Origin of the sequence: Bradyrhizobium sp. BR 1433 (assembly GCF_051547665.1) — a bacterium.
In the GTDB taxonomy this organism is placed as follows: Bacteria; Pseudomonadota; Alphaproteobacteria; order Rhizobiales; family Xanthobacteraceae; genus Bradyrhizobium; species Bradyrhizobium australafricanum.
Genome location: NZ_JBPUGG010000001.1, coordinates 8098359 through 8213701, shown reverse-complemented (window position 1 = coordinate 8213701; position 115343 = coordinate 8098359). Strand labels below are relative to the sequence as shown.

86 protein-coding genes and 14 pseudogenes (2 of these 100 cut by a window edge) are annotated in these 115343 nt (G+C 65.0%); 33 read left to right on the top strand and 67 right to left on the bottom strand.

All coding sequences use genetic code 11. The features are described 5' to 3' along the window. Window positions 1-1157: the 3' portion of a glycosyltransferase family 87 protein gene (locus ACSKB9_RS39365; protein ID WP_438079681.1), read on the top strand. 205 nt of this gene lie to the left of the window's left edge; only the last 1157 of its 1362 coding nucleotides appear in the window; its start codon lies beyond the left edge, outside the window; the stop codon is at window positions 1155-1157. 64 nt (window positions 1158-1221) lie between these two features. On the opposite strand, the gene ACSKB9_RS39360 is transcribed toward ACSKB9_RS39365, so the two are convergent. The 13 genes and pseudogenes from ACSKB9_RS39360 to ACSKB9_RS39300 form a co-directional block, all read right to left on the bottom strand. Next, window positions 1222-2511, bottom strand: a complete 1290-nt coding sequence (locus ACSKB9_RS39360) for an IS4 family transposase (protein ID WP_438075419.1) — start codon at window positions 2509-2511, stop codon at window positions 1222-1224. Window positions 2512-2904: 393 nt separating this feature from the next. Continuing rightward, window positions 2905-3738 carry an inositol monophosphatase family protein gene (locus tag ACSKB9_RS39355; RefSeq protein WP_438079680.1) on the bottom strand — a complete coding sequence of 278 codons (834 nt, stop codon included), beginning with the start codon at window positions 3736-3738 and terminating at the stop codon, window positions 2905-2907. Window positions 3739-3795: 57 nt separating this feature from the next. Beyond that, a complete protein-coding gene (mmsB, locus tag ACSKB9_RS39350; protein ID WP_438079679.1) occupies window positions 3796-4986 on the bottom strand; it encodes a multiple monosaccharide ABC transporter permease in 1191 nt (396 codons plus the stop codon). Beyond that, window positions 4983-6562, bottom strand: a pseudogene (mmsA, locus tag ACSKB9_RS39345) (multiple monosaccharide ABC transporter ATP-binding protein). Before mmsA ends, mmsB begins: the two are co-directional and overlap by 4 nt. A gap of 168 nt (window positions 6563-6730) precedes the next feature. Then, window positions 6731-7804: a multiple monosaccharide ABC transporter substrate-binding protein gene (gene chvE, locus ACSKB9_RS39340; RefSeq protein WP_438079678.1), complete on the bottom strand. Its 1074-nt coding sequence runs from the start codon at window positions 7802-7804 to the stop codon at window positions 6731-6733. Window positions 7805-8422: 618 nt separating this feature from the next. Beyond that, window positions 8423-9140: pseudogene (locus ACSKB9_RS39335) on the bottom strand (HAD-IA family hydrolase). Beyond that, window positions 9137-10079 (bottom strand): annotated as a pseudogene (gene cbbX, locus ACSKB9_RS39330) (CbbX protein). The pseudogenes ACSKB9_RS39335 and cbbX overlap by 4 nt, the downstream one beginning before the upstream one ends. Window positions 10080-10188: 109 nt before the next feature. Further along, window positions 10189-10614, bottom strand: coding sequence for a ribulose bisphosphate carboxylase small subunit (locus tag ACSKB9_RS39325; protein WP_438079677.1), 426 nt, complete (start codon window positions 10612-10614; stop codon window positions 10189-10191). Between the two features lie 12 nt (window positions 10615-10626). After that, the gene (locus ACSKB9_RS39320; protein ID WP_438080594.1) at window positions 10627-12084 is read right to left on the bottom strand and encodes a form I ribulose bisphosphate carboxylase large subunit; all 1458 of its coding nucleotides are present in this window, start codon (window positions 12082-12084) and stop codon (window positions 10627-10629) included. A gap of 36 nt (window positions 12085-12120) precedes the next feature. Further along, entirely contained in the window at window positions 12121-13203 is a 1083-nt protein-coding gene (gene fba, locus ACSKB9_RS39315; protein ID WP_283062445.1) for a class II fructose-bisphosphate aldolase, read from the bottom strand. Between the two features lie 15 nt (window positions 13204-13218). Beyond that, window positions 13219-15241, bottom strand: a pseudogene (gene tkt / locus ACSKB9_RS39310) (transketolase). Then, window positions 15238-16113: a phosphoribulokinase gene (locus ACSKB9_RS39305; RefSeq protein ID WP_438079676.1), complete on the bottom strand. Its 876-nt coding sequence runs from the start codon at window positions 16111-16113 to the stop codon at window positions 15238-15240. Before ACSKB9_RS39305 ends, tkt begins: the two are co-directional and overlap by 4 nt. A 10-nt stretch (window positions 16114-16123) precedes the next feature. Continuing rightward, window positions 16124-17143: a class 1 fructose-bisphosphatase gene (locus tag ACSKB9_RS39300; protein ID WP_438080592.1), complete on the bottom strand. Its 1020-nt coding sequence runs from the start codon at window positions 17141-17143 to the stop codon at window positions 16124-16126. 167 nt (window positions 17144-17310) lie between these two features. Between ACSKB9_RS39300 and ACSKB9_RS39295 the strand changes: the two genes are divergently transcribed. Together ACSKB9_RS39295 and ACSKB9_RS39290 are read left to right on the top strand one after the other, a co-directional pair. Next, window positions 17311-18237 carry a LysR family transcriptional regulator gene (locus ACSKB9_RS39295; RefSeq protein ID WP_028331483.1) on the top strand — a complete coding sequence of 309 codons (927 nt, stop codon included), beginning with the start codon at window positions 17311-17313 and terminating at the stop codon, window positions 18235-18237. 208 nt (window positions 18238-18445) lie between these two features. Continuing rightward, window positions 18446-20093: pseudogene (locus ACSKB9_RS39290) on the top strand (ATP-binding protein). A 9-nt stretch (window positions 20094-20102) separates the two neighbouring features. Here the strand turns inward: ACSKB9_RS39290 and ACSKB9_RS39285 are convergent. Next, window positions 20103-20807: a TetR/AcrR family transcriptional regulator gene (locus ACSKB9_RS39285; RefSeq protein ID WP_438079675.1), complete on the bottom strand. Its 705-nt coding sequence runs from the start codon at window positions 20805-20807 to the stop codon at window positions 20103-20105. A gap of 156 nt (window positions 20808-20963) precedes the next feature. On the opposite strand from ACSKB9_RS39285, the gene ACSKB9_RS39280 reads away from it, so the two are divergent. Then, complete coding sequence (locus ACSKB9_RS39280) at window positions 20964-22148, top strand: HlyD family secretion protein (protein ID WP_438079674.1); 1185 nt, start codon at window positions 20964-20966, stop codon at window positions 22146-22148. An 8-nt stretch (window positions 22149-22156) separates the two neighbouring features. Then, entirely contained in the window at window positions 22157-23770 is a 1614-nt protein-coding gene (locus ACSKB9_RS39275) for a DHA2 family efflux MFS transporter permease subunit (RefSeq protein WP_438079673.1), read from the top strand. 46 nt (window positions 23771-23816) lie between these two features. Here the strand turns inward: ACSKB9_RS39275 and ACSKB9_RS39270 are convergent, their stop codons facing one another. The 3 genes from ACSKB9_RS39270 to ACSKB9_RS39260 form a co-directional block, all read right to left on the bottom strand. Next, window positions 23817-25460, bottom strand: coding sequence for a benzoate-CoA ligase family protein (locus ACSKB9_RS39270; RefSeq protein WP_438079672.1), 1644 nt, complete (start codon window positions 25458-25460; stop codon window positions 23817-23819). A gap of 157 nt (window positions 25461-25617) precedes the next feature. Continuing rightward, window positions 25618-26433, bottom strand: coding sequence for an alpha/beta hydrolase (locus ACSKB9_RS39265; protein WP_438079671.1), 816 nt, complete (start codon window positions 26431-26433; stop codon window positions 25618-25620). Window positions 26434-26436: 3 nt separating this feature from the next. Then, a complete protein-coding gene (locus ACSKB9_RS39260) occupies window positions 26437-26931 on the bottom strand; it encodes a MarR family winged helix-turn-helix transcriptional regulator (protein WP_016845834.1) in 495 nt (164 codons plus the stop codon). Window positions 26932-27223: 292 nt separating this feature from the next. On the opposite strand from ACSKB9_RS39260, the gene ACSKB9_RS39255 reads away from it, so the two are divergent. Next, window positions 27224-28390 carry an ABC transporter substrate-binding protein gene (locus tag ACSKB9_RS39255; protein ID WP_438079670.1) on the top strand — a complete coding sequence of 389 codons (1167 nt, stop codon included), beginning with the start codon at window positions 27224-27226 and terminating at the stop codon, window positions 28388-28390. A gap of 21 nt (window positions 28391-28411) precedes the next feature. Continuing rightward, a complete protein-coding gene (locus ACSKB9_RS39250) occupies window positions 28412-28864 on the top strand; it encodes a cupin domain-containing protein (RefSeq protein WP_438080590.1) in 453 nt (150 codons plus the stop codon). Between the two features lie 134 nt (window positions 28865-28998). On the opposite strand, the gene ACSKB9_RS39245 is transcribed toward ACSKB9_RS39250, so the two are convergent. The 10 genes and pseudogenes from ACSKB9_RS39245 to ACSKB9_RS39200 all read right to left on the bottom strand — a co-directional run bounded on the left by ACSKB9_RS39245 (window position 28999) and on the right by ACSKB9_RS39200 (window position 42451). Beyond that, on the bottom strand, window positions 28999-30240 hold the full coding sequence (locus ACSKB9_RS39245) for a flavin-dependent oxidoreductase (protein ID WP_438079669.1): 1242 nt from the start codon (window positions 30238-30240) through the stop codon (window positions 28999-29001). Between the two features lie 312 nt (window positions 30241-30552). After that, window positions 30553-30948: a RidA family protein gene (locus ACSKB9_RS39240; RefSeq protein WP_438079668.1), complete on the bottom strand. Its 396-nt coding sequence runs from the start codon at window positions 30946-30948 to the stop codon at window positions 30553-30555. Window position 30949: 1 nt separating this feature from the next. After that, window positions 30950-31789: an enoyl-CoA hydratase family protein gene (locus ACSKB9_RS39235; RefSeq protein ID WP_438079667.1), complete on the bottom strand. Its 840-nt coding sequence runs from the start codon at window positions 31787-31789 to the stop codon at window positions 30950-30952. Between the two features lie 11 nt (window positions 31790-31800). Further along, window positions 31801-32580, bottom strand: coding sequence for an SDR family NAD(P)-dependent oxidoreductase (locus tag ACSKB9_RS39230; protein ID WP_438079666.1), 780 nt, complete (start codon window positions 32578-32580; stop codon window positions 31801-31803). Continuing rightward, window positions 32577-34892, bottom strand: a pseudogene (locus tag ACSKB9_RS39225) (bifunctional salicylyl-CoA 5-hydroxylase/oxidoreductase). The gene ACSKB9_RS39230 and the pseudogene ACSKB9_RS39225 overlap by 4 nt, the downstream one beginning before the upstream one ends. 344 nt (window positions 34893-35236) lie before the next feature. After that, window positions 35237-36772, bottom strand: a complete 1536-nt coding sequence (locus ACSKB9_RS39220) for a sugar ABC transporter ATP-binding protein (RefSeq protein ID WP_304500254.1) — start codon at window positions 36770-36772, stop codon at window positions 35237-35239. A gap of 11 nt (window positions 36773-36783) precedes the next feature. Continuing rightward, complete coding sequence (locus ACSKB9_RS39215; protein WP_438079665.1) at window positions 36784-37905, bottom strand: SMP-30/gluconolactonase/LRE family protein; 1122 nt, start codon at window positions 37903-37905, stop codon at window positions 36784-36786. Then, window positions 37905-40037 (bottom strand): ABC transporter permease, encoded by a 2133-nt coding sequence (locus ACSKB9_RS39210; protein WP_438079664.1) that lies wholly within the window; start codon window positions 40035-40037, stop codon window positions 37905-37907. The genes ACSKB9_RS39215 and ACSKB9_RS39210 overlap by 1 nt, the downstream gene beginning before the upstream one ends. A 292-nt stretch (window positions 40038-40329) precedes the next feature. Beyond that, window positions 40330-41355, bottom strand: a complete 1026-nt coding sequence (locus ACSKB9_RS39205) for a sugar ABC transporter substrate-binding protein (protein ID WP_438079663.1) — start codon at window positions 41353-41355, stop codon at window positions 40330-40332. Window positions 41356-41425: 70 nt separating this feature from the next. Further along, complete coding sequence (locus ACSKB9_RS39200; RefSeq protein WP_225163682.1) at window positions 41426-42451, bottom strand: ABC transporter permease; 1026 nt, start codon at window positions 42449-42451, stop codon at window positions 41426-41428. A 91-nt stretch (window positions 42452-42542) separates the two neighbouring features. On the opposite strand from ACSKB9_RS39200, the gene ACSKB9_RS39195 reads away from it, so the two are divergent. Beyond that, the gene (locus tag ACSKB9_RS39195) at window positions 42543-43535 is read left to right on the top strand and encodes a LysR family transcriptional regulator (protein ID WP_438079662.1); all 993 of its coding nucleotides are present in this window, start codon (window positions 42543-42545) and stop codon (window positions 43533-43535) included. Window positions 43536-43540: 5 nt separating this feature from the next. Here ACSKB9_RS39195 and ACSKB9_RS39190 read toward each other — a convergent pair whose 3' ends face one another. The 3 genes from ACSKB9_RS39190 to ACSKB9_RS39180 are packed head-to-tail and all read right to left on the bottom strand — an operon-like array spanning window position 43541 to window position 45511. Beyond that, window positions 43541-44068, bottom strand: a complete 528-nt coding sequence (locus ACSKB9_RS39190; protein WP_438079661.1) for a VOC family protein — start codon at window positions 44066-44068, stop codon at window positions 43541-43543. A 16-nt stretch (window positions 44069-44084) separates the two neighbouring features. Continuing rightward, window positions 44085-44948 (bottom strand): SDR family NAD(P)-dependent oxidoreductase, encoded by an 864-nt coding sequence (locus tag ACSKB9_RS39185; protein WP_438079660.1) that lies wholly within the window; start codon window positions 44946-44948, stop codon window positions 44085-44087. A 5-nt stretch (window positions 44949-44953) separates the two neighbouring features. Further along, window positions 44954-45511: a carboxymuconolactone decarboxylase family protein gene (locus tag ACSKB9_RS39180; protein ID WP_438079659.1), complete on the bottom strand. Its 558-nt coding sequence runs from the start codon at window positions 45509-45511 to the stop codon at window positions 44954-44956. A gap of 206 nt (window positions 45512-45717) precedes the next feature. On the opposite strand from ACSKB9_RS39180, the gene ilvD reads away from it, so the two are divergent. Further along, the gene (gene ilvD, locus ACSKB9_RS39175) at window positions 45718-47562 is read left to right on the top strand and encodes a dihydroxy-acid dehydratase (protein ID WP_438079658.1); all 1845 of its coding nucleotides are present in this window, start codon (window positions 45718-45720) and stop codon (window positions 47560-47562) included. 239 nt (window positions 47563-47801) lie between these two features. Here ilvD and ACSKB9_RS39170 read toward each other — a convergent pair whose 3' ends face one another. The 4 genes from ACSKB9_RS39170 to ACSKB9_RS39155 form a co-directional block, all read right to left on the bottom strand. Then, the gene (locus ACSKB9_RS39170) at window positions 47802-48014 is read right to left on the bottom strand and encodes a hypothetical protein (RefSeq protein ID WP_028345217.1); all 213 of its coding nucleotides are present in this window, start codon (window positions 48012-48014) and stop codon (window positions 47802-47804) included. A gap of 671 nt (window positions 48015-48685) precedes the next feature. Next, a complete protein-coding gene (locus ACSKB9_RS39165; RefSeq protein ID WP_438080588.1) occupies window positions 48686-49669 on the bottom strand; it encodes a hydroxyacid dehydrogenase in 984 nt (327 codons plus the stop codon). Further along, window positions 49554-50648: an amidohydrolase family protein gene (locus ACSKB9_RS39160; RefSeq protein ID WP_438079657.1), complete on the bottom strand. Its 1095-nt coding sequence runs from the start codon at window positions 50646-50648 to the stop codon at window positions 49554-49556. The genes ACSKB9_RS39165 and ACSKB9_RS39160 overlap by 116 nt, the downstream gene beginning before the upstream one ends. Window positions 50649-50651: 3 nt before the next feature. Beyond that, window positions 50652-51617, bottom strand: a complete 966-nt coding sequence (locus ACSKB9_RS39155) for a Bug family tripartite tricarboxylate transporter substrate binding protein (protein ID WP_438079656.1) — start codon at window positions 51615-51617, stop codon at window positions 50652-50654. A 187-nt stretch (window positions 51618-51804) separates the two neighbouring features. Between ACSKB9_RS39155 and ACSKB9_RS39150 the strand changes: the two genes are divergently transcribed. Together ACSKB9_RS39150 and ACSKB9_RS39145 are read left to right on the top strand one after the other, a co-directional pair. Beyond that, a complete protein-coding gene (locus tag ACSKB9_RS39150; RefSeq protein WP_225163691.1) occupies window positions 51805-52356 on the top strand; it encodes a thiamine pyrophosphate-binding protein in 552 nt (183 codons plus the stop codon). Window positions 52357-52364: 8 nt separating this feature from the next. Then, window positions 52365-52966, top strand: a pseudogene (locus tag ACSKB9_RS39145) (thiamine pyrophosphate-dependent enzyme). A 156-nt stretch (window positions 52967-53122) separates the two neighbouring features. Here ACSKB9_RS39145 and ACSKB9_RS39140 read toward each other — a convergent pair. From ACSKB9_RS39140 to ACSKB9_RS39125, 4 genes are all read right to left on the bottom strand, one after another. Beyond that, window positions 53123-54184 (bottom strand): ketopantoate reductase family protein, encoded by a 1062-nt coding sequence (locus ACSKB9_RS39140; RefSeq protein WP_438079655.1) that lies wholly within the window; start codon window positions 54182-54184, stop codon window positions 53123-53125. Between the two features lie 345 nt (window positions 54185-54529). After that, window positions 54530-54919 (bottom strand): DUF1236 domain-containing protein, encoded by a 390-nt coding sequence (locus tag ACSKB9_RS39135; protein WP_438079654.1) that lies wholly within the window; start codon window positions 54917-54919, stop codon window positions 54530-54532. A 214-nt stretch (window positions 54920-55133) separates the two neighbouring features. Then, complete coding sequence (locus ACSKB9_RS39130) at window positions 55134-55913, bottom strand: NYN domain-containing protein (RefSeq protein WP_438079653.1); 780 nt, start codon at window positions 55911-55913, stop codon at window positions 55134-55136. Window positions 55914-56061: 148 nt separating this feature from the next. Then, complete coding sequence (locus ACSKB9_RS39125; RefSeq protein ID WP_253609453.1) at window positions 56062-56469, bottom strand: hypothetical protein; 408 nt, start codon at window positions 56467-56469, stop codon at window positions 56062-56064. Between the two features lie 364 nt (window positions 56470-56833). Here ACSKB9_RS39125 and ACSKB9_RS39120 point away from each other — a divergent pair, with 364 nt between their 5' ends. Continuing rightward, window positions 56834-58243, top strand: a complete 1410-nt coding sequence (locus ACSKB9_RS39120) for an MFS transporter (protein ID WP_438079652.1) — start codon at window positions 56834-56836, stop codon at window positions 58241-58243. Between the two features lie 106 nt (window positions 58244-58349). Continuing rightward, window positions 58350-59108, top strand: coding sequence for a GntR family transcriptional regulator (locus ACSKB9_RS39115; RefSeq protein WP_157345981.1), 759 nt, complete (start codon window positions 58350-58352; stop codon window positions 59106-59108). 6 nt (window positions 59109-59114) lie between these two features. Here ACSKB9_RS39115 and ACSKB9_RS39110 read toward each other — a convergent pair whose 3' ends face one another. The 6 genes from ACSKB9_RS39110 to ACSKB9_RS39085 all read right to left on the bottom strand — a co-directional run bounded on the left by ACSKB9_RS39110 (window position 59115) and on the right by ACSKB9_RS39085 (window position 64385). Next, window positions 59115-60224 carry a Zn-dependent alcohol dehydrogenase gene (locus ACSKB9_RS39110; RefSeq protein WP_253609455.1) on the bottom strand — a complete coding sequence of 370 codons (1110 nt, stop codon included), beginning with the start codon at window positions 60222-60224 and terminating at the stop codon, window positions 59115-59117. Between the two features lie 35 nt (window positions 60225-60259). Continuing rightward, window positions 60260-60568 (bottom strand): DUF6166 domain-containing protein, encoded by a 309-nt coding sequence (locus ACSKB9_RS39105; RefSeq protein ID WP_438079651.1) that lies wholly within the window; start codon window positions 60566-60568, stop codon window positions 60260-60262. A 40-nt stretch (window positions 60569-60608) separates the two neighbouring features. Further along, complete coding sequence (locus tag ACSKB9_RS39100; protein ID WP_438079650.1) at window positions 60609-60806, bottom strand: hypothetical protein; 198 nt, start codon at window positions 60804-60806, stop codon at window positions 60609-60611. A 12-nt stretch (window positions 60807-60818) separates the two neighbouring features. Then, window positions 60819-61196, bottom strand: a complete 378-nt coding sequence (locus ACSKB9_RS39095) for a hypothetical protein (protein WP_438079649.1) — start codon at window positions 61194-61196, stop codon at window positions 60819-60821. After that, window positions 61183-61980: a sterol desaturase family protein gene (locus ACSKB9_RS39090; protein WP_438080587.1), complete on the bottom strand. Its 798-nt coding sequence runs from the start codon at window positions 61978-61980 to the stop codon at window positions 61183-61185. The genes ACSKB9_RS39095 and ACSKB9_RS39090 overlap by 14 nt, the downstream gene beginning before the upstream one ends. A 275-nt stretch (window positions 61981-62255) precedes the next feature. After that, complete coding sequence (locus ACSKB9_RS39085) at window positions 62256-64385, bottom strand: acetate--CoA ligase family protein (protein ID WP_438079648.1); 2130 nt, start codon at window positions 64383-64385, stop codon at window positions 62256-62258. 217 nt (window positions 64386-64602) lie between these two features. Between ACSKB9_RS39085 and ACSKB9_RS39080 the strand changes: the two genes are divergently transcribed. From ACSKB9_RS39080 to frc, 3 genes are all read left to right on the top strand, one after another. Continuing rightward, window positions 64603-65298 carry a GntR family transcriptional regulator gene (locus tag ACSKB9_RS39080; RefSeq protein WP_050387017.1) on the top strand — a complete coding sequence of 232 codons (696 nt, stop codon included), beginning with the start codon at window positions 64603-64605 and terminating at the stop codon, window positions 65296-65298. Window positions 65299-65387: 89 nt separating this feature from the next. Next, on the top strand, window positions 65388-67121 hold the full coding sequence (oxc, locus tag ACSKB9_RS39075; protein WP_229189925.1) for an oxalyl-CoA decarboxylase: 1734 nt from the start codon (window positions 65388-65390) through the stop codon (window positions 67119-67121). Window positions 67122-67179: 58 nt separating this feature from the next. Then, the gene (frc, locus tag ACSKB9_RS39070; protein WP_438079647.1) at window positions 67180-68457 is read left to right on the top strand and encodes a formyl-CoA transferase; all 1278 of its coding nucleotides are present in this window, start codon (window positions 67180-67182) and stop codon (window positions 68455-68457) included. Between the two features lie 248 nt (window positions 68458-68705). Here the strand turns inward: frc and ACSKB9_RS39065 are convergent, their stop codons facing one another. Then, window positions 68706-68933, bottom strand: coding sequence for a hypothetical protein (locus ACSKB9_RS39065; protein WP_438079646.1), 228 nt, complete (start codon window positions 68931-68933; stop codon window positions 68706-68708). Window positions 68934-69096: 163 nt separating this feature from the next. After that, a complete protein-coding gene (locus ACSKB9_RS39060; protein WP_438079645.1) occupies window positions 69097-69273 on the bottom strand; it encodes a hypothetical protein in 177 nt (58 codons plus the stop codon). 339 nt (window positions 69274-69612) lie between these two features. Between ACSKB9_RS39060 and ACSKB9_RS39055 the strand changes: the two genes are divergently transcribed. Next, on the top strand, window positions 69613-70095 hold the full coding sequence (locus ACSKB9_RS39055) for a hypothetical protein (RefSeq protein WP_438079644.1): 483 nt from the start codon (window positions 69613-69615) through the stop codon (window positions 70093-70095). A gap of 196 nt (window positions 70096-70291) precedes the next feature. Here ACSKB9_RS39055 and ACSKB9_RS39050 read toward each other — a convergent pair whose 3' ends face one another. Next, window positions 70292-70969 (bottom strand): helix-turn-helix transcriptional regulator, encoded by a 678-nt coding sequence (locus tag ACSKB9_RS39050; protein ID WP_438079643.1) that lies wholly within the window; start codon window positions 70967-70969, stop codon window positions 70292-70294. Here ACSKB9_RS39050 and ACSKB9_RS39045 point away from each other — a divergent pair. The 7 genes from ACSKB9_RS39045 (at window position 70949) to ACSKB9_RS39015 (ending at window position 77795) form a co-directional block, all read left to right on the top strand. Then, complete coding sequence (locus ACSKB9_RS39045) at window positions 70949-71221, top strand: autotransporter domain-containing protein (protein ID WP_438079642.1); 273 nt, start codon at window positions 70949-70951, stop codon at window positions 71219-71221. The two genes, ACSKB9_RS39050 and ACSKB9_RS39045, sit on opposite strands and share 21 nt — an antisense overlap. 214 nt (window positions 71222-71435) lie before the next feature. Further along, window positions 71436-71573 (top strand): hypothetical protein, encoded by a 138-nt coding sequence (locus ACSKB9_RS39040; RefSeq protein ID WP_016848357.1) that lies wholly within the window; start codon window positions 71436-71438, stop codon window positions 71571-71573. A 258-nt stretch (window positions 71574-71831) separates the two neighbouring features. Beyond that, entirely contained in the window at window positions 71832-73124 is a 1293-nt protein-coding gene (gene oxlT / locus ACSKB9_RS39035; RefSeq protein ID WP_057020267.1) for an oxalate/formate MFS antiporter, read from the top strand. A gap of 236 nt (window positions 73125-73360) precedes the next feature. Continuing rightward, entirely contained in the window at window positions 73361-74677 is a 1317-nt protein-coding gene (oxlT, locus tag ACSKB9_RS39030) for an oxalate/formate MFS antiporter (RefSeq protein ID WP_028331533.1), read from the top strand. Between the two features lie 300 nt (window positions 74678-74977). Then, on the top strand, window positions 74978-75412 hold the full coding sequence (locus ACSKB9_RS39025) for a CBS domain-containing protein (protein ID WP_028331534.1): 435 nt from the start codon (window positions 74978-74980) through the stop codon (window positions 75410-75412). A gap of 246 nt (window positions 75413-75658) precedes the next feature. Further along, entirely contained in the window at window positions 75659-76654 is a 996-nt protein-coding gene (locus ACSKB9_RS39020; protein WP_438079641.1) for an NAD(P)H-dependent flavin oxidoreductase, read from the top strand. A 172-nt stretch (window positions 76655-76826) separates the two neighbouring features. After that, window positions 76827-77795: a zinc-binding dehydrogenase gene (locus ACSKB9_RS39015; protein ID WP_438079640.1), complete on the top strand. Its 969-nt coding sequence runs from the start codon at window positions 76827-76829 to the stop codon at window positions 77793-77795. 104 nt (window positions 77796-77899) lie between these two features. Here ACSKB9_RS39015 and ACSKB9_RS39010 read toward each other — a convergent pair whose 3' ends face one another. Continuing rightward, window positions 77900-78394, bottom strand: coding sequence for an RlpA-like double-psi beta-barrel domain-containing protein (locus ACSKB9_RS39010; RefSeq protein WP_438079639.1), 495 nt, complete (start codon window positions 78392-78394; stop codon window positions 77900-77902). A gap of 209 nt (window positions 78395-78603) precedes the next feature. On the opposite strand from ACSKB9_RS39010, the gene ACSKB9_RS39005 reads away from it, so the two are divergent. Beyond that, entirely contained in the window at window positions 78604-78834 is a 231-nt protein-coding gene (locus ACSKB9_RS39005; protein WP_438079638.1) for a zinc-binding dehydrogenase, read from the top strand. 119 nt (window positions 78835-78953) lie between these two features. On the opposite strand, the gene ACSKB9_RS39000 is transcribed toward ACSKB9_RS39005, so the two are convergent. The 3 genes from ACSKB9_RS39000 to ACSKB9_RS38990 form a co-directional block, all read right to left on the bottom strand. Next, window positions 78954-79805: a DMT family transporter gene (locus ACSKB9_RS39000; RefSeq protein ID WP_438079637.1), complete on the bottom strand. Its 852-nt coding sequence runs from the start codon at window positions 79803-79805 to the stop codon at window positions 78954-78956. Window positions 79806-79896: 91 nt separating this feature from the next. After that, window positions 79897-80433, bottom strand: coding sequence for a TetR/AcrR family transcriptional regulator (locus ACSKB9_RS38995; protein WP_438079636.1), 537 nt, complete (start codon window positions 80431-80433; stop codon window positions 79897-79899). Between the two features lie 347 nt (window positions 80434-80780). After that, on the bottom strand, window positions 80781-82199 hold the full coding sequence (locus tag ACSKB9_RS38990) for a DUF1254 domain-containing protein (RefSeq protein WP_438079635.1): 1419 nt from the start codon (window positions 82197-82199) through the stop codon (window positions 80781-80783). Between the two features lie 474 nt (window positions 82200-82673). Between ACSKB9_RS38990 and ACSKB9_RS38985 the strand changes: the two genes are divergently transcribed. After that, window positions 82674-84062 (top strand): cation-efflux pump, encoded by a 1389-nt coding sequence (locus ACSKB9_RS38985; RefSeq protein WP_438079634.1) that lies wholly within the window; start codon window positions 82674-82676, stop codon window positions 84060-84062. A 193-nt stretch (window positions 84063-84255) separates the two neighbouring features. Continuing rightward, window positions 84256-86578: pseudogene (locus tag ACSKB9_RS38980) on the top strand (ATP-binding protein). An 8-nt stretch (window positions 86579-86586) separates the two neighbouring features. On the opposite strand, the gene mdoH reads toward ACSKB9_RS38980, so the two are convergent. The 3 genes from mdoH to ACSKB9_RS38965 all read right to left on the bottom strand — a co-directional run bounded on the left by mdoH (window position 86587) and on the right by ACSKB9_RS38965 (window position 91300). Continuing rightward, a complete protein-coding gene (gene mdoH, locus ACSKB9_RS38975; RefSeq protein ID WP_438079633.1) occupies window positions 86587-88707 on the bottom strand; it encodes a glucans biosynthesis glucosyltransferase MdoH in 2121 nt (706 codons plus the stop codon). Beyond that, the gene (locus ACSKB9_RS38970; RefSeq protein ID WP_438080585.1) at window positions 88695-90161 is read right to left on the bottom strand and encodes a glucan biosynthesis protein G; all 1467 of its coding nucleotides are present in this window, start codon (window positions 90159-90161) and stop codon (window positions 88695-88697) included. The genes mdoH and ACSKB9_RS38970 overlap by 13 nt, the downstream gene beginning before the upstream one ends. A 242-nt stretch (window positions 90162-90403) precedes the next feature. Next, on the bottom strand, window positions 90404-91300 hold the full coding sequence (locus ACSKB9_RS38965) for a LysR family transcriptional regulator (RefSeq protein ID WP_438079632.1): 897 nt from the start codon (window positions 91298-91300) through the stop codon (window positions 90404-90406). Between the two features lie 256 nt (window positions 91301-91556). On the opposite strand from ACSKB9_RS38965, the gene ACSKB9_RS38960 reads away from it, so the two are divergent. From ACSKB9_RS38960 to ACSKB9_RS38940, 5 genes and pseudogenes are all read left to right on the top strand, one after another. Then, window positions 91557-92033 (top strand): formate dehydrogenase subunit gamma, encoded by a 477-nt coding sequence (locus tag ACSKB9_RS38960; RefSeq protein WP_438079631.1) that lies wholly within the window; start codon window positions 91557-91559, stop codon window positions 92031-92033. After that, a pseudogene (locus tag ACSKB9_RS38955) lies at window positions 92030-93597 on the top strand (formate dehydrogenase beta subunit). The gene ACSKB9_RS38960 and the pseudogene ACSKB9_RS38955 overlap by 4 nt, the downstream one beginning before the upstream one ends. Before the next feature lie 13 nt (window positions 93598-93610). Further along, window positions 93611-96490: a formate dehydrogenase subunit alpha gene (gene fdhF / locus ACSKB9_RS38950; RefSeq protein WP_438079630.1), complete on the top strand. Its 2880-nt coding sequence runs from the start codon at window positions 93611-93613 to the stop codon at window positions 96488-96490. A gap of 2 nt (window positions 96491-96492) precedes the next feature. Next, entirely contained in the window at window positions 96493-97329 is an 837-nt protein-coding gene (fdhD, locus tag ACSKB9_RS38945; protein ID WP_438079629.1) for a formate dehydrogenase accessory sulfurtransferase FdhD, read from the top strand. Further along, window positions 97313-97534 carry a formate dehydrogenase subunit delta gene (locus tag ACSKB9_RS38940; protein ID WP_076833312.1) on the top strand — a complete coding sequence of 74 codons (222 nt, stop codon included), beginning with the start codon at window positions 97313-97315 and terminating at the stop codon, window positions 97532-97534. Before fdhD ends, ACSKB9_RS38940 begins: the two co-directional genes overlap by 17 nt. Window positions 97535-97677: 143 nt before the next feature. On the opposite strand, the pseudogene ACSKB9_RS38935 reads toward ACSKB9_RS38940, so the two are convergent. The 12 genes and pseudogenes from ACSKB9_RS38935 to ACSKB9_RS38880 form a co-directional block, all read right to left on the bottom strand. After that, window positions 97678-100636: pseudogene (locus tag ACSKB9_RS38935) on the bottom strand (bifunctional [glutamine synthetase] adenylyltransferase/[glutamine synthetase]-adenylyl-L-tyrosine phosphorylase). Beyond that, a complete protein-coding gene (locus ACSKB9_RS38930) occupies window positions 100633-102087 on the bottom strand; it encodes an ATP-binding protein (protein ID WP_438079628.1) in 1455 nt (484 codons plus the stop codon). The pseudogene ACSKB9_RS38935 and the gene ACSKB9_RS38930 overlap by 4 nt, the downstream one beginning before the upstream one ends. Further along, window positions 102071-102752, bottom strand: a pseudogene (locus ACSKB9_RS38925) (winged helix-turn-helix domain-containing protein). Before ACSKB9_RS38925 ends, ACSKB9_RS38930 begins: the two are co-directional and overlap by 17 nt. Window positions 102753-103017: 265 nt before the next feature. Further along, a pseudogene (locus ACSKB9_RS38920) lies at window positions 103018-104600 on the bottom strand (Do family serine endopeptidase). Between the two features lie 171 nt (window positions 104601-104771). Beyond that, a complete protein-coding gene (locus tag ACSKB9_RS38915; protein ID WP_438079627.1) occupies window positions 104772-105278 on the bottom strand; it encodes a cytochrome c-type biogenesis protein in 507 nt (168 codons plus the stop codon). After that, window positions 105278-107261, bottom strand: a pseudogene (locus ACSKB9_RS38910) (heme lyase CcmF/NrfE family subunit). Before ACSKB9_RS38910 ends, ACSKB9_RS38915 begins: the two are co-directional and overlap by 1 nt. Next, window positions 107258-107755: a cytochrome c maturation protein CcmE gene (gene ccmE / locus ACSKB9_RS38905; RefSeq protein WP_168858113.1), complete on the bottom strand. Its 498-nt coding sequence runs from the start codon at window positions 107753-107755 to the stop codon at window positions 107258-107260. The pseudogene ACSKB9_RS38910 and the gene ccmE overlap by 4 nt, the downstream one beginning before the upstream one ends. Window positions 107756-107802: 47 nt before the next feature. Further along, window positions 107803-108960, bottom strand: coding sequence for a c-type cytochrome biogenesis protein CcmI (ccmI, locus tag ACSKB9_RS38900; RefSeq protein WP_438079626.1), 1158 nt, complete (start codon window positions 108958-108960; stop codon window positions 107803-107805). Between the two features lie 363 nt (window positions 108961-109323). Beyond that, window positions 109324-110718 carry a hypothetical protein gene (locus tag ACSKB9_RS38895; protein ID WP_438079625.1) on the bottom strand — a complete coding sequence of 465 codons (1395 nt, stop codon included), beginning with the start codon at window positions 110716-110718 and terminating at the stop codon, window positions 109324-109326. 120 nt (window positions 110719-110838) lie between these two features. Further along, window positions 110839-111800 (bottom strand): IS630 family transposase gene (locus ACSKB9_RS38890; protein ID WP_438071698.1). Its coding sequence is split into 2 segments (ribosomal slippage): window positions 110839-111461 and window positions 111461-111800, totalling 963 coding nucleotides; the frame shifts between segments, so codons are not numbered across the junction. Window positions 111801-112127: 327 nt separating this feature from the next. Next, window positions 112128-113505, bottom strand: a pseudogene (locus ACSKB9_RS38885) (ATP-binding protein). Between the two features lie 216 nt (window positions 113506-113721). Further along, on the bottom strand, window positions 113722-114384 hold the full coding sequence (locus tag ACSKB9_RS38880; RefSeq protein WP_016841655.1) for a response regulator transcription factor: 663 nt from the start codon (window positions 114382-114384) through the stop codon (window positions 113722-113724). Window positions 114385-114797: 413 nt separating this feature from the next. Here ACSKB9_RS38880 and ACSKB9_RS38875 point away from each other — a divergent pair, with 413 nt between their 5' ends. After that, entirely contained in the window at window positions 114798-115157 is a 360-nt protein-coding gene (locus ACSKB9_RS38875; RefSeq protein ID WP_438079624.1) for a VanZ family protein, read from the top strand. Between the two features lie 18 nt (window positions 115158-115175). Here ACSKB9_RS38875 and ACSKB9_RS38870 read toward each other — a convergent pair whose 3' ends face one another. Beyond that, a protein-coding gene (locus tag ACSKB9_RS38870) for a hypothetical protein (protein WP_438079623.1) crosses the window boundary here: on the bottom strand, window positions 115176-115343 show its 3' portion. Its footprint extends 66 nt past the window's final position; 168 of the gene's 234 nt are visible here — the last part of the coding sequence; its start codon lies off the right edge, out of view; it ends in the stop codon at window positions 115176-115178.

Below are 115343 nucleotides of genomic sequence, written 5' to 3'. Positions count from 1 at the left end.
ATGAGGCCGACTGGCTCACGGCTGACCGTGTCACGGCCTTCACCCGGGTGTTTCTCGTCCTGTTCATCGGCTGCATCGCGATCATCCCATGGGCTGCGCCGACGATGGATGTCGGCCATGATTTCGCGGCGTTCTGGACCGCGGCGAAGCTCGCGCTCGAAGGCCGCGCCGGCGACGCCTATGGCGACGCAGGCCGCGCCGCTGTAGCCGCCGTGCTCGGTCAGAACACCTACGCACCGTTCTTCTACCCGCCGACGTCGCTGCTGTTCTGGATGCCCTTCGCACTGGTTCCCTTTGCAACGGCGGCCGTCGTCTGGATCTTCGCGACCGGCGCCGCCTATGCAGCCGCGGTGACAGCCACGCTCGAGCGCGGCTCCGTCGTTCCCGCGCTCGCCTTTCCCGCCGTGTGGGTGTGCGCGCTGTTCGGACAGAATTCGCTGCTCTCGGCGGCCCTGCTCGGCGGATCGGCCGTCACGCTGGACCGCTACCCGGTGATCGCCGGCGCGTTGCTCGGGTGCTTCAGCTACAAGCCGCAGATCGCGCTGCTTGCGCCGCTGTTGCTGATCCTGACTCGGCGCTGGCGCGCGCTGGCTGCAGCGGCCGCAACGACGCTCGTGCTTGTGCTGGCGGCCACCGCCTTCTTCGGAATCGACCCGTGGATCAAATTCGTTGCCGTTCTGCCGGAGGCAAGCGCCTGGAGCCTCGGCGGCGGACCCGGTTTCGAGAAGTTCGCCAGCCCCTATGCCGCGGTCAGGCTGGCCGGCGGATCCAGCAGCACGGCCTGGCTCGTCCAGGTGACCGCGGCCGCGATCGCGATCGCCGTCCTGATCCTGGTGCTGCGAAAACGTCCCGGCGGCGCCGCCGAGATCGCGCTGATGGTGGCGATGACCGGCCTGTGCGTGCCGTCGCTCGGCAACTATGAGGTCGTGATCCTGGCGATCCCGGGCGCGTGGCTGATCGCCCAGGCGCTTGCGCAGGGCTGGCTGCCCTATGAACGCATCGCCCTCGCTGCGCTTTATTTGACGCCATTCGCCATGGTGCCTGCGGGCGCCAACGGCCTGCAACTGGCACCGATCGCCGCCGCGGCAGTTGCCATCCTTGTCGTGCGCCGCATCAGGCATCTGCCGCCCTCGGACAGCGAAATCGTGCAGGCCTGACGCCCTAAGCGAAGCTATGACCCACAAACGACGACCCATATTGGCTGTCGTCCCTGCGAAAGCACTAGTGCATGCACGTATCTCTGAGGCTCCATCCTGCAGCGACGGCATGGAAGTATTCGAGGCCGGCTTTGAAGGTGATGGGGCCTGGCGGCTTGGACGACCGGTAGCCGTCCCAGCCGCCGAGGCGACCGATGATCCATGCGGCCCAAGCGAGGGTGTCGGGCAGGTGTGGATTCTTCAGCTTTTTGGTTCTGGCCTCGAGCTGCTGATTGAGGGCCCTCAAGGTGGCGATCTCATCGCTGTTAAAGGTCGTGGAGATGCCCTGCTGGCCACCGTTGCGCGCCTGCAGGAGCTGGATGGTAATGACCGCGGCTTTAGCAGCGATGGTGACCAATTTGAGAAGCCGCTCGGCGATGCCGATCTGGCTATCCTCGAGCTTGAAGCCCTGTGTCTTGAGGACGCGGAAGAACTGCTCGATGATCCAGCGCTGCTTATACCAATCGACGATGCGCCAACCATCGTCTGCATTGGCGACCTTATGTGAGGTGATGAGACGCCAATGCAGCGGTTCGACGTCGGGACCGGCATTGATCTCGCGGACGTCAACGATGGCGAGCGGCAGGCTTTTCGGCAAGTTTCGCAGGAACTTGCTCTGAGGTCGGGCAAGCTCGATCGCGCCGAAGCGAAGTTCGAGGTCCGCCTGACGCGCAGGCCGTTGCGCACGTGCGGGCAATTGGACGGTGCGCCGCTGCACCGGCGCCATGGCATCGATGGCCACGTACAGACCCGTCGCGTCGGCCAACTTGCGATCATGCATGCTGCGAGCGATCACGTGGTGGTTTTGCTCGGCCGCGCCGGCATAAAGAGCAAAAATATCGCTCTCGCGGTCACCAAGCAGGGTCACCATTGCGGCGCCCGCGAGCAGCGGCTTGGCCGCAAGGGCTGTGGTGAGCCAGCGCTGCGATTCCTTGTCTGACAGGTCGCGGCTGTCATGCGAGACGGTCCGGCGGCCCTCACGCGTCCACACCTCGCCGCTCAGAAGTCCCAGACAAGTGCCATTGTCCGCATCCACCGCCAGCAGCGGGTGCAGCAGCACGCCGTGATTATTGCCCTTGCCGATTTCTCCCAGCCCGCGTCGGCGTCGTGCGGTGGTGTTGAAGTGGATCTCGCTGGTGTCCTGGATCGCCAGCACATGGCGGCCTCTCACCGCCGCAACCGTGCTTTCGCTCCAGCTTTCGATGATCCGCTCCGTTGTCACCTTGTCATGGCCCAGAAAGCGGTTGAACCGCACTTCCAGCGCACGATCCCCTCGGGAAAGCCGCCGCAGGCACACATCCTTGCCCGCAACCATGCGTCCGACAAGCGTCGCCCCCCTTTATCGAGGCGACGATCCCCGAACCGGCCCAACGTCCAGTCAATCCGCGACAACATGCCGGCACCTCCACCCAAACCGAAGTGCCGCAATAGGAATCACATGGATCGCCAATTCTGGAATCCCAGCCTTGCTACCCGAGTCAATCGGTCGCATCAGATGTGTGCATGCACTAGTGCGAAAGCAGGGACCCACAACCACAAATGCTGATTGTTGAACGATGTTGGGACAACAAGTCCCACTCACAACACCTGCCGCGGCGTATGGGTCCCTGCTTTCGCAGGGACGACACCGAACAAGCTGTTTGGTAGTTAAATCCGAAAACCAATGTGGCTCATAACGCCGCAACGCGACGAACCGCACGTTGTGCTGCTATCCAGCCGGCATCAGGATCGCCTCCCGCGCCGCGCGCCAGCTCGCCTCGTCGGGTGCGCACAGCAAGCCGCCGGTCAGATTGACCGGCCGGTAGGGTGATCCGTCGAAATGCGCGCTGTAGCCGCCGGCCTCGCGATGCAACAGCCAGCCAGCGGCATGATCCCACGGCATCAGCTTGTTGTAGAACAGCAGGTGGCAATGTCCGGACGCCGCCATGCGATACTCATGCGCGGCGCATCTGAGCCAGGCGCTGCCGCCGAGCCTGGAAAGATTGCCGGCGACAATCGTGCGCAGCGGCTCGGGCAGGAAGTTGACGCCGACGATCGCATCCATCTGCTTGACCGGCACGGCGGGAGCCACTTTGAGGTCATGCTGCCGGCCGTCCGGCATCGCGAGCCACGCGCCCTCGCCGCGCAGCGCGAATGCGGTGTCGTTGCTGACCGGATCATGGATCGCACCGAACACGATCTCGCCGCGCATGGTGGCCGCCACCATGGTGCCGAACAGCGGCAGGCTCGAGGTGAAGTTCCGCGTGCCGTCGATCGGATCGATGATGAAGGCAAGCTCCGCGGTTCCGACCTGATCGAGCGCGGCCGGATCACGCGCGGTGCCCTCCTCGCCGATCACAACCGCATTCGGAAACGCCCGCAGCAGCGCCGCCGATATCGCCTGCTCCGCCAGCTCATCGGCTTCGGTGACGACGTCGAATGCCGATGTCTTGGTGCGGACCTCGATCTCCCGCACGCGGCGGAACCGCGGCATGATCTCGCTGCGACCCACTTCGGCAAGGATGGCTCCGATATTCAGCGTATCGGCATGGGACAGTTTCACGCGGCATTCTCCTGCGTTGCGCCGGCATCCTATCGTGGAATTGCGACTGCGTGGCGGTCAGCGGCGCTGGTTGTAGACATCGATGCAGACGGCGCCCAGCAGGACGAGGCCCTTGATCACTTGCTGATAATCGATGCCGATACCGAGGATCGACATGCCGTTGTTCATGACGCCCATGATCATGGCACCGACCACCGCGCCGCCGACCCGGCCGACGCCGCCATAGGCCGACGCACCGCCGATGAAGCAGGCGGCGATCACATCGAGCTCGAAGCCGAGGCCGGCCTTCGGCGTCGCGGTGTTAAGCCGGGCTGCGAACACCAGCCCGGCAAGCGCGGCCAGCATGCCCATATTGACGAAGGTGAAGAAGGTGAGCCGTTCGGTCTTGACGCCGGACAGTTTCGCCGCCTTGGCATTGCCGCCCACCGCGTAGATCTGCCGCCCGATCACTGTCCGCCGCGTGACGAAGCCATAGAGCGCGATCAGGACGGTCATGATGACGAGCACGTTGGGCAGGCCGCGATGCGAGGCGATCAGATAGGTGAAGTAGAGCACCGCGCCCGCCAGCGCGATGCTCTTGACGATGAAAAACGCATAGGGCTCGACGGCGATGCCGTGCGCCTGCTCGCGCGCCCGGCTCCTGGCGGTCGCCAGCACCAGGACAAACGCCAGGACGATGCCGATCGCGAGCGACGTCGGATAGAGCGTGCCGGCGCTCGGGAACAGCTCGGGGATGAAGCCCGACGACAGCTTCTGGAAGGTCGGCGGAAATGGCCCGACCGACTGGCCCTGCAGCACCGCAAGCGCGAGGCCCTTGAACACCAGCATGCCTGCCAGCGTCACGATGAAGGACGGAATGCCGAAATAGGCCACCCAATAGCCCTGGGCCGCGCCGATCGCGGCGCCGACCAGGAGGCAGGCGACGAACGCGATCGGGTAGCTGACATGGTAGCGCACCATCAGCACCGCGGCGACCGCGCCGACGAAGCCCGCGACCGAGCCGACCGAAAGATCGATATGCCCGGTGACGATCACCAGCAGCATGCCGAGCGCCATGATGACGATGTAGCTGTTCTGCAGCACGAGATTGGTGAGGTTGAGCGGCTGCAACAGCGTGCCGTCGGTCACGATCTCGAAGAACAGCATGATCGCGAGCAGCGACAGCAGCATGCCGTAGTTGCGCAGATTGTTCTTGATGAAGCCGGAATGCCTGGGGGCCTCGGGAAGTGATACCGTCTTGTCGGTCATGATGCCCCTCCTCCGGCGCGTGCCGCCCTTTCGTCAGCGCCGCGTCTGGACATTCTGACATTGCGCATGATGGCGCGCATGATCTTCTCCTGCGTCGCGTCGTGGCCTGCGAACTCGCCGACGAAGGCGCCGTCATTCATCACGCAGATCCGGTCGCAGATGCCCAGCAGCTCGGGCATCTCCGAGGAGATCACCACGACGCCCCTGCCGGCCTCCGCCAGCTCGTTGATGATGGAGTAGATCTCGTATTTCGCGCCGACGTCGATCCCGCGGGTCGGCTCGTCCAGCAGCAGCACCCTCGGATCGGTCATCAGCCATTTCGACAGCACCACCTTCTGCTGGTTGCCGCCCGAGAGGTCGCCGGTCGCCTGGTAGACGTCGGAGCAGCGGATCCGCATCCGGGTGCGGTAGTCGCTCGCGGCTTTCAGCTCGGCGACATCGTCGATCACGCCGCGCTCCGACACCTGGCGTAGGCTCGCCACCGTCACGTTCTTGCGGACGTCGGCGGCAAGGATCAGCCCGAGCTGCTTGCGGTCTTCGGTGACATAGGCGATGCCGGCATCGATCGCGGCCGGCACGCTGGACAGATCGGCCTCGCGGCCATCGAGCCGGACCTTGCCGGAGACGTTGGTGCCCAGGCGCGGCCGAACAGGCTCATGGCGAACTCGGTGCGGCCGGCGCCCATCAGGCCGGCAATGCCGACCACCTCGCCGCGGCGCAGCGTGAAGTCGACGTTCTTGATCACCTGGCGCTCGGTATGCAGCGGGTGATACACCGACCAGTTCTCCACCGTCATCACGGGTTCGCCGATCTCCGCCTTCCGCTCGGGAAAACGATGCGCCAGATCGCGGTCGACCATGCTGCGGATGATGCGGTCCTCCTCGATCCGCTCGGTGCGGCAGTCGATGCTGTCGACGGTGCGGCCGTCGCGCAGCACCGTGATACGGTCGGCGACGCGCGCAACCTCGTTCAGCTTGTGCGAGATCAGGATCGAGGCGATGCCCTGCTCGCGGAAGGCCAGGAGACGCTCGAGCAAGGCGGCGCTGTCGGCTTCGTTGAGACTGGCGGTCGGCTCGTCGAGGATCAGGAGGCGCACCCGCTTGGAGAGGGCCTTGGCGATCTCCACGAGCTGCTGCTTGCCGACGCCGAGGTCGGTGATCGGCGTATCCGGCGGCTCCCGCAAGCCGACCTGCGCCAACAGCTCGGCGGTCCGCCGATGCACCGCGTTGCGGTCGATGACGCCGAACCGCGACGGCGGATGCGACAGAAAGATGTTCTCGGCAATCGACATCAGCGGGATCAGCGCCAGCTCCTGATGGATGATGATGATCCCGAGCGCCTCGCTGTCGTTGATGTCGCGGAAGCGCCGCTCCTCGCCGTCGAACACGATCGATCCCTCGTAGCTTCCGGCCGGATAGACCCCGCTCAGCACCTTCATCAAGGTCGACTTGCCGGCGCCGTTTTCGCCGACCAGCGCATGGATCTGCCCGGCCTCGACGGTGAAGCTGACGTCGCGCAACGCCTGCACGCCGGCAAAGCTCTTGCTGACGCCGCGCATCTCAAGCAATGCCGTCATCGGATCATGTCCCGCAACGTCGGTCGTCCCCGGCGCGGCTCGCCGCCGCTCGCCCGGCGATCCGCCCTAGAGCCTATTCCGTTCCGATTAAACCGGAACGGGACTCTAGATTCTAGTTTTGACGCGTTTTCCTCACGCGAAGCGGTAGCCACTTCGCTCGAAAACGCTCTAGTCGAATTGCGAGCGCTTGTAATAGCCGCTGTCAATCAGGACTTTCTCCCAATTGGTCTTATCCACCACGACCGGCTTGAGGAGATAGGACGGAACCACCTTGACACCGTTGTTGTAGGTCTTGGTGTCGTTGACGGCGACCTCCTTCTTGCTCAGCACGGCGTCGACCATGTCGGCGGTCACCTTGGCGAGGTCGCGGGTGTCCTTGAAGATGCTCGAATACTGCTCGCCGCGCAGCATCGCCTTGATCGAGGGGACCTCGGCATCCTGCCCGCTGATGTACGGCATCGGCTGGTCCTTGCTGCCGTAGCCGACGCTCTTCAGCGAGGAGATGATGCCGATCGACAGGCCGTCATAGGGCGACAGCACCGCGTCGACGCGCTTCTTGCCGTAGAACGCGCTGAGCAGGTTGTCCATCCGCGCCTGCGCGGTCGCGCCGTCCCAGCGCAGCGTCGCGACCTTGTTCATGCCCGTCTGGCCGCTGCCGACCACGAGCTTGCCGCTGTCGATATACGGCTTCAACACCGACATCGCGCCGTCGTAGAAGAAATACGCATTGTTGTCGTCGGGCGAGCCGCCGAACAGCTCGATGTTGAAGGGCCCCTTGCCCTCCTTGAGCCCGAGCGCGTTCTCGATCGACTGGGCCTGCAGCACACCGACCTGGAAATTGTCGAAGGTCGCGTAAAAGTCGACGTTGGGGGTGTCGCGGATCAGGCGGTCATAGGCGATCACCGTGATGCCCTGGGCCTTGGCCTGCTTCAGGACATCGGACAAGGTGGTGCCGTCGATGGCGGCGATGACCAGCACCTTGGCACCCTTGGTCACCATGTTCTCGACCTGGGAGAGCTGGTTCGGAATGTCGTCTTCGGCATATTGCAGATCGGTGCCGTAGCCGCGCTCCTTCAGCACCTTGACCATGTTGTTGCCGTCGTCGATCCAGCGCGCCGAGGACTTGGTCGGCATCGCGATGCCGATGGTCGGCTTGCTCTGGGCCATGGCGTCGCGATCCGACACCGTCGCGGCAAGGCCGGCCAGCGCAAGCGCGAACAAGGCGGTCTTCAATTTGAACATGCTTCACTCCCTTGCTTTTTTGAGTTGGGATTCCAGTTGCCGTGGACAGCGTCAATCGACGGCGATCGTTCGTTGGGCTGGTCGTCAGATTCTACGGTGATGTCGGATCGGCGCCGGGACCGTCACGAACCGAAATTGCGGAATGTCGATCGAACTCGTCAACAGTGCCAATGCTCACCCCGCACGATCGGCCATGTCGATCCCGCAATGCCGGGTTCAGCCGCGAGTCATGTCGTGGGGCGAACGAGGCGCAGGAACGACGTGGAGCATCATGAGGCGCCGGTCTCCCGGAATCGTTGTCGCGCGCCAGCGTCCGCCAGGACGTCTGGCGGTGCGCCACCGTTACTTGCATCCTTTGGTTGACGTTGCCCCTACTATATGGACGCAAGCACCGACTGGCCATTTAGTTAATTATCCGAAGAAATTGATCGGAGACGTGGAGGGTTGTGGGGCACTATCCGGAATCGCTGGCAAGTCCCAAAAGCCCCCAAGGTTGGCCTGGCACTGCTTCTGGCAACCTTTGGCGGGATTGTGCCTTCACCCTGCTATGGATGCAAGCACCATTTATTTCACGATCAGAATAAATTAGCCCGAACTGCCGGCCGACGGCAGCGACCTTCAGGCGTCGATGTCAGAGAGATCGTCGACAACCAGCAATGCCTCGGTGAAATCGTCGTCGCTGAAATAGGGGCTGCGGGTGATGACGACGGGGATGCCGGCGCCCGCCGCGGCGGCGAGGCCGTTGCCGGAATCCTCGATTGCGACGCAATCTCCCGGCCCGAGCCCGAGCCGGGTCAGGACCTCGGTGTAGACGTCGGGGTGCCGGCTTCTTCCGCGGCACGTCGTCGCCGGCAACGATCGCCTCGAACTGATCGGCCCAGTCCAGCCCGAGCGAAACCGAAAGCAGCGCATCGATATTGGCGTGCGAGGTGGTCGTTGCGATCGCCAGGCGCTGGCCGCGGCTGCGCGCGCCGGCGAGCCAGGCCCTGACGCCCGGCCGCAACGGGCAGCCGCCGGCGGCAATCAGCGCGGCGTACCGCGCGGTCTTGATCCTGTGCAGGTCGGCGATCTCGGCGAATGTCAGCATTGGGACCGCGTTGCGCTGGTCGAAGGTGCGGATGCGCTCCTTGCCTCCGGCCACCCGAAGCAGCCGCGCATAAGTGACCTGGTCCCAGAACCAATCGAGGCCGGCTTCGGCAAAGGCCTCATTGAAGGCGCGGCGGTGCACCTCCTCGGTTTCGGCAAGCGTACCGTCGACATCGAAGATCAAGGCGCGGGCGCTCGCGATGATGTCGCGCATCCCGGCGGACCGGATCACGGCGAGCGCCTCGTTCATCGTCCCTCGCCCGCCGCACCGGCGCCTTTGACGAACACCCGGCTGGCAAGCACGTCGCCGGCCTCGATCGACATCACGTCGTCGGCCGTCAGCGTGCGGTCGAGCTTCGCCACGATCCGGTTGGCCTGGCGCAACCGGATGCGATCGAGCGCGTTGCGGATCGAGCGTGCATTGGAGAACAGCGGTTGTTCCTTGACGGATTCCGATGTACCGGACGAAGGCCTCGCGTGCTTCCGGGGAGAACCGATAATTCTGCTGCTGCAACATCAACTCGGCGATCCAGAGCAACTCGCCGTCCGAATAGTCGGGGAAGTCGATGTGATGCGCGATCCGGGAGCGGAAGCCCGGATTGCTCTGGAAGAATTTCTCCATGCGGTCACCATAGCCGGCCAGGATCACCACCAGATCCTCGCGCTGCTGCTCCATGATCTGCAGCAGGATCTCGATCGCCTCCTGCCCGTAGTCGCGCTCGTTTTCGGGGCGGTAGAGGTAATAGGCCTCGTCGATGAACAGCACGCCGCCCATCGCCTTCTTCAATATCTCTTTCGTCTTCGGCGCGGTGTGGCCGATATATTGGCCGACGAGGTCGTCGCGCGTGACACTGATGACGTGGCCGCGGCGCACGAAGCCGAGCTTGTGCAGGATGCCGGCCATCCGCAGCGCGACCGTGGTCTTGCCGGTGCCGGGATTGCCGGTGAACGACATGTGCAGGGTCGGAAATGTCGTCGCCAGCGCCATCTTCTGCCTGATGCGTTCGACCAGCAGCAGCGAGGCGATCTCGCGGATGCGGGTCTTCACCGGCTTCAGGCCGATCAATTCGGAATCGAGCTGGTCGAGCACGTCGCCGATGCCGAGGTCGGCGAATTCATGGCGAAGGTCGATGGTCTCGAGCGGGGTCTCGCGGATTTGTTCGCTGATCTGTTCTTGCGCCTGCGTCATTATCATCTCGCCTGGAAAAGCTCCGTCGCCGCGGCGGCGACGACGGAGAAGTGCATCCGGACCAGGACGGTCGAGGGAGCAACCCGCCTGGTTTGCAAGCCGGACGCGGTCAATGATCGGTGTAGCGTTCGCCTTCGGGGCGGCCCGCTGCATAGGAATGGGTCGCATAACGCAGATTGCGTCCGGCCGCCTCCTGGCGGTCGAGCCGGAAGCCTGGCTCCTCCTGCGGCCGGTTGACGATGAAGGAGATGCGAACCAACTCCCAGCCCGGGCTGGAATCAAAGCCGGAGATCCGGATATAGCGGTCGCCATAGACCCGTCGGCAGTCGGCGAGCTCCTTCATGATGCCCGCCGCATCGCGCAGGTCGAACATCGGCAGGCCCCACATATCCCAATAGGTGTTGCGGGGATGCGGATCGTCGGTGAACTCGATGTTCACCGCCCAACCCTTGTCGAGGCAGTATTGCACCTGCGCGGCGATTTGCTCGTCGGTGAGATCGGGCAGGAACGAAAAGCAGCCTTGGGTAACGCGCATGAGAACCTCCTCTCAGACCGCCATGCTCGGCGTGGGAACGAAATCGGGGGCGTCGGTTGACTCGTAGTTGAAGGTGACGTCCTTCCAGACGTCGAGCGCCTCGCGCAGCGGCGTGCAGGTCTGCGCCGCCTTGGCCAGGATCTCGGGCCCCTCGTGGACGTAGTCGCGCCCCTCGTTGCGGGCGAGGATCATGGCTTCCAGCGCGACGCGGTTCGCGGTGGCGCCGGCCTGGATGCCACGGGGATGGCCGATGGTGCCGCCGCCGAACTGCAGCACGACGTCCTCGCCGAGCAGATCGAGCAGCTGGTGCATCTGGCCGGCATGAATGCCGCCGGAGGCCACCGGCATCAGCTTGTTGAGGCTCGCCCAGTTCTGGTCGAAGAACACGCCGTGCTCCAGGTGCAACGGATTGAAGTCCTCGCGGCAGATGTCGTAATAGCCGCGGGTGGTGTTCGGATCGCCCTCGAGCTTGCCGACCACCGTGCCGGCATGGATGTGATCGACGCCGGCGAGCCGCATCCATTTCGCGATCACGCGGAACGAGACACCGTGGCTGCGCTGCCGCGTGTAGGTCGAGTGGCCGGCGCGATGCAGATGCAGGATCATGTTGTTCCTGCGCGCCCACTTCGCCATCGACTGGATCGCGGTGTAGCCGATCACGAGGTCGATCATGACGATGTTGGAGCCGAGCTCATGAGCGAACTCGGCGCGCTCGTACATGTCCTCCATGGTCGCCGCGGTGACGTTGAGATAGGTCCCCTTGATCTCGCCGGTCGCGGCCTGGGCGCGGTTGACCGCCTCCATGCAGTAGAGGAAGCGCTCGCGCCAGTGCATGAAGGGCTGCGAGTTGATGTTCTCGTCGTCCTTGGTGAAATCGAGCCCGCCTTTCAGCGCCTCATAGACGACGCGGCCATAGTTGCGGCCGGACAGGCCGAGCTTCGGCTTCACGGTGGCGCCGAGCAACGGACGACCGAACTTGTCGAGCCGCTCGCGCTCCACCACGATGCCGGTCGCCGGGCCCTGGAATGTCTTCACATAGGCGGTCGGCAGCCGCATGTCCTCGAGCCGCAACGCCTTCAGCGGTTTGAAGCCGAACACATTGCCGATGATGGAGGCCGTCAGGTTCGAGATCGAGCCCGGCTCGAACAGGTCGAGGTCGTAGGCGATATCGGCGAAGTAGCTGCCCGGCGAATTCGGCACCGGATCGACGCGGTAGCACTTCGCCCGGTATTTCTCCGCGGCCGTCAGCCGGTCGGTCCACACCACGGTCCAGGTCGCGGTCGAGGATTCGCCCGCCACCGCCGCGCAGGCTTCGGTCGGGTCGACGCCGTCCTGCGGCGTGACGCGGAACAAGGCGATGACGTCGGTGTCCTTAGGCTCGTAGTTCGGCTCCCAATAGCCCATCCGCTTGTATTCCATCACGCCTGACTTGTAGCGATCCTTGCCACGCACCGTGATCGACTGCTGCATATTCATCGAAATCTCCTGTGGTTCGTCGCCATTTGCTCAGGCGGCCTGGGTCATCTTTCCAATTTGCGGATCGAGCGCGCCGGCGCGATAGCGGCGGGCCATCTCCGGCAGTGCAACCACCTTGATCCGGGCGGCATTGCCGGCCGTGCCGAACTGCTCGAAGCGGTCACGACAGAGTTCGCGCAGCGCATCCATCGCAGGCTTCAGGAATTTGCGCGGATCGAACTCGCTCTTCGACTGGACGGCGACCTTGCGGAAGGCCGCCGCCATCGCCAGGCGGCAATCGGTGTCGATATTGACCTTGCGCACCCCGTGCTTGATGCCGCGGACGATCTCCTCGACCGGGACGCCCCAGGTCTGCGGCATCTCGCCGCCGAACTGGTTGAACATGTCCTGCAGCGGCTGCGGCACCGAGGACGAGCCGTGCATCACCAGATGCGTGTTCGGCAGGCGGCTGTGGATCTCCTCGACCACGCGCATCGCCAGGATCTCGCCGTCGGGCCGCCGCGTGAACTTGTAGGCGCCGTGCGAGGTGCCCATCGCGATCGCGAGCGCATCGACCTTGGTGGCGCGGACGAAATCGACCGCCTGGTCGGGATCGGTGAGCAGTTGGTCATGGCTCAGCTTGCCTTCGACGCCGTGACCGTCCTCCTGCTCGCCGCCGCCATGCTCGAGCGAGCCGAGCACGCCGAGCTCGCCTTCGACCGACGCGCCGACCCAGTGCGCCATGTCGACCACCCGGCGGGTGATATCGACGTTGTAGTCATAATCGGCTGCGGTCTTGGCGTCGGCCTTGAGCGAGCCGTCCATCATGACAGAGGTGAAGCCGTAGCGGATCGCGGTGGCGCAGGTCGCCTCTTCATTGCCGTGATCGAGATGCAGGCAGAGCGGAATCTGCGGATGCATCTCCTCGAGCGCGTCGATCATCTTCGCCAGCATGATGTCGTTGGCATAGGACCGCGCGCCGCGCGAGGCCTGGATGATGACAGGCGCATCGCAGGAAGCCGCCGCCTCCATGATGGCGAGGCCTTGCTCCATATTGTTGATGTTGAAGGCCGGAACGCCGTAGCCGCGTTCGGCGGCGTGGTCCAGCAACTGCCTCAGGGTTATCCGCGCCATGGTGGTGTCCTCCTTTCAATTCGCTCGTTGAATGAGCTGTTTTGCTCCAGCAGCGATTGCCGCGGGCGTGATGCCGAATTCGCGGTAGAGCACGTCGGCCGGCGCGGAGGCGCCGAAGCCGGCCATGCCGACGAACGCGCCATCGTCGCCGAGCCAGCGGGCCCAGTCGCCCTCGACCGCAGCCTCCACGCCGACGCGCGGGGCGCTGCCCAGCACCTTGGCGCGATAGTCGCTCGGCTGCTGGCGGAACAGGTCGAAGCACGGGGCCGAGACGACCGCGGCCTGTACCCCGTCTTCCGCCAGCAGCTTTGCGGCTTCGAGCGCAATCGCCACCTCCGAACCCGTTGCAATCAGGGTGACGTCACGCGCGAAGGCCGGCTCGACGAGAACGTAGGCGCCGAGCGCGACCTGGTTGTCCTTGCTGCCGTCGCGAACCGTCGGCAGCGCCTGCCGCGACAGGCAGAGGATCGACGGCGAGGTCTCTGCCTTCAGCGCGCAGTCCCACGCTTCCGCCGTCTCGACCGCATCGGCCGGGCGGAACACCAGGACGTTCGGGATCGCGCGCAGCGCCGCCAGATGCTCGACCGGCTGATGGGTCGGCCCGTCCTCGCCGAGCCCGATTGAGTCATGGGTCATCACATGGATGACGCGGATCCCCATCAGCGCCGCCAGGCGGATCGCCGGCCGGCTGTAATCGGCAAAGCTGAGGAAGGTGCCGCCATAGGGAATGAACCCGCCGTGCAGGGCGATGCCGTTCATCGCCGCGGCCATGCCGTGTTCGCGGATGCCGTAGTGGATATAGCTGCCGTCGAGCGTTTCCGGCCGCACCGAAACCTGCGACTTCGCCAGCGTCAGATTGGAGTGCGTGAGGTCGGCCGAGCCGCCCAGCAAATTGGGCAACGCCTCCGCGATCACGTCGATGACCTGCTGGCGAAGCCTGTCGCGTGGCGAGCTTCGGCCGCTCGGTCGCGAACCGCTCCACCAACTTTGTCATCGCCTCGGCATAGGCGCAGGGCAATTTCCGGTTCAGCGCATCGTGGAACGGAGACCGCTCGGCCCTGTCGCCCTTGCAGGCGTTGCGCGAACGCTCGATCCAGGCCCGCCGCGCGTCGCGGCCCCGGCCGCCGAGCTCGCGCCACTCCGCCAGCACCGCATCGGGGATTTCGAATGCCGGATACGGCCAGCGCAGCGCGGCACGGGTCTTCGCCACCTCATCGGCACCGAGCGGCGCGCCATGCACCTTTTCGCTGCCCTGCCGGTTCGGCGCACCGAACCCGATCACCGTCCGGCAGGCGATCAACGACGGACGATCGCTCGATCGCGCCTGCCTGATCGCCGCGGTAATCGCCTGCGGATCGTGGCCGTCGATGCGGTTGACTTTCCAGCCGCTGGCCTTGAACCGCGCTGCCTGGTCGTCCGAACAGGACAGCGACGTGGCGCCGTCGATCGAGATATGATTGTCGTCGAACAGCACGATCAAGCGGTTCAGCCGCAAATGGCCGGCCAGCGAGATCGCCTCATGGCTGATGCCTTCCATCAGGCAGCCATCGCCGGCGATCACATAGGTGTAGTGGTCGACTAGGTCGTCGCCGAAGCGCGCGTTCATCAGCCGCTCGGCAAGCGCCATGCCGACCGCGGTCGCAACCCCCTGCCCGAGCGGCCCGGTCGTGGTCTCGACACCCGGGGTGTGGCCGTACTCGGGATGGCCCGGGGTCTTCGATCCCCACTGCCGGAACGCCTTGAGCTGGTCGAGCGTCATGCTCTCGTAGCCCGTCAGATAGAGCAGCGCGTAGAGCAGCATCGAGCCGTGCCCCGCCGACAGCACGAAGCGGTCGCGGTCGGGCCAGGCCGGATCGGCCGGGTCGAACTTCAGGAAGTCCGTGAACAGCACGGTCGCGACGTCGGCCATGCCCATCGGCATGCCGGGATGACCGGATTTCGCCTGCTCCACCGCGTCGACGGCGAGGAAGCGGATGGCGTTGGCCATCTCGTCGTGGCTGATTTCGGGGCGGCTGGCTACGGACGCAAGTGCGGTCATATCGTTCGCCTCTTTCGTTCGATCAGTTGCAGGATCAGCGGGGTCAGGATGAGCTGCATCGCGAGGTCGAGCTTGGCGCCGTGCACCACGATCGAATTGGCGCGCGACATGAAGCTGTTCGGGATCATCGAGAGCAGATAGGGGAAGTCGATGCCGCGCGGGTTCTTCAAGCGGATCACGACCATCGATTCATCCGGCGTCGGGATCCAGCGCGCGATGAAAGGGTTCGACGTATCGACGGTCGGCACGCGCTGGAAGTTGATGTCGGTCTCGGTGAATTGCGGACAGATGTAGTTCACGTAGTCCGGCATGCGGCGCAGGATGGTGTCGGTCACCGCCTCGGTGGAGTAGCCGCGATGGCTGCGGTCGCGATGCAGCTTCTGGATCCATTCGAGGTTGATGACCGGCACGACGCCGATCTTGAGGTCGGCATGCTGCGCGACATTCACCTTGTCGGTGACCACGGCACCGTGCAGGCCCTCGTAGAACAGGAGGTCGGAATTCTCCGGCAACGCCTCCCATGCGGTGAAGGTGCCGGGCTTGGCGCCGTAGAGCCGCGCCTCCTCCTCGTCGTGCACATCGTGCCGCGTGGTTCCGGTGCCGGTCTCGGCATAGTCGCTGAACAGCTTCTCCAGCTCCTGGAACAAATTGGTCTCGGGGCTGAAATGGCTGAAGTGCTTGTTGCCGCGCTCGGCTCTTTCCGCCATCAGGCTGCGCATCTCGGCGCGGTCGTAGCGGTGGAACGCGTCGCCCTCGATATAGGCGGCGACCACGTTCTCGCGGCGGAAGATGTTCTCGAACGTCTTCTTCACCGAGGTGGTGCCGGCCCCGGAGGAGCCGGTGATCGAGATGATGGGATGCCGACGTGACATGCGGTCCTCCTCAGCGGAACAGGCCGCGCCGCGCGAACAGCGGGGCATCGCTGCTTTCAAACAACGGCTCGACGGTCAGGTGGATCGCATCGACGTCGCGCACGGCGCGCGCCGATCCCATGATCAGGGGCACACGCTGATGCGGCGTGCGTGCCGACAGTTCGAGAATGCGCGACCGGCCGTTCGACGCCGCGCCGCCCGCCCATTCCATGATCAGTGCGATGGGATGCGCCTCGTACAGCAGACGCAACCGGCCTTCGCGGTAGCCCTGGCGCGCATCCGCCGGATACAGGAACACGCCGCCGCGCATCAGGATGCGGTAGGCCTCGGCGACCAGCGAGCCGATCCAGCGCATGTTGAAGTCCTGCCCACGCTCACCGTTCACGCCGGCGAGGCACTCGTCGATGTAGCTGCGCACCGGGCCGCTCCAGTGCCGCCGATTCGAGGCATTGATGGCGAATTCCGACGCATCCTGCGGCACGCGCAGATCGCGCGCGGTCAGGACGAACTCACCGGTTCGCGGGTCCAGCGTGAAACAGTCGACGCATTGGTCGAGCGCCAGCACCAGCACGGTCTGTGGACCGTAGATGAAGCAACCTGCGGCGCATTGCGCCGTGCCGGGCTCGAAGAAGGTCGAGATGACGTCGTTTCCCTTCGGCCGGATCGAGAAGATCGTGCCGATCGAGATGTTGTTTTCGAGATTGGCGGATCCATCGAGCGGATCGATCGCGACACAGAGCGGCGCGTCGGGATCGAGCGTCTCGGGCAGTTCGACCTCCTCCGACAGCACTGCGGCGACCGGCGCGGTGCGCAGCGCCCTCCGCATCAGATCGTCGGCGACGATGTCGATGGTCTTCTGGCGATCGCCGTCGGGATTGACGCCGCCGCTCTCGCCGCCGACTCCGGCGAGCGGCCCGGCGGCAATGATGCGCGAGAGCTCGATCGCGGCACGGGCAAGGGCTTCGACGACGACAACGGTCGCGGCGCGCAACGGGTTGTGCTGCGCGGGCCACTCCAGATGGGCATGCAATGCTGGACGAATCTCCACCGGCCTCTCCCTATGATCGCGCCCTCTGTCCCGAGGCTTCGAGAGGCGACCTCAGGGGAGTCGCCTTCGCCCTATCAACGCGCGAATTGCCCAATTAGGGAAATTTTATTATCTTTGGTCCGAGCAAAGTATTTCTTATGGAGCTTGTCATGGCCGGCAACTTCTCGCGGGATCTCACCATCCGCCAGCTGCGCGCACTGTCGACCTTGCACGAGGCAGGCTCGATCACGTCCGCCGCCAACCGGTTGAACCTGACGCAGCCCGCGGTGACGTTGCAGCTCCGCAACCTGCAGGCGCTCGCAGGGTTGCCGCTGATCCAGCGTACCGGCGACGGCATGGCGCTGACGGATGCCGGCGCACATGTGCTGACGCTGGTCGAGCGGATCGAAGCGGCGCTGAAGGATTGCGAGCAGTCGCTCGACATGATCGCCGGCCGCAGCGGCGGCCGCGTCGCGATGGGCGCGGTCTCCACCGCGAAATACTTCGTGCCGTTCGCGATCGCGGCGTTCTCGCGCCGCTTTCCCAAGATCGAGGTCACGCTCAGGATCGGCAACCGCGAGGAGATTCGCGACGCGCTGCGCGGCTATGATCTCGACATCGCGGTGATGGGCCGGCCGCCGGCCGACGTCGAGGTCGAGATGAAGCCGCTCGGCCGGCATCCGCACTTCATCGTCGCCGCGCCCGATCATCGGCTGGCGCGGCGGCGGCACGTCGCCCCATCGGAGCTCGCCAACGAAACCTTCATCACTCGCGAGCAAGGATCGGGGACGCGGATGCTGATGCAGCAATATTTCGAGCGGGTCGGGCTGGAGCCGAAACTCGGCATGGCGATGGACAGCAACGAGACCATCAAGCAGGCGGTGATGGCCGGGCTCGGCATCGCCTTCATCTCCCAGCACACGGTGTTCCATGAGCTGGAGGACGGCCGGCTGGTGGTGCTCAAGGTGAAGGGCCTGCCGATCGTCCGGCAGTGGCACGCGATCAGGCGCGCCGACAAGATCCTGCTGCCGCCCGCGCAGGCCATGCTGGATTTCCTCGGCAAGGAAGGCTGGCGCTATCTGCCGAATTCAAACTAGCGCCCGGGCGACGTTGCAACGCCCGATCGAGCCAGAAAATCGAGGTGGTGCCGTATGTTAGGCATTGAAGTTCCGCGAAACGCATGTCACATCTTGACTGCGGTCACCCGGCGGATCGCACCCTGCGAGGGAGGTTGAACTGCAGAACCAGTCCCCGCCGACGCCCGACTTCAAGGCGTTATTCGAGGCGGCGCCCGGCCTTTATCTGGTGCTGACGCAGCCCGACTTTCGCATCGTGGCAGTGAGCGACGCTTATCTGCGCGCCACCAAGACCGAGCGCGCCGCGATCCTCGGGCGCGGGCTGTTCGAGGTGTTTCCCGACAATCCGGACGATCCGACCGCCGACGGCGTGCGGAACCTGCGCGCCTCGCTCGAGCGCGTGGTCCAGTTCCGCCGCCCCGACACCATGACGGTGCAGAAATACGATATCCGAAAGCCCGAGTCGGAGGGCGGCGGCTTCGAGGAACGCTACTGGAGCCCGCGCAATACGCCGGTGTTGGGGCCGAACGGGCAGTTCACCTACATCATCCATCGGGTCGAAGACGTCACCAGCTTCATCCAGCTGAAGCAGCGCGGTGCCGAGCAGGACCAGCTGACCGACCGGTTGCGCGAGCGCACCGAGCAGATGGAAGCGGAAATCTTCATGCGCGCCCGCGAAGTCGAGGCCGCCCGCGAACAGCTCGAAGCCGAGCAAAAGCTCCGCCAGGTGCAGAAAATGGAGGCCGTCGGGCACCTCTCCGGCGGCATCGCCCACGACTTCAACAATATCCTGACCGTCATCACCGGCCTGATCGACATCCTCGCGGAAGCCGTTGAACATGATCCCGCGCTGTCGTCTGTCGCCAAGATGATCACCGACGCCGCATTTCGCGGTGCAGAAGTGACCAAGCACCTGCTGGCCTTCTCGCGGCTGCAGCCGCTGCAACCGCGTGAAGCGAATCTGCAACACGCTGGTGCAGGACACCGCGCGGCTGCTGCGGCCCTCGCTCGGCGAGCAGATCGAGATCGATACCGCGCTCGAGCCCGATGCCTGGCCGGCCTTCATCGATCCGAACCACATGGCGACCGCGCTGCTCAATCTCGCCGTCAATGCCCGCGATGCGATGCCCGACGGCGGCAAGCTGATGCTGGAGACCAGTAACGTCATCCTCGACGAGGTTTATGCCGTCGCCAACCCCGATGTGCGGGCGGGCGAATATGTGATGGTCGCGGTCAGCGACACCGGCGGGGGCATTCCGGCGGAAATCCGCGACAAGGTGTTCGAGCCGTTCTTCACCACCAAGGACACCGGCAAGGGCACCGGCCTCGGGCTCAGCATGGTGTACGGCTTCATCAAGCAGTCCAACGGACACCTCAAGATCTATTCCGAAGAGGGCCACGGCACCTCGATCAAGCTCTATCTGCCGCGCAGCAGCGGCGACATGATCGACGTCGAGCCGCCTCCTCCGGTCGACACGCGCGGCGGCAATGAATCCATCCTGGTCGTCGAGGACGATCCGCTGGTGCGCAATTACGTCAGCGCCCAGCTCGAGCAGCTTGGCTATCGCACCATGGTCACCGCCAACGGCCCGGAAGCACTGGCTGCGGTCGACAAGGGGTTCGTCTGCGACGTGCTGTTCACCGACGTCATCATGTCCGGCGGCATGAACGGCCGGCAGGTCGCCGATGCCGTGATCGCCAAACTGCCCTCGGTGCGCGTGCTCTTCACCTCCGGCTACACCGAGGACGCGATCATCCACCACGGCCGTCTCGATCCGGATGTGACGCTGCTGCCGAAGCCCTATCGCAAGTCCGATCTCGCGCGGATGATCCGGCAGGTGCTGGCCCAGCCGCCGGCGGCGGCAATGGGCAAGTGACGCGGGGCATCACGCGTCTCCGTTCTGCTTCTTGATCTGATCGGCCGGCACGGCGCATCCGGACAAGAACAGTGCCGCGCAGGCCTTGGCGCGGGCCTCGATCTGCGCCCGCGACGGCGGCGGCCTGTGGCCGTACATCACGTCGCGTTGCGGCTGGAACACGAGCATGCCGAGCAGCATGCCCGCAGCAGCCTGCGCGTCGTCCACCGCGATCCTTCCCCTCCGCCGCTGCACGCCGAGCCACGCAGCGAGCGCGCCAAGGGTCCGCTGCATCGCCTTGTCGTAGAACATCTCGGCGATGTCGGGAAATTTGTCGCTGTCGGCCAGGATGATGCGCTGAAGCGCGATGACCTCGGCATCGAGGATCAGCTCGCCACAGGTCGAGAGTGCGGCCTCCAGTGCCGCCGCGATATCACGGCCGTCGCAGGCGCCGAGATTTACGGCGGATATGAATTGGTCCATCCGGTCCGTCACCGTGCCCTCGAACAGCGCCAGCTTGGTCGGGATCAGCCGATAGAGTGTCTTGGTGGAGACGCCGGCGCGGCAAGCCACGTCGGCGATGTTGGCCGCAGCAAAGCCGCGCTCGGAGAACTCGCGCCGCGCGGCGTCATAGATCAGCGCACGCGTCTCGTCGTCGGAACGCAGCTGCGGCCGCCCACGACCGCGTCGCGCCGGCGCGCCTTGCTCAGTTTGATCCTTGTCATTCCGGTTCATCCGCGAGCCATGCTTTTAAATGATGCCTGTCATTCTATTGACACTCCCAATATGGGCTCTATTTTGGAAAACATCAAGTTTCCTGAATTAATCCCGTGGACGTCGGCCGGAATTGGCAAGACTTTCCAGCGAGATAGACGGATCAGGAGCGCCGCCATGAGCCAGCATGAGACATCATTCAAGGCCGAAAGCCAGGTTCCGGCCGAGACCGCCAGGCAATTGATCGCACATCCGGAGGCCGCCAGGCCGCCCGCCGCCAAGGGCAGGCTTCGCCGCCTGCTGCTGGCCGGCGCGGCGCTCGCCGTCCTTTCGGGCGGCGCCTGGTACGGCTGGGACTACTGGACGGTCGGCCGCTTCCAGGTCTCGACCGACGACGCCTATGTGAAGGCCGACAACACGACGATCGCGCCAAAAGTCTCCGGCTATCTCAGCGCGGTGCTGGTCGGTGACAATGAGCATGTGCGCGCCGGCCAGATGCTGGCGCGGATCGACGATCGCGATTTCAGGGTCGCGCTGGATCAGGCCAAGGCTGACGTCGCGGCCGCCGAAGCCGCGATCGCCAGCAAGCATGCGCAGCTCGATGTGCAGCAGTCAGTGATCGAAGCGGCACGTGCGACGCTCGCCGTCGACACCGCGACGCAGACCTTCGCCGAGCAGGAGAACAAGCGCTACACCGACCTCGCCGGCACCGGCTTCGGCAGCGTGCAGAACGCGCAGCAGGCGCAGTCGCGCTACGCCAGCGCACAGGCCGCCGTCGCCCGCGATACCGCGAACCTCGCCTCCGCGCTCCGCCAAGTGGAGCTGCTCAAGGCCGACATTGCCCAGGCGGTCGCGTCGCAGGCGCGAGCAACCGCGCTCCAGCATCAGGCCGAGTTGAACCTCGGCTACACCACCATATCAGCCCCGATCGACGGCGTGGTCGGCAACCGCACCCTGCGCACCGGCCAGTTCGTCCAGGCCGGCACGCAGCTGATGTCGCTGGTGCCCGCCACCGGCGCCTACGTGATCGCGAACTACAAGGAGACGCAGCTCACCAATGTCCGCAAGGGTCAGCCGGTCGAGATCGCCGTCGACATGTTCCCCGGACAGGTGGTGCGCGGCCATGTCGACAGTCTCGCGCCCGCCAGCGGCCAGGAATTCGCGCTGCTGCCGCCTGACAATGCGACCGGCAACTTCACCAAGGTGGTGCAGCGCATTCCGGTGAAGATCGCGCTCGATGCGACTGCGGTCGAATTGCGGCCCGGCATGTCGGTCATCCCGACCATCGCAACCTTGTCGCAACCTGGCGAGGCGCCGCGCTCCAGCGCCTCTCCCAAGCTCGCTGTCGCCTCATTCAAATAGGTGATGTCATGTCCGATCTCGCGCTCTCCTCCCCGGCTGCTGCGCCCCGCGCGGCAGCTGTAGCGGCCGATCCCAACCGCGCCAGCATGGCGGTCTGGATTTCCATTGTCGCCGCCATGATCGGCGCGTTCATGGCGATCCTCAACATCCAAATCACCAACGCCTCGCTGCTCAACATCGAGGGCGGCATCGGAACCGGCGTCGACAACGGCTCCTGGATCTCGACCTCCTATCTGATCGGCGAGATCGTGGTGATCCCGCTGACCGACTATCTCAGCCGGGTGTTTTCCTTCCGCAAGATCATCATCGGCTTCGCCACCCTGTTTGCGATCTTCTCGGTCGCCTGTGCCTTCACCCACGACCTGCCCTCGATGATCGCGATGCGCGGCTTGCAGGGCTTCTTTGGTGGCGTGCTGATCCCGATGGCCTTCACGCTTGTCTTCACCAAGCTGCCGAAGGCCCAGCAACCGGTGGGCCTTGCCATGTTCGCGCTCGCGGTGACCTTTGCCCCCGCGATCGGACCGACCATCGGCGGCTACCTCACCGAGAATTACGGCTGGCAGACCATCTTCTTCGTCAATGTGATCCCGACCGCGGTGATGGTCATCACCCTCTATTTCACGCTGGAACGCCAGCCGATGCAGCTGCATCTGCTCCGTGAGGGCGACTGGCTCGGCATCGTCACGATGGCGATCGGCCTGTCGTCGCTGCAGGCCGTGCTCGAGGAAGGCAACAAGAACGACTGGTTCGGCTCGCCCTTCATCGTCAAGCTCGCGGTGATCGCCGCCGTCAGCCTCACTCTGTTCGTCTGGATCGAGCTCGTCGTGGAAAAGCCGCTGATCCGGCTGCGCCTCCTGACCCAGCGCAGCTTCGGCTTCGGCACCATCTCGGCGGTGTTCGTCGGCTTCGCGTTGTTCGGCTCGGTGTACCTGCTGCCGGCCTATCTCGGCCAGGTGCAGCGCTACAACGCCGAGCAGATCGGCCAGGTGCTGGCCTGGACCGGCCTGCCGCAGCTGATCCTGATCCCGCTGGTCCCGAAGCTGATGCAACGTTTCGATCCGCGCTTCATCGCCTTCACCGGCATGATCCTGTTCGCGGTCTCCTCCTTCATGAACATCGCGATGTCGCTCGATTACTCCGGTGACCAGTTCTTCGTCCCGAACATCGTCCGTGCGATCGGCCAGGCGATCATGCTGGCGCCGCTGTCGGCGGTCAGCCTCGGCAGCGTCGCGCCGCAGGATGCCGCGGCGGCCTCCGGCATCTCCAATATGATGCGCAATCTCGGCGGCGCGATCGGCACGGCCCTGCTCGCCACCATCGTCACCAAGCGCGAGCAGTTCCACTCCAACATCATCGGCCAGTCGGTCGACCTCGGCCGCGAGGAAGTGCGCACCCGGATCGCCGAGGTGACCAATTACTTCCTCAGCCACGGCATCTCCGATCCGGCGATCGCGCACCACCAGGCGATCGTGGCGCTCGGCAATATCGTGAAGCGCCAAGCCCTGGTGCTTGGCTTCAGCGACACCTTTGCCGTGATCGGCATCGTGCTGGTGTTCGCCGCGATCGCGATCCTCTTGACTGGCAAGCCGAAGAATGCGGCCGGCGGCGGCGCGGCGCATTGATCTGTCGGGCGGCGGCCGCGGGCCGTCGCCCTCCCCCTTTTGCTTGTCAGCTTGCTTCGCGCAGCTTGAAGCGCTGGATCTTCCCGGTCTGGGTCTTCGGCAGCGCCTCGACGAAGGCGATCGCGCGGGGATATTTGTACGGCGCGATCGTCGCCTTGACGTGATCCTGCAGCAGCTTGACCTCGACATCGTCGCAGCGCGCGCCCTGCTTCAGCACGATGAACGCCGAGACGATCTGCCCTCGCTCCTCGTCGGGTGCGCCGATCACGGCGCACTCCGCGACATCGGGATGGCCGAGCAGCGCGGCCTCGACCTCGGGGCCGGCGATGTTGTAGCCCGCCGAGATGATCATGTCGTCGGCGCGCGCCACGAAGGACAGCCGGCCGTTCTCGTCGCTGACGAAGGCATCGCCGGTGATGTTCCAGCCGTCGTGGACATATTTGGTCTGCCGGGAGTCGGCGAGATAGCGGCAGCCGGTCGGACCGCGAACCGCCAGCTTGCCGACCTGGCCCGCCGGCAGCTCGTTCATGTCTTCGTCGACGATCTTCGCCTCGTAGCCGGTGACAGGCGTGCCCGTGGTGCCGCCGACGGCGCTGCCGGTGCGGTTGGTGATGAAGATGTGCAGCAGTTCAGTGCTGCCGATGCCGTCGAGGATCGGCTTGCCGGTCTTCCTGGTCCAGCTCTCGAACACCGGCGCCGGCAGCGTCTCGCCGGCCGAGACGGCGAGCCGCAGCGACGACAGATCGGCGCCCTTGTCCATCGCGGCCATCATCGCTCGATAGGCGGTCGGCGCGGTGAAGCAGATCGTCGCCTTGTAGGTTTCGATGATCCGGATCATCTCGCTCGGCGCCGCGTTCTCCAGCAGCGTCGCGGTGGCGCCGAACCGCAGCGGGAAGATTGCGAGCCCGCCGAGGCCGAACGTGAACGCAAGCGGCGGCGAGCCGACGAACACGTCGTCGGGCGTCACCTTGAGCACTTCCTTCGCATAGCCATCCGCGACGATCAGGAGATCGCGGTGAAAGTGCATGGTCGCCTTCGGCTCGCCCGTCGTGCCCGACGTGAAGCCCAGCAGCGCGACGTCGTCGCGGCCGGTCTTCACCGCATCGAACTTGACCGGCTTGTTCAGCGCGATCCGATCGAGCTCGGCATCGTGGTTCTGCGTGCCGTCGAAATTGACGACCTGCTTGAGGAATTTGCTGGTCTTGGCGCAAGCCACCAGTTCATCCGCGATGCGGCTGTCGGTCAGCGCCAGCGAGATCTCGGCCTTGTCGACGATCTTGGCCAGTTCGCCGGCGCGCAGCATCGGCATGGTGTTGACGACGACGGCACCGGCCTTGGTCGCCGCGAGCCAGGCCGCGACCAGCGCCGGATTGTTGCCCGAGCGGATCAGCACGCGATTGCCGGGCTTGACGCCGTAATTCTCCACCAGCGCGTGCGCCAGGCGGTTCGACCAATCGGTCAATTCCTTGTAGGTGCGCTGACGGCCATTGCCGATCAACGCGATGCGATCGCCCATCCCCTGCTCGACGATGCGGTCGGTCAGTTCGACCGCGGCGTTGAGATAATCGGGATATTGAAACTCCGGCCGGTCGAGCAGCAGTTGCGGCCATTGCGCTGATGGCGGCAGGTTGCGCCGCGCGAAATCGTCGACATGCCCGGATGGGCCGAGCCCGGGAAATTCACCTGACATTCGATTGCCCCTCGCTTTCCATCCAGAAAGGCCAAGACCAACGTCGAGAAGAACAAGGACGCCCGGCAGCGTTCCAATCGCCAATCATTTTATACTTAAAATAATTCGGCGCAAGCCTGGAAATCGCGCGGCAATCGCCGGCCGATCCTTCAGAACCTCAGATTTGCGTAAGCTGCTTCAGCCGCGCGACCATCGCCGAGCCCAGGTCGGCGAGCGGCGCGATCGCGGTGAAATGATTGGCGTCGGGCACAGTGCCGAACCGCGTTGCAACGCCCGCTTTGCCCCAGACATCGACGATGGTCCGGCTCTGCCGGTGATATTCCGCGCTCTCGGCGCCGCCGACGACGGCATCGAGCGTCGCGCCCGCAGGCGGCGTCCAGGACAGCGGGCTCGCCGCCCGTGCTGCGGCGCGGTCGAGGCCAAGCGCCTTGTTGATGGAGGTGCCGACCAACGGCTCAAGCTCGAACAGGCCGGAGATCGCGTAAGCAGCCCTGACCAGGTCCTTCGGCAACGACGCATCATAGGCCGGCCAATCGGTCGCGAGCATGCATGCGGCAAGATGTCCGCCTGCGGAGTGTCCCGACACGACCAGCGACCGGCTGAGCCTGGCCAGTTCGCGGCACGCCGCACGCATCTCGCCGATGATGTCGCCGACCGTGACATTGGGACAGAGATCGTAGCTCGGCACCGCGACGCTGATGCCGTGGCCGTTGAGCCCTCGCGCGCAGTGGCTCGATGACGAGCCGTCGAGCGCCTGCCAGTAGCCGCCATGGATGAAGACCACGAGCGGGCCGTCACGATCGCCTTCGAACAGGTCGATGACGTTGCGGCTGCCCGGACCATAGGTCAGCCGCCGCGGCGGATGCTGCTCGCGATAGGCCGCGGAGTCCCTCGCCCAGCCGGCCATCAGCGCCGGATTTTCCGGCACCCGCGCCCGGTTGTTGTATTCGACCTCGTAATCGACCTCGGTCACGGCTTAAGCGCTCCTCGCCTTGGCGGAGCGCTGCGCCGAGCCCTTGGCCTTGGCGAGCAGCCGCATCAGTTCGCGGATATCCTTCGGCGAGAGATCGCCGAAGATATCGGCGATCCACTTCTCGTGCTCGGCGGCCATCTTGCGGAATTCGGCGCGACCGAGTTTTGTGAGCCGGATGAACTGCACGCGGCGGTCCGTCTCCGAGGTGCGGCGATCGAGATGGCCCGATTCAACCAGGCGCTCGACCAGCCCGGTGACGTTGCCGTTCGACACCATCATCCGCTTCGACAGGTCCGACAGCGTCATGCCGTCGGACACCTTGTCGAGCTGGGCCATCAGGTCGAAGCGCGGCAGCGTGACGTCGAACTTCTCGCGCAGCCGGCTGCGCACCTCGCCTTCGATCAGCGTGGTGCAGGTCAAGAGGCGCAGCCACAGCCTAAGCTCGGTGCCGTGATCGTCGGGCAGTTCGACGGCTTTGGTTTCGGAATCGAGGATCATGCGGCGATCGTGCCTCCGCGGCGGGTTCCGGTCGGACCAATTGCTTTGAGCTTCAAGCAATTCGCGGCGCCCCGCAAGGACAATTGCGAATCGTGCCTGATCCGTCTGGGCAATCCTGCAATTTCTTTAAACTTCAAGCAATTGGCGCGGCGCTTGCATGTGCAGCGCCTGCATGATGCGCGACGATCGCCCTGACGCGATGCCACATCGCTTGCAGCGGTTGCGCGCGTCAGACTAAGCTGCGGCCAATAGGGCTGAAGCCGAAACATCAAAGCAGTGGTCGGGGAGAGACATGAAACAATTGACGAAGCTCGCGGGATTGGCGGCGCTGCTCGGTGTCGCGGTCACCCCGGCGACCGCGCAGGAGAAGATCAAGATCGGCGTGCTGGTGACGACATCGGGCCCGGCCGCGGCGCTTGGCCAGCAGGTCCGCGACGGCTTTGCGCTCGCGATCAAGGACCTCGGCGGCAAGATGGCCGGCCGCGATGTCGAGATCGTCAACGCCGACGACGAACTGAAGCCCGACGGCGCGGTGGTCAAGGTGCGCGGCCTGCTCGAGCGCGACAAGGTCGATTTCGTGGTCGGCCCGATCTTCTCCAACATCCTGCAGGCGATCCACCGCCCGGTCACCGACAGCAAGACCTTCCTGATCAGCCCGAACGCCGGCCCCTCCAGCTACGCCGGCAAGGAGTGCAACCCATTCTTCTATGTGACGTCGTACCAGAACGACCAGGTGCACGAGATCCTCGGCAAGGTGGCGCAGGACCGCGGCTACAAGCGCGTCTACCTCCTGGTGCCGAACTATCAGGCCGGCCGCGACTCCGTCGCCGGCTTCAAGTTCGACTACAAGGGCGAAATCGTCGAGGAATCCTACACGCCGCTGAACACGTTGGATTTCCAGCCCGAATTGTCCAAGATCGCCGCGCTGAAGCCGGACGCGCTGTTCACCTTCATGCCGGGCGGCATGGGCGTCAATCTCGTGAAGCAGTACAAGCAGGCCGGCGCCTCCGTGCCGGTGCTCTCCGCCTTCACGGTCGACGAATCCACCCTGCCCGCGCAGCAGGACGCAGCGGTCGGCATGTTCGGCGGGGCGAACTGGGCGCCCAACCTCGACAATCCGCAAAGCAAGAAGTTCGTCGCGGCTTATGAAGCCGCCTACAACGGCGTGCCCGGCACCTATGCCATGCAGGCCTATGACGCAGCGCTGTTGATCGACAGCGCGGTGAAAGCCGTGAAGGGCGATCTCTCCAACAAGGACGCGGTCGCAGCGGCGCTGAAGAAGGCCGACTTCACCTCGCTGCGCGGTAACTTCAAGTTCAGCAACAACGGCTATCCGATCCAGGATTTCTACCTCACCAAGGTCGCGAAGCGTCCGGACGGCAAATTCCAGACCGAGATCGTCGAGAAGGTGTTTTCGAATTACGGCGACCGCTACACCAAGGACTGCGCCGCAAAGTAGATCATAGGAGCAAGCATGAGCATGAAAGACGAGATCGCCGGCATCACCCGCGCCAATGAGGGCATCCAGGGCATTTCCTGGAGCATCCTCGGCCAGACCTACGTGCCGAAGAGCCGCACCGAACATTCATTCTCCTGGCACGCCACCTTCCCGCCGGGCACCTTCGTTCCTCCGCATATCCACCCCGACCAGGACGAGTACCTCTACATTCTCGAGGGCAAGCTCGACTTCATGCTCGACGGCGCCGACGGATCCGCAACTCCTGGTGATCTGGTGCGCCTGCCGATGGGCAAGCCGCACGGCATCTTCAACAAGTCGCAGCAGCCGGCCAAGACGCTGTTCTGGGTGTCGCCGACGCGCAGGCTCTACGACCTGTTCTGGGCGATCCACAACATGAAGGAGCAGAACCCGGATGACGTGGTGCGGCTCGCCGCCGAGCACAACATCCACTTCCTGCCGCCGCCTCCGGCGTAGCTTATTCCGTCATTGCGAGCGAAGCGAAGCAATCCATATTTCCGCGATCGCGGAACGATGGATTGCTTCGTCGCTTTGCTCCTCGCAATGACGGTGTGGAGATGGCCTGCCGGACGTCTCCTCCTGCAAAGGACTTACTGCCGCGCCACCACGCGCGCGGCAAAGCCGGCCTTGGCGGCATAGCCGCGGACGATCGCCTCGCGCGCCTCGTAATTGAGGATGGTGTCGACGTCGGTAAAGCCCTGCGGCGCGAGCTGCTCGACGGCGTCGATCACGCCCTCCGGCCCACCGCGGCGGTTGGAGGCGACGATGTCGGCGGTCATCGGCAACCGCTGCCGCTCATAGGCCGCCAGCGCCTGCCGCGGATGCTCCGATCGCGCCAGCATGTCGGCCAGGCAGCGCGCATCGAGAATGGCCTGCGATGCGCCGTTCGAGCCGACCGGATACATCGGATGCGCGGCGTCGCCGAGCAGCGTGACGCGGCCGCTCGACCAATACGGCAGGGGATCGCGGTCGCAGCACGGATACTCCCAGAATTCCGGCGTCGCATTGATCAGTCCGGTGAAATCGACCTGCGGGATCGTGAAGCTCGTGACATAGGGCATCATCTCGTCGCGCCGGCCGAGATTGGACCAGCCCTCGCGGCGCGGCGGCGGCGAGGTGCCGTCGCCGATCCGCACCAGCACCGCCCAGTTGGTGAGGCGGCTCGCGGGGCTCGAGCCCGGCGCGATCGGATAGATCACGGCCTTGGCGTTCAGGCCGCCGGCGATGATCATCGAGCGCCCGGTCAGGAACGCCGGCCAGTCGGTCGCGCCGCGCCACAGCATCAGGCCGTTCCAGCACGGCCCGCCCTCGTCCGGAAATAGCGTCTGCCGCACCTTCGAGTGGATGCCGTCGGCGCCGATCAGGATGTCGCCGCGCGCGGTGCGCACATGGGCGCCACTGCGGTCGAAGAAATAGGCCGAGACGCCGCCCTCGTCCTGGGTGAAGGAGCCGAGCCGGCAGCCGGTGTGGATCGCATCCGCGCCGAGCCGGTCGATCACGGCCTGATGGATCACGCTTTGCAGGCGGCCGCGATGGATCGAGAATTGCGGCACGTCGTGGCCGGCATCGAGCCCGCGCTTCTCGTGCCAGACCTGCTGGCCATGTCGCGTCAGATAGAACAACTCATAGGTGCGGATCGCCACCTCGTCGAGCTTGTCGAGCAAACCAAGCCCCGCCAGCTCGCGGATCGCATGGGGCAATGTGTTGATGCCGACGCCGAGCTCGCGGATCGTCTCGGACTGCTCGTACAGCTCGCAAGCGATGCCGCGCGAGCGCAGCATCAGTGCAGTGGTGAGGCCCCCGATTCCGCCTCCGACGATAATCGCCTTCATCGTCCTCACCTCCACTCACAACAGGACGCTTTTACGCTTTGGCCTAGGGTCGCATGCCCGCTCGCCCCGCCGCAAGCGGGTTTGTCGGCCCCGAACTTGGCTGCGCCCGCGATGATTGGGCTTAGCCTTAACATTGCTTCAGCGAACTCCGATCCATTTCCGTCACCCTGAGGCGCTCGCGCAGCGAGCCTCGAAGGGTCGACGGCCACCAGCGGGGCCGTGCATCCTTCGAGGCTCGCTGCGCGAGCGCCTCCAGCGACAAAGGCGAAGCCTTTGCGCGGGGATGACGGGTTTGACAAACCGGCAACATCCTTAGTCCGGCACCACCGCAATCGCCTGGATTTCCACCTTGGCGCGGTCCTCGATCAGGCCGGCAACCTGGATCGCGGTCATCGCCGGAAAGCGCCGGCCGATGATGTCGCGATAGACCGTGCCGATCTCCTTCAGCCGCGCGGAATATTCCTTGCGGTCGAGCAAGTACCAGGTCATCGACACGATGTGCTCCGGCCCGGCGCCGCCGGCGGCGGCGACCGCGACGATGTTGCGCAAGGTCTGGCCGATCTGCGCCACGAGATCGTCGGTCTCGAACACGCATTGTCCGTTCCAGCCGATCTGGCCGGCGATGAAGAGCTGTTTGCCGTGCGCGGCCATGCCGTTGGCGTAGCCGATCGGCTTGGCCCATCCTTCCGGTTGCAGGATCTCGATCATCTCAATTGCCCTCGAAGGCCGGTTTCTGCTTGGCGGCGAACGCCTCGAAGGCGCGGCGGAAATCGCCGGTGACCATGCAGATCGCCTGCGCCTGCGCTTCCAACTCGATCATCTCGTCGACGCCCATCGCCCATTCCTGGTTGAACATCGTTTTCGTCACGCCATGCGCGAACCACGGCCCATCGGCGAGCGAGCGCGCGAGGTCTTGCGCAGCACCGGCGAGTTCCGCCGGCGGCACCAGACGGTTGTGGAAGCCCCACGCAAAACCTTCCTCGGCGCTCATCGCACGTCCCGTGTAGAGCAGATCGGCCGCATGGCCCTGCCCGATCACGCGCGGCAACAACCCGCATGCGCCCATGTCGGCGCCGGCAAGGCCGACGCGGGTGAACAGGAACGCGGTCTTGGCCTGCGGCGTCGCGAGCCGCAAATCGGACGCCAGCGCCAGCATCGCGCCGGCCCCCGCGCAAATGCCATCGATCGCGGCGACGATGATCTGCGGGCATTTGCGCATCGCCCGCACGACCTCGCCGGTCATCCGCGTGAAGGCGAGCAGGTCCGGCATCGCCATCCGCGTCAACGGCTCGATGATCTCGAACACGTCGCCGCCGGAGCAGAAGTTACCCTCGGCGCCGGTCAGCACGATCGCGCGGACATCGGAGGCGTATTTGAGATTGGTGAAGAGATCGCGCAGCTCCTCGTAGGATTCGAAAGTCAGCGGGTTCTTCTTGTCCGGCCGGTTCAGCGTGATGGTCGCGACACGGCCGCTCGCATCGACCTGCCAGCGGAAGTGCTTGGCGGGATAATCCTTGAACGGCCGGAGCTTTGCTTTCATCTCGGACATGACGTGTTCCTTCACCCGGTAAGGACTTCGCCGCCGGCGACCGCGACGGCTTGTCCGTTGATTGACGATGCGCCCTCGGCGGCAAGCCAGAGGATGGCGTCGGCGACCTCCTCCGGCGTCACCAGCCGTTGCATCGGATTGACCTTGGCAAGCGCAGCGCGCGCCTCCTGCTCGCTGCGGCCGGTCTTGGCGACGATGTTCGCGGCGGCATCCGCCACCAGCGGCGTATCGGTGTAGCCGGGGCAGACCGCATTCACGGTGACGCCGCGCCGTGCATATTCCAGCGCCAGCGAGCGCGTCAGGCCGATGACGCCGTGCTTGGCCGCGACATAGGCGGAGACGTAGGCATAGCCCGTGAGGCCCGCGGTCGAGGCCACGTTGATCACGCGCCCGCGGCCGCGCTGCGCCATGCCGGGCAACACGGCTTGCGTCACCAGGAACACGCTGGAGAGGTTGCTCGCCAGCATGTCGGCCCACAGCGCCGCGCCGGTCTTGTCGAACGGCGCGCTCGCGGCCTTGCCGGCATTGTTGACGAGAATATCGATCGGTCCCGCCTCAGCCTCGATCTGTGCGACACCCTTGCTCACCGCAGCTTCATCCGTCACGTCGATCGAAACCACGGCGCCGGCCTGCTTGTCGAGCGATGCCGCCGTCGCTTTCAGCGCGTCGATCCGCCGTCCGGCAATGCTGACGCGCACGCCGGCTTTTGCGAGTGCGATTGCCGTCGCCGCGCCGATGCCGGACCCGGCACCGGTCACCAGCGCATGTGCGTTGGGCCAGAAGCGTGTCATGCCTTCACTCCCGCGGCGGCGCGTTCGAGATTGGCCTCGTATTGCGATTTGCCCGACAGGTACTGCTTCGGCCAGGCGATCTGCTCGACGCCGATCTTCGCAGCCTCATGCAGCGTCCAGGCCGGATCGGCGAGATGCGGACGCGCAATGGCACAGAGATCGGCGCGGCCGGCGGCGATGATCGAGTTGGCGTGATCCGCCTCCGAGATCGCGCCGACCGCGATGGTGGCGATGCCGACCTCGTTGCGGATCTTGTCGGCGAACGGGGTCTGGTAAAGCCGGCCATAGACCGGATGATCGTCGGCCGAGACCTGGCCGAGGAGCAGTCGATCAGGTCGGCTCCCGCCTCCTTGAACAACTTCGCGAAGGCCAGCGCATCCTCGGGCGTGTTGCCGCCCTCGGCCCAGTCGTGACACGACAGGCGGACCGACATCGGCTTGTCCTCCGGCCACACCGCGCGGACGGCGCGGAACACCTCCAGCGGATAACGCGCGCGGTTCTCGATCGATCCGCCATAGTCGTCGGTGCGGCGGTTGGTCAGCGGCGAGAGGAAGCTCGACAGCAGATAGCCGTGGGCGCAGTGCAGCTCCAGGATATCGAAGCCCGCACCCACGGCGCGCCGTGCCGCCGCGACGAATTGGTCGCGTACCTCGTCCATCTCGGCGCGGCTCATCGGCTCCGGAATCTGGCCGTCGGGCAGATAAGGCACTGACGAAGCCGACACCAGCGGCCAGTTATGGTCCGGCAGCGCTTCGTCCATGCCTTCCCAGGCGACGCGCGTTGAGCCCTTGCGGCCGGCATGGCCGAGCTGGATGCCGATCCTGGCTTGCGAATTCTGATGCACGAAGTCGACGATGCGCTTGTAGGCCGCCGCCTGCGCGTCGTTCCAGAGGCCGCAGCAGCCCGGCGTGATCCGCGCTTCCGGCGAGACGCAGGTCATCTCGGTAAACAGAAGGCCGGCGCCGCCGAGTGCGCGGGAGCCGAAATGCACCAAATGGAAGTCGGTCGGCACGCCCTCCTCCGCCGAATACATCGCCATCGGCGAGACGATGATCCGGTTGTGAAGCGACAGGCCGCGAATGTGGAACGGCGTCAGCATCGGCGGCATGACGCGGTCGTTGGTCGCGGCCACACCGCTGCGCTCCGCGAACCAGCGCTCATAGCCCTCGAGCCAGGTCTTGTCGCGCAGCCGCAGGTTCTCGTGGCTGATGCGCTGCGAGCGGGTCAGCAGCGAATACATGAACTGCTCCGGCTCCAGCGTATCGGCATAGCGCGAGCCGACCACCTCGAACCATTCCATCGCGTTGCGCGCCGCGTTCTGGATCCGTGCCACGTCGACCCGGCGCAGCTCCTCGTAAGCCTTGAGCACCGCGGGAATGCTGTCGCGCGTCGCGCCGTGGATCTTGAACTGGTTGGTCAGCTCGATCGCATCCTCCAGCGCGAGCTTGGTTCCCGAACCGATCGCGAAATGCGCGGTGTGGGCGGCATCGCCCATCAGCACGACATGGCTGTTGCCGTTGAACGCGGTCCATTTGCCGCAGATCAGCCTGGGAAACGACAGCCAGGCCGAGCCGCGCAGGTGCCGCGCATTCGAGACCGAGATGATGCCCCTCGAGGATTTCCGCGAACACATTCTCGCAGAACGCGATGGAGTTGCCCTGCTCCATCTTGTCGAGACCGTGGGCGAGATAGGCCTCCTCGGTGGTCTCGACGATGAAGGTCGCCGCGCCCTCCTCGAACTTGTAGATGTGCGCCTGGAACCAGCCGTGCTCGGTCTTGCGGAAGTCGAAGGTGAAGGCGTCGAACGGACGGTTGGTGCCGAGCCAGATATAGCGGTTCGGCCGCATCAGCATGTCGGGCTGGAAGGCCTCGATGTATTTGGTGCGGATCTTCGAGTTCACGCCGTCGCATGCCACGATCAGGTCGGCATCGGGGAATTCGAGATCGGAATTCACCTCGCGCTCGAAGATCAACTCGACGCCGAGTTCCTCGGCGCGCGCCTGCAGGATGTTGAGCAGCCGCTTGCGGCCGATGCCGACAAAGCCGTGGCCGGTGGTGCGCATGCGCCGGCCCTTGATCAGGACCTCGATGTCGTCCCAGTGGTTGAAGGCCTGCTCGATCGTGTCAGCGGTGACCGGATCCCATTTGCGCATGTTGTCCATGGTCGCATCTGAAAACACTACGCCGAAGCCGAAGGTGTCGTAGGGCCGGTTGCGCTCGACCACGCAAATGACGTGCGCGGGATCCAGCATCTTCATCAGGATGCCGAAATAAAGCCCGGCCGGCCCGCCTCCAATGCAAACGATACGCATGGCGTTCTCCCGTTGGCTTCGGCGGATCGGGCGGACGAAGCTCGTTCCCCCTGGAGCCGACGGGGGATAATATTTTATACTTAAAATAATTGTCAAGGGCGGTTCGACCCCACCCAACGCTGTCGTCCCGGCGCAGGCCGGGACCCATACGCCGCAGCAGATGTTGTCGACGGGACTCACCGTTCCAGCGACGCACAACAATGACAATCTGTGGTCGGGTCCCGGCCTGCGCCGGGACGACACCGAACTTGTTGCTGCTGATTTGCCCATCGAAGGCATAGCAAGATGGCGGATTGCGCTGCGCTAATCCGCCCTACGCCGACGACAGGCCGCGCCGCGCGCCCTCAATGCACCGCGGCGTACAGGATCTTGTCCTGCGTCGCGTCCGCCGCGTCGAATTCGGCGACGATGCGCCCGGTGCGGGCGACCAGGATCCGGTCGGACACGGCGAGGATCTCCGGCAGGTAGGACGAGATCACCACCACCGCCTTGCCCTCGTCGGCGAGACGACGGATTTCGCCGTGGATGTGCGGGATGGTGCCGACGTCGACGCCGCGCGTCGGCTCGTCGAAGATGATGATCGAGGGATCCTGCACCAGCGTCTTGGCCAGCACCACCTTCTGCTGGTTGCCGCCGGACAGCTCGATGATCCTGGCCTTGCGCTGCAATGCGCTGATCTTCAGCCGATCGACCCAGTAGCTGGCGAGCTTGCTGCGCCGCGCCCGCGACAGCAGGAAGCTCCAGCCCTTTCCGGTGGCGAGGCTGCCGATATAGACGTTGTCGTCGACCACCATGGTCTCGAAGAAGCCGTTGGCCTTGCGGTCCTCGGTGATGTAGGCGATGCCGTCATTGATCGCCTGCCGCGGCACGCGGTAGCGGATCGGCTTGCCGCGCAGCCGGATGGTGCCGCCATTGACCAGATTGCGCTTCAGTGCGCCGTAGATGATCTTGGCTATCTCGGTGCGGCCGGAACCGATCAGGCCGGCGATGCCGACCACCTCGCCGGCATAAACCGAGAACGACATGTTCTTGACCGCCATGCCCATGGTGACGTTCTCGACCGTCAGCACCTTCTCGCGGCGCTGATGGGTTTTCTCTCTTCCGCCATAGACCGCCTGCGCCACCTCGCGGCCGACCATGTGCTGCACCAACGCATCGCGCGTCAGCTGCCTGGCGGGCGCCGTAATCACCAGCTTGCCGTCGCGCAGCACGGTGATGCGGTCGGCGATCTGCAGCGACTCCTCCAGCGCATGCGAGATGTAGATGATCGAGACGCCGCGGGCGCGCAGGTCGCGCACCAGATGGAAGAAGTGGACGATCTCCTCCGGCGTCAGCGACGCGGTCGGCTCGTCGAAGATGATGATGCGGGCCTTGTTGTAGATCGCGCGCGCGATCTCCACCATCTGCTTCTTGGCGGTGCCGAGCAGCGCCACCGGCGTCGCCGGATCGACGTGGAAGTTGAGCGACTGCAGCAGCTGCTGGGCCTGGATGTTCAGGGTGCGGAAGCGCGTCAGCAGCTTTTCGTTGCCGAGCTCGATGTTCTGCGCCGCGGTCATGGTCGGCACCAGGCTGGTCTCCTGATAGACCATGCAGATGCCGGCATTGAGCGCGTCGCGCGGCTGCTCGAATCCGGTCGGCTTGCCGTCGAGCAGATAGTCGCCGGAGGTGAGCTGGATCGCGCCCGCGATCGCCTTGCACAGCGTCGATTTGCCGGCGCCGTTCTCGCCGACCAGCGCATGCACCTCGCCGGGATAGAGGTCGAAATTGACGCCCTCGATGGCGTGGACGCCGCCATAGATTTTCGAGCCGTTCGTGATCCGCAGCACCGGCTCGCGGGCTGCGGAGGTCTCTGCCGTCTTGGCGCCGGGGGCCGCCTGCATCACACCGTCATTCATCGCAGCTCTCCCGTAGTGCGCAGCAGGCGTCCGGCGCCGCGCGCCGCGATCACGACGCCCGATGGCGTGGCGCAGGCGGCGGTGATGCCGTGGAAGCGGCCGCCGGCGCGGCTGTGCAGGCTGTCGGTCGCATCGCCCTCGGCATCGAGATGCACCAGTAGACCGTAGGAGCGCGGCGGCGCCCACGGCTTCTGGATGCCGAGCGCCTTGACGCTGCCGATCTGCATCGGCTCGAGGCAATCGCTGCCGCCGGCGAGCGCCGGCGCGACCCAGTAATCCGGCGGCATCGTCGCCATCATCTCCTTGCGGAAATCGTCTTCCTTGAGCACGAACTCGATCAGATGGGTGCGGCGGGCGAAGATGCCGAGCAGCATGCCGCCGTGTCCGTCCGGATGCAGCCGCGCCGGATAGCCAGGCATGTTGGCGGCGACGGTCTCGCGCGGGCCAAGTCCGTTGCCGCCGAGCGCGAACCGGCTGAGGCGATGCGCCCAGCTCTCGGTGAGCCACAGGCTGTTGCCGTCGGCCGAAACACTCACGCCATAGGGATAAGGCAGATCGCGCAGCAGCACCTGCGGATTGTCGAGGCCGGCGCCGCAGCTGATCAGCCGGCCATTTGCGCGCTTCTCCATCAAATCGTGCCGCCATTCGCCCGGGCGTCGGCCGGTGCTGCCTTCGACGGCATAGATGCGGCCATCGGGCGCCGCCGTCACCGACAACAGCCCGGTGGGCGCGCTGCTGCCGGCAGCCCCCAGCCAGCGCGGATCGGGCTTTGCCGGATCGATCGCGGCAAGGCCCCTGCCCGCGACGCAGACCAGCAGGCGGCCGTCCGGATGCAAAGCGAGCCCGCCGGCATCATCCTCGAACTCGGCGACGACCGTACGTGTCGACAAGTCATTGCCGCCGAGCTTGAGCACCCGGCGTCCGGCCGAGACATAGACCGTGCCGTCGCCGGCGACGATCACGTCGTCGACGCCGGGCAACGGCTCGCCGATCGGGGTGGCGGTGTCGAGCCGGTCATTCGGGCTCAGCGCGCCGTCGAGCGGCGGGATCGCGTTCTGGCCGCCGTCGCGGTCGATGACGCTGCGGATGTCGCGCAGCAGATGATCGAAAAATCCCATTACGTCGTCACCCTGCTCTTCGCGCCCCAATAGGCATCGTAGCCGGTCCAGCTGTCGTCGACGCCGTCGAGCTTGATGCGACCGATCCGGTTGTTCTCGAGCCCGCCGAGATAGAGATAGCCCTGGTGCTCGCGCATCGAGGTCAACGTCGAATGCGAAATGCCGGTCGGATCCCACCAGGATTCCAGCGCCTCACCCTTTTCATTGAACTTAAGCACGCAGCCATGGTTGAGCGCCGGCGCCAGCCACTCGTCGGTCGGCACCTGCTTGACCATGCGCAGGCGGAAGCCGGGCTTTCGCGCGGCAAGGTCGAAGGTCGGCGTGCGGATGCCGACCAGCGCCAGCCAGTAGGTGCCGTCGGAGGCGCGGTTGATGTTGTCGGGATTGCCCGGCAGCTCGTCCATCAGCACTTCGGTCTTGCCCTTGTTCGGCCCCGCGATCCAGTGCCGGAACACCTTGCACAGCGAGGTCGACGCGATCAGGATCGACTTGCCGTCATGCGAGACGCAGATCCCGTTCGGGAAATAGAAGTGGTTGATCACCGTGCGCGTGGTCCTGGTCGCGGGGTCGTAGCAGACCACGCGGCCGTTCGGCCGGCCCTCGAGGATGTCGAGGGTGTTGGTGGTCATCTCGTAGCGCGTGGTGCAGTCGCTGAAATAGATCTTGCCGTCGGGTGCGATGTCGAGGTCGTCGGCCATGCGCAGGCGGCTGTCGTCATTCAGCTTGTACCAGGTGCGGTTGGTCTCGTCGGTGACCTTGAAGATGCGGCCGTCGGGCGCGACGCCGTAGACGCCCATGCCGGCGACCGCGACGATCAAATTCTCGTCGCGATCGAACTGCATGCCGAGCGGCCGGCCGCCGATATGGGCGAACACCTCGCGGGTCTCGAAGTTCGGCCCGGAGAAGCGGATCACGTTGCCGTCGCGGGTCGAGCCGTAGAGCCGGCCCTGGCGGTCGAGGATGACGTCCTCGGGCCCCTCGACCTGATCGACGCCGATCGCCTGCGCATTGATCAGCCGGTCGTTCTGCGCGTAGGGCGAGGCCGCGCCGGGCTGCACCGCCGGCGCCGAGGCGAGCGGCACGAACGCCGGATTGACATAGATCTTCTGGATCGCCTTGCCGCGGTTCTTCGACCATTTGACGTCGATGCCGACGGCCGCAAGCAGGATCATGCCGGTCACCGCCGAGGTGACGTAGCCCGGGATGCCCATCCGCACGAGGCCGTTGATCAAGAGGAAGATGATCAGCGCGCCGATCATCGCCCGCCACACCGTGCCCTTGCCGCCGGCGAGCGACACGCCGCCGAGCACGACGGCGGTGAGCGCCTGGAATTCCCACCCCACGCCGGTGGTGGAATCCGTCGAGGCTTGCCGCGCGGCGTAGAAGATGCCGCTCGCCGCGCACAGCGTTCCCGACAGCACATAGGTCATGAACAGCATCACGCGGACGCGGATGCCGGCGTGGCGCGCCGCCTTGCGGCTGGCGCCGATCGCGGTGAGATGCCAGCCATAGCGCGAGCGCGACAGGAAGATGTGGCAGATCAACAGCACCACGAACAGCGTCGCCGCATTGACGGGGATACCGAGCACGCTGCCGCCGCCGATGAAATCCCAGGCGTCGCTCTCGACCGAGTTGGTCGCGAACACCTGGGCGTAGCTGGTGTTGAGCAGGTTGACCGAGGCGCGCAGGATGATCAGCGTCACCAGCGTGGTCAGGAACGGCCGCGTCTTCAGGAAGCCGATCAGGAAGCCGTTGATGCTGCCGAGCAGCGCGCCGACCAGAAGCGTCGCCGGCACCGCGAGGCCGACCGGCCATTCGCGCACCAGGAGGAAGTACAGCGCTGCGAAATTGCACAGCGCGAAGATCGCGCCGACCGACAGGTCGATGCCGCCGGTGACGAGGCAGAAGCCCATCGCCAGCGCGACGAAGCCGAATTCGGCGAACAGCCGCAGCAGCGACACCGAGTTCTGCACCGAGGCGTAGTCGGGAATCGTGAGCGCGAAATAGGTCCACAGCCCGATCATCACGGTGAAGGGGACGACCGGCTCGAACCACTGTTTCAGCAACAGCTCCGACAGCAGGAGCCGGGGTGAAAATCGCCGCACCGATGCGGCAAAGGAATCAACGGCCATCGACATCGCCAAAGCACCCTCTTGATTGAGCACGACCTTGCGGAAAACCGGCTTCCACTTTTCCGGATCGTGCTCGTGATCGCGCACGATCTTGCGGAGAGCCGGCTTACACGTCCCGGATCATGCTCCTGGTCATGATGCGATCGGCCATCGCGTCGCGACCTCGTCCCTTGATGAACACGCTCTCCGCGAACGCTGCGCGTCGGTCGGAGAAAAACCGGCACCTTGCCGGATCGTGCTCTTTGATACAGCCGGCGCGGGAATGCCCCCCGCGCCGGCTGTCCGCGCCTTGTTAATTCTTCTTGGGTAGCGCGAAGCAGTTGGCGCCCGAGGCGTTCGACTTATCGAGCCAGATCGGACGCGTGTAATAGACGAGATTGCGGCTGCCCGGCTTCTCGCCTGATACCAGCAGGGTCTCGGCGGCGAACATCAGGTCGTGGCCCTGCTCGGTCGCCTTGTAGCTCAGGAACTTGTAGAAATTGCCCGAATTGACCTGGTCGCAATCCAGCTGCGAGCCTTCACCCGAGGCGAACACCTTCACATCGTCGATCTTGCCGGCATTGCGGATCGCCTGCGCCGCGCCCGACTCCATGATGCCCCAGAACCCGATCGAGGCGCAGAGGTCGGGATGCTGCTGGATCACCGTCGCGGTGACATTGAGCGCGGTGTTGGCGTCCCAGTTCGCGGCCTGGTTCGAGACCACCTTGATGTTCGGATCCTTGTTCAAGACCTCCATGATGCCGCCGACCTGGTCGACGCTGGCGGCCGCGGTCAGTTCGCCCTGCACGATCTGGACCTTGCCCGACTTGCCGGAGCCGGTGCCGCAGGCCTTGACGGCCTCGTTCGCCAGCATCTTGCCGATCTCGCGCCAGTCGGCGCCGACAAAGGCGCCGGATTTGTAGTTCGAGGACATGTTGATCTGGATCACATGCGTGCCCTGGCTTTCGGCGCGCTTCAGATCCTTCATCAACAGCGTGACGCTCGGATTCTGCACGATCAGCACGTCGGGCTTCTGGTCGACCAGCGCGGTCAGGGCCTGCTGCATCGCCGAGGGGTTGTTGTTGGGATCGCGCACGACATATTTCATGCCGCGCCACTCGGCTTCCTCCTGCACCACCCGGCCCCATTCGTCGGACAGCGGCACGCCGAGCGCGATCGGCAGATAGGCGATCGTCTTGCCCTGCAGCGCCTTGTCGTAGACGGCACGCAGCTCGCGCGCGGTCTTGGTGCCTTCCTCCTGCGCCGATGCCGCAAACGGCACCGCGGCCAGCGTCACGCCGGCCAGCAGGATCGTCCAGAACTTTGTCGTCGTCTTCATCGTCTCCCTCCACAAAGCAATTTCTTTTGATTGATTCATTTGGCGCGGCGGCCGGCTCGGTCGCCCTGTTTCAGTCCCCTTGCCGCGCGGTCTCCTCGTCGCGGGGGTGCAGCCAGTTGTCGAGCACGATGGCGGCCAGCAGCACCACGCCCTTGATGATGTTCTGCACCTCGCTGTTGACGTCCATGATGGTGAAGGCGTTGAGCAGCGTGCCGATCAGGATGCAGCCGACCACGACGCTGAACACGCTGCCGCGGCCGCCGATCAGGCTGATGCCGCCGATCACGACGACGAGCACGACATCGAAGATCATGGTGCCCTGGGTGATCGCCATCTGCATGCTGCCCGTGGTGCCGACCCAGACCAGGCCCGCAATCCAGGCGAGCAGTGCAACCAGCACGTGCTCGAGCACGATCAGCGGCCGCAGCGCGACGCCGGTCAGCCGAGCGGCCTCCGGATTGTCGCCCTGCGAATAGATGAAGCGGCCGATCGAGGTGCGCGACAGGAACAAATGCATCGCGATTGCACAGGCCGCGAACACCAGGATCGGAACCGGGATGCCGAACAGCCGTCCGGCGCCGAGATACATCAGGCCCGGCGCGTCCTTCGGCGCATAGACCACCCAGGCCGGCGCGATCCAGAAGGCGAGGCCATAGATCACGAAGCCGGCAGCCAGCGTCACGAACAGCGCCGGCGCCTCGACGAAGGCGACCATCACGCCGTTGACGACGCCGATCAGCACCGCGACCGCCAGCGCCAGCAGCACTGCCGTGAAAACAGGCATGCCGTTCTGCATGTAGATCAGCGCGATCGCCCAGGAACCCGCCATGATCGCGACCTCCGAGAGGTCGATGCCGCGGCTGATCACGATCAGCCCCATGCCGAGGCCGAGCACGCCGAGGATGGAAATACTCCGCAACAAATTCAGGAGATTGGAGACGGTGGCGAAGCCGTTCAGCGTCAGGCCAAACACGATCAGGAGCGCGATGGTGATCAGGAGCACGATCTGCTCCTGGCTCGGCTTCGCAAACATTGCGCCCAGGCGAGATGATGCCGCAGGGACAGCAACGCCGCGCGATGGCGATTGCACGCTCATCGTTTCCTCCAGGTATTATTTTGCTTGAGACTTTAAGAGTGACGATTAGTATTCGTCAAATGCATTCGACGGATACGGATTGATCATTTCCATGCATGTACGCGACGTCGATCTGAACCTGTTCGTCGTGTTCGACGCGATCTATTCCGAGGGCGGCGTCAGCCGCGCCTGCTTCCGCCTCAACCTGACCCAGCCCGCGGTCAGCCATGCGCTGAGCCGGCTGCGCGCGATGTTCAACGATCCGCTGTTCGTGCGCCGCAACCACGTGATGACGCCGACCCCGCTGGCACGGCAGATCATCACCACGGTGCGTCAGGCGCTCAACGGCCTCGAGACGACGCTGACCCACACCCACCGGTTCGATCCGGCGCAGACGCCGAAGCGGTTCGTGATCGGACTGCGCAACAATCTCGAGGCGCCGATGCTGAGCGCGCTGATCAACCGCATCAGTACGGTGGCGCCGCTGGTCGAGATCGCCACCGTGCGCAGCGAGCGCAACAATCTCGAGCGCGAGCTTGCCGCCGGCACCCTCGACGTCGCGATCGATACGCTGTTGCCGCTGTCGGCGGAGGTGCGGCGCGAGCAGATCCTGACCGAGCATATCGCGGTGTTCGCGCGGCGCGGCCACCCCGAACTCGGCAGCCGGCTCGACAAGAAGGCTTATTTGCGCATGGAGCATGTCTGCGTGACGTCGCGGCGCAGCGGCCTGTCGTTCGAGGATTTTCAGCTCCAGCGCCTCGGCCTGACCCGCACTGTTCGCCTGACCTGTCAGAATTTCGCAACCGCCTGCCACGTCGTGAGCCGCAGCAACATGCTGCTGACCGCCTCGGAGAGCGCCGCCTCCGTGCTGGAAGATCCCGGGCTGCTGCAGTGCTTCCCCTGCCCGTTTCAGATCAGCCCGCACGTCAATTATCTCTACTGGCACGCCACCGCCGAGGACGACACCACCAATCAATGGCTGCGCGAGCAGCTGCGCGCGGCCGCGGCGCTGCTGGCCGGCAGCCAGTTCGGCCGCAGGAACGGGCGCGCGAAGATGCGGCCCCGCGTGGGATATCCGGCGCCGGCCGGCCTCGCCGCCGAATAGCCGCGTCAGCCCACCACGCGGATCGGGTCCGAGCCGTCCCAAGTCGCGGCCACGGTCCTGATCTTCTCGAAGAACCGTCCCTTCGATCCCGAGATGTCCGATATCTCGATCACGGTGCCGGCATGGCCGGCGGTGTCGAAATAGGCGAAGCGTCCCTTGGGGCCGCCGATCTGGCCTTCATGACCGACCGTGAAGCCTGCCGCGACGGCTCGGTCATAGAGCGACTGGTAGTCCGTGCTCCAGTACGACATGTGCTGCAGGCCCTCGCCGTGACGCGCCAGAAAATCCAGATACATCGACGGCGCGTCGTTGCGCTGTTGGATCAGCTCGATCTGCAGATCGCCGGAATTGGCCAGCGCGATCGACATCTCGACCGCGGAGGCCACGCCGCGATAGCGGAACCAATCGACCTTGACCGAGGGGATCAGGAAGAATGGCCCGACCCGCAGTGTCTCGGTCCAGAACTTCAGCGCCGCATCGATGTCGCGAACGACGTAGCCGTTCTGACAGACCTTGCCGAACAATGCACTCATGCGCCCTCCCCGCCGCTCACAAACCGCTGAGCCCGCTGTCGACCGCGAGCGTCTGCGCGGTGACATAGACACTTTCATCCGACATGAAGAACAGCACGGCATAGGCGATCTCCCAGGCCGTCGCCTGACGGCCGAACGGGATATGCCCTTTGCCGCGCGACGGACGGCCCGCGCCGGCCTCGCGGCCGTTCGGGGTGTCGACCAGCCCGGGATAGACCAGATTGGCGCGGATGCCGCGCCGCGCGCCGGCATGTGCGATGTTGCGCATCAGGCCGCCGAGCGCGGCCTTGGAGGAATCATAGACCGCCATCTGCGATCCGGCCTTCAGCGCCGCGATCGAGGAAATGAACACGATCGAGCCGCCGTCTTCGAATTTCGGCAAAGCGACGCGGCAGCACAGCATCGGGCCGCGGACATTGACGTCGTAGATCCTGTTCCATTCCTCCGCGCTGACATCGTCGAGTCCGGTCTTGCCGAAGGTACCGATGTTCAGCACGATGCCATCGAGCCCGCCCATCGTGCGATGAGCTTCATCAACCATCTTGATGACGTCGGCTTCCTTGGTGACATCGGCGGCGATCGCGAAAGCGCGGCCGCCATCATCAGCGATGCGCGCGACCGTGTCCTCGGCCGAGGCACGGTTGACGTCGGCGACCGCGACATGCGCACCCTCGCGCGCGAACAGCAGGCTCATGGCGCGGCCGTTGCCGATCGGATCGGTGGCGGCATCGAACACCCGCTGGCCGCCGCCGACCACGAGGATGCGGCGGCCGTTGAGACGTCCCCTGCCCGGCGCGGTACCCGACGATTCCGCGCTCAGCGGACGGACATAGCGCTCCGGTTTAGAGTCTTGCGAGTTCGCTTGCGAAATCTCCGACATCCAATTCAACCCCGCTTCTTGCCGCCCCCGTAGACCGCCATGCCGGCGGCCGGATCAAGATCGGTCTCGGTCGCCTCGGTCAGCCGCGCCATCATCATGTAGAAGCCGAGCGCGACGATCGCCTCGACGATCTCCTGATCGCTGAAATGCTCGCGCACCGCGGCAAAGGCGGTATCGCCGACGCGGACCTTCTCGACCACCTCGCGGCCGAAGCGAAGCAGCGCGCGCTCGGCTGCGTTGAGTGCAGCATCGTCGTAATCGCCGCGCTCGACGGCATCGATCTGCGCCTGGGTGACGCCGACACCGAGCGCGATCGGCACATGTTGCCGCCATTCGTAGGCGCCGCCCTCAAGCTGCGCGGCCTGCAGGATCAGGAGCTCGCGGTTGACCGCCGACAGCTTCTGCTTGTGCAGGATCGAATTGGCGAGCCGCATCGCCGGGATCATATTGGCCTCGGCATGGGCCATCATGCGGAAGATGTTGAGCTTGACCGGCATGCGGTCGAATGAGGCGCGGATCTCTCCGCTCGTCGTCTCCGGATCAATCAGGGGCAGCCTTGCCACGCGTGTCTCTCCCTTTTTGCTTGTTCGTTATTCTTGCCGTCGGTGCGACCAGCTAATGCACCGGGCCGACCGAGATCAAGCCGCCCGCGCGGGATTGCCCGAATTGCGGGGTTCAGCCATGCGGTTCCGCGCTTGAATCCGCATCCATGGGCGGGCATAAGGGCTGCCATCTCCCTTAAAAAATGGCCATAGCCCAAGGATTTACGATGCCCGCCTATCGCTCCCGCACCACCACCCACGGCCGCAACATGGCGGGTGCACGCGGCCTCTGGCGCGCCACCGGCATGAAGAACGAGGATTTCGGCAAGCCGATCATCGCGGTGGTCAATTCCTTCACCCAGTTCGTGCCCGGCCACGTCCATTTGCAGAATCTCGGCCAACTGGTCGCGCGCGAGATCGAGAAGGCCGGCGGGGTGGCAAAAGAGTTCAACACCATTGCGGTCGATGACGGCATCGCGATGGGCCATGACGGCATGCTGTACAGCCTGCCCTCGCGCGAGCTGATCGCCGACAGCGTCGAATACATGGTCAACGCGCATTGCGCCGACGCGATGGTCTGCATCTCCAACTGCGACAAGATCACGCCCGGCATGCTGATGGCGACGCTGCGGCTCAACATCCCGACCGTGTTCGTCTCGGGCGGACCGATGAAGTCGGGCAAGATCGTGCTCAAGGGCAAGAAGCGCGCGGTCGATCTGATCGACGCGATGGTCGCGGCCGCCGACTCCAACGTGTCGGACGAGGACGTCGCGGTGATCGAGCGCTCGGCCTGCCCAACCTGCGGCTCCTGCTCTGGCATGTTCACCGCGAACTCGATGAACTGCCTGACCGAGGCGCTCGGCCTCGCGCTGCCCGGCAACGGCTCGGTGCTGGCGACCCACGCCGACCGCAAGAGCCTGTTCGTCGAGGCCGGCCATCTGATCGTCGACCTCGCCCGCCGCTACTACGAGCAGGACGACGCCAAGGTGCTGCCGCGCAACATCGCGAACTTCAAGTCGTTCGAGAACGCGATGACGCTCGATATCGCGATGGGCGGCTCGACCAACACCGTGCTGCATCTGCTCGCCGCCGCGCGCGAGGGCGAAGTGCCGTTCACGATGACCGATATCGACCGCCTGTCACGCAAGGTGCCGGTGCTCTGCAAGGTCGCGCCCTCGGTGCAGGACGTCCACATGGAGGACGTGCATCACGCCGGCGGCATCATGGCGATCCTGGGCGAGCTCGACCGCGCCAAGCTGCTCACGACCGACGGGCCGACCGTGCATGCAGCAACGCTGGACGATGCGCTGAACCGCTGGGACATGGTGCGGACCACAAGCGACAAGGTACGCAACTTCTATTGCGCCGCGCCCGGCGGCGTGCCGACCCAGGAAGCCTTCAGCCAGGACCGCCGCTTCGACGAGGTCGATCTCGACCGCGCCAAGGGCTGCATCCGCGACGCCGCGCACGCCTATTCCAAGGACGGCGGCCTCGCCGTGCTGTTCGGCAACCTCGCCGAGGACGGCTGCATCGTGAAGACCGCCGGCGTCGACGAGAGCATTCTGAAGTTCTCCGGCCCGGCCCGCATCTTCGAGAGCCAGGACGCATCGGTCGAAGCCATCCTTGGCAACAAGGTGAAGGCCGGCGACGTCGTGCTGATCCGCTATGAGGGTCCGCGCGGCGGCCCGGGGATGCAGGAGATGCTGTACCCGACCAGCTATCTGAAGTCGAAAGGCCTCGGCAAGGCCTGCGCGCTGATCACCGACGGCCGCTTCTCCGGCGGATCGTCGGGCCTGTCGATCGGCCACGTCTCGCCGGAAGCCGCCGAAGGCGGCCTGATCGGCCTCGTCGAGGAAGGCGATATCATCGAGTTCGATATCCCGAACCGGAAGGTCAACCTCAAGGTCGACGATGCCGAGCTAAAGCACCGTCGCGCAGCGATGGAAGCCAAGGGCAACGCGGCCTGGAAGCCGGCAGCGCCACGCAAGCGCGCCGTCTCAACCGCGCTGAAGGCCTATGCGGCGTTCGCCAGCAGCGCGGCCAAGGGTGCGGTTCGCATCCTGCCGGAGTGATCAGGGCGAGCTGAGCTCGGTCGTTCACTTCGCAAGAGCGAGTTGGCTTCTCCTGTCATTGCGAGCGCAGCGAAGCAATCCATCTGTCCGCACATGCGGAACCATGGATTGCTTCGTCGCTTCAGCGCAAAATTGCTCTGCAATTTTGTCGCGAGCTCCTCGCAATGACGGCACCATTGGGTCGCGCCCCAAACTCCCACAGGGAGAGGTCGGATGCCGCCACACGCGGTCCATCTGGTTCAGGCGTGGAGGTCGGCCGCCTCGATCCGGATGCGGTCGGCATGCAGTGACCAGTCGCACAGCGATTGCTCCTGGCAAAACTTGACCTTGGCCATCTCGGTGGCCTGGCCCTCGCTCGAGGCGTCGATCTCAAGCGCACCCTGGCAAACCTCGCGCTCGCGGCCATTGCCGCCGAGCACGTCTTTCATGAAATGAACGACGAAGCGTGACATGGAACCCTCCCTGCTGCACCGGCAGAGCCCGGGGGTACCACGCTAGCACTAACACGAAAGGGTAGTGAGTTAATTCGGCTGATACGCGTGCGACTGTTCGCAGCGGGAAGCTACGCGCCGGCCTGGGGCAGGCTGGCGGCGGCAATCGCGACGATCTGCGCAAGACGGCGGCCGATCCTGGCGGGCGCGTTGCGGAGCAATGACTGGACCTGTCGCATGAACGTCTTCCTTCCGTGCCCGGAATGGTCGGACACAGACGGAAAATGGCGATTTCGGGCTAAGCCGTCGATATCTCAGGGAAAATAACAACCGACGTGTTGCGAGGCGGTCGTTCGGCAGTGGGTTTATTGCCTCGATCGAGGCTGCAACGAAGGAGATTTTCTCCGGTGTTTTTGCCCGCGCAACAACGCTCGCACGGCTGGCCGCTTGTGCGAGGGACGCACCGGCGGAAGAGTTCCGTTCCGCGCTTGCAGGTATTCTCCCCCGCAAAGCCCAGCGCTTGCACGATTTCTGAATATTGGAAATGTACCCCTGAGTTGCCCGACGCGTCAAGATGCCTGCTCGAACAGATGCCTGCTCGAACGCCGACAGCCGCCAGCTCCTTTGCATGGGGTTGTTTTCGATATTTTTGGCCGCGCGCAGCCGCGGCCCCCGCTGGGGAAGGCCCGACCCTACCCCGGCATGAACCCGAACGCCTTCTCGAACCGTCTTGCGTAGACCGGCCAGACCTCGGGATTGATGATGCGCGGCGGGCGCTTGCCGTCGAGGGCATCGAGGATCTGCTCGGCGGCGATCCGGCTCATGTTGATGCGCGCCTCGCGGGTGACGCCGGCGGTGTGCGGGCTCGCCAGCACATTGTCGAACTGCAGCAGCGGATGATCCGGCGGCGGCGGCTCCTTGTCCCAGACGTCGAGGCCCGCACCCGCGATTCGCTTTTCACGTAGTGCCTCTTCCAATGCCTTCTCGTCGTGGATGAAGCCGCGCGCGGTGGTGACGAAATAGGCGTGCGGCTGCATCAGCGCGAACTGGCGCGCGCCGATCATGCCGCGGCTGTTCTTGTCCAGCGGACACGAGATCGAAACAAAGTCGGCGCGACTCAGGAGATCGTCGAGCTCGACCTTCTCCCCGCCCCGCTTCGCCATCTCATCCGCCGTGAGATAGGGATCGTAGGCGATCACCTTCATGTGCAGGAGGCCCCTGCACAGCTCGGCGATGCGGCGGCCGACATTGCCGAGACCGACGATGCCGACGGTCTTCTCCTTCAGCTCGTTGCCAATCAGGTCGTTGCGGTTGACATTGGCCTCGCGCCGCAGCCTGCGGTCGGACTGGATGATCCGCTTCGACAGCGTCAGCATCATGCCGAGCGCGTGTTCGGCGACCGAATTGGCGTTGCCGCCGGACTGGTTGACGACAAGCACGCCCGCCGCGGTGCAGGCATCGACATCGACGGGATCGAAGCCGGCACCATTCGACGACACGATCAGAAGATTCGGCGCACGCTTCAACAGCTCGGCGTGGGCATGGAAATGCGGCGCCAGCTCATCGCGCGCCGCGCCGATCTGATAGGCATGCGCGTCGGCAAGAACCGGCGCGAACGTCGCCTCCGGCGTCTCGTTCTCGAGACGATCGAGCCGAACGTCCGGCCGCTTCTTCAGGATATCGACGTAGATCTCGTGGGCGAGGTATTTGACGTAGAACACGCGCTTGTTGTTGACGGTCATGTCTTCGAGCAGCTTTCAGTTTGGGAAGCCATAGAGTTCGTGCGGGATTGTCGACGAGGATACGGTGCCGGGTCGCCGCATCCGGCGTCCAGTTCTGGAACAGCGTCAGCAGATGGCCGGCGTCGGGCATTTCGCCTTCGACCCGCGGATGCGGCCAGTCGCCGCCCCACACCAGCCGTTCAGGATTGGCTGCGACCAGCGCTTCGTGGAACGGCCGCGCATCGGGATAATCGGGCGCCCGCCGGCTCAGGCGATGCGCGCCCGAGAGCTTGGCCCAGCACCAGCCTTCGTCCACCGCACGCAGCAGGCTCTGAAAGCCCGCGGTGTTGATGCCGGCGGCAGCATCGGTGCGGCCCATGTGATCGACCACGACCGGCAACCCGAGCGCCTTCAGCGTCGGGATCGTGTCAGGCAAATCCTTCACATCGATCCAGAGCTGCAGATGCCAGCCGAGTTCGGCCATCACGCCCGCGTGCGTCTCGGCAACGTTCAAGGGAATGCCGCCGCGATAGTGCAACTGCCCGCCGCGGAAGAAATGATTGAAGCGCAGGCCGCGGACGCCGAGCACATGCCATTGCCGCAGCGTGCCCGCCGCCACATCGGCATCGGCCACCGCGACGCCGCGCAGCCGCGCCGGCTCACGCTGCAGCGCGTCCAGCATCGCGGAATTGTCGCGGCCATGCGCGCTGCCCTGCACCAGCACGCCGCGGGCGAAACCGAGCGCGTCGAGCATGCCGAGATAGGTCGCGAGCGGCGCGTCCGGCGGCGTGTAGCTGCGATCGCCGGCATAGGGAAAGCGGTCAGCCGGGCCGAACACATGCGCATGCGTATCGCAGGCCTTCGGCGGCAGCTTGTCTCTGGGCGGCGTCACCGGACGCGGCGGCAGGCAGGCGGGAATTTTTGACGCGGCCATCGTCTACTCCGCCTTCATGCCGGCGGCCTTGATGATCGGCCCCCACTTGTCGTAGTCGGCCTTGATCTTGGCGGCGAACTTGTCCGGCGTGGAGCCGATCGGGATCGCACCGAGCTTGCCGAGCCGCTCCTTCACGGCATCGGTGTTCACGGCCGCGACGAAATCATGCGAGATCTTGGCGACGAGGTCGGCCGGCATGTTGCCGGGCCCGAGCAGCCCCCACCACACCTCGGTGTCGTAGCCCGGCACGGTCTCCGACATGCTGGGCACGTCAGGCAGGAACGGCGCACGCGAGCCGGTCGTCACCGCCAGCGCGCGAACCGTGCCGGCCTGCAGCTGCCCGACCGATTCCGGTCCGTTGTTGAACGACAGCGGAATTTGCCCGCCGAGCAGATCGTTGATCGCGGGCGCGCCGCCCTTGTAGGGGATCGCACTGATCTCGATCTTGGCGAGATTGTTGAGCAGCTCGCCGGCCAGATGGGTCGAGGTGCCGTTGCCGGCATGGGCGAAGGAGAGACTGCCGGGCTTCGCCTTCGCCGCAGCGATGACGTCGGCGACCGATTTGAACGGCGAATCCGCGCGCACCAGCAGCACGTTCGGCGACGACGCCAAGAGCGAGATCGGCGAGAAATCCTTGAAGGTGTCGTAGGGCAGCTTTGGATAAAGGAACGGATTGGTGGCATGGCCGCTCGCCACCATGATCAGATTGTAACCGTCGGGCGCGGAGGTCGCGATCGCCTGCGAGGCGATCACCCCGCCGGCGCCGGGCCGGTTCTCGACCACGATCGACTGCGTCCAGCTCTTCGACACCGCTTCGGCGAGCGTCCGCGTCAGCACATCGACGCCGCCGCCGGGCGGATAGGGAACGAGAATATGAACGGCCTTGGCCGGGAACGGCTGCGCGGACGCAAGGCCGGCCACAACCATGGCCGCTGCCGCAATGGCGGTCCGCCAGACCCATCCGGCCATCGACGCCTCCCGTCCCTTGATCGCTACCGTCCCTTTTTCGTTACGCCTGTATCGCACGTTGGTCCGGCGCTGCGATGGCCGAATTCCGCAGATCGCGTTGCGGCCGCGACATGTTGACAATCGCAGGCACCGCGTCAAGTTTCGTGCGGCAAGCGGCCACCAGCGTCGCGCGAGCAGGGAGAACAGGATGGCGGCCGCGGAACAAGCCTCGTCCCAGAAGTCAGCGACCACCTGGCACGGCATCGTGCTGCAGACGCTGAAGCGGAACGAGATCAAGCTCGTGCCCTACGTGCCCGACCGGGTGCTGACCACGCTGATCAAGGACCTGCACGCCGATCCCTATTTCACGACGTTTCCGACCGCGCGCGAGGAAGAAGCGGTCGGCATCGTCTCCGGTGCCTGGATGGCGGGAACGCGCGGCGCGGTGCTGATGCAAACCTCGGGCTTTGCCACGCTGGCCAATGTGCTGGCCTCGCTCGCGGTGCCCTACCAGATCCCGCTGATCATGTTCGTCTCCGAGCGCGGCACGCTCGGCGAGTTCAACTACGGCCAGGCGCTGGTCTGCCGCACCATGCGCCCGGTGCTGGATTCGCTGGCCATGGAGCATCACACCATCACCCGGCTCGACGAACTCGAATTCATCGCCGACCGCTCGATCAAGCAGGCCGTCACCACCCAGGCGCCGGTGGCGCTGATCCTCTCGCCGCTGCTCACCGGCGGCAAGACCTTCGACAAGTGAGATCAGCCATGACCAGCCCCCCCGCGCGCAACACCAAGGTGATGAACCGCTTCGAGCTCACCCAGCGCCTCGTCGCCGGGCTCAAGGACGAAGCCGTGATCGGCGGCATCGGCAACACCAATTTCGACCTCTGGGCCGCCGGCCATCGCCCGCAGAATTTTACATGCTGGGCAGCATGGGACTCGCGTTTCCGATCGCGCTCGGCGTCGCGCTGGCGCAGCCGAACCGGCGCGTGTTCGCGCTCGAAGGCGACGGCTCGCTGCTGATGCAGCTCGGCTGCCTCTCGACCATCGCGACGCTGGCGCCGAAGAATCTCACCATGGTGGTGATGGACAACGGCATCTACCAGATCACGGGCAGCCAGCCGACGCCGGCCGCCCGCCATACCGATATCGTTCAGGTCGCAATCGCCAGCGGCCTTGCCAACAGCTCCTGGGCCGCCGACGAGGACGATTTCGAGCGGCTGATCGAGCAGTCGAAACAGGCGCCCGGCCCGACCCTGATCGGCGTCCGCATCGACGACAAGCCCGGCACCGGCACCACCCGCCGCGACCCCGTGCAGATCCGCGAGCGGTTTATGCATGGGATGGGGGTGAGGCAGCTGCTCTAGATAAGAAGGCGCCTGCGACCGACGCATCCGTCATTGCGAGGAGCTCGCGACAAAATTGCAGAGCAATCTTGCGCTGAAGCGACGAAGCAATCCATGCATCCGCGCATGCGGCTGGATGGATTGCTTCGCTGCGCTCGCAATGACGGCTGTGGCCACTCAATTCAACCTCAACTCCGTGATGTGCCGCGGATCCGGCGCGAGCTCGCCGCGTTCGACGCGCTTGACGACGTCGGTCAGCGCGGCGTTGGCGTTGCACACGATGCCGAGCTTCTCGCCTTCGCGGACCACGAGGCCGTTCAGGAATTCGATCTCGGTGCGGCGGCCCTTCTGCATGTCCTGGCCCATCGAGGGGCGCTGCGCCGACGAGGTGCGCTTGGCATCCTTGAAGCGCTGCTCGTCGCAGGCGCGCGTCGCGGCCTCGTCGCCCTCGCCGGCGCGGGCGATGGTCTCGGGCGGCAGATGCAGGATCTCCTCCAGCTGATAGCCCTGCGCCTGGCCGACGCGGATCGCCTCGCTGCCGAGCCGGGTCGAGAAGCGGCGCAACGGCTCGCTTTGCAGCACCTCGCCGCCCGCCAGACCGGTGCAGGCCGAGAGCCCGTTGCCCATGACGTTGGCGACGAGCTTGGACCAGCGCTCGCCCCAGAGATTGGAGGTCACCTTGGCGCTGTCGGAATAACCGACCAGGCGGCAGACTTCCTCCGCCCGCGCGGTGATGCGGCCATGCACCTCGCCGGCGCGAAACACGGTGTGCGCTGCGCCGCCCTTGCCGGCGCCGCGGTGGATGTGGCCGGGCTCGGGCAGATTGACGGTGATGCTGCTTGCGATGCAGCCAAGCGTCTTGCCCCAGCCGACGATGCCGGCGATGGTCTCCTCGTTCATGCAGTTCTGCAGCGACACGACGTAGCCGTCCGCCGCCAGATATTGCCGGATCAGCATGGTGGCCCAGTCGGTGTCGTAGGACTTCATGCAGACGAAGGCGATGTCGACCGGTTTCTCTTTCGCCAGCTGCTGCGCGTCGGTGACATCAAGCGCGCGCACCGGCACCGAGAATTCCGCGACGTCCATCGCGTGCGTGACGCGCAGTCCGTGCTTGCGCATGTGCTCGACATGCGCGGGCCAGGGATCGATGAAGGTGACGTCCTCTCCCGCCTGCACCATATGCGCACCGGCGTAGCCGCCGACAGCGCCCGCGCCGACGATCGCGATCTTCCGAGCCATGTCTCCATCCCCTGCTCTTGATTGAGACGAACGCTGGCTGCGTCCATCCGTTGCGGATCAGTCTAGGGGATCGCAGCGTCAGGCCAACCGGTCGCTTCATGAAAAAAGCTGGGCGGTGCCATGCCGGTATTCATGGGACCCAAGAAAATCGGACCAAGAAAATCCCCGCGGGCGATGGGCCCGCGAGGATGTCATTTCCTTGCTTTCGTCATTGCGAGCGTAGCGAAGCAATCCATGCTTCAGCATACGCGGCGCGACGGATTGCTTCGTCGCTTCAGCGCAAAATTGCTTGCAATTTTGTCGCGAGCTGCTCGCAATGACGGTGGAACTGGCGCGATCACGCGATCAGTCGATGATCTTGACGATCCGGCGGGTACGCGGCTCCACGATCACGCGGCGATCATTGACGACGGCGTAGCGATACTCGGTGTAGCGCGGCACCGGACGCAGCACGACGGTGTCGGGCAGCGGCTCGCCGACCACGATGCGTTCACGCACCACCACCGACGGCTCGCTGCGCGGGATCGAGGTGATCACCGCATTCGGGATCTCGAGGCCGGCGCCGACCGCAGCACCCACCGTGCCGCCGACGATCTCGCCGACAGGGCCCGCGATTTCGCCACCGGCCCGCGCGCCGTTCGCGGCACCCGCCGCGGTCGTGGACTGCGCGAAGGCCGAGCCGGACGCGAGCAGCGACGCAGCAGCGACAAGGGACACAGCAAAACGCTTGTTCATGATTCTCCTCCTCCGAATTGATCGATGCCCCCTCAACATCGCAAGCAACGAGAACGTTCCAGTTCCAACGCTGCAACCCGCGTAACTCCAGTTCCGCGCACAATTCGCTTGATTCCGGCGCGAACGAAAATGCTACTCCGAACAACCTTCGAAGCAGCATTCATCCTGGGTTCAGATTCAGAGATCGTGCAGAACAGAGCGCGCGGCGCGCCGTTCATTCCGACGGCTTTTGATCGGCTCGCCGTCTCGGAGCTCGCCGTCTCGGCGGCGGTACAGCCGCTGGCTTGATGCGGATTCGCATCGTCCCGCCCTTCGACTCGATCTCGAAAGCGTTGGTCCTGCGCACCAGTTCGCCGAGGGTGCGGAAGCCGTAGGTCCTCTGATCAAAATCCGACGCGAAATTGGCCAGCTGCCGTCCGACCTCGCCAAGCGTGACCCAGCCGTCTTCGCTCGCCATCTGGCTGATGACCTTCTTGATGATCGGCGTGGCAGCCTCCGGCGGCTGCAACGGCTGCGCCCGCACGGCGGCATCCTGATTGCTCGGCGCGCCGCCGCGCAGATTCTCGGTGTAGACGAACCGGCGGCAGGCCTGCCGAAAACTCTCCGGCGTCTTCTGCTCGCCGAACCCGAACACGTCGATGCCGTGCTCGCGGATGCGGGCGGCAAGCCGGATGAAATCGCTGTCCGACGACACCAGGCAGAAGCCGTCGAAACGGCCACTGTGCAGCAGGTCCATGGCGTCGATCACCAAAGTGATGTCGGATGCATTCTTCCCGGTCGTATACGCGAATTGCTGTTGTGGAATAATGGCGTGCTTCGACAGGATGTCGGCCCAGCCCTTGGACCTGGGATTGGAGAAGTCGCCGTAGATCCGGCGCACGCTGGCCTCGCCGATCTTGGCGATCTCCTCGAACAGCCCATCGGCGATCTTTGCAGATGCGTTGTCGGCGTCGATCAGGACAGCCAGACGCGGCGAACGGAGTTCGGAAGGCATGGCATTTCTCGGCTGGGACAGGATGAATGGACAATTCCGCAGACAGCTGCGGAACCGGCGCAGCTGCCGTATCGGAGCACATCGCGCGTCCCAAGCATAGGCGGCATCGCCAAGACGTCGCGGCGATGCCAGCCTTGAGGCGGCGAGGTCAGATCACCTCGCCCAAGTCGATCGCCCGCCTGGCGAACTCGATGGCCTTCTCGGCGGTGATCGCGTCCGCTGTGGTCGTCGCCTCGTCGCGCACCGACGGCGGCGAAGCGATCCGGATCTTCTTGCCGTTCGAACGGCGGATGGTCGCGCGCCAGCGATCGACATCGCGCCGGTAGGCATCGATGACAAAATCCCGATAGCTGACGCCGCTCATCAGCGGCTGAATCGATGCCGCTTCGACAGTGAGCGGCCGGCTTGCGATGTCGCGCACCATCTCGACAATGGTCTCGACGGCATGCTCACGCGCGACGCCGGTCGCGTCCCTGAGCAGATAGTTCACCGCCGCGCCGATCTGCGCCCTCGCGCGATCGTCGCTCGCAAAATCCAGATCGGCCTGAACTGACATATGGGGAAGACGCCTCCGCCCGACGCAACATCGGATACCTCCAGGCATCCGGCACCTTGCAACCACGTGACGTTTAGTCGACTCCCCATTAAAGCCGGATTATCCGTTAGCCCCCGATTTCTCGGATGCCGTTAACCGGCTCTTGATGCCGCTTCGCAGGATGCCCGACGCGGCAGGGATGGTCGACCAGATCACGGAAGGACCGGGCTACGCGCCGATGTGTTCGCGGCCTCACCCGCTGCCGCAGCCCGGTCGCGCCGCCAATTTGCGCGTGATCAGCAATTGACATATCACTGCTATCCGTGTGACATTTTATTAAAAGGGGCCGACAAGAGCCCATCAATGTCCACTTGGGGAGGCAGCAATGACCATTTCCGACGTCACCGCAGCAGCCGAAAGCCGGGCCCCGGCCGTTGCGCGAACCGCGCAGGCGCAGCAGGTCGCCGACATCGCAGCGCGGCTCGAACGCCTGCCGCTGACCTCCTATCAGCGCTGGATCTTCGGAATCATCGCGACAGCATGGTTTTTCGACAGCATGGACCTGGCCGCGCTCACCTTCGTGCTCGGTTCGATCCGCCAGACCTTCGGCCTGTCGACGGCGGAAGCCGGGCTGCTGTCCAGCATGAGCTTCCTCGGCATGTTCGCGGGCGCCGCGTGCGCCGGCCTGCTCGCCGACCGTTTCGGCCGCGCCCGCGTCTTCCAGGTCAGCATGATCTTCTGGGGCTTGGGCAGCCTGTGCTGCGGTCTGTCCACCACGGCGACCGCGCTCGGTGCGTCCCGCCTGCTGCTCGGCTTCGGCATGGGCATGGAGTTTCCGGTCGCGCAGTCGATGGTCTCGGAGATCATGCCGGCGCGCAACCGCGGCCGCTACATCGCGTTCCTCGAAGGATTCTGGCCGCTCGGCTTCATCGCGTCGGGCTTGTTGACCTACTTCGTGCTGCAGGTCGCCGACTGGCGCTGGGTCTTCATCCTGCAGGCAATCCCGGCCGTGTTCGTGCTGGTGGTGCGCCGCTTCGTTCCGGAATCGCCGCGCTGGCTTGCGTCCCACGGTTATTCGGAGCGGGCCGAAGCGACCGTGCGCGACATCGAATCCAGGGTCCGCGACCGTCTCGGCGGCAAGGAGCTGCCGCCGGTGGTGCGCCAGGTGGCCGCCCCCGCGTCCGAAGTGACCGGCCTGAGAACGCTGTTTTCGGGCATCTATGCCAAGCGGACCACGATGTTGTGGACCCTGTGGTTCTTCGCGCTGCTCGGCTTCTACGGCCTGACCACGTGGCTCGGCGCGCTGCTGCAGGCCAAGGGCTTCCCGATCACCAAATCGGTGTTCTACACCATCCTGATCTCGCTCGCGGGGATTCCCGGCTTCCTGGTCTCGGCGTGGCTCGTCGAATCCTGGGGCCGCAAGGCGACGCTGGTGATGAACCTGCTCTGCGGCGCGATCGCCTGCCATTTCTACGGCTCGGCGGCGGACCAGACCCAGCTCATCATTGCCGGCCTCTGCATGCAATTCTTCCTGTTCGGCATGTGGTCGGCGCTCTACGCCTATACGCCCGAACTGTACCCGACCCATGTCCGCGCCACCGGAACGGGCTTTGCCTCCGCGGTCGGCCGAATCGGTTCGCTGATCGGCCCCTATGTGATCGGCGTGATCCTGCCGGCGGCCGGACAAGGCGGCGTGTTTGCGCTCGGCGCCGGCGCGTTCGTGGTGGCGGCGCTTGCGGTGCTGTTGCTCGGCGAGGAAACCCGCGGCCGGACGCTGGAAAGCATTTCGCACTGATGGGCGCGCGGCGCGCCGTCCGGTTCGGCGCGGCGCCGATCGACCGGCCTTGTCATTGCCATCGGGCGTGTGAGATATCTGCTGTACAGCAGCACTCACGATCCTGATGGTAAATTCGAGCAAACGATCCAGCACGGTGCGCGCGCGCACAGCAGGGAGCCGCCGGCCGGCACGGCAATCGTCCGCCGCCGGAGACAAGCCGCGCGGTTCCGCGCCGGCCCCTCTCCCGCAAAGCGACGTCACGCTCACCGATCGCGCCTATGCCGAACTGGAAGAGCTGATCGTGACGCTGCAACTGCCGCCGGGCACCGCGCTCTCCGAGCTCGTGCTCGCCAAGCGGCTCAACATCGGCCGAACCCCGATCCGCGAAGCCTTGCAGCGCCTGTCGCGCGACGGCCTCGTCAACATCCTGGCCCGCCGCGGCGTGCTGGTGTCCGAGATTGACCTCAGGGCCCAGCTGCGCCTGCTCGAAGTCCGGCGCGAGCTGGAACGGCTGATGGCGCGCGGCGCCGCCGAGCGCGCCACCAGCGAGCAGCGCACCCAGTTCTCCGAGATCGCCGCCGGCATGCGGCGCGCGGCGGAGAAATCCGACGACCTGCTGTTCATGCGGCTGGATCACCAGTTCAACACCCTGATCTCCGCGGCGTCGCGCAACGAGTTCGCCTCCCGCGCCATGGGCCTGATGCACGGCCTGTCGCGCCGGTTCTGGTACCAGCATTACAAGGAAGCGGCCGATCTGCCGCTCGCGGCGCGGCTGCATGCCGACGTCGCCGAAGCCGTCGCCGAGCGCCGCGTCGACGCCGCGGGCGCGGCGTCCGACAGCCTGATCGACTACATCGAGAGTTTTGCACGTTCGACGCTGTAACGGCTCTCAGAGCTCGACGACCGTGCGGATCGAACGTCCGCGCCGCAGCGCCTCGAAGCCGTCATTGATACTGTCGAGGCTGCAGCGGCCTGTGATCAGCTCGTCGAGCTTGAGCCGGCCGTCCAGATAGGCCTGCGCCAGAAAGGGAAAGTCGCGCCGTGGCCGCGCGCCGCCATAGCTCGAGCGGCGAAATCGCTTCTCGCCCATCAACGCGCCCCAGCGAAAACTCACGTCCCGCGTGACGTCGATCTTGCCGAGCCAGATCACCTCGCCGCCCGGCCGTACCGCCTCCGCGGTCTGCCGAAACGCGTTGGGATGGCCCGCCGCTTCAAGGATGACGTCGGCGCCGCGGCCGCCCGTCGCCTGCTTTGCGAACTGGACCGGGTCCTCGCGGGCCGCGTTGACGACGTGCGTGGCGCCGAGCTGCCGCGCCAGCGCCAGCTTTGCATCATCGAGGTCGACCGCGATGACAGCACCTGCGCCGGCAAGCCGGGCGCCCTGCACCGCTGCCAGCCCGACCGCGCCGCAGCCGGTGACCATCACGGTATCGCCGTGACCGATGGCGGCGACGTTCAGCGCGGCGCCGACGCCGGTCATGACGCCGCAGCCGATCAGGCACGCGCGGTCGAACGGGATGTCGTTCGGCACGACGATCGCCTGCTGGGCCGGCAGCACGACATATTCCGAGAACGCGCCGAGGAACATCAGGTGCGTCAGCTTGCGTCCGTCCGCGAGCTGCGCCTTCGATGCGCCGTCGAAATGCACGCCTTCCGCGCCCCGCGCGAGATAGGTCTCGCACAGGATCGGCTGCGCGCGGTCGCAGTGAAAGCAGTGCCCGCAATGCGGATTCCAGGACAGGATGACGCGATCGCCGACGCTGATGTCGCGCACCGCGCTGCCGATTTCCTCGACCACGCCGGCCGCCTCGTGCCCGAGGATTATCGGCAAGGGATAGCGCAACGATCCGTCGATGACTTCGAGATCGGTGTGGCAGAGCCCCGCGGCGCGCACCTTCACCACGACGTCGGTCGGCATGGGCGGCGCAAGCGATACGCGCTCGACGGAGAGCGGCGTTCCGCTTTGATGCAGCACCGCCGCGCGACAGGTCAGGGTCATCTCAAGAATTCTCTGCCGGGGACATCAGCACGGGCTCAGGCCGTCTGTCCGGAGCGCAGCGCCGCGACCGCCTCGTCGAGATCGGCCGAGGAGAGCTCCCATTCATTGTCGAAATTGGCGACGACGCGCCGCATGAAGCTCTCGTGCAGCGCTTTCGCGGCAGCGGCATCGTGCAGATGGTCATAGAGCAGCGCGAAGGCCAGTTGTGCCGGCTCGGGCCCCTCGTAGCTCCATTCAAAACCGTGCTCGGTGAGACGAAGCTGGTCGTAATGCGGTGACAGCGGCTCGCCGTCGACCAGCACCGAAATGCCGTCGATGGTGCGGTCCCCGGTATAGCTCGCCATCGGATCCTCCCTGTGCTGCAGCATCATATCAGGAGCTCGATCAGGATCCTGGCGGACGCATCTTGAGGTCCTTCTTGACGACCTCGGGGAAGATCCACATCGCGACCGTTGCGAACACGCCGAGGAAGGCGACCGCATAGCTCGGTCCCCGCTGGCCCAGATAGACCATGAAAAAATATCCGCAGGCCGCCGTGGCGAGGCAAGCCAGCGACAGCATGAGCTTGATGTGGCTTGGCATCGAGACCTCCCTTCAGGTCATCCAGTTGTGAAACGACGGTGCCGCCACGCGGACCAGCAGCGCAAGCGCTTCGATCATGGCGCAACAGGACAGCCGCAATCCCGCGCGTCCGTCGCGCCACCATTCCGGCAGCGCCTGAAACAGCCCGGGCAGAAACAAGAACAGCACGCCGCCCACGACAACGACGGTGGTCCAGCGCAATTCGGCCAGCGCGAATGCCAGCGTGCCGGCGAGCAGCATCACCCACAATGCGGTGGTCATCGTGACCGGCAGGACGGCACGTCCGCGCAGCGGATACATGCCGGCCAGCTGCAGGAAGCCGATGCAGCACACGCTCCACAGCAGGCCGAACCAGGCGAGGCCTGCGAGATTGGGTTCAAGCTGCGGCATGCGGCACCGATTGCTCCTTCGCCACGACCCGCGGCGTCCGCGCCGTGCGGCGCATGTCGGTCTTCACGTGGCGCGTGCTGTAGCCGTTGAAGATGTGGCCCAGCAAGCCGCGATTGAGGTCGGAGGTGCCGAACACATAGTCCATCACCGGGAAGGTCAGATTCATGTTCCGCTCCATCATGATCGACTGGTTGTGATGGGCGGTATGATGCCGGCGAATGGTGTTGACGAAGGGCATGTTGCGCACGAAGGCATTTTCCTCGACGTGGCAGCAGAAATGCATGAACTCGTAGATCAGGTACATCGAGGTCGTCGTGGTGATCAGCAGCCAGCCGGTGTTGGCCGAGATCACAAGACCCGCGATGATCGCCGGCGGGATCGACATCAGGGTGAACACCACGAGCGCATAGGGCGGGAAGAAGGTGACGCGCCAGTCGTGATGATCGGTGAAGCGCATCTCCTCTTCGGTGAAGAACTGATGGTGCATCAGGGTGTGGCGGCTGTAGACCGCGCGCAGCAAGGGCACATTCGAGGGCCGGTGCATGACGAAGCGATGCACCGCCCATTCGAAGAAGTTTGCGATCAGGAAGACCACGGGAATGGTGAGGTATTCCCACCATTTCACGTCGTGCACATTGGCCAGATAGACATACAGCGCCGTGAAGCCGATCGTGTAGATCAGCACGACATGCAGCCAGCCATTGTACCAGCCCACCACGCGCTCGCGGTAGGTCGCGCGATATTTGCGCTGGCGGTCGGTCATCCCTGTTGCAGCCAACTCCATCGCAGGTCCCTCCGTCATTCGTTATCTGACATATCAGTAGCACATCAGTTGCCAAAGGCAAGCTGCCTTGGTGGGCCGGACGCGGTCAGGAAAAGGGATCGGCGCGCGGAACCCACGCAAGACGGAGCAGGAAGGCCTGGCTGGATTCGAACGGTCAGGCGGGTTGCGCCCTGCCCGCCCACCCCGGCGAAGGCTCGGACGGAAGCGACCCCCATGAAAAAAGCCGCCCCGGATGATGTCCGGGACGGCCTGTAGTATTCGACAGATTCAGAAGGTCAGAGCAGGCCCGCGCCGCGCGCCCACTTGTACTTGGCGCCGAGCACCTCGACCGGGAGTTCGGTCGAATAGGCGTAGGCCGGGATGCCGTGCTGGTAGAGATATTCGGCGGCTTCCTCGACCTCGACGTCGCCGGCGAGCGAGGCGACGATCGGCTTGACGAAGCCCTTGGCCTCCATCTCCTTCTTCACCTCGACCATGTTGCGCGCGAACACCATCGGCGGCGTCACGATGGTGTGCCAGTAGCCGAGGATCAGCGCGTGGATGCGCTCGTCCGACAGGCCGAGCTTGACCGTGTTGACATAGGTGATCGGCGGCTCGCCGCCGGTGATATCCACAGGATTTCCGGCCGCGCCGAACGGCGGGATGAACTTGCGGAACGCCGCATCAAGATCCGGCGGCATCTGCATCAGCGACAGGCCGTTGTCGACCACGGAGTCGGAGAGCAGCACGCCGGAGCCGCCGGCGCCGGTGATGATCAGCACGTTCTCGCCCTTCGGCGTCGGCAGCACCGGCACGCCGCGGGCGAATTCCAAGAGTTGCCGGAGCGAGCGCGCGCGGATCACGCCGGACTGCTTGAACACGTCCTCGTAGATCTTGTCGTTGCCGGCGAGCGCGCCGGTGTGCGACGAGGCCGCCTTCGCACCCGCCGAGGTGCGGCCGGCCTTGAGCACGACCACCGGCTTCTTCTTGGAGACGCGCTTGGCGGCCTCCGCGAAGGCGCGGCCGTCCTTCAGGTCCTCGCAGTGCTGCGCGATCAGGTTGGTGTTGGGATCCTGCTCGAAGAAGGCGAGCAGATCGTCCTCGTCGATGTCGGACTTGTTGCCGAGGCCGACGATCGCCGACACGCCCATCTTGGCCGAGCGCGAGAAGCCGATGATCGCCATGCCGATGCCGCCCGACTGCGACGACAGCGCGGCGTGGCCCTTGACATCGTAGGCGGTGCAGAACGTGGCGCAGAGATTGGCCGGCGTATAATAGAAGCCGTAGATGTTCGGCCCCATCAGGCGGATATTGTACTTCTTGCCGACCTCGACGATCTCGGCCTGCAATTCCGGCGCGCCGGCCTCGGCAAAGCCCGAGGGAATCAGCACCGCGCCGGGGATTTTCTTCTCGCCGCATTCGGCGAGCGCGCCGGCGACGAATTTCGCCGGGATCGCGAACACCGCCGTGTCGATCACGCCGGGCACGTCCTTGACGCTCTTGTAGGCCTTGTAGCCGAGAATCTCGTCGGCCTTGGGGTGGATCGGATAGATCTCGCCCTTGTAGCCGCCGTTGATGAGGTTCTTCATCACGGAGTTGCCGATCTTGCCGTCCTCGGCGGAGGCGCCGATCACAGCAACGCCCTTCGGCTGCATGATTCGGCTCATCGCGGCGACGATCTCTTCGGTCGGACGCGGCGCCGGGCGCGGCTTGTAGTTGAAGTCGACGACGATGCGGACGTCGGCCGCGATCGCGTTCTTGCTGGTGGCGAACACCGGGTTGAGGTCGAGCTCGACGATCTCGGGGAAATCGCTGACCAGCTGCGACACCTTGACGATGACGTCGGCGAGCGCCTCGCGATTGACCGCCTCGCCGCCGCGCACGCCCTTCAGCATCTCATGCGCCTGGATGCCGTCGAGCATCGACAGCGCATCGTCCTTGGTCGCGGGCGCGAGGCGGAAGGTGATGTCCTTGAGGATTTCGACCAGCACGCCGCCGAGACCGAAGGCGACCAGCTTGCCGAACGAGCCGTCGGTGATCGAGCCGACGATCACCTCGGTGCCGCCGCCCAGCATCTGCTGGACCTGGATGCCCTCGATCTTGGCGTCGGCCTTGTACTTCCTGGCGTTGGCGAGAATCGTCTCGTAGCTCTTCTCGGCCTCGGCGGCGCTCTTGACGCCGACCACCACGCCGCCGGCCTCGGTCTTGTGGAGGATGTCTGGCGAGACGATCTTCATCACGACCGGGAAGCCCATGTCGGAGGCGATGCGGGCGGCCTCGGCCGCCGACTTGGCGACACCCTCTTTCGGCACCGGAATGCCGTAGGCATCGCACACCACCTTGCCTTCAGGCGCGGTGAGGCTCGTGCGCTTGTCGGCCCTGACCGCATCGAGAATTTTGCGGACCGCATCCTTCGAATTTGACATTGGCTTCCTCCTGGGACAGATTTCGTGGCATTTGGTATGCCAAAAACGCAATTGTCAAGGTCAGTCAAGGTCCAAAAAGATCGAAAAATATAGGCAGCTTGACATTCTGGTATTTGGCATGCCAAAAATCTAAGGTAATTTCTTCTGCTAAGAAGACGTCTCCAAGAGGAGGAGACGAGTCGTGCCAGAACCGAAACAGACCAAGGCGTCGCCCACCATGGCTGACACAGATATCGCCATCGTCCGGATCGCGCCGGAGACGAGCTTCAAGAACAAGGCCTATGAAGCCTTGAAGGAAGCGATCCTGAAGATGGACATCTACGCGACGCCGGAGCCGGTGATGCTCGACGAGCGCGCACTGTCCGAGCGCCTCGGCGTCAGCCGCACGCCGATCCGCGAAGCGATCGCGATGCTCGAACAGGACGGATTCGTGAAGACCGTGCCGCGCCGCGGCATCGTCGTGGTCCGCCGCACCAAGGCGGAGATCGTCGACATGATCCGCGCCTGGGCGGCGCTGGAGAGCATGGCGGCGCGCCTGATCACGACCACCGCGCGCAAGAAGGACATCTCGGCGCTGCGCGACTTCTTCAAGGACTTCAGCGACGATCGCCTGCCGCAGGATCACGTCGAGGAATACTCCAAGGCCAACATCGCCTTCCACCAGGCGCTGATCTCGCTGTCGGAATCGCCTGTTCTGGTCGACCTCACCAATGACCTGCTGCTGCATGTGCGCGGCTATCGCCAGCTCACGATCGGCCGCAAGGACCGCACCGCGACCTCGCTGCCCGAGCATCTCGGGATCATCGAGGCGCTGGAAGCGCGCGACACCGAGCTCGCCGAGAAGCGCGCGCGCGACCACACGCTTGGGCTTGCCGCCTATGTCGAGGCGCACGGCCAAGAATTATTCACGTAGAGAACCGTTCACTTAAGTTTGAGAGTCCACACCCGCTTCAGACGACAATCAGATCGTCCGAACAAAGAACGATCAGGGAGACGATGCCGATGCTGAATACCGCTACGAAGTCCGAGGCACCGGGCACCGAGCAAGAACTGACCGATGGCTTCCATCTCGTCATCGATGCGCTCAAGCTCAACGGCATCGACACCATCTATGGTGTGCCGGGTATCCCGATCACGGACCTGGGCCGCATGGCCCAGGCGGCGGGCATTCGCGTGCTCTCGTTCCGCCACGAGCAGAATGCCGGCTATGCGGCTTCGATCGCCGGCTTCCTGACCAAGCGGCCCGGCGTCTGCCTCACGGTGTCGGCGCCCGGCTTCCTCAACGGCCTCACCGCGCTCGCCCACGCCACCACCAACTGCTTCCCGATGATCCTGGTCTCGGGCTCGTCCGAGCGCGAGATCGTCGATTTGCAGCAGGGCGACTATGAAGAGATGGACCAGCTCGCGATCGCCAAGCCGCTGTGCAAGGCGGCGTTCCGCGTGCTGCACGCCCAGGACATCGGCATCGGCCTCGCGCGCGCGATCCGCGCCGCGGTGTCGGGCCGTCCGGGCGGCGTCTATCTCGACCTGCCCGCAAAGCTGTTCTCGCAGGTGATGAACGCCGACGCCGGTCAGAAGTCGCTGGTCAAGGTGATCGACGCCGCGCCCGAGCAGATCCCCTCCCCGTCTTCGGTCAAGCGCGCGCTGGACGTCCTGAAGAGCGCAAAACGCCCGCTCATCATCCTCGGCAAGGGCGCGGCCTACGCGCAGGCCGACGAGGCGATCAAGAATTTCGTCGAGAAGAGCGGCGTGCCGTTCCTGCCGATGAGCATGGCCAAGGGCCTGCTGCCCGACCTGCATCCGCAATGCGCGGGTGCGGCGCGCTCGACCGTGCTGAAGGAAGCCGACGTCGTGATGCTGATCGGCGCCCGCCTCAACTGGCTGCTCTCGCATGGCAAGGGCAAGACCTGGGGTGAAGCCCCGAAGAAGTTCATCCAGGTCGACATCGAGCCGAAGGAAATGGATTCCAACGTCGAGATCGTCGCCCCCGTGGTCGGCGATATCGGCTCCTGCGTGTCGGCGTTCCTCGACGCCATGGGCGCGAACTGGACCGCGGCGCCGTCCGACTGGCTCTCGACCGTCAGCAAGAAGCGCGACGACAACGTCGCCAAGATGGCGCCGAAGCTGATGAGCAACGCTTCGCCGATGGATTACCATGGCGCGCTCGGCGCGCTGCGCGCCATCATCGCGGAACGTCCGGACACCATCTTCGTCAACGAGGGCGCCAACACGCTCGACCTCGCCCGCGGCGTCGTCGACATGCACAAGCCGCGCAAGCGGCTCGACGTCGGCACCTGGGGCGTGATGGGCATCGGCATGGGCTATTCGATCGCCGCTGCGGTCGAGACCGGCCTGCCCGTGCTCGCGGTCGAAGGCGACAGCGCGTTCGGGTTCTCGGGCATGGAGGTCGAGACCATCTGCCGCTACAGGCTGCCGATCTGCGTCGTGATCTTCAACAATGACGGCATCTATCGCGGCACCGACGTCAACAGCGCCGGCGACGATCCGGCGACCACCGTGTTCGTCAAGGGCTCGCGCTACGACAAGATGATGGAAGCCTTCGGCGGCGTCGGCGTCAACGCCACCTCGCCGGACGAGTTGAAGCGCGCGGTCAATGCAGCGCTGGATTCCGGCAAGCCGACGCTGATCAACGCGGTGATCGATCCGGCGGCGGGCTCGGAGAGCGGCCGCATCGGCAACCTCAATCCGCAGAGCGTTCTGCAGAAGAAGAAGTAACCCCTAACCCCATCACTCCCTGCGGGTGCAGGGGCATATAGAGTACGGAGCAAACATTATGACCAAGGCGCTGAAGGGCGTTCGCATTCTCGATTTCACCCACGTCCAGTCGGGTCCGACCTGCACGCAATTGCTGGCCTGGTTCGGCGCCGACGTGATCAAGGTCGAGCGTCCCGGCGTCGGCGACATCACGCGCGGCCAGCTGCAGGACATCCCGAACGTGGACAGCCTGTATTTCACCATGCTGAATCACAACAAGCGCTCGATCACGCTCGACACCAAGAACCCGAAGGGCAAGGAAGTGTTGACCGCGCTGATCAAGCAGTGCGACGTGCTGGTCGAAAGCTTCGGCCCCGGCGTGCTCGATCGCATGGGCTTCCCCTGGGAGAAGATCCAGGCCATCAACCCGAAGATGATCGTCGCCTCGATCAAGGGCTTCGGCCCGGGTCCGTATGAGGACTGCAAGGTCTACGAGAACGTCGCGCAGTGCACCGGCGGCGCCGCCTCGACCACCGGCTTCCGCGACGGCCTGCCGCTGGTCACCGGCGCGCAGATCGGCGACAGCGGCACCGGCTTGCACCTCGCGCTCGGCATCGTGACCGCGCTCTATCATCGCACCCACTCCGGCAAGGGCCAGCGCGTCACCGCGGCGATGCAGGACGGCGTGCTCAACCTCGCCCGCGTCAAGCTGCGCGACCAGCAGCGCCTCGCCCACGGTCCGCTGAAGGAATACAGCCAGTTCGGCGAAGGCATTCCGTTCGGCGATGCCGTGCCGCGCGCCGGCAACGATTCCGGCGGCGGCCAGCCCGGCCGCATCCTGAAGTGCAAGGGCTGGGAGACCGACCCGAACGCCTACATTTACTTCATCACCCAGGCCCCGGTCTGGGAGAAGATCTGCGACGTGATCGGCGAGCCGACCTGGAAGACCGATCCGAACTACGCCAAGCCGCCGGCCCGCCTGCCGCGCCTCAACGAGATCTTCGCCCGCATCGAGCAGTGGACGATGACCAAGACCAAGTTCGAGGCGATGGAGATCCTCAACAAGGACGACATCCCCTGCGGTCCGATCCTGTCGATGAAGGAGATCGCCGAAGACCAGTCGCTGCGCGCGACCGGCACCGTGGTCGAGGTCGATCACCCGACCCGTGGCAAGTACGTCTCGGTCGGCAACCCGATCAAGCTGTCGGATTCGCCGAGCGACGTTCAGCGCTCGCCGCTGCTCGGCGAGCACACCGACGAAATCCTGCGCGAGGTGCTCGGCTTCTCCGATCACCAGGTCGCCGAGATCCACGACTCCGGCGCCCTCGACCCGCCGCGCAAGCAGGCGGCCGAGTAAGGGCTGCTCATTCAAAACCACGAATGGCCGCGGGCAACCGCGGCCATTTTTGTTTGGTTGACGGAAACATCCGTTCATACTCTATCAATGGCCAGTCACACACACTGCGAGCCGGTTGGCCGTCCGCCCCTCCTTCAGCTGCGGACATCAATGAAATCGACGCCCAATTCCGCCAACGGCCAGGAAGAGACATGGCTCTACCACATGGCCGGGCTAGACAACGGGAACGCCTGACACATTCGTGCAACTCAGATGGCGGCTCCGGCCAGCAAGAAAGCGCCGCCAAGCGCGACCATCACAAGTCCAGGCCAATTCGATTTGATGCCGAAGCCGCTACCCGGTCTTTCAGGTTCCAGCGTGTCATGCCCGGAGCGAAGCCACCTTCCACCACTGAATCGGCCTCGCCAGATCGGCTGATACGCCAGCTGGAGCACGCCGCCGAAAACAAGGAGCACACCAAGCCATATGAGGGTCATGCTCTCCTCCTGCACCAGTGAACGCCAACAGGTTGCTCCGCCGGAAACCGTGGTCAATTCAACGTCTGCCCGCTGCTCTCGGAATTAGAACGCCAGCGCGCCGCACGTAGACTGGCGATCACGCTCTCCGAAGCTCAGGCCACGTCAATCATAAGCATCCTGCTCAGTCTTCGTCCGGCTCGCGCACGACCGGCGGTTCGTCGGCTCCGTTCTTTTCGTCGTCTTGCTCTTCGTCCTCTTCGTCGTCATCAGGATCTCGGGGTGGCACCGTATTGCCCATGATCGTGAAGACACGCCAGTCGATCCTTGTGGGAACTAGCTCAGGAATATGCAGGGTCATGTTGTTGCTCCTCGGATGTGACCCCTGGAGCACTTTACCCCTTTTTCGAAGGGGCAGACACGGAATTGGCGGCCGGCGCGCACGAGGTCCGGTTTATTTCCGTCAGGCGCCCCTGAGATACGTGTCCGAGTTCGTCGGGCTCGGGCCAAAAGCCACCCATAGCGATCGAACTGGGCAACTTCCGCTCTACCTTAATCAACCAACACCACAGCCAGCCGGCGCACGGCGCTGGCGCATGCAAAGCAATACCCCTCATAAACGTCCGATTGCTGTGTTACGCTTCGATGTCCTGCTTTTCGCGGGACAGATATTTTCAATTCATTTTCAGGAGGCAATGCTATGCGAACTTATGTATTAGCCTTATTGATCGTCACGTCTGCGCCGTCCGCGTTTGCAATCGAGCTGCCGAAGGAAGGCAACTACGACTACACCGCGTGCTGGTCCGGCATGAACAACGTGATCACCTTCTCCAAGACACACACGGCGGCAAGTTACGAAATGACGGGTGCTATCCGAAGCACTTCTCCGGGCGGCATGTTTGACAAGCATACCTTCCGCTGCGTTGGAATGAATGCTTCGCTCGACGGCAAGAATACCGGATCGACGGTGTGCGAGGCCATCGATGCAGATGGCGACAAGCGCTTGTCGTACTTTTCTCTTGGGAGCGACGGCAAGATCACCCGAGAGAATGTCCTCGGCACTGGAAAATACGAAGGCATGGTCGCAAGCGGCACGGTCCAGCCACTGGGGCCTTTTCCGGTTATCAAGGCCGGAACATTTCAAGACTGCAATCACCAAACCGGCACCTATAAGCTGAAGTAAGATTCAAGCACCGGAATGCCGCTGTTTGAACAGCGGCACTCCGCCCGGAGTACGGCATTGGGCCGGCAATTTGCGTCAATTGGGGGTGTCCGGGTTGAGCGAAAGGGTGACGTCGTTCGGTACTCGCGATGTCCTGCCTTGGGCTATAAGGCTCACCTCCACTGGAGGTGAGCGAACTAACGAAAGCGCCCGCCCCTCACCCCTCCACCCCGAGCTTCCACAGCGGCGGCAGGTCGGCGAACGGCGGCGTGGTGTGGGCGATCACGATGGCGGCGCGCCGGCTGTCGGAATCGATCTTGCTGTTGACCGCCTTGACGTGCGCCTTCACTGCATCGAGCCCGACCCCAAGAATGGCCGCGATCTCCTCGTTCGATTTGCCCTGCGCGATCCACGACGCAACCTCGATCCGGCGCGGCGTCAGCGCGGGAAACGCCAACCGCAAGCGATCGCTCGGCGTCAGCGCCGCCAGCGTTCGCTCCTGCGCCTGGCGGTAGCCGCGTAGGATGTGCGGACGAAAACCCTGCATCCGGTCGCGCTCCTCGTCGCTGTATGCGGGCCGTCCCACGACGCGATGGCCGACAACCGTGACCACGTAACCGGCGTGCTCGAACGCGATCCCCATGATCCGCCGCGCGCCCGACGGCAGGAACACCTCCTTGGCGATCGGCAGCTCGACGAATTCCTCGTCGCTGAGGAAATCCGACTCGCGCAGCGCGCGTTCGCCATAGAACGCCGGATCGTGCTGCCAGAACGGATGCGAGTGCATGTGCTTCGCAAACGCCTGCATGCCGCGGGCACGAACCTCCGGATCGTCGCCGACCGAAATCAACGACCGGAAATCCCAGCTCGGACGATGGAACTCGGTGAAGCTCACCACCTCCGGATCGACCAGGCCGCCGACGCCGGCGAACAAGAGGTAGCCTGGCAGTGCGCCTTCGGCGACATGACCCCGACGGCGGCGCTCGCGTTCCAGAGCCTGGGAACCGGATTCACCGTGGCCGGCGTGCCGCTGGCGCGGAGCGCGGCACTGGTCGAAGGCGGGCTCGACCTGCGGGTCACGCCGCAGGCCAGCATCGGCATCGCCTATGTCGGCCAGCTCGCCGACCGGTCCAGGACCACTCGGTAAAGGCCGGTTTTAGCTGGAAATTCTGACCGGGCGGCGCCGCCGGGCTCCGCCCCTTCCACGCCGATCCGGAATGCCAATCTGCCGATTTTGCTGCATTGCACAGTCGTGCATGCTGCTATGCAAACAAGTCCGTTGTATCTGGCATCTGGTATACATAGTTTGGCTGCAGATGATGAGCCGGCCCATTGCTGGCCTCCAATGAAAGGGGACACCAATGTCCAAGACCACTGCACTGACGCTCGCGCCCTCCTCCACCCTGTTCGGCCGCCTGCTGGCCTCGATCGACCGCCTGCTGATGAAGAGCGCGGAGATCTCGAATCGCAACGGCGACCTGCCGCGCTTCGGCCTTTAAGCCAAGGGATTTCCGGCGCTCTCCGCCGGATGCAGCTTTCGTCGCAAGATGCGACCTGACATTGAACCTTCGACCAATGGCCCCGATTTTCGGGGCCATTTCCTTGCGCGCTGAACTAGTCTCCCGGGGTGCCCGGGCTGAGTCCTGTGCGGCATAAGCGCGCGCTGCCCCTGCGACAGCTTGAACCTTGGCATATCGGATACCAAGATGGCCATCGCGCGCTCATAAGCAACGACAAGGGGCGCACTGGGAGGATCTATGTCGGACATGGTTCAGGCAACTGCGGCCCCTGCGGCCGCGCGTGTCAGCGACACCTATCGCTGGACGCAACTCGCGATCGGCGTCGCCGCGATGGTGATGATCGCAAATTATCAATACGGGTGGACGTTCTTCGTCCCCGACATCCAGAAGAAATTCGGATGGGATCGCGCATCGATCCAATGGGCCTTCACGCTGTTCGTGCTGTTCGAGACCTGGCTGGTGCCGGTCGAAGGCTGGTTCGTCGACAAATACGGTCCGCGCATCGTCGTGCTGGTCGGCGGCATCCTCTGCGCACTCGGCTGGGCGATCAACGCGCAGGCGACGACGCTGAACGGCTACTATCTCGGCATGATCATCGCCGGCATCGGCGCCGGCGGCGTCTACGGCACCTGCGTCGGCAACGCGCTGAAATGGTTTCCGGATAAACGCGGACTTGCCGCGGGCATCACCGCTGCCGGCTTCGGCGCAGGCTCGGCGCTCACGGTCGCGCCGATCCAGGCGATGATCAAGGACTCCGGCTTCCAGACCACCTTCCTGTATTTCGGTCTCGGCCAGGGCATCATCATCGTGCTGCTCTCCTTCTTCCTGCTGGCGCCGAAGGCCGGACAGGTGCCGGCCGTCGTGGCGAACGCCAACATCATCCAGACCCGGCGCAACTATCAGCCGACCGAAGTGCTGCGGCAGCCGATCTTCTGGCTGATGTACTTCATGTTCGTGATCGTCGGCGCCGGCGGCCTGATGGTGACGGCGAACCTGAAGCCGATCGCGGTCGACTGGAAGGTCGACAGCGTGCCGGTCACGCTGATGGCGGTGACGATGACGGCCGTCACCTTCGCGGCAACCATCGACCGCGTCCTCAACGGCCTGACGCGTCCGTTCTTCGGCTGGATCTCCGACATGATCGGCCGCGAGAACACGATGTTCATCGCCTTCGGCATGGAAGGCATCGGCATCTGGATGCTCTACCTCTGGGGACACGACCCGGTTTGGTTCGTGCTGCTCTCGGGCTTCGTGTTCTTTGCCTGGGGCGAGATCTACTCGCTGTTCCCCTCGACCTGCACCGATACGTTCGGCGCCAAGTTCGCCACCACGAATGCGGGCCTGCTCTACACCGCGAAGGGCACCGCGGCGCTCTTGGTGCCGATCGCCAACTACATGCAGCAATCGTCGGGCAACTGGGACAAGGTGTTCATTATCGCGGCAGGCGCCAACATCCTCGCCTCGCTGCTCGCGATCATGCTGCTCAAGCCCTGGCGAAAAATCGTGGTCGCGAAATCGGCTACGGCTTAAGCAACCGCCTCACCACAGCCTGCGAAGCGCCTGGCCAAAAGCCGGGCGCTTTTCATTTTGCCGTTAGGAAGAGGCCCGTCCGGAGCGGCGCGTCGGAGGGCAGATTTGCTGCATTGCAGCAGAATGAAGGGCTTGCTTTCTGGAATATAGTATACCAACTTCCGCCGGCGCTTGCGACGATACGCCACAATAATTGCGACACTCGGTCACAAGACCAGCGCGCTCGGGAGGACTTGATGGTTTCCAGCAATACTGCCGTCACACAAGCTCAACCTTCGTCCAGCGGCTTCCGCTGGCTGCAGCTCGTCATGGGCATCGTCTGCATGGCGATGATCGCGAACCTGCAATACGGCTGGACGCTGTTCGTCGATCCGATCGACGGCGCGCACCACTGGGGCCGCGCGGCGATCCAGTTCGCCTTCACGATCTTCGTGGTGACCGAGACCTGGCTGGTGCCGGTCGAGGCCTGGTTCGTCGACAAATACGGCCCGCGGCTCGTCATCATGTTCGGCGGCATCATGATCGCGCTCGCCTGGGTGTTGAACTCCTATGCCGACTCGCTCGCCCTGCTCTACACCGCCGCCGTGTTCGGCGGCATCGGCGCCGGCGCGGTGTACGGCACCTGCGTCGGCAACGCGCTGAAGTGGTTTCCCGATCGCCGCGGCCTCGCCGCCGGCGCAACCGCGGCCGGCTTCGGCGCCGGCGCCGCGCTCACGGTGGTGCCGATTGCAAAGATGATCGCCGCGAGCGGCTATCAGACTGCGTTCTTCGATTTCGGCATCGGACAGGGATTGATCGTCTTCCTGCTCGCCTTCTTCATCCAGCCGCCCGCGGTCTCGATCCCGCCGAAGAAGAAGCAGCTCAATCTGCCGCAGACCAAGGTCGACTTCACGCCGCCGCAGGTGCTGCGCAGCCCGATCTTCTGGGTGATGTATCTGGTGTTCGTGATGGTTGCCGCCGGCGGCCTGATGGCGGCGGCGCAGATCGCACCGATCGCGCACGACTACAAGATCGCGAACACGCCGGTCACGCTCGCCGGCTTCCAGATGGCCGCGCTGACCTTCGCGATCTCGCTCGACCGCATCTTCGACGGTTTCGGACGGCCGTTCTTCGGCTGGGTCTCCGACAACATCGGCCGCGAGCACACCATGTTCATTGCGTTCGGCACCGGCGCGCTGATGCTGCTCACGCTATCCACCTGGGGTCACAACCCGGTGGTGTTCGTGCTGGCGACCGCGGTCTATTTCGGCGTGTTCGGGGAGATCTACTCGCTGTTCCCGGCGACCTGCGGCGACACCTTCGGCTCGAAGTTCGCGACCACCAACAACGGCATGCTCTACACCGCGAAGGGCACCGCAGCGCTCCTGGTGCCTGCCGCCAGCATCGTTGCCGCCAGCTATGGCTGGCAGGCGGTGTTCGTGATCGCGGTCGCCCTCAACGCCACCGCGGCGCTGATGGCGCTGTTCGTGATCAAGCCGATGCGCCGCGCCTTCATCAACGGCAACGAGGCTGCCGCCGCGGAAGAGACCGCGACGAGCGCCAAGACGGCTTAACAAGACGGCTTGGCTAAAGACCACCCGATCAGGACCGCTTGGTCCCGACATTTCCCCGGAGACTGATGGAGGCGCATTTCGGTGCGCCTCTTCTCTTTTTTGCCAGCTCAGGGATGCCAGATGCCACCACGCTTAGTGCGGCAGATCGCCCGCGCCGCCCACGGCCGCTCACAATCGTCGGAAATGTCAGCAAACCTGCCTATTTAAGCATTTTGCTAATGGTAGATTTCTGTGACAGCCACGTTGACAATTGGCATTTTGTATACCAGACTCCAGTCAACGATAACCAAGGAGGTTGCCATGCAAGTCGGAGATATCCTGCGCAAGAAGACCCCCCGCGTCGCCACGGTGCGCATGAACGAGACGGTGGCGATCGCCGCGCAACTGATGCGCGCCAGCAATATCAGCGCGCTCGTGGTCAAGGATGTCGTTCGCACCGAGGGTAACACCGCCGTCGGCATGTTCACCGAGCGCGACGTGGTGCGCGCGATCGCCGAGCACGGCGCGGCCGGTGCGAGTATGAAGGTGTCGCAGTTCGTCTCGGTGCAGCAGCTGGTGTCGTGCACATCGAGCGACACGCTCGAGCACATCCGTCACCTCATGACCAAGCACCACATTCGCCACGTGCCCGTCATCGACAACTACAGCCTGATCGGCGTCGTCAGCATGCGCGACATCGCCGCCGCGTTCGACGAGGAGACCGCCGCGTCGAAGAAAGACGCCGTGCCGGCGTAACACGCGCCTGCTTTGCCTTGCTCTCAGCCAGGCGCTGCGTGTTCGATCACGAGCGCCTGAACAGATGACGAAAGATTTCCGTCCCGCCCTCGCCTGACCGCCGCGGCCCGTCATTTCCGCATGGGCGCGCCGCAGGTCGCCGGTAGACAATTGCCGGACAGGACTGCATCCTTCCCTCGACATCCCATAACAACACCGTGCGCCGCCGTCCGCGCCACGGAAAATTTTGATGGAAACGAGGGCAGAATGATCAAGACACGTTTCACCGAGATGTTCGGCGTCGACCACCCGATCGTGCAGGGCGGCATGCAATGGGTCGGGCGCGCCGAGCTGGTTGCCGCCGTCGCCAATGCCGGCGCGCTCGGCATGATCACCGCGCTGACGCAGCCGACGCCGGACGATCTGCGCAAGGAAATCGCGCGCTGCCGCGAGCTGACCGACAAGCCGTTCGGCGTCAACCTGACCATCCTGCCCGCGATCAAGCCGCCGCCCTACGCCGAGTATCGCCAGGCCATCATCGAGAGCGGCATCAAGATCGTCGAGACCGCCGGCAACAAGCCGCAGGAACATGTCGACGAGTTCAAGAAGCACGGCATCAAGGTGCTGCACAAATGCACCAGCGTGCGCCACGCGCTGTCCGCCGAGCGGATGGGCGCCGACGCGATCTCGATCGACGGCTTTGAATGCGCCGGCCATCCCGGCGAGGACGACACCCCCGGCCTGATCCTGATCCCCGCCGCCGCCGACAAGGTGAAGATCCCGATGATCGCCTCGGGCGGCTTCGGCGATGCGCGCGGCCTGGTCGCAGCGCTCGCGCTCGGCGCCGAAGGCATCAACATGGGCACGCGCTTCATGTGCACCAGGGAGAGCCCGATCCATCAGCTGGTAAAGGAACGCATCGTCGCCAATGACGAGCGCGAGACCGAGCTGATCTTCCGCACCATGCGCAACACCTCGCGCGTCGCCAAGAACGCGATCTCGACCAAGGTCGTGCAGATGGAGAAGGAAGGCGCCAAGTTCGAGGACGTGCGCGAGCTGGTCGCCGGCGCGCGCGGCAAGATGGTCTACGCGTCAGGCGATGCCGACGAAGGCATCTGGTCGGCCGGCCAGGTGCAGGGCCTGATCCACGACATTCCGTCCTGCGCCGAGCTGGTGTCGCGCATCGTCCACGAAGCGGAAGCCATCATCAGCGAACGGCTGGAAGCGATGATGTCCGGCGCCAAGCGTCAGGCCGCGGAATAGGCCGGAGCGGAGCACGAGTGTTATCCGTCACCCTGAGGAGCGCGAAGCGCGTCTCGAAGGGTCGACGGCCACCAGCCGGGCCGTCCATCCTTCGAGGGCCGCTGAAGAAGCGGCCACCTCAGGATGACGGAATTCAAGTCATCTCGCGTTAGACACAAACGAGAAGAAGCCCATGAAAGCCTATGTCTACGGCCCTAACGGCCCTGAAATCACCGACGTTGCGAAGCCCGTGCCGAAAGGCACCCAGGTGCTGGTCAAGGTTCATGCCTGCGGGCTGAACCGCGCCGATCTCGGCATGACCAAGGGCCATGTCCACGGCGCGGCCGGCGGCGTCGGCACCGTGCTCGGCATGGAATGGGCCGGCGAGGTCGCCGAGCTCGGCCCCGATGCCAAGGGCGTCAAGGTCGGCGACAAGATCATGGGCTCCGGCGGCGCGGCGTTCGCCGAATACACGCTGGCCGATCACGGCCGGCTGTTCCGCGCGCCCTCGAACATGAATTTCGACGAGGCCGCAACCCTGCCCGTTGCGCTCGCCACCATGCACAACGCCGTCGTCACCAATGGCGCGCTGCAGCCGGGCCAGAGCGTGCTGATCCAGGGCGCAAGCTCCGGCGTCGGGCTGATGGCGATGCAGATCGCCAAGCTGAAGGGCGCCAGGCTCGTGGTGGGCTCATCGACCGACGCGATGCGTCGCGGCCGACTGAAGGAGTTCGGCGCCGATCTCGCGGTGGACTCGAAGGATCCCGGCTGGGTCGATCAGGTGCTGCAGGCGACATCAGGCGAAGGCGTCGACCTGATCGTCGACCAGGTTTCCGGACCGGTCGCGAACCAGAACCTCAAGGCGACCAAGGTCAAGGGCCGCATCGTCAATGTCGGCCGGCTCGGCGGCACCCACGGCGACTTCAACTTCGACCTGCACGCGGCGCGCCGCATCCAGTATATCGGCGTCACCTTCCGCACCCGTTCGATCGAGGAGATCCGCGCGATCTTCGAGGAGGTGCGCAAGGACATCTGGCCCGCGGTCGAGGCACGCAAGCTGCAGCTGCCGATCGACCAGGTCTACAAATTCGCCGACATCGGCAAGGCGTTCGAACACATGGAAGCCAACAAGCACCTCGGCAAGATCGTGGTGACGCTGTAGCAGCAGGCTCCGGCGATCGTCATCGTCATTGCGAGCGACGGGCGGATCAGCCAACGGGTCCGCGCTTGCCGCGTGCTACGCCCTGGCACTTTCGCGTGCGATGTTCAGCCGACCGGTCCGGGAATCCAATAGTCCCCCGCAAGCGGGCTGACCTTGACGCCACTGATGACTCCGAGCTCCAGGCTTGGATCGAAATAGCGCATCGTCCGCTCGTTGAGGTCAATGATGCGGCCAGGCCTGAGTGGCCCCACGTCATTTATCTTCACGATAACCTTCTTGCCGACAGCCTCGACGAGGGCATATTTCGGCCTCGCGCCAAATTGGACCCCACCAAACTTCCGACGCAAGCTCGTCTTGATGGCAGCCGCCCAGACCGAGTGATCATAGCGCTCGCCGGAAGCTGTGCTTGGACCGCCCTCCTCCTTGCCGGGCTTGAACGGATTGTACATGGATGCCGCACCAACGATTGCATCTCCACACGCGGCGTTGACGACGGCACTTGAATGAACCGCACCGATTTCACTTCGAGCAGCGGTGCCAGAAACGGCGAGCGCAACCAGGGCGCCGCAAATTGCGGCGCTCGAGCCGAACAGCATCATAACTCCTTGATTGATTTTCTTCGATCGTCCGGTTCCCGATGCCGCAAAACATGGTCAAGCGAACGCGGACGCGTTTACGCGTGCCAATTCCTTGCGGATTCGTGCCAGTTCCGGCGGTGGAACCATCGTGAGAACCTGGGCGGCCCTCACACCGTGTTTTTCAGTTTCTCGCTCGACTAAAACAGAGATTGCGTCAGCAAAATGACTGAATGGAGCTGTCTTCGACAGCGCGTGAGGAGTGTATCGTCACCTTCCGCACCCGATCGATCGCGGAAATCCGCGCGATCTTCGACGAGGTGCGCAAGGACATCTCGCCCGCGATCGGGGCGCGCAAGCCGCAGCGGCCGATCGACCAGGTCTACAAATTCGCCGATATCGGCAAGGCGTTCGAGCACACGGAAGCCAACAATCACCTCGGCAAGATCGTGGTGACGCTGTAGTCGGTACGCACTGCTGCGTAGGATGGGTAGAGCGAAGCGAAACCCATCGATGTATCCGGGCAGCGAGTGATGGGTTTCGCTGCGCTCTACCCATCCTACAGCTACCGCGTTGATCCGCCCTACGCACCCGGTCTGACCTGTGTGATGGCGACGCCGGAGATCGCGAGCAGTCCGCCGACAACCAGTTTCGGCGTCACCTGGTCGCCAAGGAACAGCACGCTCGAGATCAACGCGAATACCGGAAGCAGCAGCCCGAACGGGGCGACGCGGGCCATGGAGCAACGCCCGATCAGCCAGAACCACAGGCCGAACCCGACAATGCCGCCGATGAAGACGGTGTAGGCGAGCGCCAGCCAGCCACGTTGATCCGCCGTGCCAAGGCTCGCCAGCTGTCCATATTCGAGCAGCAGCGACATCAACATCACCTGCGGCACCGTGAGCAGCGATGACCATCCCATCAGCATCAGGGGATCGAAAGGGCCGTAGCGTTTCGTCAGGACGGTGGACACCGCGAATGCGAACGCTGCCCCGACCACAAGCAGCAGCGGCAGCACGTTTGCCGACAGCCCCGGCCCCGCCGCCAGCACCACCACGCCGACGAACGCCAGCACCACGCCGGCAGATGTGATGAGCGACGGCCGCTCCGCGAGCAGCGGCCAGGCGAGCAGCACGGTGAAGGGCGGGGCGAGTTGATAGGCGACGGCCGACATGCTCCCCGAGCCGAGCCCAAGGCCGACATAGAACAGCCCGAAGTTCAGTCCGCCGAGGAAAACCGAAATAGCTGCGACAGGGCCGAGCTGTTGGCGTGTCGGCCTTCTGACGAACGGAACAAGCAGCAGCGCGATGGCCAGGAAGCGCAGTCCGAGGAAGAACAGCGGCGGAAACTCGGTGACGCCGACCTTGATGACCACGAACTGATAACCCCAGAGCAAGGGAACGGCCACCGCGCAGATGATCTGGATGGCAGACATGGCATCCTTCCTTTCAAGACCGATCGGTCCATAAATCGGCACGCCGATCCCGCGGGCGTACAATGGACATCAAGGTCATTCCAACAGTTGCTTATTTGATGAAGCGAGCGAGGAGCGCGTCAGCAGTGGCCTGCGACGTGGTACGTGCCGGAGCCGTCTTGGCGACCACGCGCAGCCCCCAAAGGAAACAGATCAGAATTCGGGCGGCACTCGAAGGCTCGACGCCATCGGCCAATCTGCCCACGGTCTCCGCACGGGAAAATGCATCCGCCACCCTGGCCTCCATGGTTTTGAAGAAGCTCGCGAAGCGACGACCAACCTCGGCATCCTGGCCGGCCAGTTCCATCGCCGTCGCCACCAACAGGCAGCCGCGCCGGCCATTGGCACCGCACGCGCGCTCAACGTAACCGGCAAGGTAGGCCCGCAGGCCGTCGACCGGATCTCTGCGGGGATCGAGTTCATCATCCATCCGGGTCAGGGCATCGGCAATGTAGCGATCGAGTGCGCGCAGGAACAGCGAGTGCTTGTCACCGAAAGCGGCGTAAAGGCTGCCGCGCGACAGCTTCGTCGCACGAAGCAGGTCCGGCAGCGCAGTGGCGTGATAGCCGCGCGACCAGAACACATTCATGGCGCGCTCGACAGCGGCGTCCACGTCGAAACTTCGCGGGCGGCCACGGGGCGACTGCGCTGGGGTTAGGCGACTCATGGTCGATATATAGACCGATCGGTCTTTAAATGGCAAGTACCGCTTCGGGTCACTTCTGATCGAGTGCAGTCGGCGGGCAGTCCGCGGGACGCGGCTGAACGACCTGTCCGCGATAGCTCGAAGAGCGAAGGCGGAAGCGATAGCCATTGATAGCGCCGCGCGGAGAGATGACGAGTCTCAAAGGCCTCGACGGCATTGGCTGACCAAGAACATGCCGGCCCGAATGGGACCGAGGGCTGACGAACGGTCATAGCTGCTCAGTGGGCTTCCTACGGCGCGCGTGCAATAGGCGGCGGCGTCCAAGTGCGGTCTAGGACTTCGCTCTTTGGCGCATAGAGGCGCAGCATCAGCGTGAAGGGTCCTTTGGCGACCGGCAACCAGTTCGCTTCCTTATCTGTACCGGGCGACGTGGATTGGACGTAAAGGTCGAGCGACCCGTCCGCGTTGGAGACAAGATTGCTACGATCGCCAATGGCCTGACGGTTCAGCGAATTAGGAATGAAATAGCCCTCACCATCATAAGCCGTCAGTGACCAGAAGCCTTCGACCGGAGGGAACTTGCCCTTTTCGAAATGCAGGACGTAGTTCGAATTGCCGTCGAGCGGTCGACCATCAGCGTCGGTAGTGGCGGACGGATAGACGGCATCTTGCGGCAAGTTCATGCCAAGACCATAGGATGCGACGGAGGCGCGGTATGGGTAGTCGACGCCGAAGTCTGCGCTGCGTATGTTGTACGCCCACCCCTTGCTGCCCATGCCAGCCGCCTGTTTGCCAAGCTTGGCGACGGACGCCTTACCGTCGGACGTTGCTCGCTCGAAAGCTTGTTTGATTGCGGGCGTCGATGCGTTCAGGTTGAAATTTTGACCGACCTTAAAACCAACCCGCTCCAAACGATGGATCATTGGATAATCCAGAGGGTTCGGCGGATTGTCCTTTAGGATTTCGGCAAAGCGGTCGAAAAACGTGGCAGCGTCCATCTTCTCGACTTGCTCCGGTGACGGCGTTTTCATGTCGATCTTTGGATCCACTTTGCCTTTGGGTGGAACGTAGTTTCCTTTTCCCCATGCTGAGAGTGGCGTCAGTTTATAACTCAGTTGTATCTTATGAACATTGTCGTAGTCCGACGGACCGTTGGTCTGCGTACGTCCCGCAATGGCAACATAACGGGTCGGGCTACGGATTATCTCTAGACCGCGCGGGGCGCTGCCCTGCCAGCGAGGGCCAACGACGAGAAAATTGCGCGCTGTGTTGCGACCGGTCGTGCGCGTTCCCGGAGCAGCGAACACATCGGTCCACAAGCTCAGCATCGGCAACATGAAATAACGATCCGTCGCAGGGACCGAAAGGACGATTGGCTCGCGACCAAGGTCAAGGCTGGCGACGGAATACAACGTATCGACGTTCGGCCGCACGACTGCTTTGAAGTCCGCCGACGGGAAGGCCTTGGCGTGACCAAATTGATTGAATGGAGCTTGCGCCGGAATGCCGGTTGGCTCGGCATAGTTCGCCGCCTGTATCGTCGTCACGTACTCGAGTACAAGTGGATACGCGTAGACATACGCATCGCGTGCGATCTCGTACGCTTGATCATTAGAGACGGCCTGTGCGCCTGCCGGTGTGGTCAGCACCAAGCTGCACATGGAGAGAGACGCACAAGCGAATTGGACGACTGCGGCTGTTGCTTTCATACTGTGCTCCCTCGACCGAACTTTTGCGGAACACAATAACCAACTACTCAAAGCGAGTCTTATGCAGATTGCGCCAGTCCGCAACCCGCAGATGTAATCCATTCTGGGTCACCAAAGGCTGGCATCCCCGGCGGTTCAACGCAGGGTCGCGGTGCCGCGAGCAGCGGGACGCTCGCATCGGTCGTCCAGAGAGAGCTGCTTGTAACTCCGCCCCATGGCAACACCTCCTCAAGGAAGTGTTGCACTTCGTTTGTGAACTCTGGAGACCCATTACCCCGAATGCAAGTCATGACGCGATGCAGTTGCTACAGCTCACATCAACAACGCAACCCTGTGGTTATGGGTCCCTTGAGTTCTCCTGGCTTTCGCCAGGACGACGATGTGATAAACACAAAGCTGCAATTGCAACTGAGTGGCGATTGCGTTTCATCAACGACACTTGATGTTCACCAACTCCCTGCTAAACCGCCGCCCATGAGCTCTTCAAGCACCAGCGCCCTCTCCACCAAGACATCCGTCGCCGCGATCTCGATCCTCGCCAGTGGCAGCATGGCGGTGGCGAAGTTCGTCGTCGGCATCGCGATCGGATCGCTGGCGCTGATCTCCGAGGCGCTGCACTCGTCGATCGACCTGGTCGCCACCATCATCACCTGGGCGGTGGTGCGGGTGTCGGACCAGCCGGCCGACGCCGAGCATCATTACGGCCACGGCAAGTTCGAGAGCGTCTCGGCGCTCGGCATCATCGCTTTGCTCTATGTGCTGGCCGGCGGCATCCTGGTCCAGGCCTACAGCCATCTGCGCGAAGGAACGCCGCCGCCGTCGATCTCGGCCATTCCCTTTGTCGTTCTGGTCATCGATATCGGCGTCAATCTGTGGCGGGCCCGCGCGCTGCACCGCGCCGCGCGCGACACCAAGAGCCAGGCGCTGGCCGCCGACGCGCTGCATTTCGCCTCTGACGTGATGGGCTCGACCGCCGTCATCGTCGGCCTGGTGCTGGCCGGCTTCGGCTTCTGGTGGGGCGATGCCGCGGCGGCGATCGCGGTCGCGGTGATGATCGCCCTGCTCGGCCTGCGCATGGCGCGGGAGACGGTCGAGACCCTGCTCGACCGCGCGCCCGAAGGCGCGCTGGAAAAGGCCACCGCCGCCATCAAGGCCGTGCCGGGGGTGGTCGATGTCGACCGGTTGCGCGTCCGCATGGTCGGCGCGACGCATTTCATCGATGCCATCGCCAAGGTGCCGCGCACCTACCCGATCGACCGCGTCGAGGACATCAAGCGCCGGGCGCAGGCAGCGGTGACCAAGACGTTCGGCGACGCCGACCTCACCTTCACCGCGGTGCCGGTGGCGCGCGACAATGAGAGCGTGCGCGAGCGCATCATGGTGATCGCGCGCAATTCCGGCCTCGCCATCCACCACGTCACGGTGCACGACATCGGCGGCAAGCTGATCGTCGGCATCGACCTCGAGGTCGACAGCGACATGGCGCTGGACGCAGCGCACGACATCGCCCACGAGCTCGAGCGCGCGATCCGCGAGGATTTCGGCGAGGACGTCGAGGTCGACACCCATGTCGAGCCGCTCGAGCCGGAACTGCCGTGGGGAACCGACGCCGCGCCGGACCGCGTCGAAGCCATCAAGGCGGCGCTGACCGGCTTTGCCGATGGCGGCGCGATCCATGACATCCACAATGTGCGGGTGCGCAACACCGACGCCGGCGAGGTCGTCAACTTCCATTGCCGCGCGCAGCCTTCGATGAGTGTGATCAAGGTGCACGAAAGCGTCGACGAGATCGAACGCAAACTGCGTCGTGCGTTCCCCACCGTGAAGCGTGTGATCAGTCACGCAGAGCCGACGCGCGCGTAATTCTACGGAGCCGTTCCTGTTTCGGACTCACTTTGCGCCGCATGATTCTCTCCGGGACAAGAATTTTTTCGCATTAACGAATCGTTGACTCTCGACAGTCCCGGAAATCTGGATTCAAATGATCATGATTCGGATGCATCGTGGGGAGCATCCGAACCGGGTAAAAAATCAGCTTAGAGCGGGGGTCTCAGGCATGGCGCGCGCGCATGCAGCGAACGCGTGCGTCCAATCCGATTCGATCAAGGGATTGGCGCAGTCGATCGCGAAACCGGCCTATCACAGGCTCCTGACGGCCGAGCCTGCACTGCGCCGCGCTGTCCCTACCCTCATCATCGCCTTCCTCATCACGATCTGCCTCGGCGCCTTCGTCCAGGTGATCGACCAGAACCGGCAAAAGCGCGGCGCGATGAAGCGCGACCTCGCCGCGCTGTCCGACATCCTCGCCGAACGTCTCGATCGCCTGACCTCGGTGCGGCGCGACCGGCTCGCCAACATCGAGCGGATGCAGGAACTGCTGCCGGACCTGATCCCGTCCTGGGGCATCGCCTACGGCCGCCACGTCATCATCACCAGAGCCGATCACCGCGTGCTGGCGCGCGTGCCGGTCGATGGCGCCGGCGAGAACGACCGCATCCTCGACATCGTCTCCACCGCGCAGCTTCTTGTCGCACCCGGCCAGCAGGGCACGGTCAGCGACATGACGCTGCCCGGCGGCACCGGCGCGCTGGCGATCTCGCAGCTCGTCAAGTCGCTGCCCGGCCAGATCGTCGTCATCCAGGAGATGAACGAGCCGATCTGGGGATCGGACGCGGCACTCTCGGTGACGCTGTCGGCCACCACGAGCTTCGTCGTGCTGATCCTCGGCTTCGCGTTCCACTGGCAATCGACCCGCGCCCGCGAGGGCGACCTGATCAACGACGCTGTGCGCGGCCGGATCGACACCGCGCTCAACCGCGGCCGCTGCGGATTGTGGGACTGGGACCTGTCGCGCGGCCGGATCTTCTGGTCGCAGTCGATGTTCACGCTGCTCGGCCTCGACACCCGCAACGACCTCCTCACTTTCGGCGAGGTCAACGCGCTGGTGAATTCGGACGACATCAACCTGTTCGACATCGCCGACCAGCTGATCTCGGGCAAGATCGATCACATCGACCAGAGCTTCCGCATGCGCCATGTCGGCGGCCACTGGATCTGGCTGCGGGTGCGCTGCGAGCTCAGCCACGCCGCGGCCGACGGCGGCCTGCATCTGATCGGCATCGCGGTCGACATCACCGAGCAGAAAAGCCTCGCCGAGAAGTCGGTGGAAGCCGACCTCAGGCTGCGCGACGCGATCGAGACCATTCCGGAGGCCTTCGTGCTCTGGGATGCCGACGATCGTCTCGTGCTCTGCAACTCGCACTTCCAGCGGCTGCACAAGCTGCCCGATTCCGCCGTCAGCCCCGGTACCTCCTACGAGACCGTGATCGAGGTCGGCAGCATGCCGGAAGTGCGCACCCGCCTGCACGAGAGCGGCGTGCCGGCGCCCGGCGCCCGCACCTTCGAGGCCCAGCTCGACGACGGCAGCTGGCTTCACATCAGCGAACGCCGCACCAAGGACGGCGGCTACGTCTCGGTCGGCACCGACATCACCCGCATCAAGGCGCACGAGCAGAAGCTGGTCGACAACGACCTGCGCCTGCGCGCCACCGTGATCGACCTGCAGCGCTCTCAATCCGAGCTGGAGCGGCAGGCCGTTCGAGCTTGCCGACCTCGCCGAAAAATATTCGCAGGAGAAGACCCGCGCCGAGGACGCCAACGCCGCGAAGTCGAAGTTCCTCGCCAATATGAGCCATGAGCTGCGCACCCCGCTCAACGCCATCATCGGCTTCTCCGAGATCATGGGCAGCGGCCTGTTCGGCACGCTCGGCTCGGACAAATACGCGGAGTACTGCCACGACATCCTGACGTCGGGGAAATACCTGCTCGAGGTCATCAACGACATTCTCGACATGTCGAAGATCGAGGCCGGCCGCATGAAGTTCGACATGGAGCCGCTCGATCTCTCCGGCATCCTCGCGGAGTCGCTGCGCGTGGTCTCCGGCCGCGCCGAGCACAAGGGACTGTCGCTGGAGTCGGATATCGAAAGCACGATCTCGGTCGTCGCCGACCGCCGCGCGGTCAAGCAGATCATCGTCAACCTGCTCTCCAATGCGGTGAAGTTCACGCCCGACCACGGTCGCGTGCTGGTGCGCGGTCAGATGCTGGATAACTCGATCGTGCTGTTGATCGCCGACAGCGGCATCGGCATCGCGCCGGAATCGCTGCGGCGGCTCGGCAAGCCGTTCGAGCAGGTCGAGAGCCAGCTCACCAAGAGCTACCAGGGCTCAGGCCTCGGACTTGCGATCGCGCGCTCGCTCACCAATCTGCACGGCGGCTCGATGCGGCTGCGCTCCAAGCTCGGCGTCGGCACCGTCGTGCGCGTCACGCTGCCGCGCGATCCGCGGTCCCTGCAGACGAAGCTGCCGGAAGCGGCCTGAGCCCAACACTACTTCGCAAGCACCCCTTCCAGCAGCGCGGAATCACCGAGCACGGCCAGCGTCTCCCGAGGCGTGAGATGGCGGACCGCCTGGTCGAAGCTGTCGCTTGCCTCGATCCGCGCACGCGCCACCGCGAGGTGAAGATCGATCTCGCCCGGACCGCCGCGCCGCGCCGGCGGCAGCGACGAGAGATGGCGATGCAGCAGCCCGGAATCCTGCCGCAACGTCGCGAGCGCGGGGGCCGATGCGCGTGCCGGCGACGATGCCAGCTCATTGGCGCGGACCAGCACGCGCGGCGGCTTGGCTTCCTCCGGCGTCACGAACAGCGCGTGCATCGCCGGCCTGGCGGTCCAGGCCCCGATCGGGATTGCAAACAGCAGGCCGACGATCACCGGCGACATCCACAGCAACAGCGGCAGCGACACCGCCCAGGCGCTTATCGCCATCGCGACACCGCAGGCGGTGGGAACGCCGTACTTGCGATAGAGCTCCCGCCGCTCGACCGCGCCATCGTCGCGCCGCTGCGTCTGCCAGCCGGCATCCCGACCGAGCAGGATCTCGACGACGGCGATCGACTGGAACACCATCATGACCGGCGCGATCATCGCCGAGATCAGCACCTCGGCGAGCACGCCCGTCAGCGCCCGGAAGCCGCCGCCGAATTGCCGGCGCACGTCCGACCGCGTCAGCAACAGGATGAAGCCGAGCAGCTTCGGCACGATCAGCAGCGCCATTGTGAGGCCAAACACCCAGGCGGCGAGCACCGGGTCCTGCGCCGGCCAGTTCGGGAACAGCGAAAAGCCCTTCGGAAAATATTCGGGCCGAATGAAGCGCGCCTGCAACGAGATCAGGATTCCGAGCAGCAGGAACGACAGCCAGAGCGGCGCAGTGATGTAGGAGCCGATCCCGGTCATGAAATGCAGCCGCGAGATCCAGTGCAGCCGGCGCGTCCTCAGCACGGCGAGATGCTGCAGATTGCCCTGGCACCAGCGGCGGTCGCGCGCGGCAAAATCCAAGAGCGACGGCGGCACCTCCTCGAAACTGCCGCCGAGCATCGGGGCCATGTAGATGCCCCAGCCGGCGCGCCGCATCAGCGCCGCCTCGACAAAGTCGTGGCTCAGGATATGTCCGCCGAACGGCTTGCGTCCGGAGAGCTCGGGCAGCCCCGCCTGCTGCGCAAATGCCTCGATCCTGATGATGGCGTTGTGCCCCCAATAATTGCCCTCGGAGCCGTGCCACCACGCGACACCGGCGGCGACCATCGGCCCGTAGAGCCGGCCGGCGAACTGTTGCAGGCGGCTGAACAGGCTGCGCGCGTTGACGATGACCGGCAGCGTCTGCAGCAGCGCCGCCTGCGGGTTGGTCTCCATGGCGTGCGCCATCCGCACCATGGTGTCGCCCGACATCAGGCTGTCGGCGTCGAGCACGATCATGAACCGGTAGGCGCCGCCGAACCGCGTGATCCACTCGCCGACATTGCCGGCCTTCCGCGCCGTATTGTCGGCACGATGCCGGTAGAACAGCCGCTGCGCGCCGCAGGCCTCGCACAGTTCGAGAAACGCCCGTTCCTCGGCGATCCAGATATCGGGATCGCGGGTGTCGCTGAGCACGAACCAGTCGAAGCTGTCGCCCTGCCCGGTCGCCTCGACGGACTCGTAGATGGCGCGCAGGCGCGCCATCAATTGATGGGGATTCTCGTTATAGGTCGGGAGCAGGACCGCGGTCCGGCTCGCGAGCTGCGGCAAGGGACCATCGTCGCGGATCGGCAGGGCGTTGCCGTTGCGGCGAAGCAGAGCGAAGAAGCCGACGAGCGCCGAAGCGAACGAAAACGCGATCCAGGCGAGCAGCGCGACGAACAGCACCAGCACCATACCTTCCATGATCGTCACGCCGCCGACCTGGACCACCATGTACATCTCGTAGGCGCCGGCACCGGTCAGCGCCGCCGTCAGCATCAGGACGAACGAGCGGCGCATTAACATGCCCGCACCGACCGACACCGGCTTGCTCACCGCAAGCGGCGGCCGGCCGAGATCGGCCGCCGACATCGCAAGCGGGCTCTCTTGTGGCAGGAAGCCGTCAGGCGCCGCGGCGACGTCGGACTGAGGCGACGTGACTATGGCGCCCATCGATAGACCCAGATCTCGGAGAGCGGCTTGTCATCCTGCGCCAGATGCGCACGCAGCTCGACCGGGTCCTTCTTGACGGCGCATTGGAAGCTGAGCCGCCATCCGCCGGTATTCGGATTTGGCTGCGTGACGACATTCGTGATCTCGGACTTCTCGGCCGTCACGACGCCCTTGACGCTGCCGGGATCGATCCCCTTCAGATTGTCACCGAACAGGTCGAGCACGAACAGCTTGCTGTTCTCGCCATGGGCGCCGATGCCGCTGCGCGTGAAGCGCGCGAGCGAATGCGGCTTCGGCGCATCCGGCCCCCAATGCAGGCGATAGGTGAAATTGGTCTCGCTCTTGGCCTTGAGCGGCGCCTTCGGCCGCCAGAACGCGGCGATGTTGTCGTGGATCTCTTCCTTGGTCGGGATCTCGAACAGGATGACCGCGCCCTCGCCCCAGTCGCCGATCGGCTCGACCCACAGGCTCGGGCGCTTCTCGAAGCGCGATTCGATGTCCTGATAGGCGAAGAAATTCTTCTCGCGCTGCATCAGCCCGAAGCCATGCGGATTGACGTCCTGGAACGTGCTGATCTGGAGGTCGCGCGGATTGCTCAGCGGGCGCCACAGGCTCTCGCCCTTGCCGTTGTAGATCGCAAGCCCGTCCGAATCGTGCACCGACGGCCTGAAGTCGTCGACCTCGTTGCGATCGTTGGGTCCGAAGAAGAACATGCTCGTCATCGGCGCAAGGCCCGCGTGTTCGAGATCGGCACGCGGATAGAGCGATGCCTCGACATCGAACACCGTGGTCGCTCCGGGCCTGATCGTGAACCGATAGCTCGCCGCGCAGCTCTTGCTGTCCAGCAAGGCGTGAATGACCAGCGAGGTCGCGTTGGGCACCGGGCGCTCGAGCCAGAACGCCTTGAAGAACGGAAACTCCTCGCCCTTGGCTTCGCCGGTATCGATCGACAGGCCGCGCGCCGACAGGCCGTAGGTCTCGTCCTTGGCGACCGCGCGGAAATAGCTCGCACCGAGGAAGACGCAGACCTCGTCATAGTAGTTCGGCTTGTTGATCGGCGCGTGGATGCGAAATCCGGCAAAGCCGAGGTCGGTCTCGGTGAAGTCAGGCACGGTCTCGCCGAATGAGAACATGTCCTTGCTGTACTTGACTTCGCTGACCTTGCCGTCGGCGACCTCGAAGATCTTGACCTTATTCTTGTAGAAGAAGCCTCGGTGGAAGAACTGCGCTTCGAACGGCAGCTTCGCGCCGCGCCACAGCGCGCGCTCGGGCGAGAAGCGGATCGAGCGGTACTGGTCGTAGTTCAGGTCCGTCAGGCCGTTCGGCAACTTCTCGTCCGGCGCCTCGAACGACTTGCTGGCGAGATTGCGCGCAAGCTCCCTGACCATGCCTGGGTTGAAGGGTGCGTCCGTCGCGCTCGCTGCGGCGGCGGCCTGGCGCTGTGGCAAGAACATGAGTGTCGGCAACACGGCCGATCCGTGGAGTAACTCGCGACGATTCAAAGCAGCTCCTGCTCGCTGACCGGGACGCCGCAATGCAACCGCCGAGCCGGCGCTGAGTTCCATCTTTGCTGCGAACAAGCGAAGATTGTCCGCCGGCTGAACACCAGGACTTGCTTGAACGCAACCACACAACGCGTGGTCGGTTGCTGCCGTGCCGGAACCGTCGTGGAAAGGCTGCGGGAGAATGCCGAGAGCTACGCGCTCTCGAGCGTCGGCGCGACCTCGCGCGCGACCTGCACCAGGGCTGCGATCAACGGCGTCATCGGATCGCGCTGCGGGATCACGAGGCCAATGCTGTAGTCCACGACCGGATCGACGATCGGAATGCTGCGCACGGCATCCGCAAGGCCGAGCGTCTCGGCGAGCTTGGCCGGCATCACGCTGGCCCAGCGGCCGGTCTTCACGTGGGTGTAGAGCACGAGCAGTGAGTTCGACGTCAGCGTCGGCGTCGCCTCCGCGCCGACCGAGGTCAGCGCGCGATCGATGATGCGGCGGTTCTGCATGTCGGGCGTGAGCAGACAGAGCGGCACGGTGCCGACTTCCTTCCACGTCACCTGCTTGCGGTCGCCGAACATCGCATCCGGCGCCGTCAGCAAGCGATAGCTCTCGTTATAGAGCGGGATGGTGCGGACCTTGCCGATCGGCTCGTTCTCGATATAGGTCAGCCCGGCATCGACCTCGAGATTCTCAAGCAGACCGAGCACATCGGCCGACGTGCACGACTGGATGCGGAACCGCACGTCGGGATGGCGCGCCCGGAACGGCGTGGTCAGCGAGGCCACCATGCCGAGCGCGGTCGGGATCGCCGCGATCCGGATCTCGCCCGACAGCTTGTCCTTGAGGCCGTTGATCTCCTGCTTCATCGCGCGCGCATCGCCGACGATGCGCCGCGCCCAGTCCAGCGTCCGCTCCCCTTCCGGCGTGAAGCCCTGGAAGCGGGATCCGCGCTGCACCAGCATGACGCCGAGGATTTCCTCGAGCTGCTTGAGGCTGGTCGACATCGTCGGCTGGGTGACGCCGCACGCCTCCGCAGCCCGGCCGAAGTGCCGTTCCTTGGCCAGCGCCAGCAGAAGTTCCAGCTTGTCGATCAAGGTTCAGATCCCTTCGGAAAACGGTGCCCCCAGCGGCAGCCCGATACGTCCATAGGTAGCACGATCGGGGTGCGATCCCGAAATCCAAAGCGCCGCGGAAGTGCGTGATTCCAGAACATTATTACGAAACCGCATCGATCCATTCGGCGACGCTATTAATCGCGTTTCGCAATCGCCGCATGAGACAGCTTTATTGATGTTTCGAAGGATTCCAACTCTCATGTGCGAAGCAAAAAACTGATCGTGAGAAGCGCTGATGACGGTGGGATACGAACCTTGGGACAAGGCGCGCGGCGCTGAAATCATCGCCGAGCATGCCGGGCTCGAAGGCGCCACGCTGGTGATTCTGCACGCGCTGCAGGAGGCCTTCGGCTACGTGCCGGAGCCTGCGATCCCGATGGTGGCGGAGGCGCTCAACCTGTCGCGCGCCGAGGTGCACGGCGTCTTCACCTTCTACCATGATTTCCGGAAGCAACCTGCGGGACGCCACGTCCTCAAGCTGTGCCGCGCCGAGGCCTGCCAGGCCGCCGGCGGCGATGCGCTCGCGGCGCGCGCGGAAGCCAAGCTCGGCGTTGCCGTGGGTAACACCACGGCGGATGACCGCGTGACGCTGGAGCCGATCTACTGCCTCGGGCTGTGCGCCACCGCGCCCTCGGCGATGCTGGATGGCCGCGTGGTCGGCCGGCTCGATGAAGCGCGGATCGACGCGCTGGTCGCGGAGGCACAGCGATGACGATGCGGATCTTCATTCCCCGCGACGCCGGCGCGGTTGCCGTCGGCGCCGACGACGTCGCCCTCGCCTTCGAGCAGGCCGCAGCAGCGCGCGGCATGCCGATCGAGATCGTCAGGACCGGTTCGCGCGGCCTGTACTGGCTGGAGCCGCTGGTCGAACTGGCGACCGCCCAGGGCCGCGTCGGATTCGGCCCGGCGACGCCGGCGGACGTTCCATCCCTGCTCGACGCGATGGCCGGCAACGGCCAGCACGCGCTGCGGCTTGGTGTCACGGACGAGATTGCCTGGCTGAAGCGCCAGACCCGGCTGACCTTCGCCCGCTGCGGCGTGATCGATCCGCGCTCGGTCGACGACTACCGCGCCCATGGCGGCTACAAGGGCCTGGAGCGGGCGCTGACGCTGACCTCCGACCAGATCCTCGCCGACGTCACCACGTCCGGTCTGCGCGGCCGCGGCGGCGCCGGCTTCCCCACCGGCATCAAGTGGAAGACCGTGGCGCAGGCCAGCGCCGACCGCAAATACATCGTCTGCAACGCCGACGAGGGCGACAGCGGCACCTTCGCCGACCGGATGATCATGGAAGGCGACCCCTTCGTCGTGATCGAGGGCATGACGATCGCAGGTATCACGGTAGGCGCCACCAAGGGCTACATCTACATCCGCTCGGAATATCCGCACGCGGTCGACGCGATGAATGCGGCGATCATGGCCGCCCGCCGCGCCGGCCTGCTCGGCAAGTGCATCGGCGGCTCCGCCCATGAGTTCGATCTCGAGGTGCGTGTCGGCGCCGGCGCCTATGTCTGCGGCGAAGAAACCTCGTTGCTGGAGAGCCTCGAGGGCCGCCGCGGCATCGTGCGGGCCAAGCCGCCGCTGCCGGCGCATAAGGGGCTGTTCGGCCGCCCGAGCGTGATCAACAACGTGCTGTCGTTCGCGGCGATTCCCTTCATCCTCGACAACGGCGCCAAGGCCTACGCCGATTTCGGCATGGGCCGCTCGCGCGGCACGATGCCGATCCAGCTCGCCGGCAACATCAAATATGGCGGGCTGTTCGAGACCGCCTTCGGCGTCACCCTCGGCGAGCTCGTCGACGAGATCGGCGGCGGCACCTTCACCGGACGCGAGGTGCGCGCAGTCCAGGTCGGCGGCCCGCTCGGGCCTACTTCCCCCGCGCGCTGTTCGACACGCCGTTCGACTATGAAGCGTTCGCCGCGCGCGACGGCCTGATCGGCCATGGCGGGATCGTGGTGTTCGACGACAGCGTCGACATGGCGAAGCAGGCCCGCTTTGCGATGGAGTTCTGCGCGGTCGAATCCTGCGGCAAGTGCACGCCGTGCCGGATCGGCTCGACCCGCGGCGTCGAGACCATCAACAAGATCATCAACGGCGAGCGCGTGGCGGAGAACCTCGCTGTTGTCGAAGACCTCTGCAACACCATGAAATTCGGCTCGCTGTGCGCGCTCGGCGGCTTCACGCCCTACCCCGTGATGAGCGCACTGAAACACTTCCGGGAAGATTTCGGCGGGGATCTAGGTCCCGCACCGGCCCGGCTGCAGGCCGCGGAATAACAAGGAAATCACGATGTCGCTGATTCAGGAAACCGATTTCGGCACGCCCAAATCCAAATCCGAGACGATGGTCACGCTGACCATCGACGGCAATCAGATCACGGTGCCCGAGGGCACCTCGATCATGCGCGCGGCGATGGAAGCCGGCACTCAGATTCCAAAGCTCTGCGCGACCGACATGGTCGACGCCTTCGGCTCCTGCCGGCTCTGCCTCGTCGAGATCGAGGGCCGCGCCGGCACGCCCGCCTCCTGCACGACGCCGGTCATGCCCGGCCTCGTCGTGCACACCCAGAGCGAGCGGCTGAAGCAGCTGCGCAAGGGCGTGATGGAGCTCTACATCTCCGACCACCCGCTGGACTGCCTGACCTGCGCCGCGAACGGTGACTGCGAATTGCAGGACATGGCGGGCGCGGTCGGCCTGCGCGACGTGCGTTACGGCTATGAAGGTGAGAACCACGTCTTCGCCAAATCGCACGGCTGCGAAAACGACAACTGGATGCCGAAGGACGAGTCCAATCCGTACTTCACCTACGACCCCTCGAAGTGCATCGTCTGCTCGCGCTGCGTCCGCGCCTGCGAGGAAGTGCAAGGCACCTTCGCGCTGACGATCTCCGGCCGCGGCTTCGACAGCCGCGTCTCGCCCGGCATGAACGAAAGCTTCCTCGGCTCCGAATGCGTATCCTGCGGCGCCTGCGTGCAGGCCTGCCCGACCGCGACGCTGACCGAGAAATCCGTGATCGAGATCGGCCAGCCCGAGCACTCGGTCGTCACCACCTGCGCCTATTGCGGCGTCGGCTGCGCCTTCAAGGCCGAGATGCGTGGCGAGGAAGTGGTGCGCATGGTGCCGTGGAAGGACGGCAAGGCCAATCGCGGCCATTCCTGCGTCAAGGGCCGCTTCGCCTGGGGCTACACCACCCACAAGGAGCGCATCCTGAAGCCGATGATCCGCGAGCGGATCGAGGACCCCTGGCAGGAAGTGTCGTGGGACGAGGCGCTGAATTTCGCCGCCGCAAAGTTCAAGGGCATCCAGCAGAAATACGGCCGCGACGCGGTCGGCGGCATCACCTCGTCACGCTGCACCAATGAAGAAACCTATCTGGTGCAGAAGCTGATCCGCGCCGGCTTCGGCAACAACAATGTCGACACCTGCGCCCGCGTCTGCCATTCGCCGACCGGCTACGGCCTGTCGCAAACCTTCGGGACTTCGGCCGGCACGCAGGATTTCGATTCGGTGGAGGACACCGACGTCGTGCTGATCATCGGCGCCAATCCGGCTTCCGCCCATCCGGTGTTCGCCTCGCGGCTGAAGAAGCGGCTGCGCCAGGGCGCCAGGCTGATCGTGATCGATCCGCGCCGCACCGAGATGGTGGAATCGCCGCACGTGAAGGCGCTGCATCTGCCGCTGATGCCCGGCACCAACGTCGCCGTGCTGACTGCGCTCGCCCATGTCATCGTCACCGAAGGGCTCGTCAATGAGGCCTTCGTGCGCGAGCGCTGCGACTGGAGCGAGTTCCAGGACTGGGCGACTTTCGTCGCCGATTCCAAGCACAGCCCGGAAGCCACCGCGATCATGACCGGCGTCGATCCGAAGGTGCTGCGCGAGGCGGCCCGGATCTATGCCACCGGCGGCAACGGCGCGATCTATTACGGGCTCGGCGTCACCGAGCACAGCCAGGGCTCGACCACGGTGATCGCGATCGCCAACCTCGCGATGGCGACCGGCAATATCGGCCGGCCCGGCGTCGGCGTGAATCCGCTGCGCGGCCAGAACAACGTGCAGGGCTCCTGCGACATGGGCTCGTTCCCGCACGAGCTGCCGGGCTACCGCCACATCGCCGGCGACGCGGTGCGCGAGCAGTTCGAGGCGATGTGGAACGTCAAGCTCAACAACGAACCGGGCCTGCGCATCCCGAACATGTTCGACGCCGCCATCGAAGGCAGCTTCATGGGCCTCTACGTGCAGGGCGAGGACATCCTGCAGTCCGACCCCAACACCAAGCATGTGGTGGCGGCGCTGTCGGCGATGGAATGCGTCATCGTCCACGATCTCTTCCTGAACGAGACCGCGAACTACGCCCACGTCTTCCTGCCCGGCTCGACCTTCCTCGAGAAGGACGGCACCTTCACCAATGCCGAACGCCGCATCCAGCGCGTCCGCAAGGTGATGACGCCGCTCAACGGCTACGCCGACTGGGAAGTGACGATCATGCTCGGCAAGGCGATGGGCTTCGAGATGAACTACACCCATCCATCCGAGATCATGGACGAGATCGCCGCGCTGACGCCGACCTTCGCGGGCGTCTCCTATGCCAGGCTCGACGAGCTCGGCTCGGTGCAGTGGCCCTGCAACGAGAAGGCGCCGGAAGGCACCCCGGTGATGCATATCGGCGGCTTCGTGCGCGGCAAGGGCAAGTTCATCCTCACCGAATATATCGCGACCGACGAACGCACCGGCCCGCGCTACCCGCTGCTGCTCACCACCGGCCGCATCCTCAGCCAGTACAATGTCGGCGCGCAGACCCGCCGCACCGAGAACGTGGTGTGGCATGCCGAGGACCGGCTGGAGATCCATCCGCACGACGCCGAGCAGCGCGGCGTGCGCGACGGCGACTGGGTGCGGCTGGCGAGCCGCGCCGGCGAGACCACGCTGCGCGCCGAGATCACCGACCGCGTGGCGCCGGGCGTTGTCTACACCACGTTCCACCACCCTGACACCCAGGCCAACGTCATCACGACTGATTTCTCGGACTGGGCCACCAACTGTCCCGAGTACAAGGTCACCGCAGTGCAGATCTCGCCGTCGAACGGTCCGTCCGACTGGCAGAAGGCCTATGACGAGCAGGCTCGCCACTCCCGCCGCATCGCCGCGCCGGTGGTGGAAGCCGCGGAATAGCGATGCGCGAGCCCGTCTATCAGGCGAACCGGAAGGTCTGGCGCAACGGCGTCTTCAGCGACGGCGCGCGCCTGATCCCGGAGGAGACGCCGCTCGCGCTGACCTATAATGGCGGCACCTACGCCGTGATGATGGGCTCGCCCGAGGACCTCGGCGATTTCGCCGTGGGCTTCAGCCTGAGCGAAGGCATCGTGCAAGCGGCCGACGAGATCGAGACCCTCGACATCGTCGAGCTCGATGACGGCATCGAGCTTCGGATGTGGCTCAGGCCTGACAGGGCCGAGCGGATCGCCGAGCGACGGCGCAACATCGCCGGACCGACCGGCTGCGGCCTGTGCGGACTCGATTCCATCAGCGAGGCAGTCCGGCCGGCCGCGGTGGTACGCGCGGGCCGCGCCTTCTCGCCGCGCGAGATCATGGCGGCGATGGCGGCGGTGGCGCCGCTGCAGGAGATCAACCACCAGACCCGCGCCGTGCACGCCGCGGCGTTCTGGACGGGCGCGCGCGGCATCGTGGCGCTGCGCGAGGATGTCGGCCGCCACAATGCGCTCGACAAGCTCGTCGGCGCGCTGGCTCGAGACAAGGTGGCCGCCAACGAAGGCATGGTGCTGCTCACCAGCCGCGTTTCGGTCGAAATGGTGCAGAAGACCGCCGCGATCGGCGCGCCGCTGATCGCTGCGGTGTCGGCGCCGACCGCGCTTGCGGTGCGGATGGCGGATGCCGCCGGCATCACGCTCGCCGCGATCGCTCGCGCCGATGGATTTGAAATCTTTACGCATCCGGAACGCGTCACAGGCGCGATGGCCGGCAAGGAGCCCGCTTATGTCGTCGTCGCCTGACAAACTGGTCTATATGGCGAACCAGATCGGAAAATTCTTCCAGAGCCAGGGGCGCGAGCGTGCCGTGCAGGGCATTTCCGAGCACATCTGGAAGTTCTGGGATCCGCGGATGCGCAAGCAGATCTTCGCCCATCTCGACGCCGGCGGCACCGGCCTCGATCCCGACGTCCGCGATGCCTTGCAGAAGCTGAAGCAGCAGGCGTAGGCAGCCGCGCCCTGCTCTATCACCGTCACCCTGAGGAGCCGCATAGCGGCGTCTCGAAGGGTCGACGGCCCGGCTGTGGCCGTGCATCCTTCGAGACGCGCTACGCGCTCCTCAGGATGACGGGATTGAGATCGTAGCTTCCCCTACCCCACGATCGTGTTGAAGACGCGGCGCACCTCGCTCTGGGTCTCGCGCAGGCGCGCTTCCAGCGCGGAGAAGTCCGGCGTGTCCCCGGCCCGCGCCATTACGCGCAGCAGGTCTTCGCCCGCGGTCTCCGGATTGAACTTGCCGGTGACGCAGAGCCGCAGGATCTGCGTCAGGTCATGATAGAGCCGCGCCGCCGAGCGCAGGATCTCCGCCTCGGACTGGCCGAGCAGGCCGAGCTTGGCGGCATTGTCGAGCACCTGCAGCGTGGAGACGCTGAGGATTTCCGGCTTCACCGCGGCATGCACGAGCTGGAGATATTGCGCGATGAAATCGATGTCGACGAGCCCGCCGGCGGCGAGCTTGAGATCCCAGACGTCGTCCTCGCCCTTCTCCAGCGCGATCGCGCGCCGCATGTCGGCAACGTCGGCCGCGGTCGACGCCGCATCGCGCGGCCGGGTCAGCACGCTGCGGATGATCGCTTCGATCTTCTCGCGGAATTCCGGCGACGACGAGATCACGCGGGCGCGCGTCAGCGCCATGTGCTCCCAGGTCCACGCCTCGCGCTCCTGGTAGTCGGAGAACGAATCGATCCGCGAGGCGACCGGGCCGGCGCGCCCCGACGGGCGCAGCCGCATGTCGACCTCATAGAGCACGCCGTAATTGGTCCGGGTCGTGAAGGCGCTGATCAGGCGCTGGGTGAAGCGGGCAAAATACTGCGCGCCATGCAGCGAGCGCTCGCCGTCGGAGTCCGGCGCCTCGCTATCGAAATCGTACAGCAGGATCAAATCGAGGTCGGAGGACGCCGTCATCTCGCGGCTGCCGAGCCGCCCCATCGCGACGATCGCGGTCTCCTGCCCATTGATCCGACCATATTGCGCGGCGAACTGGTCGGTGACGAGGCCGTGCACGGTGTGGACGATCCCCTCGGCCACATCGGCAAAGGCGGTGCTGGCGTGCTGCGCCGATACCGTGCCGGACAGGATCCGCGTGCCGATCAGGAACAGGCTCTCCTGGCCGAACAATCTCAGACGATCGAGAAAATCCTCGTAGGACGACGCATCCTGCAGCGTGGCGGCCAGCCGCTCCGACAGTTCCTTCTTGTCCGGCATCGCGCCGAAGAAGCGCGGATCGACCAGGCCGTCCATGATCTGCGGCTGCCGCGCCAGCATGTCGCCGAGCCGCGGTGCCGCGCCGAGGATCAGCGCCACCAGCGCGACGAAGTCGCGGTTCTGGCTGAGCAGCGAGATCAGCCGGCCGCCCCGCTGCAGCGCGCCGAGGAAACGGTCGAACGCCGCCACCGCATCATCCGGCTCCTCGGCATGCGCGAGGCCGTCGATCAGGCCGGGAATGAATTCCAGGAACGCGGCGCGCGTCGCCTCGACGCGCAGCGCGCGATAGTCGCCCTCGATCCATTGCTGCACGGTGCCGGCAACCGCAATGGGCTTCTTGAAGCCGAGATTGGCGAGATGTTCGATCAGGCGGGCGTCCTCAGGCCCGGTGCCGTAGTCGATATCCGGCAGCTTTGCGGTGCCGGTCGGATCGTCGCCCTCGAACAGCTTGGCATAGTGGTTCTGCACGATCTTGAGCTGGCCGAGCAGGTCTCTGGCGAAGGCCTCGCGATTTTCGTAGCCGAAGAAATGCGCAAAGCGCTCGACATCCTCAGGCGCTTCGGGCAGCGAATGGGTCTGCTCGTCGGCGATCATCTGCAGCCGGTGCTCGACCCGGCGCAGGAATTCATAGGCCGTCGTCAATTCGTCGCGCGCTTCAAAGGTGATCCAGTTGCTGTTGGCGAGCACGTTGAGCGCCTCCAGCGTCGGCCGCACCCGCAACTCCGGATGGCGGCCGCCAGCGATCAGCTGCTGGGTCTGGGCGAAGAACTCGATCTCGCGGATGCCGCCGCGGCCGACCTTGACGTTATGGCCCTCGACCGAGATCTCGCTCTGGCCGCGATAGGTCTGCATCTGCCGCTTCATGTCGTGGACATCGGCAAGCGCGGCAAAATCCAGATGCTTGCGCCAGACAAAGGGCGCGAGCTCGGCGATCAGCGCCTCGCCGGCCTTGGGATCGCCGGCGCAGGGCCGCGCCTTGATCATCGCAGCACGCTCCCAGGTGCGTCCCTCGCGTTCGTAATAATGCAACGCCGCGTCGGTCGAGATCGCGACCTGGGTCGAGGCCGGGTCCGGACGCAGCCTGAGATCGACCCGGAACACATAGCCGTCGCCCGAGCGCTGCTGTAGCATCCGCGCCATCGCCTGGGTGACGCGCACGAAGAACGGCTGCGGCTCGATGTCCTCGGCGAGCGAGGTGGCCGCGCGATCGAAGAACACGATCAGGTCGATGTCGCTGGAATAGTTCAGCTCGCCGGCCCCCATCTTGCCCATCGCGAGCACGATCAGGCCCGAACCTGCTTCGGGGTGATCTGGATCGGCCGCGGTCATCCGGCCGCGGGCCACTTCCTGCCGGAACAGATATCGCAGCGCCGATTGCACCGAATTCACCGCGACGTCGGTCAGCGCCGCCGTCACCCGCATCACCGGCCAGACGCCGCCGATGTCGCACAGCGCGATCATCAGCGCGGCCTCCGCCTTCATGCGGCGAAGCAGAACCATCACGTCGGCCTCGCTGCCGGCGGCGAGCACCTCGCGCGACGTCGTCTCGATCAGGTTGGCCAGATGCGAACTCCGGGTCGCATGACAGGATCCGGATCAGCCGCGCGGCGTCGGCACGCGCGAGCTCGAACAGGTAGGGCGAGAACTCGGCGATGCCGCGCAGGATGTCGCGTGCGAACGGATGTTCAAGCAGCGCATTGAGCGCGGCCAATCGCGCCGGCTCGAGCTCGGCGAACCAGTCGGTCAGGCGCTGATCGGCGGATACGGGCGCGGCGACACGCGGTCCGTCCGCGAACCGCGCGGCCAGACGATGTCGATCCGCGTATCCCGGCGCGGCGGCATTCATGCCGCCTTCTGTGGCACATCCTGCGTTTGAGCCGCAAGCCTGTCACTGCCGCCCGCCCGCGCGGGCAGCACCAGGGTGGCGACCAGCCCCGGATGGGCATCGCCGAGCCTGAGCTCGCCGCCATGAAGTGTGGCGACTGCAGAGGCCAAGCTGAGGCCGAGACCGGAACCGGGTAAGGTCCGGCTCGCCTCTAGCCGGACGAAGCGCTCGACCGCGTGCTTGCGGTCGGCCTCGGGAATGCCCGGACCGTGGTCGGTGACGCTAAGCAAGACCTGGTCGCCCTCGCGCCGCGCCTCGATCAGAATCTCCCGCGCATCCGCATTGAGCGGCTGTGCGCTCACGTCGGGCTTGCCGTATTTGATGGCATTCTCGACCAGGTTGGCGACCGCCTGGCTGATCAATTCGCGGTTGCCGTGAATCGGCGCCGGCACGGTCTTCACCTGCAGCGTCATGCCGTCGTCCTCGGCCAGCGGCTCGTACAGTTCGTGGATGCCGTTGGCGACATCGGCACCGTCGAAATCGTCCATGTTGCCGCGCGCCTGGCCGGACTCGGCACGCGCAATCATCAACAGGGCGTTAAAGGTGCGGATCAGCCCGTCGGATTCCTCGATGGTCCGCTCCAGCGCCGCGCGATAGTCGGCCTCGCAGCCCGACCGCGCCAGCGCCTCCTCGGCGCGGTTGCGCAGCCGCGTCAGCGGCGTCTTGAGGTCATGGGCGATGTTGTCGGAGACCTCCTTCAGCCCCGTCATCAGCGCCTCGATGCGCTCGAGCATGGCATTGAGATTTTCCGCCAGGCGATCGAGCTCGTCGCCGCTGCGGCCGACCGGCAGCCGGCCGGACAGATCGCCCGCCATGATGCGCTTGGTGGTTCCGGTCATGGCGTCGATCCGGTGCAGCACGCGGCGGGCGACGAAGATACCGCCGCCGATGCCGAGCACGACGACGACGAGGATCGACCATTGCGCGGCCTTGGCGACGATGCCGAACAGCCGCCGCCGTTCCTCGAGGTCGCGCCCGACCAGCAGGCGGAAGCCGTTGTCCATCTGGGTGACCCGCACCAGGGCGCGGTGATCGGTCTTGTCCTGGTCGTCCAGCCGGCGATAGGCGGTCTCGGTCCAGCCCTGCGTGCTCATCACGCCCGGCGCCAGCGCGCCGACATTGCCGGCGAGCATCTGCCCGTTCGGCGCCGTCACCAGATAGAGGTTGGCACCCGGCCGCAGCGCACGATTGCCCATGGTGCCCAGCAGGCCGCGCAGGCCGCGGCGGTTGTAGATGTCGGTGATCTCGCTGATCTCGACATTGACCGTCGTCGTGATCTGCTCGGTGATCAGCCGCCGCGTGTTCCAGGCGAAGTAAGCCAGCAGCGAGGCGGCGAACAGCGCGAACAGGAACAAGTAGACCAGCGTCAGCCGAAACGCCGTGGTCCGGATCAGTTTACCGAATGCCGTCACGGATCATATACCCCGCGCCGCGGATGGTATGCAGCAGCGGCCGCTCAAAACCCTTGTCGATCTTGGAGCGCAGCCGCGAGATGTGGACGTCGATGACGTTGGTCTGCGGATCGAAATGATAATCCCAGACATTCTCGAGCAGCATGGTGCGCGTCACCACCTGCCCGGCATGCTTCATGAGATATTCGAGCAGGCGGAACTCGCGCGGCTGCAAGGTCAGCTCGTCCTTGCCGCGGGCGACGCGATGGGACAGCCGATCGAGCTCGAGGTCGCCGACCCGGTAGGTCGTCTCCTCGGCCGGGCCGACATCGCGCCGCGACAGCACCTCGACGCGCGCGAGCAGCTCGGCGAAGGAATAGGGTTTCGGCAGGTAGTTGTCGCCGCCGGCGCGCAGGCCCTTGATGCGGTCATCGACCTGGCCGAGCGCCGAGAGGATCAGCACCGGCGTCCGGTTGCCCTTGTCCCGCAGGCTGCCGATCAGCGACAGGCCGTCACGCTTCGGCAGCATGCGATCCACAACCAGCACGTCGTAGTCGCCGGACTCGGCCATCGACAGCCCTTCCTCGCCATCGGAAGCGAGATCGGCGATATAGCCGACTTCGCGGAATGCCTTGACCAGATAGTCGGCTGAACTCACGGTCGTCTTCGATGATCAGGATGCGCATTTGCGGAGCGATTGCGGTCACGGGAATTGGCCCTCTGTCAGCATGACGCGGCCGGCCTGCACATGCAAGACGACCGCGCATATTCTCGATTGCTTGAAAAAAGTGGGCGGTGAAGCTGGGGGACCTCACCGCCCTGAGACCTTCCGACAGAGGGGGGCATATTCCATCGAAAGGCAACGTAGGGAGCGAGCAAGGGGCCCGCCCCCCGGAAAGCGCCGTCGGCGGGGGCGACTGATGCCGGCGACGCCTTCCAACTCATAGATAGTTATCCCTTCGCCAGCGGCACTGCCACAAAGCGCGACGAACCGCCGCTCTTCACGCGCATGAGAACGCTGTTCTTGCTGTCATTGCGCGCCGCGGTGATCGCATCCCGCACTTCACCGGCGGTGCCGACGGACTTGCCGGCGACCTCGAGGATCACGTCGCCTTCCTTGAAGCCCCGCTCAGCGGCAGCACTCTTGGGATCGACTTCGGTCACGACCACGCCATCCTTGCCGGCGCCGGCCACGCTGTTGGCGGGCGCGACGGTGAGGCCGAGCTTCGGCACGTCGGTGCCGCGGGACGAATTGCCCTTGTCGCTCTTGTCGGTGTCAGCCTTGGCTTCCAGGTTGTTCGGCAGCTGGCCGAGCGTGAGGTTGACGGTCTTGTCCTGACCCTTGTGCAGCACGTTCAGCTTCACGGCATTGCCGGGCGCGAGGCCACCGATGGTGCGGGCGAGTTCGCGCGCATCCTTCACCGGCTCGCCATTGACGGCGGTGATGACGTCACCGGATTCGATGCCGGCCTTGGCTGCGGGGCCGTTGGCCTGCGGTTCGGCAACCAGCGCGCCTTCGGCCTTCTTCATGCCGAGGCTGTCGGCGATGTCGGAAGTCACCGGCTGGATCTGGACGCCGATCCAGCCACGGCTGACCGCGCCCTTGTCCTTCAGCTGGGCGACGACGCTCTTGACGGTCTGGGCCGGGATCGAGAACGCGATGCCGACGCTGCCGCCGGACGGCGAGTAGATCGCCGTGTTGACGCCCATCACCTCACCGGACACGTCGAACGCCGGGCCACCCGAATTGCCCTTGTTCACAGGCGCATCGATCTGGATGAAATCGTCATACGGGCCGTTGCCGATGTCGCGGCCGGAGGCCGAGACGATGCCCGCGGTCACGGTGCCGCCGAGGCCGAACGGATTGCCGACCGCCAGCACCCAGTCGCCGATGCGCGGCTTGGTTTCGGAAAGCTTGGCAAACTGGAAGTTGGAGCCGCCCTCGACCTTGATCAGCGCGAGGTCGGTGCGCGGATCGGTGCCGATCACCTTGGCGGAATAGGTCTTGCCGTCGTCGGTGGTGACTTCGACCTTGTCGGCGCCGTCAACGACGTGATTGTTGGTCACGGCAAAGCCGTCAGCCGAGATGAAGAAGCCGGAGCCCTGGCCCGTCACCACGCCACCGCCACGCGGTCCACCGCGCAGACCCGGGGCGAGCCATCCGGACCGCCGAAGCGGCGGAAGAAGCGCTCCATCGGCGAACCCGGCTGGAACGGCGAATCGTCATTGCTACTGTCGTCCTTCGCGACCTTCTCGCGAATGTTGACCTTGACCGAGATCACCGACGGCTTCACGCGCTCGACGATGTCGGCAAAACCGACCGGCTGCTGAACCTTCTTGACCTCGTTATTGACCTGCGCATGCGCAGGCGTCGTGAATAGGTCGGCGGGGTTGTGCGAGGGGCTGAAGCCGTAGGTGGCGGCACCGAGGCCGGCCACGACCGACGCCATCAGCGCGAATTTGCGGGCAGAGAACAGCGAGCGCTTCGGCGCCTTGTAGGACGGAAGGGTCGAGAGGTCGGGACGGTCGGTCATGTCTTGAAATCTCCAGGGGCCAGAATCATTGGTGCCGGGGCAAGCACCTGATGGGTCTGAACATGGGGTCATCAGCCTTACGGCGCGCTGGCTGCGGAATTAAACTTTTGTAATTGAGGTTGCCGCCGCTGCGGCAGAATAGCGCAGGCAAATAAAGGACTTAATAGGGAACTAAAGCGACTTGTCCGGCGCGGATTCCGCCGCCAGCAGGCGTTCCAGGCGCGCCTGCTCGTCGGACGTCAGTCCAGGGGCGGAATCGCCCCCGCCGGCGGCCGGATTTGCCTTGCGCCGGCCGAGCCGCCAGAGCGCCAAGCCGCCCAGCAGCAGCGCCAGCGGCGGGGTCAGCCACAGCAGCAGCGTGTGCTCGTTGAGGCGCGGCTTCAGCAGCACGAATTCGCCGTAGCGGGCCACCAGGAAATCGATCACCTGGGCGTCGCTGTCGCCGGCCGAGATGCGTTCACGCACCAAGAGACGGAGATCGCGCGCCAGCGGCGCCTCCGAATCGTCGATCGACTGGTTCTGGCAGACCATGCAGCGCAGCTCCTTGGAGAGCTCGCGCGCCCTCGCCTCCTTGGCCGGATCCGCCATGACCTCGTCGGGCAGCACCGCCCGTGCGGGCATCGCCCCGAGCATCAGGGCCGCCGCAAGCACGGCGGCTGCAAGCGCGCGCGACCGCATCACTCGGCCGCCTGCAATGCGCGCGCCGCTTTCGCTGGCTTCGGCGCGCCGACCCGCAAGCGGCGGTCGGACAGCGACAGCAGACCACCGAACGCCATCAGCACCGGGCCCCACCAGATCATCAGCACCAGCGGCTTGTGATAGATCCGCACCGCGATCGCGCCGTCGGCCGAGGTATCGCCGAGCGAGATGTAGAGCTGGCTGGCGCCGCGCGTCATCAGCGCGGCCTCGGTCGTCGAGGCGCCGCGGGTCGTGAAGTTGCGCTTCGACGGCGTCATCACGCTGACCTTCTCGCCGTCACGCGTCACGGTGAATTGCGCGACCATCTCGCGGAAGTTCGGACCCTGCCGTGGGTTCAGGCCGTCGAGCCGCAACTGGTAGCCGGCGACACGGGCGACGTCGTCCGGCTTCATCGCGCCGATATATTCGCTGTTCCAGGTGGTTTCGCAGACGATCCCGATCAGCGCGACGCCGAGACCGGCATGCGCGAAGGCGGTCCCCCAGGTCGCGCGCGGCAAGCCGCGCGCACGGCGCAACGAGAGCGACAGCGGAATCCGGAACAGCGCGATGCGCTCGGCGAGATCGCACAGCGCGCCCATGATCACGAACACCGCCAGCCCGATCGCGAGCGGCGCCAAGGTCGCGCCGCCATAGGTCCACGCCAGCACCAGCGCCATCGCAACCAGCGCGACGATGCCGGCCACCATCAGCCGCTGCGCCGCGCCGAGCAGGTCGCCGCGCTTCCAGGCCAGCAGCGGCCCGAACGGCACCGCGAGCAGCAGCGGCACGAACAGCGGCGCGAAGGTGAAATTGAAGAACGGCGCGCCGACCGAGATCTTTTCGCCGGTCAGCACCTCTAGCGCCAGCGGATACAGCGTGCCGATGAACACGGTCGCGCAGGCGGTGGTGAGCAGCAGATCGTTGAGCACCAGCGCGCCTTCGCGCCGAGATCGGCGCGAACAGCCCGCCCTGCTTCAGCGCCGGCGCACGCCAAGCATACAACGACAGGCTGCCGCCGATGAAGACGAACAGGATCAGCAGGATGAACACGCCGCGTGTCGGATCGGTGGCGAACGCGTGGACCGAGGTCAGCACGCCGGAGCGCACCAGGAAGGTGCCGAGCAACGACAGCGAGAAAGTCAGGATCGACAGCAGGACGGTCCAGACCTTCAGCGCGTTGCGCTTCTCCATCACCAGCGCCGAATGCAGCAGCGCGGTGCCGGCAAGCCACGGCATCAGCGAGGCGTTCTCGACCGGATCCCAGAACCACCAGCCGCCCCAGCCGAGTTCGTAATAGGCCCAATAGGAGCCCATGGCGATGCCGAGCGTCAGGAAAATCCACGCCATCAGCGTCCACGGCCGCACCCAGCGCGCCCAGGCGGCGTCGATCCGTCCCTCGAGCAGCGCCGCCACCGCGAACGAGAACGAGATCGAGAAGCCAACATAACCGAGATAGAGCATCGGCGGATGCACCGCGAGGCCGATATCCTGCAGCACCGGATTGAGGTCGCGTCCCTCCAGCGGCGGATTGGCGATGCGCAGGAACGGGTTCGAGGTGATCAGGATGAACAGATAGAACGCGCTGGCGACCCAGGCCTGCACCGCCAGCACATGCGCGCGCAGCGACAGCGGCAGATCGTTGCCGAAGGCAGCGACGAGGCCGCCGAACAGCGCCAGGATCGACACCCACAGCAGCATCGATCCTTCATGGTTTCCCCACACGCCGGTGATCTTGTAGAGCAGCGGCTTCAGCGAATGCGAATTCTCGTAGACATTGGCGACCGAGAAATCCGAGGTGACGTGCAGCGTCACCAGCGCCGCGAACGACGCCGCGACGAACAGCAACTGGGCGAGCGCGGTCGAGCGCGCGACGTTCATCAGCGCCGCATCGCGCCAGCGCGTGCCGATGATCGGCACGATGGACTGGATCAGCGCAAGCCCGAGCGCGAGCACCAGGGCGTAATGTCCACTTTCGGCAATCACCGCACGGCTCCCTGGGTCGGCGCCGCGGAGGCGCTCGGCGTATTGCTTGATTTGGCGCCGTAATCGTCCTTCCAGTGGCCCTGCTTCTTCAGGGCGTCGGCGACGTCCTTCGGCATGTAGGTCTCGTCATGCTTGGCGAGCACGGTGTCGGCGCGGAACACGCCGTCGGCGTCGAGCGCGCCTTCGGCGACGACGCCCTGCCCCTCGCGGAACAGATCCGGCAGGATGCCCTTGTAGGCGACCGGCAGCGTCGCGCCGCCGTCACCAACGGTGAAGGTCACGGCGAGATTGTCGCCGCGCTTGAGCGAGCCCTGCTCCACCAGGCCGCCGAGCCGGAAACGCTTGCCCGGACCAAGATGCTTTTCGGCGACCATCGACGGCGTCGAGAAGAACACGATGGAATCGCGCAGCGCGTTCAGCACCAGGCCCGCGGCGATCGCGAGCACGACGAGCGCGCAGCCGATCAGTGTCAAACGCCGTTGCTTCCTGGTCATGTTCCATCCTTGCGCATGACGTTCTCCGCACTTTTCGGCGTCATGCGTTATCCATCCAGCCCGAGATTCTTCAGCCCCTCATTGAGCTGACGCAACCGGTCCGCATCGTTGGCGACCGCCTGACGAGCATCCGCTAGCGCGCTCATCGCCTTGTCGCGCTCGCCCATCACGAGATAGGCGCGGACCAGCCGCAGCCAGCCCTCGACGTCGTCGCCATTGGTCTTCAGCCGCGTCGCCAGCCGATCGACCATGCCTTTGATCATGGTGCCGCGATCGGCCTCGCTCATATCCCTGGCCGCAGCCACCGCACTGTCCGGCAGCGCCGGTGCGCTCACGCCACCAGGCGAGCTGACGCCGCTGGGTGCGCTGACGCCGCCGGGTACGCTGCCGCCGACGCGTACCAAGGCGGCCTGCACCAGCGGCCGCCACGGCGCGTCCGCCGGCCCCTTCGCCAGCATCTTCTGCCAGAGCGTCGCGGCATCGGCCTTGCGGCCGTCCTGCTCGGCGGCGAGACCGAGGAAATAGTTCGCCTTGGCATCGTCGCCATTCAGCGCGACAGCGCGCTCGAATTCCGCCTTCGCGTCCGCAGTGACGACGCCGCCGGCAGTCCCCATCAATGCTTCGCCGAGATCGGCGCGGCGATCGGCGCTGTCGCCGGCATAGGTGATGGCGTTGCGATAGGCGCGGACGGCGTCATCGTAGCGGCCGAGGCGCGAAAGCACCGGCGCCAGCACCGTCCAGCCGCGGCCGTCGGTCGGGTTCTTCTCCAGATGCGCCTCGACCTGGGCGACCAGATTGGCGAGCGGCTGGTTGGCGTCGGCCACCCGGCTGCGCTCGGCGAGCGGGAAGTCACCAAGGCGCGGCGAGCCGAGCGCGAGATAGAAGCTCGAGGCAATCACCGGCAATCCGACCAGGCCGACGATCGCGGCAGTGCGCCGCAGATTGAGGCTGCCTTTCACCGGAGCCTCACGTCCGCCCTGATCGGCCGCGGACAGCAGCCGCCGGCTGATCTCGACCCGCGCGGCATCGGCCTCGGCGGCACCGATGATCCCGGCGGCCATGTCGCGGTCGATTTCGGCGAGCTGGTCGCGATAGACCACGACCTCGCTGCCACCGGTATCCGCGCGCCCGCGGCGGCTGAGCGGCCAAAGCACGGCAAAGATCGCCGCGACCGTCATCAGCGCGAACACAAACCACAGCGTCATCAAGCGGTTCCCGGATGGAACGGCGGCTTCCGGCAAGCCGCCTTAGAATCGCTTTACACTACCGGCGGCGAGCCCGGCAATTGACAATTGCTGGATCGGCGGAAGGTCGAAATCAGGCGGTTTCCGGTGCCGTTCCGGCGGTATTGCAGCGGCGTTACCGGGCGAAGGCGCGCACGACCAAAATATCGAAAACAACCCCATGCAAAGGAGCAGGCTTCCGCCGACGCCCGATTGATGGTTGACACGTCGGGCAAATCAGCGCCACACTTCCATTATTCCGAAATTACGCAGATGCTGGTCGTCCCACCTTGGCGGACTCTGTCCGGCTTGCCGTCGAACCTGCCCGCGAATTGCGCACTCTCGCTACCCCGCGCGCGACGACTTGCGCTCGCCGGTCACGGCGTTCTCGGCCGCCCGGTTCATCAGGGAGGCGTAGTCGTGGCCGAACAGCACCTCGCAGAAGCGGATCGCGGCCTTGACCTGCTGCTGGCGGAAGGCGCGGACCCGGGCGTCGCCGCCGCGCAGCGACTGCACCAGTCCTTCGGTCGACTGCTCGACATAATGTTGCAGGTCCGAGAAGGTCCGCAGCGTCACCTCGTTGATGGCGAGCTCGCTGGCATAGGTGCGGCACACCGCGACGAAATCGATCAGCGCCGCGGCATCCTCGACCTCGGTCGCATCGATCTTGGCGCCTGCCGTAATGTCCTTGTCGGCGCGCTGGCGCAGGATGCGGCGGACCCGGCCCGGCACGCTGTCGATCTCCGATTGCAGCGCGTTGGAAGTATCGGCGCGGACCGAGGTGAGCTGGCGGCCCCAGGTGGAATTGTTGCGCAGATCAAGCTCGGTGCGCAGGCCGCGGACGCCGTCATGCAGGGTCTTGAGCTGCTCGCCGACGTAATCGAAATGCCCGCGCCTGATGTCGGTACGCAGGCAGGCCGCGACGAACGACAAATCATGCAGCGCGATGGTGACAGCGATGCCGTACGGCGTTGCCGCAACCCGCAGTTCGTCGTCGGAGGCCGCCATCTTGATGGCAAGACGGACGATCTGCCACGGCGCGGCGAGCCGCTGCGCAATCAGTGACAGCGCGAACGGCAATAGCTGCGGCGTCTGCAGCGACGGCAGCTTGAGCGCTTCCGTGGCGGACGCGATCTGGGAGTCGGCAAACACCCGGATCTGGCTCGGCAGCCGGCTGCCCAGGGTTTCCAGCGCTTCGCGCGCCTGCAGAACGAGGCCGATCGGCAGCAGGTCCTCGACCACGTTTGGCGGGCCGACGCGCGACAGCGCGCGCTGGCGGTCGTCCTGACTTGGCGCGGCGATCTTGAGGATGGCGTCCGCGGCCGCAAGCTGGAACTTGCGCGCAGCAGTCTCCATCGGACCGCTCTCCGTGGCCGCCGCCAGCGCCGCCTCGAATGCGCGGGCCGCCTCGGGCGCGCCCTCGCGTGCCAGCCATTGCCAGATCGGCAGCAGGGAGGCGCGTCGGATCTGCCCCGCTCGCGTCGGGAAATTGGTCTCGGCGAGGAATGGCTCGAGCGGCCGGAACAGGAGGCGTGCCGGGTCGTCGCTGCGCGGCTGGATCTGCTCGTCCTCCTCGGCCCCGCGCACGATCTTGCGCAGCTGCTCGAGGACCAGATTGGCGACGGCGACGTCGTCGCCGCGTTCGACGGCGCGCTCCAGCTCCCGCATCAGCAGCGCCTGCGATTGCGGCGGAAGCTGCGCGAGATAATCCCTCAGCCGCTCGGTCGATTTCTGGCTCATGCCCGGTCGTGAAAGCTTGGTGCCCGGCAAGCGCCGCAGCCCGTCCGCCCGCAATGATAGCGGCGGGCCCGTTAAGAAGCCGTTTAGGAATAATAGCGGCGTCGATCCTCCCAAGGCAGACTAGAGCGTTAGCCGATCAGGTTGCAAGTAGCCCGCGGCGATGAAGTAGTTTGTGGATTCCGTGGGCGTGTAGGTGTCGATGATGCGCCCGACAGCATCCCAAAGGCCGCCGACGGTGCGTTCGGCGGCCTTCCGCAGATTTGCTTTGAGCTTGGCGAAGGCATTCTCGATCGGATTGAGGTCGGGACTGTAGGGCGGAAGATAGAGAAGCGTAGCGCCGGCCGCCTCGATCATCTCACGTATGCGGGGCCCTTTGTGGCTGGAGAGGTTGTCCATGATGACGATGGCGTGGTCTGGCAGCTCAGGAATGAGCACCTTTTCGACATAGGTCTCAAAGGCGTTGCGGTTGATGGGGCCATCGAGCACCCAGGGCGCGATGATGCCGCGTGTGGTTAGAGCGGCTACGCAGGTAGTTGTTTTCCAGTGGCCGTGAGGAACGCTGGCCCGCAGACGTTCTCCGCGCTGGCAGCGGCCATGGGTTCGCGCCATGTTGGTCGACGCCCAGGTCTCGTCGATGAAGACGAGCCGATCCCGGTCGAGCTTGCCCTGGCTCTCGCGCCAGGCCTCGCGTCGCTTCAAGACGTCCGGGCGATCCTGCTCTGAGGCATGGGCGGTCTTTTTTTACGCGTGATCTTGTGGCGCTCGAAGAAGCGGCGGATCGTGCCATAGCCAAAGGACAGGCCTTGTTTGCTCAAGCCGTCACGCAATTCCTCGATGGTGATATCCGGCGCCGTCTCGAGCAGAGCCATGATCGTCGCCTGATGAGTATCAATCCGGTGGGACTTGCGGTCGCCGCCCTGAGCCCTCGGCTGGGCATCGCCTTGCTCCCGCTCGCGCGTTCGCCAGCGGCTTACGCTTGCCGCGCTGACGCCAAATCGCTCGGCAGCCTGCCGGCCTGAAATGCCACTCTCAATACAGGCAAGCACACGTTCGCGAAGATCCATCGACAGCGGTTTCGCCATGCCCGCCGGCCTCCAGCTCCGGCGACCAGCTTGAATCACCAAAACGCTGATTTGTGAATCCCCAACGATTCAGTCAGATCGGCCAACGCTCTAGAGCGAGATGGGTTTAGGTCGGATGGCGACCGCGGCGGCGCTGCGCTCCCTCTCCCCGTTCTTACGGGGAGAGGGTTGGGGTGAGGGGCCGCCTCCGCGTATCGGGTGATAGCTGCGTTTACGGAGACTCCCCCTCACCCGGAACGCATCTAACGATGCGTTCCGACCTCTCCCCGCGCGCGGGGCGAGGTGAAGCGGAATCCGCCGCTCGATTCAGAGTAAAGTCATCTTGTGCTACACCGCCGGCAGCGTGAGCTCGGCGCGCAGGCCGCCGATCGGCGCGTTGTTCAGGGCGAGATTGCCGCCGTAGAGGCCGGCGAGATCGGTCACGATCGACAGGCCGAGACCGGAGCCTGGTTTTGAACTCGTCGAGCCGCTGGCCGCGCCGCGACACCTGGGCCCGCTCGGCTTCCGACAGGCCGCGCCCGTCGTCGTCGACCACAATGCGCAGCCTCGGCCCGGCGCCCGAGGCCTCGGGCGGGACCACGGTCACCTCGACGAACACCTGCGAAGCCGCCCATTTGCAGGCGTTGTCGACGAGATTGCCGACCATTTCCTCCAGGTCCTGCCGCTCGCCGCGAAACCGTGCCGCCGGATCGGCCTTCGCCTCGATCGAGAGGTCGCGATCGCGATGGATCTTCTCCATGGTCCGGCGCAGCGCCTCGATCACAGGTGCGACGTCGGTGATGGTGCTGACGATGGTGGCACGGGCCGCGATCCGCGCGCGTTCGAGATGGTGCGCGACCTGGTCCCGCATCAGATCGGCCTGCTCCAGCACCTTGCTGGCGAAAGGATCGGCGGTATGCGCCGCCGCCTCGTTCACGATCACCGAGAGCGGCGTCTTGATCGCATGGGCGAGATTGCCAACATGGGTGCGCGAGCGCTCAACGATCTCCCGGTTGGCATCGATCAGCGCGTTGGTCTCGCGCGCCAGCGGTGCGATCTCGACCGGAAACCGGCCCTCCAGCCGTTCGGCGCGGCCGGAGCGGATATCGGCAATCGCATCCGAAATGCGCTTGAGCGGCGCGAGGCCGTAGCGCACCTGGAAGATCGTGGTCAGCAGCAGCACGATGCCGAGCGCGGCGAAGGTGCCGCCGAGATAATAGTCGAAGCTGCGCGTCTCATCGAAGATCTCGGTGGCATCGCCGGCGACGCTGACCAGGAACTTGCCGTCGGCGCCGAGATCGACCGGCCGCTCCACCACGCGCAGGCTCTGGCCTTCGGGCCCGTCGACGTAGCCGAGCCGGACCCCGGCGGCGGTCAGCTCGGCGCCGTGCTCCTCGAGCTTGGGCAGCTTCTTGTCCCACAGCGAACGCGAGGCTCGGGTCTCGCCCTTTTCGGTATCGGTCCGGGTGATCTGCCAGTACCAGCCCGACAATGGCAGGTCGAACAGCGGCTCGCCGAGCGACTGAAACTGGCGGTCCGCCGGCTCGTCCGGCGTCGCCACCTCGGCGATCAGGGTGCGCAGATAGAGATTGAGCCGGCGGTCGAAGGCGCGCTCGGTCGCGTCGCGATAGACCGACGACAGGATGACGCCCGTGATCGCCAGGATCACCACCACCCAGGCGGTCGCCGAGACGAACAGGCGTGTCGCGAGCGAGCTGCCGCCCATCAGGGCACGAGCTCGAACATCGCGTCAGCGGGCCGCGACAAGGCGAGTTCAGACATGGCGAATCCAGTCCTCCTGGCGCGGATCATGCCAATGCCCGCATCGCGATCAAGCACCTTAAGAGCATGATCCGATTGAATAGGACATGCTCTTATCCCATTGTTTGGTCCGCGCTTTCTTCACGCAAACGAACCGGCATCCATTTCGCTCGAAAATGGTTTAGGTCGGCGGCGACAGCATGTAACCGAGGCCGCGAACGGTCTGGATGATATCGACTTCCAGCTTCTTGCGAATGCGCCCGACGAACACCTCGATCGTGTTGGAGTCGCGGTCGAAGTCCTGGTCGTAGAGATGCTCGACCAGTTCGGTGCGCGAGACCACCCGCCCGGTGTGGTGCATCAGATAGTCGAGCAGATTGTACTCGTGCGAGGTCAGCTTGATCGGATTGCCGTTGACGGTGACCCGCTTGGTGCGGGTATTCAGCGCCACCGGCCCGCAGTTCAGTTCGACCTGGGCATGCCCGGTCGCGCGGCGCAGCAGCGCGCGGATCCGCGCCAGCACCTCCTCGAGGTGGAAGGGCTTGGCGACATAGTCGTCGGCGCCGGCGTCGAAGCCTTGAACCTTATCGCTCCAGCGATCTCGTGCAGTGAGGATCAGCACCGGCATCACCCGCTTGTTCCGCCGCCAGGCCTCAAGCACCGAGATACCGTCCATTTTCGGCAGCCCGATATCCAGCACGACCGCGTCATAGGGCTCGCTGTCGCCAAGGAAATGCCCCTCCTCGCCGTCGAACGCGCGATCGACCACATAGCCGGCATCCGTCAGTGCGGTGGTGAGTTGGCGGTTCAGATCCGGGTCATCCTCAACGACGAGCAGACGCACTTTGGCCTCCGAGAGTGAGCATTACGACATTCCGGCACCAAATGAGGCTTCCCGCCGTGAACGGCTTATGAATGGACCCTCAAGGCGCCGCTAATTTTTTCGTCAGGTGCACCATCCCGGGAACCCGCGCAAGCACCCCTGGTTCCCTCCATGAGATGCGCGCGAAGTGAGATTGGGTTTCAGCTTAAGGTATTTTAATACCATAAATTTGAAAGCAATTATTGCTGGCGACCGTCCGGCGGACCGGCGCGCGGACAACATGTCGGGTCATTTGCAGTCGACCGGCAAGTTAACCTTCGACGACCATTTTCATGTCGCTGACAGCGGCGATGCGCTAATTCAACCGCGGTGCGCCCCAGCGCATATGGACCGGGAAGACCGCGTTGCTTGTTTCAAAGATACGGAGGTTCGGCGTGATTGCAGGCTGGCTTGCGCTTGCGCTCATCGCCTTCGTGACACTGTCCCCGATCCAGGACCGTCCCTCGCTATTCCATCCGCAGATCGAGCATTTCGCTGCGTTCGCCGTGATGGCGCTGGCCTTCGTGCTGGGCTACCCGCGGCGAACTGCGCTGATCGTGCTCCTTGTCATCTTCAGCGCGTTCACGCTCGAAGCAATGCAATTCCTGACACCGGATCGTCACGGCCGCCTGATCGACGCGATCGTCAAGGTGGCGGGAGGTCTCGTCGGCATCGGCGTCGGTCGCTTCATGCTGCTCGTGCTGCGCAACCAGCTCGGCCGGCTGAGGTCGGGCGTGGAGCAGTCCGCGAACTGAGCATTCGGCGCATTGCGCTCAGTCGCGCTTCGGCGCTTCCGCTGATCTCTCGCCGTCCTGCGCCATGCATTGCTGAAAGAAGTGCAGGCGGTCGCCACTCATCGGCACGGCCCCCGGTCGTTTGTAGGGGTAGACCATGTAGGCCGCGCGCAGGCAGCGCTTTGCGGTCTCGGCAGCGGGTGCGGC

Excerpts from the sequence above, each read along its gene's own strand:
- ACSKB9_RS39360 (WP_438075419.1), bottom strand. The coding sequence starts at position 2,511 with ATGGTTGCGGGCAAGGATGTGTGCCTGCGGCGGCTTTCCCGAGGGGAT.
- mmsB (WP_438079679.1), bottom strand. The coding sequence starts at position 4,986 with ATGACCGACAAGACGGTATCACTTCCCGAGGCCCCCAGGCATTCCGGC.
- chvE (WP_438079678.1), bottom strand. The coding sequence starts at position 7,804 with ATGTTCAAATTGAAGACCGCCTTGTTCGCGCTTGCGCTGGCCGGCCTT.
- ACSKB9_RS39325 (WP_438079677.1), bottom strand. The coding sequence starts at position 10,614 with ATGCGCGTTACCCAAGGCTGCTTTTCGTTCCTGCCCGATCTCACCGAC.
- ACSKB9_RS39320 (WP_438080594.1), bottom strand. The coding sequence starts at position 12,084 with ATGCAGCAGTCGATCACGGTGCGTGGCAAGGATCGCTACAAGTCAGGC.
- fba (WP_283062445.1), bottom strand. The coding sequence starts at position 13,203 with ATGGCGCGGATAACCCTGAGGCAGTTGCTGGACCACGCCGCCGAACGC.
- ACSKB9_RS39305 (WP_438079676.1), bottom strand. The coding sequence starts at position 16,113 with ATGTCACGTCGGCATCCCATCATCTCGATCACCGGCTCCTCCGGGGCC.
- ACSKB9_RS39295 (WP_028331483.1), top strand. The coding sequence starts at position 17,311 with ATGGCCGGCAACTTCTCGCGGGATCTCACCATCCGCCAGCTGCGCGCA.
- ACSKB9_RS39285 (WP_438079675.1), bottom strand. The coding sequence starts at position 20,807 with ATGAACCGGAATGACAAGGATCAAACTGAGCAAGGCGCGCCGGCGCGA.
- ACSKB9_RS39280 (WP_438079674.1), top strand. The coding sequence starts at position 20,964 with ATGAGCCAGCATGAGACATCATTCAAGGCCGAAAGCCAGGTTCCGGCC.
- ACSKB9_RS39275 (WP_438079673.1), top strand. The coding sequence starts at position 22,157 with ATGTCCGATCTCGCGCTCTCCTCCCCGGCTGCTGCGCCCCGCGCGGCA.
- ACSKB9_RS39270 (WP_438079672.1), bottom strand. The coding sequence starts at position 25,460 with ATGTCAGGTGAATTTCCCGGGCTCGGCCCATCCGGGCATGTCGACGAT.
- ACSKB9_RS39260 (WP_016845834.1), bottom strand. The coding sequence starts at position 26,931 with ATGATCCTCGATTCCGAAACCAAAGCCGTCGAACTGCCCGACGATCAC.
- ACSKB9_RS39255 (WP_438079670.1), top strand. The coding sequence starts at position 27,224 with ATGAAACAATTGACGAAGCTCGCGGGATTGGCGGCGCTGCTCGGTGTC.
- ACSKB9_RS39250 (WP_438080590.1), top strand. The coding sequence starts at position 28,412 with ATGAAAGACGAGATCGCCGGCATCACCCGCGCCAATGAGGGCATCCAG.
- ACSKB9_RS39245 (WP_438079669.1), bottom strand. The coding sequence starts at position 30,240 with ATGAAGGCGATTATCGTCGGAGGCGGAATCGGGGGCCTCACCACTGCA.
- ACSKB9_RS39240 (WP_438079668.1), bottom strand. The coding sequence starts at position 30,948 with ATGATCGAGATCCTGCAACCGGAAGGATGGGCCAAGCCGATCGGCTAC.
- ACSKB9_RS39235 (WP_438079667.1), bottom strand. The coding sequence starts at position 31,789 with ATGTCCGAGATGAAAGCAAAGCTCCGGCCGTTCAAGGATTATCCCGCC.
- ACSKB9_RS39230 (WP_438079666.1), bottom strand. The coding sequence starts at position 32,580 with ATGACACGCTTCTGGCCCAACGCACATGCGCTGGTGACCGGTGCCGGG.
- ACSKB9_RS39220 (WP_304500254.1), bottom strand. The coding sequence starts at position 36,772 with ATGCAGGCGGCCCCCGGCGCCAAGACGGCAGAGACCTCCGCAGCCCGC.
- ACSKB9_RS39215 (WP_438079665.1), bottom strand. The coding sequence starts at position 37,905 with ATGGGATTTTTCGATCATCTGCTGCGCGACATCCGCAGCGTCATCGAC.
- ACSKB9_RS39210 (WP_438079664.1), bottom strand. The coding sequence starts at position 40,037 with ATGGCCGTTGATTCCTTTGCCGCATCGGTGCGGCGATTTTCACCCCGG.
- ACSKB9_RS39205 (WP_438079663.1), bottom strand. The coding sequence starts at position 41,355 with ATGAAGACGACGACAAAGTTCTGGACGATCCTGCTGGCCGGCGTGACG.
- ACSKB9_RS39200 (WP_225163682.1), bottom strand. The coding sequence starts at position 42,451 with ATGAGCGTGCAATCGCCATCGCGCGGCGTTGCTGTCCCTGCGGCATCA.
- ACSKB9_RS39195 (WP_438079662.1), top strand. The coding sequence starts at position 42,543 with ATGCATGTACGCGACGTCGATCTGAACCTGTTCGTCGTGTTCGACGCG.
- ACSKB9_RS39190 (WP_438079661.1), bottom strand. The coding sequence starts at position 44,068 with ATGAGTGCATTGTTCGGCAAGGTCTGTCAGAACGGCTACGTCGTTCGC.
- ACSKB9_RS39185 (WP_438079660.1), bottom strand. The coding sequence starts at position 44,948 with ATGTCGGAGATTTCGCAAGCGAACTCGCAAGACTCTAAACCGGAGCGC.
- ilvD (WP_438079658.1), top strand. The coding sequence starts at position 45,718 with ATGCCCGCCTATCGCTCCCGCACCACCACCCACGGCCGCAACATGGCG.
- ACSKB9_RS39170 (WP_028345217.1), bottom strand. The coding sequence starts at position 48,014 with ATGTCACGCTTCGTCGTTCATTTCATGAAAGACGTGCTCGGCGGCAAT.
- ACSKB9_RS39160 (WP_438079657.1), bottom strand. The coding sequence starts at position 50,648 with ATGGCCGCGTCAAAAATTCCCGCCTGCCTGCCGCCGCGTCCGGTGACG.
- ACSKB9_RS39155 (WP_438079656.1), bottom strand. The coding sequence starts at position 51,617 with ATGGCCGGATGGGTCTGGCGGACCGCCATTGCGGCAGCGGCCATGGTT.
- ACSKB9_RS39150 (WP_225163691.1), top strand. The coding sequence starts at position 51,805 with ATGGCGGCCGCGGAACAAGCCTCGTCCCAGAAGTCAGCGACCACCTGG.
- ACSKB9_RS39140 (WP_438079655.1), bottom strand. The coding sequence starts at position 54,184 with ATGGCTCGGAAGATCGCGATCGTCGGCGCGGGCGCTGTCGGCGGCTAC.
- ACSKB9_RS39135 (WP_438079654.1), bottom strand. The coding sequence starts at position 54,919 with ATGAACAAGCGTTTTGCTGTGTCCCTTGTCGCTGCTGCGTCGCTGCTC.
- ACSKB9_RS39130 (WP_438079653.1), bottom strand. The coding sequence starts at position 55,913 with ATGCCTTCCGAACTCCGTTCGCCGCGTCTGGCTGTCCTGATCGACGCC.
- ACSKB9_RS39125 (WP_253609453.1), bottom strand. The coding sequence starts at position 56,469 with ATGTCAGTTCAGGCCGATCTGGATTTTGCGAGCGACGATCGCGCGAGG.
- ACSKB9_RS39120 (WP_438079652.1), top strand. The coding sequence starts at position 56,834 with ATGACCATTTCCGACGTCACCGCAGCAGCCGAAAGCCGGGCCCCGGCC.
- ACSKB9_RS39115 (WP_157345981.1), top strand. The coding sequence starts at position 58,350 with ATGGTAAATTCGAGCAAACGATCCAGCACGGTGCGCGCGCGCACAGCA.
- ACSKB9_RS39110 (WP_253609455.1), bottom strand. The coding sequence starts at position 60,224 with ATGACCCTGACCTGTCGCGCGGCGGTGCTGCATCAAAGCGGAACGCCG.
- ACSKB9_RS39105 (WP_438079651.1), bottom strand. The coding sequence starts at position 60,568 with ATGGCGAGCTATACCGGGGACCGCACCATCGACGGCATTTCGGTGCTG.
- ACSKB9_RS39100 (WP_438079650.1), bottom strand. The coding sequence starts at position 60,806 with ATGCCAAGCCACATCAAGCTCATGCTGTCGCTGGCTTGCCTCGCCACG.
- ACSKB9_RS39095 (WP_438079649.1), bottom strand. The coding sequence starts at position 61,196 with ATGCCGCAGCTTGAACCCAATCTCGCAGGCCTCGCCTGGTTCGGCCTG.
- ACSKB9_RS39090 (WP_438080587.1), bottom strand. The coding sequence starts at position 61,980 with ATGGAGTTGGCTGCAACAGGGATGACCGACCGCCAGCGCAAATATCGC.
- ACSKB9_RS39085 (WP_438079648.1), bottom strand. The coding sequence starts at position 64,385 with ATGTCAAATTCGAAGGATGCGGTCCGCAAAATTCTCGATGCGGTCAGG.
- ACSKB9_RS39080 (WP_050387017.1), top strand. The coding sequence starts at position 64,603 with ATGGCTGACACAGATATCGCCATCGTCCGGATCGCGCCGGAGACGAGC.
- oxc (WP_229189925.1), top strand. The coding sequence starts at position 65,388 with ATGCTGAATACCGCTACGAAGTCCGAGGCACCGGGCACCGAGCAAGAA.
- frc (WP_438079647.1), top strand. The coding sequence starts at position 67,180 with ATGACCAAGGCGCTGAAGGGCGTTCGCATTCTCGATTTCACCCACGTC.
- ACSKB9_RS39065 (WP_438079646.1), bottom strand. The coding sequence starts at position 68,933 with ATGACCCTCATATGGCTTGGTGTGCTCCTTGTTTTCGGCGGCGTGCTC.
- ACSKB9_RS39060 (WP_438079645.1), bottom strand. The coding sequence starts at position 69,273 with ATGACCCTGCATATTCCTGAGCTAGTTCCCACAAGGATCGACTGGCGT.
- ACSKB9_RS39055 (WP_438079644.1), top strand. The coding sequence starts at position 69,613 with ATGCGAACTTATGTATTAGCCTTATTGATCGTCACGTCTGCGCCGTCC.
- ACSKB9_RS39045 (WP_438079642.1), top strand. The coding sequence starts at position 70,949 with ATGGAACTCGGTGAAGCTCACCACCTCCGGATCGACCAGGCCGCCGAC.
- ACSKB9_RS39040 (WP_016848357.1), top strand. The coding sequence starts at position 71,436 with ATGTCCAAGACCACTGCACTGACGCTCGCGCCCTCCTCCACCCTGTTC.
- oxlT (WP_057020267.1), top strand. The coding sequence starts at position 71,832 with ATGTCGGACATGGTTCAGGCAACTGCGGCCCCTGCGGCCGCGCGTGTC.
- oxlT (WP_028331533.1), top strand. The coding sequence starts at position 73,361 with ATGGTTTCCAGCAATACTGCCGTCACACAAGCTCAACCTTCGTCCAGC.
- ACSKB9_RS39025 (WP_028331534.1), top strand. The coding sequence starts at position 74,978 with ATGCAAGTCGGAGATATCCTGCGCAAGAAGACCCCCCGCGTCGCCACG.
- ACSKB9_RS39020 (WP_438079641.1), top strand. The coding sequence starts at position 75,659 with ATGATCAAGACACGTTTCACCGAGATGTTCGGCGTCGACCACCCGATC.
- ACSKB9_RS39015 (WP_438079640.1), top strand. The coding sequence starts at position 76,827 with ATGAAAGCCTATGTCTACGGCCCTAACGGCCCTGAAATCACCGACGTT.
- ACSKB9_RS39010 (WP_438079639.1), bottom strand. The coding sequence starts at position 78,394 with ATGATGCTGTTCGGCTCGAGCGCCGCAATTTGCGGCGCCCTGGTTGCG.
- ACSKB9_RS39005 (WP_438079638.1), top strand. The coding sequence starts at position 78,604 with ATGGAGCTGTCTTCGACAGCGCGTGAGGAGTGTATCGTCACCTTCCGC.
- ACSKB9_RS39000 (WP_438079637.1), bottom strand. The coding sequence starts at position 79,805 with ATGTCTGCCATCCAGATCATCTGCGCGGTGGCCGTTCCCTTGCTCTGG.
- ACSKB9_RS38995 (WP_438079636.1), bottom strand. The coding sequence starts at position 80,433 with ATGAATGTGTTCTGGTCGCGCGGCTATCACGCCACTGCGCTGCCGGAC.
- ACSKB9_RS38990 (WP_438079635.1), bottom strand. The coding sequence starts at position 82,199 with ATGAAAGCAACAGCCGCAGTCGTCCAATTCGCTTGTGCGTCTCTCTCC.
- ACSKB9_RS38985 (WP_438079634.1), top strand. The coding sequence starts at position 82,674 with ATGAGCTCTTCAAGCACCAGCGCCCTCTCCACCAAGACATCCGTCGCC.
- mdoH (WP_438079633.1), bottom strand. The coding sequence starts at position 88,707 with ATGGGCGCCATAGTCACGTCGCCTCAGTCCGACGTCGCCGCGGCGCCT.
- ACSKB9_RS38970 (WP_438080585.1), bottom strand. The coding sequence starts at position 90,161 with ATGTTCTTGCCACAGCGCCAGGCCGCCGCCGCAGCGAGCGCGACGGAC.
- ACSKB9_RS38960 (WP_438079631.1), top strand. The coding sequence starts at position 91,557 with ATGACGGTGGGATACGAACCTTGGGACAAGGCGCGCGGCGCTGAAATC.
- fdhF (WP_438079630.1), top strand. The coding sequence starts at position 93,611 with ATGTCGCTGATTCAGGAAACCGATTTCGGCACGCCCAAATCCAAATCC.
- fdhD (WP_438079629.1), top strand. The coding sequence starts at position 96,493 with ATGCGCGAGCCCGTCTATCAGGCGAACCGGAAGGTCTGGCGCAACGGC.
- ACSKB9_RS38940 (WP_076833312.1), top strand. The coding sequence starts at position 97,313 with ATGTCGTCGTCGCCTGACAAACTGGTCTATATGGCGAACCAGATCGGA.
- ACSKB9_RS38915 (WP_438079627.1), bottom strand. The coding sequence starts at position 105,278 with ATGCGGTCGCGCGCGCTTGCAGCCGCCGTGCTTGCGGCGGCCCTGATG.
- ccmE (WP_168858113.1), bottom strand. The coding sequence starts at position 107,755 with ATGACCAGGAAGCAACGGCGTTTGACACTGATCGGCTGCGCGCTCGTC.
- ccmI (WP_438079626.1), bottom strand. The coding sequence starts at position 108,960 with ATGACGCTGTGGTTTGTGTTCGCGCTGATGACGGTCGCGGCGATCTTT.
- ACSKB9_RS38895 (WP_438079625.1), bottom strand. The coding sequence starts at position 110,718 with ATGAGCCAGAAATCGACCGAGCGGCTGAGGGATTATCTCGCGCAGCTT.